The following is a 114038-nucleotide window of genomic DNA, read 5'->3' on the forward strand; positions in this document are numbered from 1 at the left end:
CCGGCTGGTGGGAGGCCGCGCTGCCCGCCGGTTCGGTCCATCGCAACGGCACGCTGGTCGTCGCCCCGCTGCGCGACGCGGCCGAACTCAGGCGCTTCGCCTCGCGCACCTCCGGCTACCGCTGGATCGGCGCGGAAGAGATCGGAGCGCTGGAGCCGGCGCTCGCCGGGCGGTTTCGCGAGGCGCTGTTCTTTCCTGAGGAAGCGCATCTCGATCCGCGCCGCGCACTTTCGGCGCTCAGACAGGGGCTCGAAGCGCAAGGCGTGGTTTTCAGCGGCGGCGCGATCGAGGAAGACCGCTTCGACCTGACCATCGACTGCACCGGCGCCGCAAGAATCGGCGAGATCAAGGCACTGCGCGGCGTCCGCGGCGAAATGCTCTACCTCCAGACCGACGAGGTCAGCCTTTCCCGTCCGGTGCGCCTGCTGCATCCGCGCATTCCGCTCTATATCGTGCCGCGCGGCGGCGGGCTCTTCATGTGCGGGGCGACGATGATCGAAAGCGACGATGCCGGCGCGATCACCGCCCGCTCGCTGATGGAGCTCTTGAACGCCGCCTATACACTGCACCCGGCCTTTGCCGAGGCCCGCCTGGTCGAGACCGGCACCGGTGTGCGCCCCGCCTTTGGCGACAACCTGCCGCGCGTCACCCGGCAGAACAACACCATCACCGTCAACGGCCTCTACCGCCACGGCTTCCTGCTGTCGCCTGCAATCGCCGAGGAGGTGGCGGCACTGGCGCTTGGCGCAGAATTGAAGAGAGGAAATGCCCGATGAAGCTGACCATCAACGGCGAGGAGCACGAGCTCCCGGCCGCCACTTTGGCCGAAGCGCTGGCGCTCCTCGAATACGAGGGCGACTGGCTGGCGACTGCGGTCAACGGCGAGCTCGTGCACCGGGCCGACCGCGAAAATCACCATCTCAGGGACCGCGACCGGATCGAGGTCCTGTCGCCCATGCAGGGAGGCTGATCATGCCGCAATTCTATGGAACCGAGTTGCGCTCGCGGCTGCTGCTCGGCACCGCGCGTTACCCCTCGCCGGCCATTCTTGCTGAGGCCGTACGGCGGTCGGGCACCGATATCGTTACGGTCTCGCTTCGCCGCGAGACCGCCGGCGGCCGTCAGCGCGGCGCCTTTTTCGAGCTGATCCGCGAGCTCGGCGTCCGCGTCCTGCCGAACACGGCCGGCTGCCATTCCGTCTCGGAGGCTGTGCTGACGGCGAAGATGGCGCGCGAGGTTTTCTCGACCGACTGGATCAAGCTCGAAGTCATCGGCCACCACGATACGCTGCAGCCGGACGTCTTCGGCCTCGTCGAAGCGGCGCGCATCCTCACCGGCGAAGGCTTCGATGTGTTCCCCTACACGACCGACGATCTGGTCGTAGCGGAACGGCTGCTCGGGGCCGGCTGCAATGTGCTGATGCCCTGGTGCGCACCGATCGGCAGCGCCATGGGTCCGCAGAACCTGCCGGGCTTACGCGCCATGCGCGCCGAATTTCCCGACGTGCCGCTGATCGTCGACGCCGGCATCGGCCGACCATCGCATGCGGCAACCGTCATGGAGTTCGGATACGACGCGGTTCTCCTCAACACCGCTGTCGCCGGCGCTGCCGATCCGGCCGCCATGGCCGCGGCCTTCGCAGCCGCGATCGAGGCCGGCCATATGGCCTATCACGCCGGAATGCTGGAGCCGCGCGACATGGCCGTTCCTTCCACTCCCGTCATCGGAAAGGCGGTCTTCTCGTGAAGCTCGACCCGTTCTATCTCATCGTCGATAGCGCCCAATGGATCGAACGGCTGGTGCCGCTCGGCGTCAAGCTGGTGCAACTCAGGATCAAAGAGCGGAGCGACGAAGACCTTCGCGGCGAGATCCGCAGAGCCACGGCAGTCTGTGCTGCGCATCAGTGCCAGTTGATCGTCAACGACTATTGGCGGTTGGCGATCGAGGAAGGCTGCGACTTCGTGCACCTCGGCCAGGAGGATCTCGCCGATGCCGATCTCCGCACGATCCGCGCCGCCGGGCTGAAACACGGGATCAGCACCCATGACGAGGCGGAGCTCGAAACGGCGCTTGCCGCAGAACCGGACTACGTGGCGCTCGGGCCGATCTACCCGACGATCCTCAAGAAGATGAAATGGGCGCCGCAGGGACTGACGCGGCTTTCCACCTGGCGCGAGCGCGTCACGCCGCTGCCGCTCGTCGCCATCGGCGGCCTCAATCCGGAGCGCATCGACGGCGTCTTCGCCCATGGCGCCGACAGCGCTGCCGTCGTCACCGACATTACGCTGAACGCCGATCCGGAAGCGAGGACGAAGGAGTGGATCCGGAAAACGGCTGCATGGCGTTAGCTACCCGACCTCAAAGGGCCGTCCTCCAATGAGCCGGCCCTATTTCCGTCGCTGACGCTCAGCGCCCGCGAGGGCTCAGCGGGAACTTCTCCGCATCGTCATTCCATGGATCGAAAACTATTGCGCCGGATGGCCGAACGTCCTTCACATTGCGCGTGACAAGAAAGAGGTCATGTTCGATCGCTGTCGCTGCGAGCAGCGTGTCGATCACAGGCGGGGCGTGACCGCTGTCGCGTTTCACTTCCCCTGAAATTCGTCCCCATTGCCGTACGATGACGTCGTCAAGCGAGAGGACCCGCCGGCCAAAACGCTCGGCGAGCGCGTCGCGCGCCGCCATGTAGCGCGGCCGGTCGGCATGCTCCTCTGGAAGGTTGTGGATGCCCTTGTCGTACTCGGCCAGTGTCAGGACGCTGATGTAGAAGGCTTCCTCATCCTGATCGGCTGCCCACGTCTTTACCGAAGGTGCACCCTTCGGGTTGATCAGTGCCGCCACGACATTGGTATCGAGCAACCAGCCCTTCAAAACTCGATATCCCGACCGCGATCCATCTCGCGTTCAAGATCGAGCCCGCCAAGATGCAAACTTTCCATGAATTCGACGAACGGTGCTCGCGGCTTCTCGGGTACGAGCCGATCGAACTCCTCAGCGGACACAATTACAACCGCATCCCTGCCCCGCACTGTCACGCGCTGCGGTCCGTCCTCGCGCGCGTGCCGCACCACCTCGCTGAAGCGCGCTTTGGCGTCTTCGAGCTTCCACCATCCGCCCGGGTTCTGTCCGCGAGTTTTCTTCAACTTCGTCCGTTCCGCGTTCTTGCCCATCGTCGCTCACCTAGTCAGATAGTCAGATATGTAGCACGTCTTTCACAGATGTTCCAGATTGCGGCACCGGCGGGGTAAAGAGGAGCACGAGCCAGCCCCGTTCCCGGCTGCGGTCCTGCCAGGGGACCGGTGGCGCGCAACGACTTCGCCGACCTCCACTTCGTTGCGATCCAATGACGACCCCGCCGCACACATGCGACAGAGCCCAGGGTGCACGCCCCAAATCCGGCAATATTAGTCTGGAATTTCGACTGGCCGGACCTATGCCGTCTATCTGGTCGCCATGCTGGCGACCAGATCGCTGAACCTTTCGCCCTGGATGCCGACATGGATCCGCAGCAGCCGGCGGGCCTCCTCCCCGTCGCCGGCAAAGATCGCATCGACGATGCCGCAATGTTCCGAGAAGGACGTGGTGAGGCGATTGCGCACCCGCAACTGCAGCCGGCGATAGGGTCGTAGCCGCCGGTGCAGTTGCGCACATTGCTCCTCGAGGAATTCGCTGCGGCTTGCCGCATAGATCGCCTTATGAAATTCCTCGTTGTCGTAATAATAGGCATCGCTGTCGCCGGCCTTGGCGGAGAGCTCGCAGCGCCTGTGGGCCGCGGTGATCGCCTGACGCGAGCCTTCGTCGAGGCGGCGGGCGGCGAGCGAGCCGGCCAGGCCTTCGAGTTCGGCCATGACTTCGAACATTTCATAGATGCGGTGCGGCCCTGGATCGATGACGACGGCACCCCGGCGCGGGCGAATCTCGATGAGGCCGATCGCATTGAGCTGCATCAGCGCCTCGCGAACCGGCGTCCTCGATACGCCGAAGCGGCTGGCAAGGACCGTTTCGTCCAGCCGTTCCCCTGGGCCGAACTCATTGGAAAGGATTGCGTTTTCGATTTCGTCCCGGAGCCACCGGCCAACATTCTCGGACATTCCGCTCTGCCTTAATATGCAGGATCGATATTCTTGTATACACGATCATTGACGTCGCACACATAATGTGACACCTTATATACCATACTGCCGGCTTAAGAAAATGAGAACGTCGTCAGAATGTGGATAGCCAGGTGATTGGCGCAACCATGCAGCAAGAGGAGAGTGGCATGCCCGGAACCTCTTTTTTCAGCGATATGCTGCAGGGCATCACCGAGCGCGGCCGCAAGCTGTTGTTTGCCGCGTCGCGCAGCACGGACGCCGTCGAAGCAGATCTCGAGACGCTTTGCGAAATGCTGCTGTCGAGCCGCGGCGAAGCCTCCGGCATGGCCATTGCCGCCGAGATCCTCGGCCGCTGGAGCAAGTTCGACGAGGCCGGTGTCGAGCAGTTCCTGCACATGCTATCCGAAAAATTCGGCGCCGACACGGCGAAGCTCGACAAAGCGGTCGACAGGTACCGGACCGAGAAGAGCCCCGCCGCGGTCATCGCCCTTCACACTGCGGCGGAACCCCGCCGTCAGGAACTGCTGCGCCGGTTGAATCACGCGCCGAGCGGTACGGCCAAGCTCGTCCGCATGCGCCAGCAGCTTCTCGCCTCCACCGATCGGTCGGACGCGTATCGTGCTCTCGACGCCGATTTCACCCATCTGTTCGGCTCCTGGTTCAATCGCGGCTTCCTGACGCTGCGTCCGATCGATTGGTCGACCCCGGCACACATTCTGGAAAAGATCATCAAATACGAAGCCGTGCACGAGATCGCCGGCTGGGAGGAACTGCGCCGACGCCTGGCGCCGGCCGACCGGCGCTGCTTCGCCTTCTTCCACCCGCGGCTCACCGACGAGCCGCTCGTCTTCGTCGAGGTGGCACTGACCCGATCCGTGCCGAGCGCCATCAGGGACGTGCTCGACGAGGGCCGGGAGCAGATCGATCCCGACCAGGCGACGACCGCCGTCTTCTATTCGATCTCCAACTGTCAGGAGGGCCTGCGCGGCATCTCCTTCGGCAATTTCCTCATCAAGCAGGTCGTCGAAGATCTGCGCAGGGACCTGCCCGGCCTCAAGAATTTCGTCACGCTCTCGCCGGTGCCGGGCTTTGCCCGCTGGCTGGCCAAGGCGCGTACATCGAAAGCCGAACCAATGCTTTCCGACGAAGACCGCAAGGTTCTGGCGCTCCTCGACGATCCGGCCTGGGCCGGCGACGAGAGCGCGGCAAGCGAGATCGAGCGCCTGCTTTTGCCGCTCGCAGCCCACTATTTCCTGATCGAGCGTACGCCGGAGGGCCGGCCGGTCGATCCGGTCGCCCGCTTCCATCTCGGCAACGGCGCCCGGCTGGAGCGGCTGAACTTCCTCGGCGACCGCTCAACCAAGGCCATGCGCCAAGCGCATGGGCTGATGGTCAACTACCTCTACAAGCTCGAGGACATCGAGGCGAACCACGAGGCCCTGGCGCAGCGCGGCGAGGTCACGGCCTCGCCGGCCGTCAAGAGCCTGCTCGGCCGAACCGGCGAAGGCCGACGCGGCGGCAAGGGCGAAATATCACGACCGTTCGCGCAAGTCATGAACGGCAAAACTGGTGGAGGGCGCGCATGAGCAACCATTTGTTTGACGCCATTCGGGCCGCCGCTTCCGGCGATGCGCCGTTTATCCGGCTCAGTGGCGGCCGGACCTGGACCTATGACGACGCGCTCGCGTTTTCGGGCCGCATCGCCAGCGCGATCGACACGCTCGGCATCCGCCCTGGCGACCGGGTCGCCGTCCAGGTCGAAAAGAGCCCCGAAGCGCTGATCCTTTATCTCGCCTGCCTGCGCAGCGGCGCGGTCTACCTGCCGCTTAACACCGCCTATACGCTCGCCGAGCTCGCCTATTTCATCGGCGACGCCGAACCGCGGCTGGTCGTCGTTTCCCCTTCCGTGCGGGAAAGCGTCAGGAAAGTCGCCGAGCCGCATGGCGCCATTGTCGAAACGCTTGGTACCGATGGCACGGGTTCGCTTCTCGACCTCGCCCGCGAAGAGGCGGCCGATTTCGTCGATGCGTCCTGTGCGGCCGATGACCTGGCGGCGATCCTCTACACATCGGGAACGACGGGCCGGTCCAAGGGGGCGATGCTCACCCACGGCAACCTGCTTTCGAATGCCATGACCTTACGCGACTGCTGGCGCGTGACCGCCGGCGATCGGCTGATCCATGCCCTGCCGCTCTTCCATACGCATGGGCTGTTCGTCGCCACCAATGTTACGCTTCTTGCCGGCGCCTCGATGTTCCTGCTGCCGAAGTTCGATCCGGACGAGGTGCTTTCGCTGATGCCCGAGGCGACGATGTTGATGGGCGTGCCGACCTTCTACGTGCGCCTCCTGCAGAGCCCCCGGCTCGACAGTGAGGCTGTCGCGAGCATGCGCCTCTTCATTTCCGGTTCGGCACCGCTGCTTGCCGAAACGCATGTCGAGTTCAGGAAGCGCACCGGCCAGGCGATCCTCGAGCGCTACGGCATGACCGAAACCAACATGAACACCTCGAACCCCTATGACGGAGAACGGATCGCCGGAACCGTCGGCTTCCCGCTGCCGGGCGTGACGGTGCGCGTCACCGACCCCACCACTGGCGCCGCCCTGCCGGCGGAGGAAACCGGCATGATCGAGATCAAGGGGCCGAACGTCTTCAAGGGCTACTGGCGGATGCCGGAAAAGACCGCCGCGGAATTCACCGCCGACGGATTCTTCATCAGCGGCGATCTCGGCAAGATCGACAGGGACGGCTATGTCCACATCGTCGGTCGCAGCAAGGACCTGGTGATTTCGGGCGGCTACAACATCTACCCGAAGGAGGTCGAGGGCGAGATCGACCAGCTCGAGGGTGTCGCCGAAAGCGCCGTAATAGGCGTCCCGCATCCCGATTTCGGCGAGGGCGTCACCGCCATCGTCGTGCGCAAGCCCGAGGCAGCGCTCGACGAAAGCGCCATTCTCGGCGCGCTCAGGGACCGGCTAGCGCGCTACAAGCAGCCGAAACGCATCATCTTCGCCGACGATCTGCCACGCAACACGATGGGCAAGGTCCAGAAAAACCTTCTGCGGCAGCGATACGCCGACTTATACGCCAGGACATAACCGCGCGCCCTCTGGGAGGAAGGCGCAAGCACATCATCTCAATCTCGAAAACGACAGCTACGGCGCTCGAGGCGCCGGAGGGAGGGGAATCATGGGCATCGAAATCCTATCCATACTGCTATTGATCGGCATGTTCGTCATCGCGACCATCCAGCCGATCAACATGGGCGCGCTGGCCTTCGGCTGCACCTTCCTGCTCGGATCGCTGATCATCGGCATGAAGGCCAATGACATCTTCGCCGGCTTCCCGAGCGACCTGTTCCTGACGCTGGTCGCCGTCACTTATCTTTTCGCCATCGCCCAGATCAACGGCACCATCGACTGGCTCGTCGAATGCGCCGTGCGACTGGTGCGCGGGCACGTCGCCTGGATTCCCTGGGTGATGTTCCTAGTCGCCGCGGTGATCACCGGTTTCGGCGCGCTCGGGCCGGCGGCGGTCGCCATCCTGGCGCCGGTCGCGCTGAGCTTCGCCGTGCAATACCGCATCCACCCGGCGATGATGGGGCTGATGGTCATCCATGGCGCGCAGGCCGGCGGCTTCTCGCCGATCAGCGTCTATGGCGGCATCACCAACCAGATCGTCGTCAAGGCCGGCCTGCCCTTCGCGCCGACATCCCTGTTTCTCTCCAGCTTCTTCTTCAACCTGGCGATCGCCGTGCTGGTCTTCTTCGTCTTCGGCGGTGCGCAGATCATGAAGCAGAAAGCGGCAATGTCCGGTCCGTTGCCCGAACTCCATCCCGAGGGCGTATCCGCATCGATCCGTGGCCATGGCGGGACGCCCGCCAAGCCTATCCGGGAGCACACCTACGGCACCGCGGCCGACACCGCTGTGACATTGCGCCTGACCCCGGAAATGATCGCCACCCTGATCGGCCTGACGGCGCTCGGCATCGGCGCCCTCGTCTTCAAATTCAATGTCGGCCTGGTAGCGATCACCGTCGCCGTGGTGTTGGCGCTCATCTCGCCGAAGACCCAGAAGGCGGCGATCGACAAGGTCAGCTGGTCGACCGTGCTGCTGATCACCGGCATCATCACCTATGTCGGCGTGATGGAGAAGGCCGGGACGATCGACTATGTGGCGAGCGGCATTTCAAGCCTCGGCATGCCGCTGCTGGTGGCGCTGCTGCTGTGCTTCACCGGTGCGATCGTTTCGGCCTTCGCCTCCTCGACCGCATTGCTCGGCGCCATCATTCCGCTCGCGGTGCCGTTCCTGCTGCAGGGGCAGATCAGCGCGGTCGGCGTCGTCGCGGCGATCGCCATCTCGACGACGATCGTCGATACCAGCCCGTTTTCGACGAACGGCGCCCTCGTCGTCGCCAACGCGCCGGACGAGAAGCGCGAGCACGTGCTGCGCCAGCTGCTCATCTACAGCGCACTGATCGCCATCATCGGGCCGGTCGTCGCCTGGCTGGTCTTCGTCGTGCCCGGCCTGGTCTAAGGGCGCCGGCGCGGGCATCTCCCTCCCCGGGAAGGCGGACCCTCCTCCGCCTTCCCACAGTCATGCGGAACATTCGCCGTTGACGTTGGTTTGCCTCCCCGTGCCGCACAATTCGATACGCACCCCAGGAGGATCCCATGCCCGACTTTGACAGTGATGGACGCACTGCCGCCGCCCAGGGAACCAGCACGATGACGGCCTTCTTCGATAATCGGCGCGACGCGGAAGCGGCGGTAGAACGGCTGCACAAGGCAGAACTCGGCGCCGCCTCGGTTCAGCTTGTCCTCGGCATCGGCGAAGGGTGCTCTGATTTCGAGCGGGAGGGCATCCGGTCGGCGATCGAGAATTTTTTCTTCCCCGACGAGGACCGCGAGATTTATGCCGAGGGTCTCGCCCGCGGCGGATATCTGGTGACGGTGAGCGGCATCGACGACCAGAGCTACGCAGAGGTGCGAGACATTCTCGACGAAGGCACGATCGATCTCGACGAGCGCGCCGACCTTTGGAGGAGCGAGGGCTGGAGCGGTGGGCAGCGCGGTGTACCAAGTACGCCGGCGACCGGCTCCACGGAAGACACTTTCGACGCTCCCCGGCCGGCACTGGCGACAAGAGACCACGCCCGAAGCTCCGGGACCGTTCGGACCTATCGGACGGAGAGCGCTTCGACATCCACGCTGAGCGACACCCCGGCGGCCGGCATGCACGAACCGGGGCAGGCCCCAGCCGATGCCGGCTCCTGGTCTCAGCCCGAATCCGACACTCCCGGCAGCCGTCGCCAGGAGCAGGACGGGCAGAGCCAAAGCCAGCAACTCGGCTCCGGCTGGTCGCAGAGCCAGAAGAGCGGACGCTGACGACGCGATGCATGCCGAGCGAAGAAGTGCTGACCGGCGGATGCCTCTGCGGCATCACCCCTTCTCCCGATTTCCGACGTTCCAATCTGATCGGATGCCGCTCTAAGAACCTCTATTCGAGGTCAGGTCTTGGCGCTCGAATTCGGATTGTGCTTGTCTTTCTCGGTGACGGGACCTTTCGAGGCCTTGGAGCCGCCACCCCACTCCTGCGCGTTGCGGGCCTGATCCCCGCCCGTCTTGCCAGGCTGGCTTTTCTTGGCGGTGCCGCTTTCTCCCTTGTTCTTCGGGCGATCCGGTTTCTTTTCCATTTGGGGCTCCATCCGTTGTTCGGTTATTCGCCCCCGAACAGTCGAGCGGCCAATCGGTTCCAGCTTTGTCGAGATGCCATGCGCAACGAAAAAGCCCCGGAACGCGGAGCGTTCCGGGGCTTTTCTGGTCGCCTGACCGGGAGAAAGAAATCAGGCGGCCGCTACTTTTTTCGGGATGCGCGCCCATTCCGGGATCCAGTCCCGGTGGGCGACGAGCAGGTCGTCGACGAGCGACCAGATCTGGTCGAGGTCCAGTTCGGCGGCGGTGTGCGGATCCATCATCGCCGCGTGGTAGAGGTGTTCACGGTTCTCGGTGACGAGCGCCTGGACGGTCAGCTCCTGGACGTTGATGTTGGTGCGGATCAGCGCGGTGAGCTGCGGCGGCAGCGCGCCGATATAGGTCGGCTGGATGCCGGAGGAGTCGACGAGGCAGGGCACTTCGGCGGCGCAGTTTTCCGGCAGCGAGGTGATGCAGCCATTGTTCCTGAGATTGCCGTAGATCACCGAAGGCTCGCCGGTCCAGACCGAGTTCATGATAGACGAGGCATATTCGTGGCTCTCGGCCACCTCGATCGTCTCGGCCTCCTTGTAGGCCGCCGCCTGCCCCTTCCAGCGCTCGATCTGCTCGATGCAGCGCTTCGGGTATTCGTCGAGCGGGATGCCGAATTTCTCGATCAGGTCGGGGCGGCCGTCCTTGATGAAATAGGGCGTGTACTCGGCAAAGTGCTCCGAGCTTTCCGTGACGAAATAGCCAAGCCGGGTCAGCATCTCATAGCGCACCTTGTTCGGGCAGCGCGGGTTCCAGTGGCTGGGCTTCGGGAAGCGGCCTTCGCGATAGCCGCGGATCAGCTCCGGGTAGAGGTCGCGATAGCTGCCGTCCTTCTGGCGATGCTCGAACTTGAGATAAAACGCCATGTGGTTGATACCGGCGGCACGATAGCGGATTTCGTCGAGCGGAATGTCCAGGTCGCGGGCAAGCTCGAACGCCGTTCCCTGCACCGAATGGCAGAGGCCGACCTGCTTGATCGTCGGATATTTTTCGGCGATCGCCCAGGTGTTGATCGCCATCGGGTTGACATACTGCAGCAGGATCGCTTCCGGGCAGACGGCGAGCATGTCCTCGCAGATCTTCCAGAGATGCGGCACGGTGCGAAGCCCGCGCATGATACCGCCGACGCCGAGCGTGTCGGCGATCGTTTGGCGCAGCCCGTATTTCTTCGGCACTTCGAAATCGGTGACGGTGCAGGGCTCGTAGCCGCCGATCTGGAAGGCGACGACGACGAAGTCCGACCCTTCCAGCGCCTTCAGCTGATTCGAATAGGTTTCGATCTTCGCCTCGACGCCGAGGGTGCGCACCAGCTTGCCAGCCACGATCTCACTCTCGGCAAGGCGTTCCGGGTTCAAGTCCATCAGCGCGATGGTCGCGGCCGAAAGCGCCGGCCGCTGCAACACGTCGCCGATGATGTTCTTCATGAAGACGGTCGAGCCGGCGCCGATGAAGGTGATTTTGGGTTGTCTGGTCATGGAAAGCCTCTGTTCTGGAAGGTCACGCGGCCACTTCGAAGGCGGCTCTCACGAGCCGCTTCGTATAGGCAGTCTTGGGATTGGAAAGAATTTCGCTCACCGGCCCCTCCTCGACGATCTTGCCGTGCTGCATCACCACCACCCGATGGCAGAGCGCACGCACAACCTTCAGGTCGTGCGAGATGAAGAGGTAGCTCAAGCCCCGCTCGTCCTGGAGCTTGCGCAACAGCTCGATGATCTGGGCCTGCACCGAGAGATCGAGCGCCGAGGTCGGCTCGTCGAGCAGGATGAATTCCGGCTCGAGCGCGATCGCCCGGGCAATCGCGATGCGCTGGCGCTGGCCGCCGGAAAATTCGTGCGGGAAGCGTGACAGAATATTGGGGGGCATGCCGGCGCTGACAAGCGCGTCCTGGACACGCGCAAGCCTATCCCTGCGGTTCTCGCCGAGGCCGTTGACGATCAGTCCTTCCTCGATGATCTGGCCGATCGACATGCGCGGATTGAGCGATGCGAAGGGATCTTGGAAGACGATCTGGATGCGCGAGCGCAGCGGCCGCATTCCCTTGCGGTCCTTGCCGTGGATCGGCTGGCCTTCGAAATAGATCTCGCCGCCATCGGTGTTGATCAGCCGGATCAGCGCCTGGCCGAAGGTCGTCTTGCCGGAGCCGGACTCGCCGACGAGGCCGAGCGTCTCGTGCCGGCGGAGATTGAGGCTGAGGCTGTCGACCGCGACGAGTTCCTTCAGCTCCGGCTTGAAGAAGCCGCCCTTCTTCAGCATGAACGAGACCCGGACGTTCCGCCCATCGAGCATGATCGGCGCATTGTCCGGCAGCGGCTTGGCCGATCCGGTCGGCTCGGAGGCAAGCAGCCGTCGCGTATAGGCATGCTGCGGGTTGGCGAAGAGCGCCTCCGTCGTGTTGTGCTCCTTCACCTCGCCGAGCTGCATCACATAGACATAGTCGGAGAACTGCCTGACCACCGTCAGGTCGTGGGTGATGAGGATCACCGCCATGCCGAGCTCCTGCTGCAGCTTGCGGATCAGGTTGAGGATCTGGGCCTGCACGGTGACATCGAGGGCCGTCGTCGGCTCGTCGGCGATCAAGACATCGGGGTCGTTGGCGAGCGCCATGGCGATCATGACGCGCTGGCGCTGGCCGCCGGAAAGCTGATGCGGATACTGGTTGAGCCGCGCCTCCGGGTCGGGGATCTGCACATGGCGCAGCAGTTCGAGCGCCCGCTCGCTCGCCGCGCGGCGGCTCATCCGACGATGCGCCCGGATCGCCTCGATGATCTGGCTACCGATCGAGTAGACCGGGTTCAGCGAGCTCATCGGCTCCTGGAAGATCATCGAGATTCGGTCACCGCGCAGCGCCCGGCGTTGCCGCTTCGAGAACTTCAGCACGTCCTTGCCATCATATTCGATGCGCGAATGCGAGGCGATCGTGGCACGCTTGGAAAGAAGCCCCATGACGGTACGGGCCGTCACCGACTTGCCCGAACCGGACTCGCCGACGATCGCCACCGTCTCGCCTCGATAGAGCTGGAAGGAGACGTCCTTCACCGCCTCGACGGTGCCGTCCTCGACCTTGAAGGTGACGGCCACCCTGCGGGCGTCGATGACCGGCCGCGTGTCCTTGGTGTGGCGGTCACGCCGTTCTGCCGGTGCCGGCACAATGGTTTCGACTGTTGCCATCGGCGTGCTCCTCAATAGGGGTCGATTGCGTCGCGCAGGCCGTCGCCCAACGCATTGAAGGCGAAGACGGTGACGAGCACGAAAGCGACCGGCGAGAGGATCCACGGATAGGAGCCGATCGCCGAATAGTTCGCGGTATCCTGCAGCATCAGCCCCCAGGAAATCAGCGGCGGTTTCACCGCAAAACCGAGGAAGCCGAGGAAGGATTCGAGAAGCACCACCTGCGGAATCGCCAGCGTCACGGCGACGATCACGTGGCTCATCACATTCGGGAAAATGTGCTGGAAGATGATGCGTCGGTCGGTCGCGCCGATGGCGATTGCCGCCCTGACATAGTCGATCCGCGCCAGAGCCAGCGTCTTGCCGCGCACCTCTCGTGACATCTGCGCCCAGCCGAGTGCCGACATCACGATCACGACGAAGGCGAGGAAGACATTGGTCGGCGCCGTCACTGGGATCAGCGATGAGAGCGCCAGGTAGAGCGGCAGTTGGGGGAAGGCGAGCACGAGCTCGACGAAGCGCTGCACCCAGGCATCGAAGCGCCCGCCGAAATAGCCCGATACCATGCCGACGGTCGTGCCGACCACGGTGACGATCGAGACCACCGTCAGCGCTATGATCAGCGAGATGCGCGAGCCGTAGAGGATGCGCGACAGCACGTCCCGGCCGAACTTGTCGGTGCCGAGCAGGTGCACCGGCGTACCGTCGACGGCGCCGAAGAGATGGCGCTCAGCCGGGATCAGCCCGAAGAGCCTGTAGGGAGCGCCCTCGACGAAGAAGCCGAGGAGCTGCGGATTGTCGTAGTCGGGACCGATGACTGGCTGGAAGGTGATCGGATCGAGCTCCTCCGTCTCGCGCACCGGATAGCTGCGCGGCGAGAAGACGAAGTTGCCGTCCTTGTCGGTGAAGCTGATCGCCTGCGGCGGCGCAAAGGCGACCCCGGTCGCCTTCGGATCGACCGGCGACAGGAAATCGGCAAAGATCGCCATGAGGATCAGCAGGCTGACGAGGATCAGGCCGAGCAGACCGGTCCAGGAGCGCTTCAGCCGCCGCCAGACGAGCGCGGTATAGCTCTCGTGATGATGCTTTTCTTCCGGCTGCATGGCGACCGGTACTGTGCCGTGGGCTTCGATGGTCATGCGTAGGCCCCCCCTCCCATGCGCACGCGCGGATCGAGCGCGGCGAGCAGCATGTCGGCGATGATGTTGCCGACGATCAGCGTTGCCGAGAGCACCAGCATGAAAGTGGCGGTGACATAGACGTCGCCCACCCACATGGAGCCGACGATCGCCGGCCCGACGGTCGGCAGTGCGAAGATGATCGCCGTCTCGATCTCGCCGGTCAGCATGTAGGGAAGCACGACGCCCTGATACATGATGAGCGGGTGCAGCGCGTTCGGAACGGCGTGCCGCATCACGACGGCGCCTTCACTCAGGCCCTTGGCGCGGGCGGTCTCGACATATTGGGCGTTCAGCGTGTCGAGCAGGTTCCCGCGCATCACGCGCATGTTGTACGCAAGCCCGCCGAAGGTGGCGATCGCCACGACCGGCCAGACGTGCTTCACCAGGTCGACGAACTTGTCCCAGGACCAGGGCGCGCCGCCATAGCGGGCCGAATGGAAGCTGTTGATCTCGCTCACATTGAAATGGAAGACGAGGATATAGACGATGATCAGCGCCATCAGGAAGCGCGGCACCGTCATGCCGAGGAAGGAGACGGTCGAAAGCAGGCTGTCGACCCAGGAATATTGCTTGGTCGCCGCAAGAATGCCGAAGCCGATGCCGATCACGGACGCAAGAATGTGGCAGACGAGCGCCAGTGCAAGCGTGCGCGGCAGGCGCTCGCCTACGACGTCGGCAACCGGCTTGTTGTAGTAGAGGCTGTGGCCGAAGTCGCCGCGCGTCACGATACCGGTCATCCAGTTGACGTATTGCAGCGGCAGCGGCTTATCGAGACCGTGTTCCTTGCGGTAGGCCTGCGCCTGGGCATCGGCTTCCTCGAACGAGGCGCCGCCCTGGTTGATGAGCTGCGAGCGGATATAGTCGCTGTAGTCGCCGGGCGGCGCCTGGATGATGGCGAAGGTCACCACGCTCAGGACGAACAGCACCGGAATGGCAGAGGCGATGCGGACCATCAGAAATCTGAACATGGCCGTTTCCTTCTGTCGGTTTTCCAGTGGCGGTGCCGGGACGGCCGGCCACGCCTAGGAGTGAAGGGCGATCTCCCGGCCTTTAAGGTCAGGGCCGGGAGAGACAATCACGTTCAATTGCTCGGGCCGCTTTCGCCGGGCTTGCCCGGAAGCTGCTCGGCATAGAGCTCGTAGTCGCCCTGCTTGTCGGCGGCCACGAAGACCCGCTCGCGGATGATCGTGTCTTCGGCCCAGTTGAACATGAAGATCGGCGCGCCCGGAGGAATGTTCGAGAAGCGCTTGTTGATGATCAGCGCTCCCGGATATTCGGTGAGCCCGACGGTATCGACATTCTCGGTCGAGACCTTCTGGAACTGCTTCATCAGTTCGGCGCGCGCGTCGTTGTCGTTGCTCGCGATGAACTTGTTGACGATGTCGACGAGTTCCTGCTCGTAGGGCATGAGGTCGACCTTGCCGCTTTCCGGGGCGCGGTGGTGCCAGCTGGTGCGCGGGCCGGTCGGAGCGAGCTGCGTCGTGTTCTGCACGACGGAGGTCAGCTCCTGGTCGTTGCGGCGGATCAGCCAGTCGAACTTGCCCGCATACTGCGTCGCGTCACGCTTGGTGCCGTCGACCGAATTCAACACCACCTTTAGGCCAAGCTGTTCCATCTGGCCTATCAGGCCTTCCGCAAGGTTGCGGTCGGTGCCGTAGTCGGAATTGACGAGCATCACGATCTGCACGTCGGCCCCGCCGGCGGTGCCTTCAGGGAAGTTGACGAAGCCGTTGCCGTCGGTGTCCTTGAGGCCGACCTTTTCGAGGAGCGCCTTGGCGCCTTCGAGCTCGAACGGATAATAGATGGTCGAGTTCCGATCATAGAAGCTCGTGCCGGAGGAAAGCCCGCCCGGATAGATCGCCGTGAAGGGGCCTTTCACCAGCGCTTCGCCGAGCTTCTTGCGATCGACCGCCATGGTGACGGCCTTGCGGAAGTCGAGATTGCGGTTGAGTTCGCGGACTGCCTGGGCGCGTTCGTCCGGCTCTCCCCAGCCATTGGCCGAGTAGTTCATGCGCAGATTGTAGCCGATGACCCGCGGGGCGAAGGCGAGCCGGGCCGGTGCCGCTTCGTTGGCCGCTCGCTTCAGCGATTCGACGAAGTTTTCCGGCTGCTCGAGGTTGGAGAAGTCGCCCGATCCGGCGATCGCCTGAACGTCGCGGTCGGCCCAGGTCGACAGCTTGTAGTGCACTTCGTTCAGGTAGGGCAGCTGGTTGCCGGCCTCGTCGACCTTCCAATAGTAGGGATTGCGGCGCAGCACGATGATGTCGTCCGGGCGGTAAGCGACCGGAACCCAGGCGCCCATCACCGGAATGTTCATATATTCCGGCGGGAAGCCGTTCTTGTACTGGTCATAGGTCGTGCCGGCATATTTCGGATGCTTGGTCTTCAGGATATGCGACGGGCCGGGGCAGAAGGTGCCATAGGCCATGGCATAGAGATGCTGGCGCGGGAAGGCCTCCTTGAAGGTCCATTCGACCGTGTACTGGTCAACCTTCTTGAGCGTCGTCCCCTCGCCGAAGGTTTCGGGCGTCGCGCCGTTCAGCGGCGAGACATTGGGATCGACTACGTTGTCGTCCCAGTAGAACATCACATCGTCGGCGTCGAAGGGGTCGCCGTCCGACCATTTCGCACCTTCGATCAGGTGCATGGTGAGCTTGTGGCCGTCCTGCGACCACTCCCAGCTTCTGGCGAGGTTCGGCAGCGGCTCGACGTCGGAGGCCTCGACCTGGTAGAGCGGGGCGGTGCGCGTCAGGCATTCCGACATGCCGATATCGATGCCGCCCCAGCCTTGGGTCTGGCCGGCGCTGTAGTTCCAGCCTTCCGGCCGGCCGCCGATGACGTGGCGCATGACGTCGCCATAGGCGCCCATGCCGTCGGGCATGTTGCCGGTCTTGAAGACCATAGGCTCCTTCGGCAGGCGCTCGGCGACGGGCGGCAGCTTGCCGGTCTTGACGAATTTCTCCGTCACCCATTCCGGCTCTTTGTATTCGGGCAAAGCCTTGAACTCGAGAATGGAATCGCGCGGCACATAGGTGATCTTGCCCTGCGCCGGCACCGGCGGCTGCTCGGGCACGACGGTCGGCTCGGATGCAAAGGCCTGCACCGCAAAGGCGGATATGCCGATCAGCAGGCTGGCCGTTGTTGTCAGTCGATGCGTTTTCATTGCCTCAGGTTCTCCCTCCTCAATTCGCCACGCCGGGGCGGGTGGCGCTCCTCCTTGGCCACGAGCACCGCGTCTCCTCACGCGGATGTATTCGCGGCGTTATTTCAATGCGCGGGCGGTTTTGGCCCGCGGGCTATCCCTTTTTGGTCTCGGATACCCCCTCATCCGGCCTGCCGACCACCTTCTCCCCGCAAGCGGGGCGAAGGAGACTCGCGGCGCCGGTTCAAGTCCCCTTTCCCCGCCTGCGGGGAGAGGGCTAGTCCTCGGGTTAAACCGTGGAGAGGGCAATCCCAAAAGGCCAGAGGGGTAACCGCTGTCACCATCCTTCAAGTCCACAGCACCTAGCCGGCGGCGCGGAGCTTCGCGGCTTCCTTCTCGGCGCGGATCTCCTCGATCGAGCGCACCTGGCGCCGGGCGGCACCCGTCCACTCGCGGGTCTTCACCGTCGATCGGGCGAGCCGATCCTTCGCCGCCTCGACGGCATGGGCGTATTGCGGCAACCACTCAGCCTGAGCGACGACCATTTCGTCGACCATCTGCCAGACCTCCTCCGGCGTACAGATCGCGCCGACCAGCGGGTCGTGCAGCACCGCAAGCTTCAGAAGATCGATGTCGCCGGTGATCGCCGCATGGACGGACATGCGCTGGACATTGATCGACGAGATGCAGGTGGCGGCACAGGCCTCGGGAAGCGTGATGCCGGACACCATGTTAATGCCGAAACGATCGACGAAGCCAGGGGATTCGATGATCGCATCGGCCGGCAGGTTGGTGATCACGCCTTTGTTCTTGAGGTTGAAATGGCCGCGATAGACACGGCCCGTCTCCAGCGCTTCCAGAATATGACTAGCGTGCTCGTTCGACCGCTTGATCTTGTCGAGCGGCTTGCCTGCCTCCTCGAGGAAGCGAGGATATTCAGTCTCGAACCAGTTGCGGGTCTCGGTCGAATAGCGGAGATACCCGCCGGTCTCGCCGTGGATCCAGTCCGACATGTCGATCCACTTGGTGATCTCGTCGGGACGCTTGCGGTACCAGGGCAGATATTCGGAAAGATGGCCGTTGCTTTCCGTCGAATAGACACCGAAGCGCTTCAACACATCGATCCTGAGCTTTTCCTGTTTGGAGAAGACCGGATGCGCCTCGAAGGCGGCGACGAGTTCGTCCTTGCCGATCTTGCGGCCGTTCAGGCGCACGTCGATGAACCAGGTCTGGTGGTTGATGCCAGAGCAGACATAGTCGAGTTCGCCGTCCTTGGCGCCAAGGATTTCGGCAATCTGCTCGGCGCCGTGCTGGACGCCATGGCAGAGGCCGACCGTATCGACCTTGCCGTATTCGATCGCCGCCCACGTGTTCATCGCCATCGGGTTGGCATAGTTCAGGAACTTGGCGCCCGGCTCGGCCACTTCGCGGATATCCTTGCAGAAGTCGAGGATCACCGGGATGTTGCGCTGGCCGTATAGAATGCCGCCGGCGCAGATCGTGTCGCCGACGCATTGGTCGACGCCGTATTTCAGCGGAATGCGAATGTCGTCCGCATAGGCCTCCAGCCCGCCGACCCGGACGCAGCTGATGATGTAGCGGGCGCCTTCCAGGGCCTTGCGACGATCGGTGGTTGCGGTGACCCGCGTCGGCAGTCCGTTCGACTCGACGATCCGGTCGAGGATCGTCTTGATCATGCTGAGATTGTGCTCGCTCAGATCCGTCAGTGCGAACTCGACGTCGCGGAGTTCCGGTACGGACAGGATGTCGGTGAAAAGCTTCTTGGTGAAACCGACGCTGCCGGCGCCGATAATGGCGATCTTGAAGCTGCCCATATTCGTTCAATGCCTCCTCGCAATGGCGATCTTCGCGCAATAAGGGTAAAATCAATTCATCGAATTGATCCGGCGGCGACCGACGGGACGTCCTCACTGAAAACCCTGTTTCCAACGCCGGTTAGCCGTGCGTCTTGCGCGATCTGTGGCCATTATGTGTATAATCCGGAGCGCGACTAGAGAGGGATTGTGCTTTCATGGGTAATTCTGTGCTGCAGCAATTGATCGACCAGGGCCCGGTGATGCGGACCGTTTCGCTGCCACGGGGAAGGCAGAGCCTGCACACCATGCCGACGAGCACCGGCTACGAGATCAGGACCGAAGGCGGCTATGACTGGGACGGGCGAAAGCGCGGCCAGACGCCGTTCACGGTGCTGCAGCATACACTCGGCGGCGCTGGAAACCTGCGCTACGAGAACCGCACCCATCGCGTGCGTGAGGGGGACACGCTGCTGCTGCTCGTACCGCACAATCACCGCTATTGGCTGGAGGAGGACGGGCGGTGGGAGTTTTTCTGGATCTCGATGAACGGCGAGGAGGCGCTTCGCATCCACCGTTCCATCCTAGCGGTTACCGGGCCGGTTCTGAAGCTGCAGCCGGAGACGGTCGAGCACCTCGCCGACTGCAGCCTCCGGCTGATCACCGGCGGCGAGACGCCCGGCCGCGCCTCGGCGATCGCCTATGAGGCGGCAATGGCGCTCTATGACGACGTGTTCGGCTCGCACCCGGTCTTCAGCGAGGAATACCGAACGATGCATCACGTCATCGATCACATCATGGCAAACCTCGAAAAGCCGCTGCCGGTTGAGGAACTCGCCCGCGTCTCCGGCTTGAGCCGTGCCCATTTCTCTCGGGTCTTCGCCGCAAGCGAAGGCATGCCGCCCGCCGAATTCGTGCTGCAGAAGCGGCTGCAAAGGGCGGTGAAGCTGTTGACCAAGACCGCGGACCTGCCGGTCAAGGAAGTGGCGATCCTCTCCGGCTTCGACGATCCCAACTATTTCGCCAAGGTCTTCCGCCGCGTCTTCGGCGCGAGCCCGACCGAGTTCCGCACCACCGGCATGTATGCGAGCGTGCCCGCCAAACCCCAGAAGACAAGTGAGCAGGTGACGACGCTCGCTGCTGCTTGCGATTGAAATCTGCGCGATAAAATTTTACTAAATAAGGCGTGCAAGACGCGGCTGACTGGCGGGACGTAAGAGAATGGTGACAATCAAGGAAATCGCAGCGGCCGTCGGCGTGTCTTCGGCAACCGTGTCGCGGGTCCTGAACTACGATCCGACTCTGTCGATCTCCACCCGGAAACGTCAGGCGATCATCGAAACCGCCGAGGCGCTGAACTATGCGACGCCGCGCAACCGCAGCCGGGCAGCCGCCCAAGGCATCGGCTTGGGATTGAAGATTGCGCTCGTGCATTTCCTCGAACCGGCCCAGGAACTCGCCGATCCCTATTATGTCGGCGTCCGGCTCGGCATCGAGAGCCGCTGCCAGGCGCTGAAAAGCGAGATCGTCAAGATCGTCCATACGGGAAGCCCTCCGGAAGCGGCGATCCTCGAGGGCGCCTCCGGCGTCGTTGCCGTCGGCCATTATTATGGCGACGCGCTCGAATGGCTGCACCGCCACAGCCGCCACCTCGTCTTCGCCGACTACGCGCCGGCCGGCGACGCGGACGACAGCGTCCTCAGCGACGTCGCGACGGCGATGACCCGGCTCCTCGGTGCGGTTCACGCCATGGGCTATCGACGGATCGGCTTCATCGGCTGGATCGACGCGTTTCACGAGCCCGAAAACATCCATTCGGAGCGTCGCTGTCGCACCTATATCGAGTGGATGACGAAGGCCGGGCTTTTCGATCCGGATCTGTGCCTCGTCGAACGGATGACACCCGATAGCGGCTACGCGCTCGCCAGGACGATGCTGTCGAACCCCAGCCCGCCGAAGGTGCTGATCACCTGCAACGACAACATGGCGCTCGGCGCCTACCGGGCCATTCACGAGATGGGCCTGAGGATCCCCGAGGATGTGGCGGTGGCGAGCTTCAACGATATTCCGGTGGCGCAGTTCCTCGGACCGCCGCTGACCACCGTCAAGATCCCGGCCGAATTGATCGGCGAAACCGCCGTCGACCTGCTGCTCGAGCGCCTGTCCGGACGTGAAGTCGCCAAGAAGGTGGTGCTCGGCACCGAGATCGTCTGGCGCGGCAGCACGCCCGCGCCGGTCGATCACGGACCGACAAGATTGGGCGAATTGAGCCCTGTCTAGCGTTTGGGCAGTCGTCATACGCCGTGGCGCAATTGGAGCGAACCGACCTAACTCGCACTCCCCTCTGGCAATTGCGACTTCATTTCCCCGAAACGGTCAGCTTGCCACCGCTGTATATCCCGGATAGAATATACGTATATTCGAAGCCAGGATATACATCCTCAGGAGATCCTATGGCCCTCTATATTCGCGACGATGCCGTCGGCGACCTTGCGAAGCAGGTCCAGCAGGCCATCAATGCTCCCAATAAGACCGAAGCGGTGCGCAGGGCGCTTCTCAACGAGTTAGAACGAGCAAAAAAGACCATCCCGTTGAAAGGGCGGATCAAAAGGATTCAAGAGAGCGTTCGTGCCATGGGTCCCGACGATCCGAACTTCGACATGAAGAAATTCACCGATGAGCAGTGGGGCGATGCCTGATGTTCCTCGACGCCTCTGCAATAGTTGCTATCCTCGGGGAGGAGGAGGATGCCGACATGCTGATCGACAAGATCGAGAAGGCGAAGCGGCCGATCTACTATTCGTCGATCTCGATGTTCGAGGCGGTCATCAGCCTAGCCCGTAAGAAGCGAGATGGCACTCTTGGAAACCAAGTGCCGATCCCACCTTACCTAATCGATCTGGCACAACAGCATGTTGAAGCGTTCATCGAGACGATTGGAGCGAAAGCGAAGCCTATCGATGGCACCATGCATCGCATGGCGATCGAAGCCTGCCGAACCTATGGAGGCGTCGTTGCCCATGCCGCACGGCTGAACTTCGGAGACTGCTTCTCCTATGCTTGCGCGAAAACCTACCACCTCCCTCTTCTCTTCAAAGGTGACGATTTTACACACACGGACATAGAGCGGGCTTGAATGGCCCGGATGGGTTTTTCGGGCCTCCGAGATGGGAACTGGCTGGGCCGAAGCCAGCAAGTAAATATTTACTGAAAATCTTGCATCGCTCTCGATTTTAGGAAATACTCCGCGTCGAGACAGGGAGGACTGTCTCGGGGAACGAACCTTGAGGGAGGAAATTCATGGATATTTTCGCGCGTGCCCATCTGTCGCGGATCGCCGCTCTTGCGCTCGCAAGCGCCAGCTTCCTGGCGGTCACCGCCGCAGAGGCGAAGGAAATCACCATCTGGTGCTGGGATCCGAACTTCAATGTCGCGATCATGAAGGAAGCCGGCGCCCGCTATACCAAGACGCATCCCGACGTCACCTTCAACGTCGTCGATTTCGCCAAGACCGACGTCGAGCAGAAGCTGCAGACGGGCCTTGCCTCCGGCACTGCCGACGCGCTGCCCGATATTGTGCTGATCGAGGACTACGGCGCGCAGAAATATCTGCAATCCTTCCCCGGCGCCTTCGCGGCCCTATCCGGCACCGTCGACTACTCCGGCTTCGCTCCCTACAAGGTTGAAGTGATGACCGTCGACGGCCAGGTCTACGGCATGCCCTTCGATTCGGGCGTCACCGGGCTCTATTATCGTAAGGACTACCTCGAGCAGGCCGGCTTCAAACCGGAAGACATGCAGAGCCTCACCTGGGATCGATTCATCGAGATCGGCCAGCAGGTCGAGGCGAAGACCGGCAAGAAGATGATCGGTCTCGACCCGAACGATGCCGGCCTCGTCCGCATCATCATGCAATCGGCCGGCCAATGGTATTTCGACAAGGAAGGCAAGGCGAACATCACCGGCAATCCGGCGCTGAAGGCAGCGGTCGAGACGGTCGGCAAGATCATGTCCGCCAATATCTACAAACCAGCCAACGGCTGGTCCGACTGGGTTGGAACTTTCACCTCGGGTGATGTCGCGTCGGTCGTGACTGGCGTGTGGATCACCGGCACCGTCAAGGCGCAGCCGGACCAGGCCGGCAAATGGGGTGTGGCGCCGATCCCGGCGCTCTCGATCGAAGGCGCGACGCATGCGTCGAATCTCGGCGGATCGAGCTGGTACGTGCTCGAAAGCTCCGCGGAAAAGGCCGAGGCGATCGATTTCCTCAACGAGATTTACGGCAAGGACATCGATTTCTACCAGAAGATCCTGCAGGACCGCGGCGCCGTCGGTTCGCTGCTCGCCGCCCGTAGCGGCGCGGCCTATGAGGCGGCCGATCCGTTCTTCGGTGGTGAGAAGGTCTGGCAGAACTTCTCCGACTGGCTCGCCAAGGTGCCGTCGGTGAACTACGGCATCTTCACCAACGAGGCCGACCTCGCGGTCACAGCGCAACTGCCGGCGCTGACCCAGGGCACGCCGGTAGACGAAGCACTGAAGGCGATCGACGCCGAAGTCGCCGGGCACATCCAGTAGCCGGGAAAGCGAGCAGGCGGGCAAAGCGGCCTGCCGCTCTACAGTTGGCCGTGGCGGCTTAAGCCACGGCCAGTGGTTCCCTGTTAATCATGAGGTTGACGATGGCTCTCGCCCGCCGCGGCGGCATCGGCCGATATTACGACGTCAATGGCTGGCTGTTCGTCGCGCCGGCGCTCGGGCTGATCGCCCTGTTCATGGTCTATCCGATTTTCTGGTCGCTCTGGATGTCCTTCCAGTCCGGCCGCGGCATGATGATGAAGTTCGCCGGCTTCGGCAACATCGTCCGCCTCTGGAACGATGCAGTGTTCATCAAGGCGCTGACCAACACGATGACCTACTTCGTCGTGCAGGTGCCGATCATGATCCTGCTCGCCCTCATCCTGGCGTCGCTCCTCAACAATCCGCGGCTCGTCGGCCGGGCGTTCTTCCGCACCGCCATCTTCCTCCCGTGCGTCACCTCGCTCGTCGCCTATTCTGTGCTCTTCAAGGGCATGTTCGCATTCGACGGCATCGTCAATTCGACGCTTCAGGCGATTGGCATCATTGCCTCGCCCATTCCCTGGCAGACGCATCCCTTCTGGGCGAAGGCGCTCGTCATCATCGCCATCACCTGGCGCTGGACCGGCTACAACATGATCTTCTATCTCGCGGCGCTGCAGAACATCGACAGGTCGATCTACGAGGTCGCCCGCATCGACGGCGTTCCGGCCTGGGCGCGCTTTACCCACATCACCATACCGCTCTTGAAGCCGGTCATCCTGTTCACCACGGTGATTTCGACGATCGGTACGCTGCAGCTCTTCGACGAGGTCTATAACCTCACCGAAGGCAAGGGCGGCCCATCGAATGCGACGCTCACCCTGTCGCTCTATATCTACAACCTGACCTTCCGCTTCATGCCGAATTTCGGTTACGCGGCGACGGTTTCCTACGTCATCGTCATTCTCGTCGCCATCCTCGCCTTCCTGCAGTTCTTCCTGGCAAGGGAGCGCGACAAATGAGAACCAGTACCGCCAACATCGCCTCCGCCATCCTGACCTATGGCTTCGTCGGGCTGATGGCCTTCCTCTCCGTCTTCCCTTTCATCTGGATGGCGCTCGGCGCCACCAATTCCTCGATCGACATCATCAAGGGCAGGCTTGCGCCGGGCGAGGCGCTGGCAACCAACATCGCCAACTTCTTCACCCTGGTGAACGTGCCGCTGGTCTTCTGGAATTCGGCGAAGGTGACCATTTTTGCGACCGTGCTTACCCTCGCCGTCTCATCGCTTGCCGGCTACGGTTTCGAGATCTTCCGGTCGCGCCACCGTGAGCGCCTTTACCGGGCGATGCTGCTGACGCTGATGATCCCCTTTGCGGCGCTGATGATCCCGCTCTTCATCATGATGGGCAAGATGGGCCTCATCAACACCCACATCGCCGTCGTGCTGCCGACGATCGGCTCGGCCTTCATCGTCTTCTATTTCCGCCAGAGCACCAAGGCCTTCCCGTCGGAGCTGCGCGACGCGGCGAAGGTCGACGGCCTGAAGGAGTGGCAGATCTTCCTCTATATCTATGTGCCGGTGATGCGCTCGACCTATGCGGCCGCCTTCATCATCGTCTTCATGACCGCCTGGAACAACTATCTCTGGCCGCTGATCGTCTTGCAGTCGAACGAGACCAAGACGATCACGCTGGTCATCTCGTCGCTCGCCTCCGCCTATTACCCCGACTACGGCGTGGTGATGGTCGGCACGATCCTCGCGACGCTTCCGACGCTCGCCGTCTTCTTCTTCATGCAACGCCAGTTCGTCCAGGGCATGCTGGGCTCAGTCAAATAGGAACGATGATGCGCTCTGTTACCTCATTCAACAATTCATGGTTCTTTTCCGAAGGCTTCAATGCCGCCGATGCCGGCAAGCTCAAGGCCGGTGAGCTCGTCAGCCTGCCGCACAACGCCGTCGAGCTGCCCTTCAACTATTTCGACGAGACCTCCTATCAGCGCGCCTTCACCTATCAGAAGGTCATCGCCTGGCGTCCCGAATTCGCCGAGCGCGAGGTCTCGCTCGTCTTCGACGCGGCCATGGCGGACGCGGTCGTCTATCTGAACGGCGAGGAGATCATCGCCCACAGGGACGGCTATACGCCCTTCGAAGCGCGGCTGACCGGCAGGCTCCGCAAGGGCGACAACCTGATCACCGTCAAGATCGATGGCAGCGAGAACCCGGAAATCCCGCCCTTCGGCGGCCGGATCGATTATCTCACCTATGCCGGCATCTATCGCGACGTCTGGCTGAAGCTCACCGACACGGTCGCGATCGGCAATATCAAGATCGAAACCGGCGACGTGCTTTCCGACGCGAAGTCCGTCACGATCCGCTGCGATCTCGCCAATCCGCAAGGCCTCGCCTTCGCCGGTACCGTGACCGCGCTCTTGAGGGACGCCAATGGCGAGCTTCTGGCCGAAGCAATCGGCGAGACTGAGGGCGAAAACGTTACGCTGGAAATGACCGGCCTCAAGGGCCTGTCGCTCTGGGACATCGACCATCCGGTTCTCTACCAGGCGGAAGTCCAGCTCCGCACCGACCACGGCCGCGACGTGCTTGCCTCGCATTTCGGCTTCCGCACCGCCGAGTTCACAGTCGACGGCTTCCGGCTGAACGGCCGACCGCTGAAGATCCGCGGCCTCAACCGCCACCAGGCCTTCCCCTATGTCGGCTACGCCATGGGGCGCACGGCGCAGGAGCGTGACGCGGAACTCATGAAGCACAAGCTCCACTGCAATCTCGTCCGCACCTCGCATTATCCGCAGTCGAAATGGTTCCTCGACCATTGCGACCGGATCGGCCTGCTGGTCTTCGAGGAGATCCCCGGCTGGCAACATATCGGTGGCGAGGAATGGAAACAGGAGTCGATCCGTAACGTCCGTCGAATGATCGAGCGCGACTGGAACCATCCATCGATCGTCATCTGGGGCGTGCGTATCAACGAATCACAGGACTCGCGTGATTTCTACGTCGAAACGAACCGCCTCGCCCGCGAGCTCGATCCGACCCGCCAGACCGGCGGCGTGCGCTACATCACCGACAGCGAATTCCTCGAAGACGTCTACACGATGAACGACTTCATCCTCGGCAACGAGGAGCTGCCCGGCTCGAACCGGCCGCGCACGGCGCTGCGGCCGCAACAGGAATGCACCGGGCTCTCGCGCAAGGTGCCCTATATCATCACCGAGTTCGGCGGCCATATGTACCCGACGAAGATCTACGACCAGGAGCAGCGGCAGGCCGAGCACGTCCGCCGGCACCTCGAGGTGCTGAACGCCGCCCATGGCGACCCGAGCATTTCCGGCGCGATCGGCTGGTGCATGTTCGACTACAACACCCACAAGGATTTCGGCTCCGGCGACCGGATCTGCTATCACGGCGTCATGGACATGTTCCGCGAGCCGAAATTCGCCGCTTACGTTTATGCCAGCCAATGCGAACCGGCGGAAGAAGTGGTGATGAAGCCGGTCACCTTCTGGGCCCGGGGCGAGCGCAATATCGGCGGCGTGCTGCCCTTGATCGTGCTGACCAATTGCGACGAGATCGAACTGAAATACGGCTCGCTGACGAAGCGCGTCGGACCGGACCGCGAGATGTTCCCGCATTTGCCGCATGCGCCCGTGGTCATCGACCATCGCCACTTCACCAAGGACGAGCTCGGCGTCTGGGGCATGAAGTGGGAGAGTGCCGAGTTCACCGGCTTCATCGGCGGCAAGGCCGTCGCCCATCTCAAGATGGTCGCCGACCCGCTGCCGACGACTCTGGAAATCGAGGCCGACAGCAAGACGATCAGGTCGGAAGGCCGCGACAGCGTGCGTGTCATCATCCGCGCCCTCGACCAGGTCGGCAACATCCTGCCCTTCCTCAATGATGCCGTTGACATTGCGGTTCACGGCCCGGCGCGGCTTCTCGGACCGGCACGCGTCGTCTTCCAGGGCGGCTCGACCGGCTTCTGGCTGGAGTCGACGGGCGAAGCCGGCGGCATTTCCGTCACCGTCGCCTCATCGCGTCTCGGCACAGCGAAGCTTGAGCTCGCGGCTACGCCCGAAGGAGCGCCGCGCGCATGAGCGAACTTCAACTCAGCAATGTCCGCAAATCCTATGGCGGCCTCGAAGTCATCAAGGGCGTCGATCTCGACATCAAGTCCGGCGAGTTCGTCGTCTTCGTCGGCCCCTCCGGCTGCGGCAAGTCGACCCTGCTCCGGATGATCGCCGGCCTCGAGGAAATCACCTCCGGCGACCTGACGATCGACGACATGCTGATGAACGATGTCGATCCGTCGAAGCGCGGCATCGCCATGGTCTTCCAGTCCTATGCGCTCTATCCGCACATGACCGTCCGCGAGAACATGGGCTTTGCGTTACGTTTTGCCGGCGTCCCGAAGGTCGAGATCGAGAAGCGGGTGATGGAGGCCGCAAACATCCTCGAGCTCGGGCCGCTGCTCGACCGCAAGCCGAAGCAGCTTTCCGGCGGCCAGAGGCAGCGCGTGGCGATCGGCCGGGCGATCGTCCGCCACCCGAAGATCTTCCTCTTCGACGAGCCGCTGTCGAACCTCGATGCGGAGCTGCGCGTCCACATGCGCATCGAGATCGCGCGGCTGCACAAGCAGCTCGCCGCCACGATCATCTATGTGACGCACGACCAGGTCGAGGCGATGACGCTCGCCGACAAGATCGTCGTGATGCGCGCCGGCGTCGTCGAGCAGGTCGGCTCGCCGCTCGACCTCTACGACGATCCCGCCAACCTTTTCGTCGCCGGCTTCATCGGCTCGCCGAAGATGAATTTCCTGAAGGGGGTGATCGAGACCGGCGACGGCGAAGTCTATGCGCGGCTGCCGGACTATGCCGACACCAAGGTTCCGGTCGCTCTCACGCACGTGGCGCCGGGAATGCCCATAACCGTCGGCATCCGGCCCGAACACTTCAAGGAGCAAGGCTCGGCAAGCCTCGACCTGACGATCGACATGCTGGAGCATCTCGGCGGCGAGACCTTCGCTTATGCTCGCCACGGCAATGGCGAACTCGTGGTGATCGAAACAAAGAACGGCCGCGGCCTCAAATCCGGCGACGGCATCGCCGCCCGCTTCGACCCGGCCTGCGCCCTGTTGTTCGACGAAAGCGGAAAGCGGTTGAGATAGCGGTTTTCGACAGCGCAAAGTCCGCTCGCCGTCGCCGGCCGAGCCCCTGCGCGTCTGATGGCGAAAAATAACCAGGACGCCCGGCCCTTCCTTGCCGGCGCTCTACGTGGAAACCGCGAACGAACACGCGAATAGTCCGGCCCGTCAGGCTGCGGTGACGAGGCCTCCTGCCATCGGCCACACCGACCGGCCGCCAAACAGCCGATCTTCAAACTCCTCTGGAACTGCTTCTCTCTCTTCGAGTTCTTAATCACATCGCCTGCGGCCTTGGCCTCAGAGGTAGCGCGGAGAACGAAATGAACCAGGAGAAATGGATCCACCTGTGCATAGACATGCAGCGAATGTTCGCCGAGGGCACCCCGTGGCACGTCGCGTGGATGCCCAATGTGTTCGACCAGATCATCGAGGTTGCCGCCCGTTTCCCGGAGCGCACGATCTTCACGCGCTTCGTGCCGCCACCCGTCCCGGAGCAGATGCCCGGCATGTGGCGGGCCTATTACGAAAAATGGCCGATGATGACCACCACCCAGTTGAACCCGGAACTTGTGGACCTGATTGCGGACCTGAAGAGATTGGTCCCGCCAGGGCGTATCTTCGACAAGACCACCTATTCGCCATGGACAAGCGGCCGGCTGCATCGCGCCTTGACCGATCAGAATATCGGGACGCTGGTCGTAACAGGAGGAGAGACGGATATCTGCGTGCTCGCCGCGACCCTCGGGGCCGTCGATCTCGGTTACAAGGTGATCCTGCTGAAGGACGCGGTGTGCAGTACCACCGATGAAACGCACGACGCATCGCTCGAACTTCTGTGCAACCGCTTCTCGGTTCAAGTGACGGTCGTAGACACCGAAGAGTGGTTGTCGTCGGACTGAGCGGCGCCCGTACGGCAAGGCCTCACCTCCACCCCTTCCTGTGACAAGCAGCAGGGATGAGGGCGGAAAGGCATCCCACCAAACCCGGCGACAAGAGGAACGCCGCTCGGGGTCGCAGCATCCGTTTCCGGGAGCAACGTCTTGCGATGTTTGCAATCAACGATTAAACTGCAATCATTGATGAGAAGGAGCGACCCGTGGCGAGCATGACGATTCGCAATCTCGATGACGCACTGAAGCAACGTTTGCGCGTTCGCGCGGCGGCACATGGGCGGTCCATGGAGGATGAGGCTCGCGATATCCTGCGCGCAGCGCTATCGACCGGCGAAGGGCGCCCGCGCAATCTCGCCGCGGCGATCCGGTCCCGCATTGCGCCGCTTGGGGGTGTGGAACTTGAACTTCCCCCTCGCGAAGCAATCCGCGAGACCCCGGATTTCTCGGCTTGATTATCCTCGACACCAACGTTCTCTCGGAACTGCTTGCGCCTATCCCGTCTGTTTTGGTTGAAGCATGGCTGGCAGAGCAGCCGCCGGCGTCCATCTTCACGACAACCGTCACACAAGCGGAGATTCTGTACGGAATTCGTATCATGAGCGAAGGACGCCGCCGACGCGAACTCGAGGCCGCGATCGCACTCATCTTCCGCGAGGATCTTTCCGGGCGCATTCTGCCATTCGACGGCGAGGCCGCCGATGCTTACGCTTCCATTGCTTCCCAGCGGCGCAAGAGCGGCCGTCCCATCAGCCAGTTCGATGCCCAGATTGCCGCGATCGCCCTCTCCCGTGGAGCCGCTTTAGCGACCCGCAACGTCAGCGATTTCGCCGAAACCGGTGTCGCGATCGTCAATCCCTGGGATCATCGGCCATAGAGCGTGATGCGCTCACCTATGTTCGCGCCACCGCCCATCTGTTTGTTTTTACGCCTTGCTGCATGTCTCCTTAATCAACGTCCATTTTTAAGGACAAGGACATGCAGCAATTCAAAGTGCTACAGCGACCTTTGCGCGTCTGATAAGACGCGCGGCGCTGTAGTGCGACATCAGGTAAATCCACCTGACTGCCAATGCTCTGCGCACCTACCGCGCCCCCATCCTCAGCGCCCCGTCGAGGCGGATGACCTCGCCGTTCAGCATGTCGTTCTCGCAGATGTGCCGCACCAGCGCCGCATATTCGCCCGGCCGGCCGAGGCGCGGCGGGAAGGGCACGCTCTTGCCGAGCGAGTCCTGCACCTCCTGCGGCATGCCGGCCATCATCGGCGTTTCGAAAATGCCGGGCGCGATCGAGACCACGCGGATGCCGGAACGGGCGAGTTCGCGGGCAATCGGCAGCGTCATTGCCACGACGCCGCCCTTCGAGGCCGCGTAAGCCGCCTGGCCGATCTGGCCGTCGAAGGCGGCGACCGAAGCGGTGTTGACGATCACCCCGCGGCCGCCTTCGAGATCCGGCTCCTCCCTGGCGATCGCCGCGGCGGCAAGCCGGATCATGTTGAACGTGCCGATGAGGTTGATGCCGATCGCGCGGCTAAAACTGTCGAGCCGATGGGGCCCGTCACGGCCGAGCACCTTTTCACCGGGCGCAATGCCGGCGCAGTTGATGAGCCCGTGCAAATGCCCGAAGCTGTCGAGGGCGGCCTGCACCGCGGCGGCGCCGTCCGTCTCGCTCGTCACGTCGGTCCGCACGAAACAGGCGCGATCACCAAGTTCCGCGGCGATCGCGGCGCCCGCCTCCGCATTGATGTCGGCGATGACGACCTGCGCACCTTCCGCAACGAACATTCGCGCCACGGCCGCCCCAAGCCCGGAGCCGCCGCCGGTGACCAGGAATACCTTGTCGAGGATCAGCATGGCCGTGCTCCGCCACCTCGGTTAGCCGTGTTTGTCTGCATCGTCTTGTCCTCCCGTCGCTGCGGCTGGTCATTCTCCGCCGGCCGAATCCTTTGCAGGGACTATAGCCAGACGCGCCAGCGCAGGCGATACCGAATGGAAGGGATGCCTCACGCCCCCGTGCGCGCCACCAGCGGCACGTAATTCTCGAGCTCCGGCGCCGGGAAATGCAGCGTCGCGCCGATTTCGGCCGAGCGGTAGAGCCCCATCAGGATCTCGACGACGGCAAGGCCGTCCTCGAAGGTTTCAAGCGGCTTCGCGCCCTTGCGGAAACACTCGACCATGTGCCGGTTCTCGTCCGTATAGCCATAGACGCCGGCCTCGTCCTCGAGCACCGGCATCAGCCCCTGTTCGGCGTTCTGCTTTTCGACAAGGTCCTCGCCCTCGGAACCCGTGACCGCCCGCGACAGGAAGATTTTTAGCCCCGTGCCGAGCGAATTATATTCCAGCGCATATTCGGGGCCGAGCAGCTCAAGCTGGATGCGTAAGCCGGCGCCGACATAGGCCCAGGAGGTCGTCGCCTCGATCATCAGCTCATTGCCCTCCTCGTCTTCAAGCGTCACGGTGGCGCGGGCGAAATCCTCCGAGGGGCGGTTGCGGTAGTCGACCTCGCCGCCGTAGCGCTGGCGCAGTTGGTCGGCATAGTTCGGCCGGGTCCATTTGAGATTCGCGACGGTTCCGTTGACCGACTTCACTTTGAGGGAACTGCGCGGCGCTCCGGGCGCCGTCAGCAGATGGCGCGCCACCTCGACGCTGTGGCACATCATGTCGGAAAGCACGCCGCCGCCCTGCTTGTCGCCCTGCCAGAACCACGGCTCGTGCGGGCCGGAATGCTCTTCGGCAGCGCGCGCCAGATAGGGCCGTCCCGTGGTCGAGGCGGCGCGGCGCCAGATGATCTCCTTGCCGCGCAGCACCGGGGTGCAGAACACCTGGTTTTCGAGATAGCCGTTATTGAGGCCGGCGTCCTCGGCGAGACGCAGCATTTCGCGGGCCTCGGCGACGGTGCGTGCCAGCGGCTTTTCGCAGGCGACCGCGAAGACCTGGCTGCGGCCCGCCTTGATCTCGGCATGGAGCGTTCGCATCACCTCGAGCCGTGTATAGTTGGGCGAAAGAATCCAGATCGCATCGACATCCTCGGCCGACAGAAGGTGGTCGAGACTTCCGTGGGTGCGGCAGCTGCCGAGCTCGAGGGCCCTGACCTCCTCGGCGAAGCGCTCGCGATTTTCAGCCTTGCGGCTGTAGACGCCGGTCACCTCCACATGGCGCACGCCGATGAGCGATTGCAGATGGAAGCGAGCGATGAAGCCGGTCCCGACAAAGCCGATGCGCAGGGTCTGTTTCGGTAGTGCGGTCATTCCTTCCCTCCCTATCATCTATGCCTCAGGCGGTGCCGTGCTGGCCCTGATATTGAGCGCCGTCGGCAGCACGATCGGTTCGCCTGTGCCAAGGCTGCCGCCCGAAAGGATGCTGAGCAGAAGTCCCATCGCCGTGCGGCCGATCTCGGCGCGCGGCTGGCTGACTGTCGTCAGTGGCGGGTAGAAGGCCTTGCTCAGATAAAGATCGTCGAAACCGACGACCGAGACTTCGCCCGGCACGTCGCGCCCCATCCGCCTCAGCTCGTGGGCGGCGCCATAGGCCATCTCGTCATTGGCGACGAAAAGCGCCGTCGGCGGCTGCGGCAGGTCAAAAAGCGTCCGGCAGCAGTCCTCGCCGCTTTCGAGCAGAAAGTTGCCGCGCACCTCGTAGCCCGGCGGGATCGCGAGGCCCGCTTCGCGCATGGCGAGCCGGTAGCCCTCCCGGCGGTAGACGCTCATCGGTTCGGGCACGGGACCGCTGATATGGGCGATCCGCCGGTGCCCGAGGGAAATCAGATGCTCGACCGCCGCGCGCGCAGCCCCGACATTGTCGACCTGCACATGCGGCAGTCCCGAACCCTCGATCATTTCCAGCGCCACCACCACCGGCAGGTGGTTCCAACTGCCCGAGCGATTGCCGGCCGGCGGCGGCAGTTTGCCGGTCATCAGGATCATGCCGTCGGCATGGCCGTCGCGCAGCATGTTGAAATATTCAATCTCGCGAACCGGATCGTTTTCGGTATTGCCCATCAGCACCGCATAGCCGGCTTCCCGTGCCATCGCCTCGACGCCCTTCAGGATGTCGAGATAGAAGGGATTGCCGACGTCGCGCACAACGAGGAGCACGGCCATCGACTTGCGCGTTCTCAAGTTGCGAGCGCTGACATTCGGGCGGTAATTAAGCTCGCGCGCCAGATCATGGATGCGCTGGCGCGTCTCGGCCGTCACCAGCGCCGAGCCGGAAAGCGCGCGCGAGACGGTGGCGACCGACACGCCGGCCTTCTCGGCAATGTCCTTGATCTTCGGTCGCTCCCTCATGCACGCATCGCCCGGCCCCGGCCATAGAACATCATGAGAAGAAGCAGCGTTGCCCCGAACACCATCTGTCGGCCGGATTCGTCGATGTTCACGGTTGTGAGGATGCCCTGCAGGATGACGAGCAGGAAGGCGCCGGCCATGGTGCCGGTATAGCCGCCCTTGCCTCCGGCGAGCGACGTGCCGCCGAAGACGACGGCGATGATCGAGGTCAGCGTGTATTGCTCGCCGACATTGGCGAAGGACGATCCGGAATAGCCGAGCAGGCAGAGGCCGGCGACCGCCGCGAACATGCCGGAGATCATGAACAGCGCGATGCGCATCAGCCTCACCGGAACACCGGCCATATAGGCCGCGTGCTCGTTCGAGCCGATCGCATAGATTCGGTGGCCGAAGACGGTGCGGTTCAGCATGAAGGCCATCAGGATGCCGATCGCCACCCAGAGCCAGATGATCCCCGGCACACTGAGAAAAAGCGGCTGGGTGACGAAGCGCGACAAGGCCGGTGCGGCCTGGCCGGAGGGAATGCCCATGCGGATGACAACGAGCAGGCCTTGCAGAACGCCGAGCATGCCGAGCGTCATCACCAGCGGTGGGATGCGCAGCAGCGTGATGCCGAGGCCGTTCAGGAGCCCGAAGAAGGCGCCGGCCACGAGGCAGGCGGCGATCGCCGGCAAGATGCCGATATCGGCGCCGTTCATGACATTGCCGGCGATGATTGCCGACAGCGACACGACGCCGCCGACCGACAGATCGATGCCCTCGCGCCCGCCGAGGATGACGACATTCTGGCCGGCCGCTACGATGCCGAGCAGCGAGGCGACGATCAGGAGCCGCAGGATCTGCGCCCCGCTGGCAAAGCCCGGAGACAGGAGCGCGCCGAGATAGAGGAGCAGGACGATCAGCGCGAGCGCGACGACGATCGGCTGGCGGAGGAAAGACGTCACCCTGCTCATGGCCGCGCCCTCCGGCCGGCGAGCACGCCCGCCATCAGGACGACGAGGATCGCCAGGCCCTGGACGAAATTCTGCCACTCCGAAGGCGTGCCCATGAAGAAGACCACCGAACTGATGAGGCCGATCGTCAGCGCCCCAAGGAGCGAGCCGACCACCGTTCCCCAGCCGCCCGAAAGCGCGCTGCCGCCGAGCACCACCGCCGCGACGCTGAAGAGCGTCATCTTGCCGCCGACCAGCGGATCGCCGCTTGCCGTGTCGCCCGTGATGCAGAAGGCGGCAAGTGCCGAAAACAGGCCGCAGAGCAGATAGCCGCGGATCCGGATCGCCACCACCGGCAGTCCGGTCTGGTAGGCCGCCTGCTGGTCGTCGCCGACGGCGAGCAATTGCGTCGCAAGACGCGTCCGGCTCAGCACTGCGAGCAGGACGACCAGGCCCACGAGGATATAGAAGACGAAGGGCAGCCCGAGCAGCCGGCCGCCATAGGTGCGCCAGAAGATCGTCGGCGCCGGCGTGCCGGCAACCGGCAGGATATAAAGCGCCAGACCGGTGAAGAAGATGCTCGTCGCGAAAGTGGCGACGATCGCCTGCAGCCGCAGCGCTGCTACGACGAGCCCGTTGACTAGGCCGCAGGCAAGCCCCAGCAAGAGACCGATGGCGAGTGCCAGCAGCACCGCGCCGGCTCCTCCGCCCCAGCGCTCCATCAGGACGATTATTGCGACATTGACGAGCGACAGAATCGAGCCGGCAGAGAGATCGATGTCGCCGGCATAGACCACATAGGTCTGGGCGATCGCCAGCAGGATCAGCGCCATATAGGTGCTTAAAAGCCCGGTCAGCGACCGGTAGCTGAGGCTGTTCGGCGAGAAGATGCCGTTCAAGGCAAGCAGCACCAGGACGATGGCGAGCGCCGGCAGGAAAGGATAGCGCTCGAGCAGTCTGCGCAGGCCGCCGGCGCGCCGGTAGGTCGGGCTGGTTGCGATCTCTGCCATCAGGCGGCCTCGTAAGCGGCTTGGTATAGATTGTAGCGAGTGCGCTCGGGACCGGTGAGTTCCCGGCTGACCGAGCCGCCGTTGAACACCAGGATGCGGTTGGCATTGCCGAGCAGCTCGGCATCCTCCGAGGAATAAAGCACGATGCCGAGCCCGTCGGCCGCCAGTTGCCGGATCAGTGCGAAGAGATCGGCCTTGGCAGAGAGGTCGATGCCCTTGGTCGGATCATCGAGCAAGAGCACGTCGGGGCGGTCGATCAGCCAGCGAGCGATGATCACCTTCTGCTGGTTGCCGCCGGAGAGCGAGTTGATCGGATGGAAGAGGCTCGCAAATTTCGTATGCATGCTTTCGAGCGCCGGCGCGACCTTGTCGCGGAGCTTCGATGGCCTGGCGATCATCAGCCGGTCGCGCAGATAATGGATGGGCGTGACGTTCTCGATGATCGGCCGGCCGCTGATGACGCCGTCACGGCCGCGATCGCCGGAGACATAGGCGCAGCCGCGCCGGATGGCGTCGCGCGGGCTTGCCGCGTCGAAGCGGTCGCTGCCGATCAGGATCTCGCCCGACCCGATCGAACCGGCGCCAAAGATCGCCCGAAGCAGCGCCGACTGGCCCTGGCCGTGCAGTCCGCCGAAGCCGAGGATTTCGCCGCGCGCCACTTCGAAGCTGACACTGCGGAAGCCGGAGCCGGAAAGGTTGCGGACCGTCAGCGCCGCCCCGTCCTTGGCGTCGACGGCAGCCGGCGCCGAGGACTGCGAGGCCGGCATGTCTCCGGCGCCGCCGACCATCAGCCGGATAACCGTACCCGCGTCGGTTTCATTGAGGTTGAGCGTGGTGATCGTCTCGCCGTCGCGGATGATCGTCACCCGGTCGCCGATCGCCTTGATCTCATCCATGCGGTGTGAGATGAAGATGATGCCGCGGCCGCGCCGCTTCAGGTCGCGCAGGATCTCGAAGAACCGCTCCACCTGGGCGCGATCGAGCGCCGAGGTCGGTTCGTCGAAGATGATCAGCGGTGCCTCGCTTGCCAGCGCCTTCATGATCTCGACGAGCTGGCGCTGGTCGGGCCTGAGATTGCCGACGAGCGCGTCGGCGGAAAATCCTTCGCCGGATACGCCTTCAAACAGCGTGATGTAGCGCGCCGCCCGCTCCTTCAGCGTCGCCCGGTCGACGAAGAGCCGGGCCTTGGCCGGCAGCGCGGCCAGGCAGACGTTTTCCTCGACCGTGCGGTGGGCGGCGAGGCTGAGCTCCTGATAGAAGATGCCGATACCCTGCGCCCGGGCCGAGCGCGGCCCGGTGATCGTAACCGGCGTGTCGTCGATCAGGATCCGGCCATCGTCCGGCCGCACGCTGCCGGCGATGATCTTGCAGAGCGTGCTCTTGCCGGAGCCGTTCGAGCCCATCAGCACATGGACCTCGCCGGCCATGACTTCGAGGTCGCCGCGGCGGAGCGCCAAGGTCGCGCCGTAAGCCTTGCTCACGCCGCTCAGTTTCAATTTCGACATGGGACTGCGTCCGTTACGATCCGGTGGTCAAGCGCGGGCGAAGAGAGCCCGCGCTCGACGTCGAAAGGCTTACTTGAAGAGCGCTTCCGCGTCTTCGATCGTAAGCGAGCTCGTATAGGAATAGTAGCCGGGCTTGCCTTCGAGCTGCTTTGCCGCCTCCTCGACGTTCTTCGAGTCGATGAACGGGATCGGCAGGTAGAGGGCGTTGCCGTATTGGCCGGCCTTGGCCGGTTCCTTCAGCTCCTTGCCCTGCAGCATCAGCACCGCGACGTTGAGTGCACTCGCCATGACGCCGGGCGGGTTGACGGTGGCGCCGGAGTTCAGCTTCTCCTTGATCCAGAGGTCGATAAAATCCTTGCGGATCTCGCCGGTCGCGGCGATCTGGTCCTTCTTGCCGGCATCCGTGATCGACTTCCAGGCGCCAGCCGCCATGCCGTCCTGCACCACCACGCCGTTGATGTCCGGATAGGTAGCAAGAATGTTCTGCATCGACTGCTGACCCTGGGCCTGATCCCAGTTGGCGTTCACCTCGTTGACGATCTGGATATCCGGAAAGTCCTTGAACACCGACTTGTAGCCGGCGACGCGCATCTCGTTGGCCGGATGCCCGGCAACGCCGTTGATCGCCACCACCTTGCCCTTGCCGTCGAGCGTCTCGGCGAGCCACTTGGCGCCGGCAGCACCCCAGGCGGTCTGGTCGATGCCGACATAGATCGCATCGGGCGAGGAGACTTCGGCGTCCGTCGCGATCACCAGGATGCCGGCTTCCTTCGCCTGCGCGAAGATCGGATCGAAGGCCGTCGGGCTGTTCGGATTGACGATGATGGCGTTGACGCCTTCGGCGATGAAGTTGCGGATATGGGCGATCTGCCCGGGCACGTCGACATTGGCGCTCTGCACCGAAACTTCGACGTCGACCCCCTTGTCCTTCCATTTCGCCGCGGCTTCCTTGGCCTCGTCGATCATCTGGGTGCGCCACTCGCTGCCGACCCAGCCGTTCGAAAGGCCGATCTTGAAGGTTTCCGCATTGACCACCGAGGCGGAGACAACAAGGGACGCAACTGTACCGAGCGCAAAAGCAATGAATTTCGTCATGAGATCCTCCCAAATCATGCGAGCGCTATGAAGCCAGAAAATGTAATCGATTTCAATGCCGAGTTTAGAGTTGTATCGCGACTCTCCAAAGCTGGCTGCAGCAGGATCTCTAAACGGCGCCGGAAGAACGCGCCCTGAAATCCGCCAGCGCCGCGGTCAACGCATCCTTGACGCTTCGAACCCGAGGCACGGCGGCCGCCTGCTCATGCACCAACATCCAAAGCTCGGGCATCAGCCGAGGCGCCTCCGGTAGCAGCGCGACCAGCCCGGCGGGCTCGGCGACAAAACGGGGCAGCACGGCAAGGCCGAGGCCGCTTCTCACCGCCGCCATTTGCGCATTAAGCGAAGACAGCCGCAGGGCAGGTTGAAGGCCGGGACACAGCGCCTCCAGCCAGGTCGCCATGAGGAGGTAGCGCAGATCCTCGGTCCAGCCGATGACGCGGTGACGGTAGAGGTCGGCGGGGCTTGCAGGGGTGCCCTGAACAGGCGATGTAGTCCGGTGCGGCATAGATGCCGAAAACGACGTGGCCCAGCTTGCGCTGGCGATAATTGCCCCGTTCGGGCCGGACGAGCCGCAGGACGATGTCGGCCTGCTCTGTCACCAGCTGCAGCGGGCGCACGCTCGAGTGCATCTCGATCCGGATATCCGGGTGGCTTTGCAGAAACCCCGCCAGGCGGGGCAGCAGGACCTCCTGACCCAGGAGTTCCGGCGCGTTGATGCGCACCGGTCCGGCAAGCTCGCTGTCCTTCCCGCGCGCCGTGCGCTCGAAAACGCGCATCTGCGCCTCGGCACGCTCAGCCCCTGGCAGCAGCTCTCGCCCGGCCGGCGTCAGATCATAGCCGTCCCGGTGGGGGCGGAAGAGCTTGACCTTCAACCCCGCCTCCAGCGCCTCGATCCGCCGCGACACGGTCGAAGGGCTGACGCCCAACTGGGTGGAGGCTGCGCTCAGCGATCCCATGTTGGCAACGGCTAGGAAGAATTTCAGGTCGTTCCAGTCCATTTGCTTTCCATTTTCGCAAAATCGGATTGCGGAATGGTTTCTCGACTTCCGTCAAAACGCAAGCGATCCTTGCCAAAACCCTTGCGAGTGAGGACCATGACAGCCGAAACCGAAGCTTTCCGATTTTCCGAATTTGGCGCACCGGCCGTGTTGAAGTGGCAGGCACAGGCATTGCCCGACCCGGCACCGGGCGAGATCCAGATCCGCCATCTGGCGATCGGTGTGAACTATATCGATGTCTATCACCGCCGGGGTGTCTTCGCCGCGCCGCTGGCATTGCCGAGCGGCCTTGGCGTCGAAGGCGTGGGCCTGGTCACCGCCGTGGGCGACGGCGTCAGCGGCTTTGCCCTTGGTCAGCGAGTCGCCTATGTCGGCGGACCGCCCGGGGCCTATGCCAAGGACCGCAACCTGCCCGCCGCCCGCGCCCTTATTGTGCCCGAGGGGCTGGACAGCATCGAGGTTGCCGCCCTGGTCTTCAAGGGGCTGACGGTCGAATACCTTATCCACCGCTGCGTGCCGATCGCCAGGGGCGACACCGTGCTCCTTCATGCGGCGGCCGGCGGGGTTGGGTCGATCGCCTGCCAATGGCTGCACCGGATCGGTGCGACCGTCATCGGTACGGTCGGTTCGACCGAAAAGGCCGAGATAGCGAGAGCCAACGGCTGCGATCATGCCGTCGTCTACACCGAGGGGGATTTTCAGGCCCGCATCGCCGAGATTACCGGCGGCAAGGGGGTGGATGTCGTCTATGACTCGGTCGGGGCCGACACCTTCACGAAGTCGCTCGAATGCCTGCGCCCGCGCGGCACGCTGGTGAGCTTCGGGGAATCCTCCGGCGCGATCCCATCCCTGAACGTGGCCTCGCTGGGGGCAAAGGGATCGCTATACGTCACCCGTCCGTCGATCGCGCATTACACTGCAAAGCGCAGCGAGTACGAAGCCGCGGCAAAAAACCTGTTCGCGGCCATCGAGGCCGGGGTCGTACGAGCGCCGCATGTCACGACTTATCCGCTGTCGGATGCCTTGAGGGCGCATGAGGAACTGGAGGCGCGGCGCACGACCGGCTCGGTAGTTCTGGTTCCCTGATGGTGCAAAACCTCCATCATTCGCTTTGGCGGCCACCACTCGCCGGTCAATACAATCGCGCCGCGGAAGCGACCGGTCGTCCCGACCGCTACTTCCCCGCCAGCTCCGCCTCCGTCCTGGCAAAGAGTGCCTCGAAGCGCGGTTTCGCCCGGGCCGGAAACTCCACCGCCCGATAGCTTTGCGGGAGCGCGACGTTCCCGACCTTGATCAGCATCACCATGCCCATGCCGAAATGCGGCGAGCATTTGATGCCGTAGAAGCCGGGCCGATCGAAGGTGACGACGATCTCCTCGTTGATCTTGCCCTTGAAGCCCGGATGCCCGTCCGGAACCATGCCGTCGATCGTCGCGGCATTGTGGCTCTTGTTGGTGGCGATGAACTTGACGCTGTCGCCCGGCTGAAGCGCCAGGAAATCCGGTTCGAAGACCATCGATCCCTTTTCGCCCCGGTTCAGCATCTTGACCTCGACCGTCTCGGCACTGGCCAAAGCCGGCATCGAGATCGCGATCAGGGCGGTCAACAGCAGCCTGGCAAGCTTGATCATGAAATCCTCTTCAGCATCGGCCTTTCGCCGCGCGGACAACCGGGGGCGCGGTAACGGATATGGCAACGGCCTTCGCCCTGGTGCTCGACATCGACGTCGACACCGAAGACGGTGCGGATCCGCTCTTCGGTGAGGACCTCGCAGGGGCGTCCCAGCGCAGCGATCCGGCCGCCGCTCATCAGCGCGACCCGGTCGCAGAACATCGCGGCATGGTTGAGATCGTGGAGTGCCGCGACAGCCGTCAGCTGCTGCTGGCGCACCAGATGCAGGAGACCGATCTGATGGCCGACGTCGAGGTGGTTGGTCGGCTCGTCGAGAAGAAGAATTTGCGGCTGCTGCGCCAGCGCCCGGGCGATGTGCAGGCGCTGCCGCTCGCCGCCCGACAGCGTGTGCCACAGCCGCGCGGCGAGCTTTGCCATGCCGACATTGCGGATGGCCTCGTCGACGATGGCCTCATCCACAGCCGACCATGGCGTGAGCGGCCCGAGATGCGGCGTGCGGCCGAGTTCCACCGCCTGGCGCGCCGAGATGCGCTCGCCCGTTTCGGCCTGCTGCTCAACCAGCGCGATGCGCTTGGCGATCTCCTTCCGGCCCAGCCTGTCGACGCTCTCTCCGTCGAGCAGCACCCGGCCGGACCGGGGGCGCCGCAGGCCGGCAAGCAGCGACATCAGGCTGGTCTTGCCGGAGCCGTTCGGACCGACGATGCCGAGGAACTCACCGGCGACGACGTCGAGCGAGACGTCCTCGAGGATCGAGCCCCCACCGGCCGACCAGGAGACGTTGCAAGCGGAGAGGTTCATCGAACTGTCCTGCGCTGACTGAGGATGACGGCGAAGGCGGGCGCGCCGACGAGCGCGGTGACGACGCCGATCGGCAGCACCTGCCCGGGAATGATGATGCGTGACACGATGTCGGCGGCGATCATGAACACCGCTCCCACCAAGGCCGAGACTGGCAGCAGCAATCCGTGCCGAACGCCAACGATCATGCGGGCGACGTGCGGAATGACGAGCCCGACGAAGCCGATCGACCCGACGATGCTCACCATGGTCGCCGTCATCATCGCCGATATGCCGATCAGCACGGCATAGACGCGGCGCACCGGAATGCCGAGCGAGGCGGCGGATTCGGAGCCGAAGGTGAATGCGTCAAGGGCGCGGGCATGCCAGAGGCAGAAGATGAGGCCGACCAAGGCGACGGGCACGGCGAGCCAGACATCGGGCCAGCGCACGCCGGAGAGATTGCCGAGAAGCCAAAACATGATCGCCCGCGCCTGCTCCGCGTTGGCGGCCTTGGTGACGATCAAGGAAGTGAGCGCGTTGAAGAGCTGCGAACCGGCAACGCCGGCCAGGATGATCGCGCCATTGCCCCTGCCCGCCCGCATCGCCAGCAGGCTGACGAGACCGAAGGCCAGCAGCGCGCCGGCGAAGGCGCCGAGCGGCAGCGTCAACAGCCCGGCACCGATGCCAAGGACGGCGACGCCGACCGCACCGGTCGATGCACCCGCGGAAATGCCAAGGATATAGGGGTCGGCCAGCGGATTGCGCAGCAGCGATTGCAGCACGACGCCCGAAAGCGCCAGCGCCGAACCGCAGCTGGCGGCGACGATGGCGCGGCTCACCCGGTAATTCCAGATGATGCCCTCGTCGAGCGCATCGAGCCTGTAGCCGGCATCCCACAGCCGGTTGGCGACCGTCTTGGCGACGACGCCCATCGGAATGGCCGTCTCGCCGATTGCCGCACCCAGCCAGAGCGCGACGAGCAGCACGACGATCGCCAGCAGGCTGGCGCTTGTCCGGGACAGGGATGGCGCGGTGCCGATCACTTGTTCAGTCCGGATTTCTCGACCGCCTCGGCCAGCACCTCGATGCCTTCGATGGTCCGGATCGTCGGGTTCATCGCCTGGGCGTCCATTTCGACCACATGGCCGTCCTTCACGGCAGGCATCAGGCTCGTGACCGGATCGGACTTCAGGAACTTGTGCTTGACGGCGACGTCGTCGGCAGGGAACCGCCGGCGCTCCATCTGGCCTGCGACGATCAATGTCGGGCCGGACTTGGCGATCGTTTCCCAGCCGACCGTCGGCCATTCCTCTTCACTGTCGATGACGTTCTTGATGCCGAGCGAGCGCATGATATAGCCCGGCGCGCCGTTCTTGCCGGCGACATAGGGATCGATGTCGAGCTCGGCGCTCGAGAACCAGAACACTGCGGAAAGCTTGCCGTCCGCCGAGGCGATCTTCTTCTTGGCCGCATCTTCACGCGCCTTCAGCTCGGTGACGAGCTTCTCTCCGCGGTCCTGGACGTTGAATATCTGGGCGAGTTCGGTGATTTCCTGGTAGATCAGGTCCATCGTGAACACCGAATGGCGAACGCCATCGCCGCCACCGGTATTGTCCTTGCCGAGGCAATCGGCCGGCGACGTGTAGACCGGAATGCGGAGCTCCTCGAGCTGCTCCGGCGTGGCGACGATGCCTTCCGGCCCGACATGCCACTGGAACTGCGCCGTCACGAGATCCGGCTTCTTGGCGACGACGCTTTCGAAGCTCGGGTCGTTGTCGGCGAGCCGCTCGACCTTGGCATTCACCTCCTCGTAGCCCTTGATCACCGGGCCGATCCAGACGGCGGTGCCGACCATCCGATCCTGGACACCGAGCAGATAGAGGATTTCCGTGCTGCTCTGGCCGATCGAGACGGCCCGTTCGGGCGCTTTCTGGAAGGTGACCTGGCGGCCGCAATTGCTGAGCGTGAGCGGATAGCTGGTTTCGGCGGCTTTCGCCTCCGTGCCGATCGCCGCCATGAGAACGGCGGCAGCGCACAGGACGCGGTGTTTCGATTTCGCAAATATGCTTTTCATGAGTCTATTCCCCGGATTCGAATTCAGTCGGTCGCAGTGCGGACGGACGGAGTCAGCCCGGCTGCGGACAGCTCGGCGGCTTCGCGGAACGGGAAAGACCGGAGGCAAGGCGCGGGTCGGCGCAAGGAGAGGTCATCGTGTGTCCTGTTCCGGGCATCCCCGCCCGTGATTGGAGTGAACGCATGACGGCAGGTCTCCTGGCTCGCGGATATCTGCCGTCCATCTGCCTTCCCGCGATCAATTTCGCAGTGGCATGACGCTACTCGCGTCACGAGGATGGGCGGCAATCCGCTTACAGTTGCGGGGGCAGCCACGGTCTTGGTCCCTATTGGGTCGTCCGCACCGTGTTCCCTATTAATCCCCTTCGCTTCATCGTCGGGGAACCGTCGACGGCTTGCTTAAATCGTTGATCTCAGCTGGTCAAGGCCAGTCCGGCCCACCGACATTTCGACGAAGCCCACACACTGCCGGCACGACGAGGTGGCCGCTACTTGGGGCCCACCCACAATCAGGTATAATCCCCGAGCCATCTCAGGTCGGGAGGAAGGAAGATGTCGATCGACGCGGAACTGCGAAAGGTGGAAGCCGGATACGCGATCGAATACCTGCTGGAGCATCCGGAAGCCGGACTCTGCTGCGAGGACCGACGCTGCTGGATTACGCCGAACGCCAACGAGACCGACCGGCAGGCGCTGCTTCTCGATGCGGCCGAGGCCGAGCGGCTCAAGGACGATCCTCGCCTGCGGCTCGTCTCGGGCATCGCCCATGCGGGCCGGTCCCTCTGGGTGGTTCGCCGGATGACCTGACGATCCGGAGAAAGGACGATCAATCGCCGGCGCGGGGCCCCGCGCGCGAATGCCGTTGCCCGCTGCCGCACTGCGGATCGCCGCGGCAGCGATTCAAGCCAATTTGCTCGAAAGCCTCCCATGTCAGACCTGACCTCGACACTGAGAACCCTTGAACCGCATCCCGGCGTCTTTGCCTATTACGACGGCCGCATCGAGGGACGGCGGCTTCATGGCGCGGAGCCGAATTGGCTCGATGACGGTGCCTATGAGCTGGGCGTCGCCTCCTATGCGGTCTTTGATGCAGGCGAGGCGCTCGTCTACGACACGCATATCTCGCTTGCCCATGCGCAAGCCGTCAGGCGCCATCTCGAGGAGCTCGGCGCAAAGACCATCCGGGTCGCCCTCAGCCATTGGCACAACGACCATGTCGCCGGCAATGCGGTCTTTGCCGATTGTGAAATCATCGCGCTGAAGCTGACCGCCGACCTGCTTCATGCCAATCGCGAGCAGCTAACCACACGCGTCCCGCCCATCAGCCCGCTCGTCATGCCAAATCGTCTTTTTGAAGCGAGGCTGGATCTTGAGGTCGGAAGTCGCCGTGTCGAGCTCCACCATTTTGACATCCACAGTGCCGACGGCACGATCCTCTGGTTGCCGGATGATAATATTCTTGTAGCTGGCGATACCCTCGAAGACACCGTCACCTATGTGTCCGAAGCGGAGAACACCGCGAAACACATTCGCGAACTGGCGCGCCTGGCGACCTGGCCGATCGATCGCATCCTGCCGAACCACGGCGATCCGGATCGGATCGCGGCAGGCGGATATGGTGCAAGCCTCATCGACGCCAACCGCCGTTACCTCGAGCAGTTGATGCATGCGATCAAACAGGGTCGAACCGACATCGCATCCCTCAAGGTTTTCATCGCCGAGGACCTGGCGACGGGGGCCGTTTCGTATTTCGAGCCCTACGAGGGGGTCCATCGGAAGAACATCGCTGCCCTCTCAGCACTATGAGCTTGTCCACGGCACCGATCGTTGTTTACTGGCGTCGCTGGCCGCGAGCTTCGATTACTTCTGGCGCGGTGGCGAAAGCTCTCTCCCGGCTGATACCAGCTGTCCGCGTCGCTTGAACGTTACCGCCTCCACCAGGGTCCGCGCCGCGTTGCGGACCTCTTCCTGCACCGCCTCGTCGGCGTCGAGCTCCGCATGGCTCAGCGCATAGGGCTTCCAGTAGCCGATATAGCGATCCAGCTCCGCCAGGGCCCCGGCCGGTTCGAGATGCATGTAGCAGAGCCAGTCCGACAGGCTGCGCCGAACGTTCTCGACCCCTTCCACGTCGCCATGCACGACGACCGAAAAGAGCCGCCCGGCAAGATACCGCGGATAGCTCCAGCCCTCGAGTTCGAGTGCCTTGGCAAGTGTCGCATCTTTGCCCTTCGTCGAGGTCGGATCGGCATTGCCGCCGTCGGCGCAAACCAGCCGATCCATCATCAGCTTTACCGGGGAGCTCACCTGATACCAGTTGACCGGCGTGACGATCATGATGCCATGCGCCTCGACCCACATCGGATAGATCTCGTTCATCCAGTCGTCGATCTGGCCGAGCGAATAGTTGGGGTAGCAGGAACACGGCCAATGGCACAAAGCCGGCGACGTGGAAAAGCAGGCCTTGCACGGATGAATCATGCGCCCATATTCGGAAGCGAGGCGATGCAACTCGAGAACGGTCGTCGTGACCCCGTCCGTTTGATCCATCGCATCCTGCGCAATCCGCGTCAGTCTGTAAGACTTCGACATTTCGCCGGGACAGGTGTGCTCGCTACGCGACGACCCGCTGATCAACAGGATGCGCACCGGCCCCTCCGGGTCGTCGTGGCGCGCTTGCGCCGCATGAATAGCGTCGCGTGCCGCGAGCCAATCGACCGACAGTTCATAGTCGGGATCCTTGAACTCAGGCCCAGCCTTGCGGGTGTGCGGCGCCTTTCGCTGATGGTCGTAGGCGTCCCATGCCGCCGCGGCGATCCTGTCCAGTTCCGGGCGAAGCGCGTCGAAAGCCTTGTCCTGAAATCGTATGAGAAAGCGCCGGCGAAACTCGCTCTCCACGAGCCTCGGGCTTGGCGTTCCCTTGCGCGGCTCGATCATCGTCGGCTTCGTCTCAGAGCTTTTCGGCATGGCACACGTCCAGCGGCGGTTCCGTTTTCCCCGTAATCGAGCTCGGCGACGATTGTTCCGGGCAGTCGCGTTACTGCCCGGACGGTTCAGGTCCCACCGGCGTCCTAAAGGCGCGCCTCCAGGATCAGGTTGAATGGCGTTTCCAGCGCGCGCCGGAAACGGCTGAAGCCGGCCTTGCGGAACACGTCCTCGAGGCGCGCTTCGCCGGCCTGGGCGCCGAGCACCAGGCGGCCGCCGTCGGAGATCGCATGGGCGCAGCAGATCGTCGTCGAGGCGGCATAGTAGATGCGCGCCACCGGCGAGACGTTGTCTTCGACCCGGTCGTTGGCGAAGGGCTCGACCAGCATCACGGTGCCGCCCGGTGCGATGGCTTTCGCGGCATGCGCGGCGGCGGCGACCGGATCGCCCATGTCGTGCAGGCAATCGAAGAAGCAGATGAGATCGTAGCCGGTAGCCGGATAATCGTCGGCGCAGGCGGTCGCAAAACTCGTCCGCTCGGCAACGCCGGCCAAGGCGGCGACCTTCCACGCCTCCGCCACGGAGTCCAGATGATTGTCGAAACCGCGGAACTCGGAGGCCGGGAAAGCCTCGGCCATCAGCACCGTCGAGTGGCCGTGACCGCAGCCGACATCGGCGACGCGTGCGCCGGCTTTAAGCTTCTCGACGACGCCGTCGAGCGCCGGCAGCCACTCGGAAACCAGGCTTGCCCTGTAGGCATTGCGGTAGAAGGCCGCAACCCCGCAGAAGAGCTTTCCGTCATGGTCGCCCCAGGCAATGCCCCTGCCGGTTCGGAAGGCTTCGAGCGCCTTCTCCTCGTCCGTCCACATCGACGCCGGCACCGCCCAGGCGTTCGGGATGAAATAGGGGCTGTCCTCGTCGGCCAGCACAAGCGCCTGTTCCGGCGCAAGCTCATAGGTGTCGCTGACCGCATGATAGCCGACATAGCCGCCGGCAAGCTGCGAGCCCAGCCATTCGCGCACATAGCGCTCGGCGCAGCCGGCGCGCCCCGCGAGCTCCCGCGAGGTGAGTGGTCCGGCTTCCGCCATGGCCTTGTAAAGCCCGAGCCGGTGGCCGAGGCTCACCATCACGCCGCCATAGCCGGCCGAGAGGTCGCCGATCGCGCGGGCGACGAACGCGTCGAGTTTGGCGGCGTCCACGCTCCTTTTCCGGGTCTGTTGCATCTTCGTCTCTCCTCCACGGGCGCCGATGAATTTCGGCGATGGCTGAGGATCGCAGCGATCGCGGTTGAGCGGCAGAGCCGATCGGTCCACAATCGGGCCGTTTGCGCCACACGCCGCCTGTTTGCATGGCGTCGTCAGCCAACGGGGGAATTCGAGATGCCAGGCCAGAGAGCCGAGACCGGCCCTGAACCGATCCATGTCAGCCTCGTCGCCATTCCCGAGGCGGTGGTCTCGACGCTGACCGGCATCTTTGACGTCTTGAACGCCTTCGCCCTGATGGGTCCGCTCGGCCATGCGCCGCTCGACCCGCCGCCCTTCCGCGTCGAGATCGTCGGACTGGATGAGGGTCCGCTGCAGCTCGCCAGTCATGTGCCGATCTCCGTCCAGCGCAGCATCGCCTCGCTCGAGACGACCGACATCGTCATCGTCCCCTCGGTCCTGCTCGGACCGGAAGGCTGGCGAAAGGGCCGGCACGCCGAGCTGGTCGACTGGCTCCAGGCGATGCACCGGCACGGCGCGCTCCTCTGCTCCGCCTGCTCGGGCATTTTCCTGCTCGCCGAAACCGGGCTCTTCGACGGCGTGGACGGGACCGTGCATTTCGGCTATGCGCGCGCCTTCGAGTCGGCCTTTCCGAAGGTGCCGATACGGCCCGAACAGGTGCTGGTCGTCTCCGGCAAACGCGAGGAACTGATCAGCTCGGGCGCCTCGATGACCTGGCACGACCTGGTGCTCTACCTGATCGCCCGCCATGCCGGCGCCACCGCCGCCCAGGCCGTTGCGCGGCTCTTCGCGCTGCAATGGCACCAGGACGGGCTCGCCCCCTATATGACCTTCGAGGGGCGCAAGGATCATCACGATCTCGCCATCAGCGCCGCCCAGGATTGGCTCGCGGCGCATTTCCCGGTCGCCAATCCGCTCGAAGAGATGATCCGCCTGACCGGTCTGACCGAGCGCACCTTCAAGCGCAGGTTCACCGGCGCGACGGGCCTGAGCCCGATCGCCTATGTGCAGCGCCTGAGGATCGAAGAGGCCAAGCGCCGGCTTGAGCGGACGAAGGCCCCGGTCGACGAAATCAGCTGGCAGGTCGGCTATGAGGAACCGGCTTTCTTCCGCCGTCTTTTCAAACGCCTGACGGGCGTGACGCCGGGAAGCTATCGCCGGCGCTTCAAGATACCGGAATTTGCGCAGCCGCGCCGGGAGAGCTGACGCCTGGCGGCCTGCTGCAGCCTCACTCGAGCAAGCCCGCCTTGCTTAGGCCCTCAGTGAACTTTTCGGCGTCGGAAGCATCCCGGAACGGCAATCGCGCAACATGCTCCGCAGCCGAATAGTTTGGATTGATCTCCATGAGATCGCGCCAAACCCGATGGGCTTCGTCAAGCTTGCCGAGATGCCCCAAGGTCGAGGCGAGAAAGGCGCGCGACAGATCCGTGGTCGGGTTGACTTCGATCCTGTCGCTGAAGAGAGCGGCCGCCTTTTCGTACTCTCCAGCCACGAAATAGGCGGTGCCGAGGAAGTGCAGATATTGCTGCTGCACGGCGGGATCGAGGCGCATGGCCCGTTCGATATAAGGGATCCCCTTCTCAGGCTCGCCGGTATAGATGTGCAGGACCCCACGGATGTTCAGGGCTGAGGCGAAATTGGGATTGAGAGCCAGGGCGCGATCGGCCTCCTCCGCCCAGCGCTGATAATTGCGCCTGAACATGGCAACGAGGGAAACCACGAAGTGGTTGTACGGATCCTGGCCGTCCTTGCCGATCGCCTCGTCGGCGAAGCACTCGGCCTTGTGGAGCGAGGCCTCGGGCGTGGCGCTCCAGCTGTTCTGGTAGTCGAGTATATAGGCCATGCCCAGGCCGGCATGAGGGGCGGCATAGTTCGGGTCGAGCGTGAGCGCCCGCCGGAAGCATGCCGTCGCCTGCTCGAACATGTCGCGATCTTTCTTGACCGCTCGGAGCAATTCCCGGCCGCGCAGAAATAGATCGTGGGCGCCGGCATCCCTTGTGCCCGCCTCAGCATTGCGCGATTTCTCCGCTTCGCTGAGCGTCACCTTCAATGCCGTCACGATCTGCTGCGTGATGTCGTCCTGGACCTCGAATATGTCGGTAAGATCCCGATCGTACCGATCGGCCCATACGTGGCCGCCGCTCGATCCGTCGATGAGCTGGGCGGTCACCCGAACCCGGTTTCCGGCCTTGCGAATGCTGCCTTCGAGTGCGAGCCGGACGCCGAGCTCCCGGCATACCTGAGAGACGTTGAACGCCTTGTCCTTGTAGACGAAGGCCGAATTGCGCGCGATCACGAAAAGGCCCGAGACCTTGCTGAGATCGGTAATGATGTCCTCAGTGATCCCATCGCTGAAATACTCCTGATCGGCATCGCGACTCATGTTGTTGAAGGGGAGCACAATGATCGATGGCCGGCCCGCCGGCGATTGCTGCCGCTGGCCGACATTGTGGTCGGGCGCCGCGGCGTCGCGTACCCAGCGCCAGACGCGCACCGGGCGATCGATATTCTTCACCTGCTGCTTGCCCAGATCCTCGAACCGGAGATCGAGGCGATCGCGCACCTGGTCATGAACGGCACCGGAAACGTAGACGCCGCCCGGTTCGGCCATTGCCTCCAGGCGGGCCGCGACATTCACCCCGTCACCGTAGATGTCGTCGCCATCGATCGCCACATCGCCGAGATTGACGCCGACGCGGAACTCGATCCGTTGCCGCTCCGGCAGGTCGGTGTTGCGATCGGCGATCGCCTGCTGCATCTCGCAGGCGGCCCGCACCGCCTCCACCACGCTCGGGAATTCCGCCAGCAGGCCGTCGCCCATAAGCTTGACGATGCGCCCATGATGCTCCGCGACCTTCGGCCCGATGAGATCACCCCTCAGCGACTTGAGCGCCGCGAGCGTGCCATCCTCGTCGTTCCGGATCAGACGCGAGTAGCCAACGACATCGGAAGCCATAATGGCGGCGAGGCGGCGCTCCAAAACACGGCCCTCCCACAGAACGAATGTAGAGGATCGCCGGGCGAGAATCCACGCAAGTGTGGGCTGCGGCTGGTCGGCATACATGCGTCCTCGCGTTGACTCCGCCTGCCGCAAGCCCCACAAAGTGCGGGACGTAAGGACGAAGCAACCAGGGATGGATGGTGTGACCCCTCCGCCGGATCTCATCTGCCGACCCTATCGCCAGCTGGCGCGCAACGCCCGGCTTGCCAATGCGCGGCTCGATCGCGCCTGCGTGGCGCTGCAGCCCGGCGAATGGGAGGCGACCCGGACGTCCTTCTTTCCTTCGTTGAAGGAAACCATGGTTCACCTTCTGAATGCGGATCGTTACTATATCGACACGCTGCGTGGCGATCTGAGAGGCCCGTCGACGCCGCCCGGCAGCCGCGCGACGCCCGCCGGATTCGCGGCCGAACGGGCCGAGGTCGACGACTGGCTGGTCGATTTCTGTGAGACGCTGACGGTCGAGGCGCTGTCGCGGAAGATAAATATCCCCTGGCCGGACCGGACGCTCACCGAGACCGTCGCCGACACCCTGCTGCACGTCTTCCTGCACGGCCAGCACCACCGCGGCCAGATCCATTCGATGCTCTCCGGCACCAGCGTTCCGCCGCCGCAGATCGACGAATTCATCCTGACGGACAATGCGGAAGCGCGCGTCGAGGACCTCGCCGCGCTGGACTGGAGCGAGGCGCGACTGACGCGATAGGCTCAATCCCTTGCCGCCCGGTTTACTGCACCGGCACTGCAACCAACACGAGAGGTATGAGAATGGCGACCGTAATCCTTTTCCATTCCGCCTATGGCCTGCGCCCGCTCGAGCGCGATGCCGCCGACCGCCTGTCCGCGCTCGGTCACCAGGTGGTGACGCCGGATCTTTATGATCGCCGCGTTGCCGGCTCGGTCGACGAGGCTGTCGCCCTGAGGGACGGGATCGGCTGGCGAAGGCTTTTCGAGCGGGCCGAGCGGGCGGTCGCCGACCTGCCGGCGACCGCAGTGCTCGGCGGATTTTCGATGGGCGCGGCCGTCGCCGCAAGCCTCTGGGCAAAGCGTCCCGAAACCGCCGGCGTGCTCTTCCTGCACAGCATCGCCGAACTCCCCGCCAATGCCCGAGCGGGCGTGCCGTTGCAGGTCCATCTTGCCGATCCGGATATTTTCGAGCCGGCCGACGAGGTTGCCGCCTGGAAGGCTGCCGCCGCAGCGCCGATCGCCCTCGAAATGTTCACCTATCCCGGCGCCGGCCATATTTACACCGACCCCACCCTCGCCGATCACGACGCCGCGGCCGCAAGACTGACATGGGATCGTGTGGAGCGCTTCCTCGCCGGCCTCTAATACACAACGGTGTTGAGCGTGACGTTGACAGGCGAACCCGGCTCGAGCTGCGTGCTGCCGCGCGCAAGCAGCCAGCCATCCGCACGCTCCAAGCGCGCAACGATCCGCAGTTTTGGCGAAGTGGTGGAGCTTGCGGGCGAGGACAAGGAAAAGACTATCGTCTTTGACCCTCCGTCACTCTTGATGCTCGTTTCCGTGATGCGACGTCGCGCATTGTCCCGAACGGCAGGGTCCTCGAGATAAATCTTGAGCTGACCCTGCGGGATAGCGGCGCCGCTCTCGAACGTGACTGTGCCGCGAACATCCGCCGGTTGCGCGGCGACTGACCCGGCGACCGCGGCGACAGCCGCAGCTGCGACGGTCATCAACACTGTGCGACGGTCGGTCGGGTGCTTCATCACACACTTTCTCCATGATTGCCCCGCGAGTCCCGTACGTTAGCGGCATTGCCGCTCAGCCATGGGTTCGAAAACAGAAACCAACGGTAATCTAGTACTGGAGGGGGGCGCCTGAAAGCGCCCCCTCCTCAATCAGACGATAATGAAGTCGCTCGCCGAAAGATTCAGATTCCTGCTCAACTGCGCATACTGAATGGCTGCAAGGTCTCCGGCGCCATCGGCGTCATAGGACAGGATGCCGCTATCGGTATCGTAGATGATGCGGTCGTCGGCGTCATGAGCGACACCCGCAGCACTCCCGTAGAACGCGCCCAGGGCGAGCGCACCGTCCGCACCCACGCTTTCAAAGATGAGGTTGTCCAGCAGGATCGTGTCGTCGATGACCCCGAAGTCCCTAATCCAGTCGACATTGCCGCTGCCGAGCTCCGTCGAGAAGCGGAAGCTATCCTCTCCCTCGCCGCCGGTCAGCGTGTCGGCCGCCAGGCCGCCATCGAGAAGATCGCTGCCTGCGCCGCCATTGAGCGTGTCGGAGCCCGCAACGCCCGGCTGGGCCGGTGCGGGGGGGAACTCGACCGATACGTTCAACTCATAGGTCGAGCCTGCCGGCACGGCTTCCGCCCAACCATCGCCCGGCGCCGTCGGTGACCAGCTGCCTTCCAGTATGTAATAGGTACCGGTCTCCTGAGCGACGAATACCAGGCTGGAATCCCGGTTGCTTGCAGATCCGGGGTCGCCGCCGCCGTCGTCGTTCTGAGCGACGATGTTGCCGGCGCTGTCGAGCAGCCTGACCCAACTGTCATGGACATTCGGATCGGCAATGCCGTCAATGTCGATCGTAATGACAGTGCCGGCCGCCAGATCGATCTTGTAGTATCCGCCCTGGCCGTTCCCGGTCGCGTTGACGGTCGTGTGAAGGACCGTCGTCGAATCGAAGATGTCGGGGTCGGCGGTCAGCGAGAAGTTGTTGGAGATGTCGAACGCGGCTGCGATCGAGTTGTTCGTCGCGTCCGGTCCGAGCGTAGTGTAGCCGGTTCCCATGCCCGGGCGTGGCGGCGCGTCGCCCTGATAGGCGAAATCGCCGAGCAGGGTGTCATCGCCGCCGCCGCCGTCGATCCTGTCGTTCCCGCCCTGGCCGGTCAACACATTGGCCGCACTGTTGCCGATCAGTCGGTCGTTGAAGCCCGAACCTGCCAGGTTTTCGATGGAGACATAGGTATCTCCGCCGGACCTGCCGCCAGTAAGGCTAAGCCGGACCCCGCTCGTTGCGTCAGCGTAGTCTGCCGTATCGCTCCCGGCGCCACCGTTCAATCTGTCAGCCCCGCCGCTGCCGGTCAGCGTGTCGTCGCCAGTACCGCCGGAGAGCTCATTGGCGAGCGCATTGCCGATGAGATGGTCATCGAACGACGAACCGATGGCATTTTCGAAGCCGACGAGCATATCGTGCCGGATCGCTGCACCCCGGCCGACGATTTGCACCGGACCATCACCGTCGCCACCGCTGGCCGTGCCGTTGGCAAGATCGATCGTCACGCCGTCGGGGCTACCGGCGTAGACGACCGTGTCAATGCCGGAGCCACCGTCCAGATAGTCTTGACCGGCGCCACCGACGATCGTGTCGTTGCCGGCTTCGCCGTAGAGGATGTCGCCATCATTGCCGCCATCCAGGACGTCATTGCCGCCGCCGCCGTTGAAATAATCCCCGCCGCCCTGGCCCCAGAAGTGGTTTGCGGCGGCCGTGCCGATGAAGCGGTCGATGCGGTCATCGGAACCGATCAGGTTTTCGATGCTGTAGAAAGTGTCACCCGAGGCGGTGCCGCCGCTGGCGACATTCGTGGCGAGGTTGACGAGCAGCTGGAAAGGGCTCTCCTTGCTGAAATCGACCGTGTCGAGCCCCGCGCCTCCCCTGAATATATCCACTCCGTCCTGGCCGCTCAGCGTATCGTCGCCGTCGCCACCATCGAGAATGTCGTTGCCCTGGCCGCCGAGAATGGTGTCGTTGCCGCCGCCGCCGTAGAGCGTGTCGTTGCCGTCATCGCTTTCGGTCTGGTCTTCCAGGTCCTCCACATCGATCGTATTGTTGACGTCGCGGCTGGCGAGCGAGTCACGACCGCCGATAATCAGGTCGTCACCGCCCCGCCCGAAGATCGTGTCGTCGCCGGCGCCGCCGTCGAGCGTGTCGTTTCCGTCGGTGCCGAAGAGCATGCTGGTCATCGTGTTGTCGCCGACACTCGGCGGGGTCCCGCCGCCGCCATCGCCAGGCTGCGCCGTCGACTCGTCGGCGTAGATGATGTTTTCGACGTTGGCGATTTTCCTGATTTTCAGGTGCCTGGACAGGAGGATGACCGTGTCGTTGCCGTCGTTCGTCTCCTCGCGAACGATGTCCTCCCATGAATCGACGAAATAGATATCGTCGCCGCCATTGCCGGCCATGCGGTCGCCGCCGCCGCGGCCGTCGAGCGTGTTGGCGCCGTCATTGCCGATCAGGATGTCCTCAAACCTGCTGCCGATGCCGTTCTCGACATAATAGTCGGTCGCATCGGCGTTGTGTCCGGCGAAGATCGACACATTGTTGCTGTGGCCGTTGACGCTGGAGAACTGTCCGGCGCGCAGGTCGAGGATCGTACCCGCCGTCGAGCCGGAGAAGTCGATCGTATCGGTGCCGCCGGTGTCATGGATCGCAAAGCCGATGTCATGCTGCATGCCGGACGAGGTCAGCTGGTAGCCATATTGCGTGCTGCCGAAGCCGTAGACATTGTCCCCGGTGTTGAGCTCGATGTGCTGATAGGTGCGCACGCCATTCTCGTCGACGGTCGAGAAAAAGCGACGAATGACGGCCTCGATGTCGGCCATAAGTGGCGTCGATGCAGACCAACGGCTGGTTTCGCCGACATCGATCCCGTCGAAATAGGACATGACGCTGTATTGCTGGCGATCGTAGGTCCAGGTCGCATTGTTCAGATAGTTGATCTGCACGCCGCCGGGACCGCTGTAATTATAGAGGCCGGGATGGTTCAGGCCGAATTCATGGCCGAATTCATGGATGAAGGAATCGAAGACGTAGCCGCCGATATCGGTCTTGTTCGGTTCCGTGTCGTGGAAACGCTGACCGATGCTAACATAGCGATTGCTCGAATAGGCGCTGCCATCGTCCTCCTCGCCGAGTTCGGGGCTGACAACTTCCATCCAGTCCGTGGCGCTGTCGAACGGCGCGTCGTCGACGATCTCGAATTTCAAGGGGGTGACGGAAGCCCACATCTCCAAGGCACCGATCGCGGCGGCCTTGTATTCGGGGTGGTCGTTGAGCTCGGAAACGTTGATCCTCAGCGGTTCCGCCGCAATCTCCGGCGTCAGGCTGCGGGGCAATGCCCCGAGATAGTCGAGAAAGGACTCATAATCCTCGCTCTTGCCATAAGGGTTGTCCGGCGTCTGATCGTTGACCCACCATTCGTCGTTCGTCTGGCCTGAATTGGGCATCGTGAGGTTCCTCCAATTTTCCACACGCGTTGCGTGCGCCTGCCTGTCGGCCCCGCCACCCTTTCGGAATATGTTATTGCAACCCTTGATTTGTCACCCCCATAAAGCCGGGGGTGGTGTTACATTGAAGCGCCGCGCGATTTTTCAGACGCGCAAAGGACGCTGTAACACTTTGAATCTACGCATCGTGCTTTCCGAAAATCGATTCCGATTTTCGGGCCGATGCGCTAGTAACTTCGCGCGCGGCGACCGTTCTGGAGCGGCAAACGAGCTGCGAAGCCGCAGCTGAAGCAGCTCTGAGCCTCCGTGCTACCGCGACCTCTGCGCGTATAACTGGATGCGCGGCCCTGTAGAACGGCCTTGGGGACTTACGGCTTGCCGTCTCGATAGCGATACAGGTTGGTGATGGGCTCGATAACGGTCCACACACCCCGGATATTCGGTTCGATCGTCACGAAATCATCCTTCTGGACATCGAGCTTCGTCCCGTCGGTGAAGGCAATTTCTGCCCGGCCCTCGACAACCCAGAACGACACAGCGCGATCGTAGTGAATCTCGAACGGCTCACTGGAGCGAGCCTCCCACTTCGTCCAGCAGGCAACCTCTCTTTTGATGTCCGGCGTGGCGCGATCCCGTCTGAAAAGGTCCGTCTTGAAGCTACGATCCGACTGCATGGTCATGATTCCCGTCCGTGTTAGCCCTGTAGTAATCGACCTTCGTTGCCGGCAGCGGCTCGCGGCCGCGGATGAGGTCGGAAGCCTTCTCCGCGATCATGAAGGTCGTCGCATTGATGTTGGCGCTCGGGATCGAGGGAATGACGGACGCATCGATGACACGCAGTGCTTCCGCGCCGATCAGGCGAAGTTCGAGATCCACGACCGAGCGGGGATCGTCCGGCCTTCCCATCCGCGCAGTTCCGCATGGGTGGAACGAGCTGGAAACATCCTGGCGGATGAACGCTTTCAGTTGCGCGTTGGTCCGGCATTGTTCCCCCGGCGCGTCCTCGCGCTTTCGGAAAGGTGTGAATGCCGGCTGCGCCAGGATTTCCCGACCGAGTTTGAGGCCCTGCAGCGTGTCCAGCCGGTCGCGCTCCGTCGCGAGATAGTTCGGGTCGATAAGCGGTGCGTCTCTCGGATCCGACGAGCGAAGCCGTACCGAGCCGCGGCTCTCCGGCCGCATCGGACCGACGCCAAGCCGATAGCCGCCGACCCGTGGATCGGGGATCCAGTTCGGTCCGAAGAAGACCGGAAAGAAATGAATCTGCAAGTTCGGATGGGTGACGGTCCTGTCGCTGCGCAGGAAAGCCCCGACATGGCACTGGTTGAGGGCCGCGACACCGCCCTTGAAGGCAAACCACCGGATGCCAGCCACGACCATCTTGTCGGGCCGAAGATATTGGTTGAGGCTGTATTTGAGGTCGCATTCGACCTGGATGTGCGTCTCGAAGTGATCCTGCAGGTTCTGCCCGAGCATCGGAATGTCGAGAAGAGGCTGGATTCCAAGCCTTCTCAGATCGTCCGCCGGTCCGACCCCGGACAGCATCAGGACCTGAGGGCTGCCGAAAGCTCCCGAGCTCATGATGACTTCCTGCGTGGCGAAGACATCGACCGTCTCCGAACCCCGCCGGACCCGAACGCCGATAGCGCGGTTGCCCTTGAACAGGAGCTTCAGCACCTGGCAGCCGGTATGGACGCGCAGGTTTTTCCGGGCTGGCTGGGAATGCAGATACGAATTCGATGAGCTGGAGCGGACACCGCGACCTACGCTCATCTCGAAGCGGCCGACGCCTTCCTGCCGGTAACCGTTGAAGTCGGAAACTTCCTGATGTCCCGCCTGCTTGCCGGCATCGAGGAACGCCTGATTCAACGCGCCGAGGTTCTCCTGCCGCTTGACCTTCACCTTCCCGTCGGACGAGCGGAAAGGGCCTTCGGCGCCTTCCAGGCGCTCAAAACGCTTGAAATAGGGAAGACAATCGGCAAACGACCAGCCATCGCAACCGTCCCTGTCCCGCCAATCGTCGAAATCGCGGGGATTGCCCCTGAGGAACGTCATGCCGTTGATCGAGGAGGAGCCGCCGAGCACGCGGCCACGCGGCTGATCGATCTCACGATTGTCGAGCTGGCGCTGCGGCGTGGTCTTGTACCAGTAATTATAGGTGCTGGTGGGTTTGAAGGCCGAGCGAAGGCCTGCAGGCATGCGCAGCATCCAGCTACGGTCGGACGGTCCTGCTTCGAGCAGCAGAACCGAGGCACTCTCGTCTTCGCTGAGCCGGCTGGCGAGGGCGCACCCCGCGGTTCCCGCGCCAACGATGATGTAGTCGTATCCTTCAGCGCGGAACGTCCTCACGGCAAATCCTCCAGGCGACAAACGGTTTGAGGGAGGGGCATGACACGCCCCTCCCCAGGTATCTCACTCGAGCGACGATTTGATCCGCTCCGAGGCCTCCGACGAGACCCACTTTGTCCAGATTTCCGGATGCTCGGAGAGGAAATGGCGTGCGCCTTCCTCGCCAGTTGCCTGGTTCTCGGTCATCCACGCCATCAGCGTGTTGACCGTTTTGTTGCTCCAGCTGCGCGCCTTCATGTATTCGACCGCCGCCGGGTCGGTGCGATCGATGAAGGACTTCGACGCCAGCGTCAGAACGTTGTCTTTCGGGAACGTGTTGGGCTTGGGGTCCGTGCAGGTATCGACCGATGTGCAGCGCTTCCATTCGGCGGCATCGTGCTGCACACCGAAATCGACCGGCACCATGTCGTACATGCCGAGCAGTGAGGTCGGTTCCCAGTAGAACCCGAGCCAAGGCTCCTTGCGCTCGTAAGCCTTGGCCATGGCGCTGTCGAGCGCGGCTGCCGAGCCGGTATCGACCACCGTGAAGCCCTTACCTGCGACGTCGAAGGCCTTTGAAAGCTGGTTCGTCGCGATGGTGCCGCCCCAACCGGTCGGGCCGTTGAAGATCGCGCCCTTCGACGGGTCTTCCTGCGAGGGGAAGGCTTCCGGATGGGCGAGAATTTCCTCGATCTTGTTGAGGTTCGGGTTCTTTTCGAGCATGTAGCGCGGAATGAACCAGCCGGCCTGACCACCGTCCGAAAGCGACGGGACCAGGGCGACAACGCGGCCGTCGGCGAGCGGTGCTTTCACCAGCTCGGGGAAAAGGTCGACCCATGCTTCCGGAATGATGTCGGGTTTGCCTTTTTCTGCTTGGGAGGTAATTCCCGACGCGGCGTCGACGACCACGATATCCGCGCTGCAGCCGTAACCTTCGTTGAGAATGATTTTGTCGATGTTCGAGAGCACTTCGGCGCTCTGCCAGTTCATGCTGGCGATGGTCACCTCGCCACAGTCCGCCATGGCGGCGGGGGCGAATGCTGCGAATGGCAGTGCAATGGCCGCACCAAGTACGGTGTTTCTCATGTTCCTTACTCCGTTGGTTGTTTTTATGTCTCCCGACCGGGAGGGGCAGCCATCGGGTGTTTCCACCCGACAATTCCCTGCATGGTCAGGCAGCGATGGCTGCCTTTCTGTCTTCTGCCTGGCCATGGATTTGGTGGTCGAGAGCGACTACTCGGCCGCCTGGTGTGTAACCAGCCAGGGTGCCATCCAGTCGCCCTCGACGCGCAGTTCGACGCCGGCGTCATCCTCGACGACCTTGCAGACGGTCATCTCGCCGGCGTCCGGCCCATAACGGTCGCTCGCTTCGCGGAACCGCACATGGCAGGCGTCGAGCAGCTCGGAACGCGTGCCGGTGTCCTCGAGCAGTTCCTTGATCAGCCCGAGATCTTTCAGGCACAGTTTCAGGGGGAACGAAGGGTCGTAATGGCCGGCGAAGATCGACGGGACGTCGTGCTGCATGACGAAGCTGTCCGCCGCGCCGCCCTTCATCACCTCCCACCAGACGTCAGGCTCAAGGCCGGCCTGCTTGGCGCAGACCATGGCCTCGCCGATCGCCGCGGCGTGGACCTTCCACAATTGATTATTGACGAGCTTGGCGACGTAGCCGGTTCCGTATTTGCCGACCTTTCTCAACTCGCCCATGGCCTCGATGACCGGGCGGGCGGCCTCGACATCCTCGTCCTCACCGCCCACGAACATCGGCATATCGCCCCGGATCGCAGCATCGACGGAGCCGGTGACAGGCGCGTCGATCGGCCGACCGCCGGCCTCGACGAACGGCTTGATCAGGTCGCGCATGAAGCGCGGAGACGAGGTCGTCATGTCGATCCAGAGCTTGCCGCGGCAATCGCCGCTGAGCAGACCTTCTGAACCGTTCAGGACCGCGTCGAGATGCGGGGGGCCGAACACCATCGAAACGACGCAGTCCACATGGCTGATCATCTCGCGCGGGCTGTCGACCCAGTTCGCTCCCATGGAAAGGTGGTCGGTTGCCGCTTCGCGCCGGAGGTCGAACACAAAAGTTTCGAACCCCGCACGGATGATGTTTTTGGCGGCGTTGCCGCCCATGGTGCCTAGCCCGATGAAGCCGACTTTCATTCAATCCTCCGGACACGTTGTTCGGAGGAGACTAGACGCAGGTTCCGCTATTGGTAAAATGAGAAGATCATATGGTTACGATTGGGAACCTTAATCGTGCACGACATCGATATGAAACTGCTGCGATCCTTCGTCTCGGTCGCGACGGAAAGAAACTTCTCCCGCGCAGCCGAGCGCCTTGGCTGCTCGCAAGCGACCGTGTCGCTTCGCATCAAGAGCTTCGAGGATATGCTTGGCCGAAAGCTCTTCAACCGCAGCTATCATCTCGTTGAACTGAGTGCTGCGGGAAAGGACCTCTTGCCGGACGCCCAGATCATTCTCGACCACCATGATGCGCTCGTGGACAAGATGCGGAGCGGGAAAGTAGCGGGAGCCGTCAGCTTAGGTATTGCAGAGGACTATGGCGAGGCGTTCCTCTCCCGCCTGATGCGCGTCATCGACAGCTCGTTCCCTGGGATTGAATTGAATGTCACCTGCCAGATGAGCGTCAAGCTGCAAAAGCTGCTGGAGACACGGAAGCTGGACTTGGCGATCGTCACGTTGCCGGACAAGAAGAGCCATTCGACACTTCTGAGCCAGCCTAAACTGGTGTGGGTCTGCTCGGGAGACTATGTCGTAGATCGGAGGAAGCCTTGGCCGATGGCGTTCTATTCCGAAGGCTGCGCGTTTCGTGCCGCCGCAGAGGCCGCTTTGAAGCGAGAAGGACACGCCTATCGTGAGGTCCTGACCACGGCCAGCGGCGAGGTGATCAAAAGTGCGGTTAGCTCAGGCACTGCGATCACGGTTATGGCGGAAGGAACCCTGCCTTACGGCTTCGCCACCCTACCCAAGGAGACTGGCCTTCCAGACCTGCCGCCAAGCTGTATTCAGCTCGTGGAGCGCGAGGATGGCCTGTCCAAGGCAGCTCAGCAGGTAAAGGTCTCCATAAAAAAACTGCTCGGCATTTCGTTGGCTTAGCACTGTCCCCCTCGAGGCATCGAACGGCGCAAAGATAGCCGCGATTGCGTCTATGACAGCTTCGTCCGGCGACGCGGCTGTTCTCCCCGGTGTGCGGAGAATCCTCCTCCCCACCGATCGCCGACGGCCGCCCTTCCCAGATACTCCTGCCCGGTCTCGGCGGAGCGGAGTTAACCCCCGCCCCCGCGGCCCGCCGGTTGCTCTTCGACGATATTGCTGGCTTCGGCCCTGATGGGCTTGTACTTGAAGGCGGCAACGATCACGCCGTGATCGTTGGTGCCGCTCTCCGCGTGGTCGTCGAAGTTGAGGTGGTCGTTGTTGACGGTCATGCCGTCGAACATCCACAGGCGCCGCCTGCTGTTGTCGTAGAATTCCTCGCTGACGAGAATGTGGTCGAGCGACTCCATGATGTCCTGGTGGATGTGGGTGTAGTAGACGTCCCGTGTGCTGCGGTACTCCTGCAGCGTCTGCGCCGTATAGAGGCTGACGTCGCCGCCGCCGGTCGAATCGCCGACGAGATAGCGCGGCTGCGCCGTCAGGATATTGGCAGTGTTGCTGTGCTGGCCGTCATTGATGTCGCCGAGGACAATGACCGGTGTGCGGTTGCCCTTCATCTGTTCGGTCAGCATGAAGCGCAATGCCGCCGCTTCGGCTGTGCGGCGCACGGTCGAGATCGCCGCGCCGAGGCTCGCCGCATGTTTGCCGTAGGTCTCGTCCTCGGCCCTGAACCAGCTCTCCCGAAAGACCTTTGTGGGCGCCTTCGACTTGAAGTGACAGACATAGACATGCACCGGCTCTTGGTCTTCGCGCGGCCGGACCCTGAAATGCAGCACCGGCCTAGAGAAGCTCGGAATGTCGACGCTGATGGCCGGCGTCTGAGGATCGTCGCCGGAACTGTGCAGCACGAACTTGTCGGGAAACTCGACGATCCATTCGGGTTCGCCGACCAGGAGGCCCTTGCGGACGATCGCGGCGCAGACGATACCGGAGCCGTTGGCGCCTTGTGGGGCCAACAGATCGTAGTCCGCGTCAAGGTCCGACGCGGCAAGCGCGCGCCGCAGCGAATCCGCATGCCAAAGTTCCTGGAAGCCGAAGATGTCGGGTTGAAGCAGCCGGATGGTGCGCTGGGTCCAGTCGATCTTGCGGCCGTATTCCTCCTCCGACCAGCCGTCGGCGTCCGTGTAGATCGGCAGGCCCGGCTCATTCAGATTGTAGAGGTTGAAGGTGCCTATGCTTAGCCGCTTGAGCTTCATGGGTTCCCCCGGAGCGTTATCGCAATCATGCCGAGTATAGCAGGAATCTTGCGACGCGGAGATGACGTGGTTCTCAGCGACGAACAGCGCCGTATGAGGCGTCGGGGCGATCATGTTGATCAATAGCAGCCCCACCGTCGGTAACACCGTCGAGGAGCATGCTGGCGTCCACCAGCGTCATGCTTGGCCGCGCGTCAATGCCATGATGGCATCTGTGCTGAGCCCCTCGCCGGCATGTCCACGCAGCCGGGCAAAGCGGCCCTTGGGCCGCTTCTTGCCGGCCCGGACGAGCACCACGCTGCTGTCGACCGCGCGGTGAAACTCAACCTTGCTGCCGGGGCCGATTCCCATCAGGTCGCGGACCTGCCGGGGATCGTGACCTGTCCCTTGGCAGTGACGGTCATTGCCGTTCGTCTCATACGCGTACCCCCGCATGGACGCATTTGAGGCCCGAGGGTTGCAGATCTGCCCGACACTATCTTCCTCCCCTCGCCTCCTCAATGCTCGTTCTGATGCGTGCCATGGGCATGGACGATCGCCTGCGCCTCCTTGCCGTAGAGCTCTTCGAAATGATCAAAGACTTTCGAGAAATAGCCGATGCCCTGCGTCGCCGATCTCAGCGACCGGGCCAATTCCTCGAAGACGCTGCCGGGGATGAGCGCGCGGAAGATGTCCCATCCCTTCGCCGCCTCGTCGCGGTCAAAGCCGAGCACCTGGCCCTTGAGAGTTGCGACGACGGGCACGAGCGCACCGGAATAGATCGACGGCACGTGGATCTCCACCCGGAAGATCGGCTGCAGCAGCACCGCACCGGCCTGCGAAAGAGCCTGCCGGACGCCGAGTTTTCCGGCCGTCCGGAAGGCATATTCGGAACTGTCGACGGAATGGTGCTGGCCGTCGGTCAAAAGCACGCCGACGTCGATCGCCTTGAAGCCGAGCGGACCCTTGTCCATCGCCTCGCGCGCCCCGGCCTCGACGGCCGGGATGAAGTTGCGCGGCACCGCGCCGCCCTTGACTGTTTCGGCAAAGGAGAACCCCTCGCCGCGCCCGTTCGGATGGACGCTCAATTTCACATCGGCGAACTGGCCGGCACCGCCCGTCTGCTTGCGGTGTCGGTAATGGACCTCAGCCGATTTCGAGATCGTCTCCCTATAGACCGGGCTCGGCGGCCGCTCGCCGACTGCCACATGGAAGACATCGGAAAGCGTCCGGCAGATATCGCGAAGGTGCACGGGCCCCTGGACGCTGACCAGCTGCGCGCCGGTCCCCTCCTCCTGCGTGACCGTCAGGCCGCGATCGGTTTCGGCGAGTTTGGCAAGCGTCTCGGAAAGCTTGTTCTCATCGCGCTCGCTTTCCGGCACCAGGATCCGCTCGAGGATCGGCGTCGGCGGTGCCGTCCATTCCGGCGGCGCGACCGTCGCATGGGGCGTCAGCAGCGCTGGAACGCTGAGGTGGTCGGATTTCACTGCGGCAAAAATCTGCCCGGCGACGGTTATGCCGCTCGCCATCGCCCTACCGCTCGCCGGGTCCTGAAGCGCGCCGAGCCCGGCACCGCCGAGCACCGCTCCCTGCTTGACGCCGTTCTGCAGCGCCCGGGCGACGACAGTCTTGCCGACGCTCTGCCGGTGATAGGCGTGGAAGCTGATCGCCGTCAGCGTCGCCTCGTCGATGCCGGCGGCACCGGCCAGGCGCCTGCGCAGCGCATCGGCGCGCGGCGCCTCGTGGCGCAGCGCCTTCATCAGCCGCATGATGCCGTTGCTGTGGCTCGCCGCGCCAAGCAGCACCGGAATGATCCTGTTCTCGGTCAAGACCCGGGTCGAGATCGCGTAGATCGTGTCGCTCGCAGGCTCGCGGTCCTCGATCAATTCCTCGAGCAGCCAGTCGTCGAACTCGGACAGATGCTCCAGCAACTCGGCGCGCGCCTCGTGTTCGCGCTCGATCGTATTCTCGGGAAGCTCGAAAAGCGATGAGGTCTGGCCCTCCCGATAGCGCCAGGCGCGCTCCGAGATGAGATCGCAGCTGCCGATGATCCTGTCGCCGTCGCGGATCGGAATTTGCCGCAGAACGAGCGGCCGGCTGCAATAGTCCTGCAGCGCAGCAACCACGTCGCGCAGCCGGCCACGCGGCTCATCCATGCGGTTGACGAAGAGGATGCAGGGCGTGCCGGAGGCCTCGATCGCCCTGAGATAGGGAGCGGCGAGTACCGCCTCGTCGACCACAGGCGAAACGCAGAGAACGCAGGCGTCGCTCGCCAGCAGCGCATCCTGCGCATGGGCAAGCGCCTCGTTATTGCCCGGCACATCGAGAGCACACCAGGCGTCGCCGCCAAAATCGAATTCAGTGATGGATAGACCGTAAGGGGAAACTGACTTTTTCGGCTCGCCTTCTAGCGAGCCCAACCTTTCCACGAGCGTGGATTTTCCGATCTGCGAAGGACCGAGTACCGTAAAGCAGCGCATCCGCGTTCCTCCCTCTGCCAGGATGACACTTCTATGAAGATAGGATGCCCCTCTCGGAGGCAAAGTACCAGAGATTGCTGTTTTTTCTCGGCGGGAGGCGTCGGGGATGTCTGTGCCCGAGCCGGAGCAGTTGTGAAGGCTGTGGACCGGAGCTGTGCTTGCCATTGGCGGTCGAGAGAGCGCCAAGCCAGAGGCGGCATTGAGCGACGGTTGTGGAGCTATTTACCGGATAGGCAACCGGAGGCGAAATTTAATGTAACGCTTATCTATTTGAAATAACGTCAATTTTAATTCTGCTGCTGATGAACTGATGACGCGGATCGGGCCGGTGATATGTCTCTGATAAGAGCGGCCGGGTGTCTCAGCCGGTGACTAAAGCGCGTCGCGTTCAAACGTATTCACGCGGCGCGCTTTAGGTCTTCGTTTTTGTGCATGTCGTTATCCCAAAACCGCTGCACACTTTTGGGCGACATGCATTAACCGTTCGCGCCGGGAGCGAATTCGGCGACGAGCTCGTGCCGATCCCCGGGATAGGTGAGCCTGACGCTGGTGACGGGCGCGCCGCCGCTCCAGGTGCGCCGCTCGATCACTAGGCAGGGCGCCCCGGGGGCGATGTCGAGCGCCTGGGCCGCCGAACGGCCGGCCGCCACGGCCCGGATGCGATGCTCGGCGGTGCTCCAGGGAATCTGGCCGAGCAGCCACGAGCCCGGCGCAACCGCATCGAAAGGCTCGGCTTCCGCCTCCGGCACAGCCGCAAGATTGATCAGCCGCTCTTCGAGGCAGAAGGGTCGGCCGCCGGCGAAATGCCGGCAGGTGATGTCGATGAGGCGCCCCGAGCCGGGCAGGTCGATGCGTGCCGAGTCGGCGGTCGTAACCTTGCGCAGCACGCGCTCGTCGAGCCGGTAGGCATAGTCGAGGCCGAGCGATTCGACCTCGAGCTTGACGTCATGGATCTCCAAGACGGCCGATTGGACATGCGGAAAGGTGACATAGCTGCCGGATTTGCGCCGGCGCTCGATCAGGCCGCGCTTGACGAGGTCGCTCAGCGCCTTGTTCACCGTCATCCGTGAGCAGCCATACTGCTCCGTCAGCTCGTGCTCGAACGGTATCCGGTGTCCCGGGGGCCAGAGGCCCGAGAGGATATTCCCCTCGACGTCGTTCAGGATCCTCTGGTGCAGCGACAACTGCTCGGAGCGGCCTCTGTCTGCTGTAGGATGATCGTTGGAAATGGCCGGAACCTCGCTGATGCCCAGTCCCGCACCTTAGCGGTTTCCGCCGCTGGCGACAGTCTCGGTCTGGTGATTTTCCACCGCGGCTTCGCGCATGCAACGCGATGGCTCCAGTAAGAGTAAGGCAACGTTGTCCGCGGACAACCGCGCGACTGAGTTGTCCGCGGACAACTTCAGCTGCGATATTCGTGAAACCAGCCGTCCGCACAGCAAAAGCCGACCATTTGCTAAGCGTTTGTCATTCGGCAACGAATCGGCGCATAGTATAACTGCGCAGATTCGCTCTTATTGCCGAATTTTGCGCAGTTTCAGGAGATCATCATGTTGCAGCCGAGAGTCCAGAGTGTCGACGAGCAGGAGCATTTGCCCTCCTTGCTGGCTGCCGACGCTCAGGAACTCGCTCACCAGCTGCAGGAACATCAAAGGAAGATCTTCTCTCCGACGGCACAGAAGTCGATGCGGCTCTTCAGCCCGGCGGAGGCGGCCTCCTTCATCGGAATCGGCGAAGGCTACCTCCGCCAGATCGCCTCAGAAGGCCACGGCCCGCAGCCGCTGTCAAACGGCCGGCGGATGTATGCGGTCGAGGACATCGAGCGGATCCGCCGTGTCCTCGACGAGGGCAGCAAGACGGGCAAATACATTCCGCACCGGCGGCCGGGCGAAAAGCTGCAGGTCATCTCGGTGATGAATTTCAAGGGCGGCTCGGGCAAGACGACGACCTCGGCGCACCTGTCGCAATATCTGGCGCTGCGCGGCTATCGCGTGCTGGCGATCGACCTCGACCCGCAGGCGTCGCTTTCCGCGCTCTTCGGCCACCAGCCCGAGCTCGACGTCGGCGAGGCTGAGACGCTTTATGGCGCCATCCGCTACGAAACCCCTCGCCCGATCGCCGACGTCGTGCGCTCGACCTATACGACCAATCTGCATCTGATCCCCGGCAATCTCGAATTGATGGAGTTCGAGCACGAAACCCCGAAGGCGATGATCGGCGGATCGGCGGAGACGCTGTTTTTCGCACGGATCGGCGAGGTGCTGACGGAGATCGAGAGCTTTTACGATGTCGTCGTCATCGATTGCCCGCCGCAGCTCGGCTTCCTGACGATGTCGGCGCTCTGCGCGGCGACCTCGGTACTCATCACCGTCCACCCGCAAATGCTCGACGTCATGTCGATGTCGCAGTTCCTGTCAATGACCAGCGAACTCATGACCGTCGTCGAGAAGGCCGGCGGCCGTACCAGCTATGATTGGATGCGCTATCTCGTCACGCGCTTCGAGCCGAATGACGGCCCGCAGAGCCAGATGACCGGCTTCATGCGGGCAATCTTCGGCAACCGCATGCTGCACAATGCCATGGTGAAGTCGACAGCCATCTCGGACGCCGGCGTCACGAAGCAGACGCTCTACGAGGTCGAGCGGTCGCAATTCATCCGGGGCACCTATGACCGGGCGATGGATTCCCTTTCGCTCGTCAATGCGGAGATCGAAGAGATGATCCGCAGCGTCTGGGGAAGGAAGTAATCGATGGCCCGCAAGAACCTGATCGGCATCTCCGACAGTTCCGCCGCTCCGCTTGACGCGGAACGGCCGCCGGTCGAGCGGCCGATCGCCGGGCTGACGCCGGGGCATCGAACCAATGCGCTGGTCGGCGGCATCACCAGATCGCTCACCAACATCACCCAGAGGGTCGAGCGGGCCGAGGAGCTGGAACGCCAGCTGGCGCAGGGTTACGCGATCGTCGAACTCGATCCGGAACTGATCGACGCATCCTTCGTCGTCGACCGGCTGGGCGTCACTCCCGAGGCGCAAGCCGCGCTGGTCGAGCAGATCCGCGACCACGGACAACAGGTACCGATCCTGGTGCGGCCGCATCCGGAGGCGGAAAACCGCTATCAGGTCGCCTACGGCCATCGGCGCCTGGCGGCGCTGCGCGAAATCGGCGGCAAGGTGAAAGCCGTCATTCGCGCGCTGAGCGACGAGCAGCTCGTCATTTCCCAGGGCCAGGAGAACAACGCCCGCACGGACCTCTCCTTCATCGAGCGGGCGCTGTTTGCGACCCGGCTCGAGGACCGCGGCTTTTCGCGGGAGACCATCATGTCGGCGATCGGCGTCGACAAGGCGGCGCTGTCGAAGATGATCACCGTCGTGCGCCGCCTGCCGGTTGAAATCATCGAGGCGATCGGTGCCGCACCCGCCTTCGGACGACGGCGCTGGATGGAACTGGCCGATCGGCTTGAACATGGCGGGCGGCGGGCCAAGGCGCTCTCGCACATTCGCCAGAGCGCCTTCACAGAAATGGACAGCGACCGGCGCTTCGAAAAGCTTTTCACCTTGCTGACTGAGACCAGGGCGCGGGCTGGCGTCGAGGCTTGGCTTGCGCCCGACCGGACGCGTCCGGTCCGCATCCGCGAGAGCGATACGGAGACGACGCTTGCCTTCAGCAAGAAGGCGGCGCCCGGCTTTGCAGAATTCGTGAGGCAGAGGCTCGATGCTCTCTACCTCGAGTACCAACAGGAAACAGGAGACTAAGCAGAGCAAAAGAAAAAGGCTTCCGAACGACTAGCGCTGCGGAAACCCTTCTCTCGTGTAGCAACTAGAGATTCCCATTTCCGCGAATCAGTGTCAAGCGTTTTTGACGTCGTGTCGGCGAACGGATTTCTTTTGCCTTGGAAAAGGTAAAGAAAAATGGAGCGTGGAAATGTGACGACGCCTTTCGGGCGCCGGGCGATGACGCTTGGCATGCTCGCAAGGCAGATCGCTGCCGGCGATATTCCGCCGAAGCAGTCGGTCGACAAATGGAAATTGTTTCGCACGGTTTGTGAGGCGAAGGCCGAGATCGGCATCTCGGATCGATCGCTTGCCGTCCTCAATGCTCTCCTGAGCTTCTACCCCGCTGCCGAACTCTCGAGCGAAAGCCGCCTCGTCGTGTTTCCCTCGAATGCGCAGCTTTCGCTTCGCACCCACGGCATGGCCGGAACGACGCTCCGCCGGCATCTCGCCTGCCTGGTCGAAGCGGGGCTGATCGTCCGGCGTGACAGCCCGAACGGTAAGCGTTACGCCCGCAAAAGCCGCAATGGCGCAATCGGCGAAGCTTTCGGTTTCGACCTCGCACCGCTGATCGCCCGGGCCGACGAGTTCAGGGGCGCTGCGGCAAAGCTTGCCGCCGAACAGCAGCACCTCCGGCTCGTTCGCGAGCGTCTTAGCCTCTGCCGACGCGACATAACAAAGCTGCTCGAGCTCAGCCGCGAGATCAGCCCGGATGCTGACTGCTTGGGACTCGAGTCCGAGTTTCAGCATCTGATCGCCGGCTTGCCGCGCAAGGCGCCGGCCGGAGTCTTCGAAGCCCTTCTCGAGAAACTCGCAAAGCTCCGCGGCAGCCTCACCAATCGATTGGAAACGTTGCTGAATTCAGAAAAAACGGCCGCCAATGATCACCAGGATGGATGCCACAAACAGAATTCAGACCCAGACTCCCAATTTGAATCTGAACCGGGCTTAGGAAAAGGTGGGGAGGTCGACTTGGCGGACAACTCCTACCGAACGAAAAGCCATGACCGGACGGGAGAACCTGAACAGCGATGGCGAGACGAGGCCTCTCCCCGGCTGCCAAACAGCTCCCTTCCGCCCGCCGCACCTGTCGACCGGCTTCGCCGGCAAATACCCCTGCCTGCGGTGCTTCAAGCCTGCCCGCAAATTGCCGACTATGGACCATCCGGCCGCGTGCAGAACTGGAACGACCTGATGACCGCGGCAATCGTGGTCCGCACGATGCTCGAGGTGAGCGCCGATGCCTATGAGGATGCCTGCGCGGTGCTCGGCTACGAGAATGCCGCAACGGTCATGGCCTGCATTCTCGAAAGAGCCGATCGGATCAATTCGCCGGGAGGCTATCTCAGGGATCTCACCCGACGCGCAAGGCAGCAGGCCTTTTCGCTGGCACCGATGATTGGCGCTTTGTCCCAGGCAAGGAGGGCGGCCTAAAAGGGATCGCAGGACGTACAAAGGACGAGGCTGTAACTCTTTGAAACCACGCATCGTGCTTTCCCGAAAATGGGCCGATCTAAGGAAACATGCAGTGGCGTAGGTAGCTCGGTTCAAACCTACTCGCGTCTGCCATGCGACCACTCGCCTTAGTGCGAAAGGAGTAATTGAATTTTACCGGAATAGGCCGCTGAATACCGCCAGGGGCATGCTGTAAAAGGTGAATCCCTTTCCGCCGGTCCCAGCAATACGGGTTAGTGAGTGCCGGGTTCGATGCGTCTCATTCTTGTCAACGATGTCTCCATCATTCGCGGCGGTGCGACCAAAGTGGCATTGCAGTGCATCGATGCGAGCAGGCAGGCAGGGCTGAATTGCGCCGTCCTTGTCGGCGACGACGGCGAAGGGCTAATGCCGCGCTTTACCGGCATCCGGACGGTTGCGCTAGGCGAACGACCCCTTCGCGACGGTCCTACCTTCACCGACGTCTTCGAGAAGAATTACAACAAGCATGCCTACGATGCGCTCGACGGTCTACTGAAGGAAACGGACGAGGAGACCGTCGTGCATGTGCACGGCTGGTCGCAGATTCTCTCGCCGTCGATTTTCTACGCACTCGCCAAACACAAGGCCAAGGTCATCGTCACAGCGCATGATTTCTTCCTGAGTTGTCCGAACGGAGGGCTCATCAATTTCCAGAGCGGCACTGTCTGCGATGTCCGCCCGCTGTCGACAGCATGTCTGACGACAAATTGCGACAAGCGAAACTATCTCCACAAACTCTGGCGCTTTCGCCGCACTCTTACCCAGCGCGGCGTCGGCGAGGAGTTTTGGAGCCGCGTCGGCATTGTGCTGGCCCATGAAAGCATGGAGCCCTTTTTGCATTCGGGACCGCTGCAACATTTTACGACATTGCGCACACCGACTGAGCCGTTGACGCCGACGCCGGTGGAGGCCTGGCGCAATCATCGTACCGTCTTCCTGGGACGCATGTGCTGGGAAAAGGGCGTCCGCACGCTCGCCGACGCGTTGAACAAGACCGGGCGAACGGCGACGCTGATCGGCCGCGGACCGCTGCTCGACGAAATGCAGCGGGCTTTGCCGCATTGTTGGGTGCCAGGCTGGCTGGCCGATGAAGAGGTGACGACGCTGGCGGGGGAAGCGCGCGTCTTCATAATGCCGTCGCGCATGCCCGAACCCTATGGGCTGGTAGCCGCCGAGGCGCTGATGTCGGGCATTCCCGTCATCATCAGCAGCAATGCGCTGATTGCCGCCGAAGTAGAGCGGAACGGCGCCGGCCTGGTCTTTAGAAGCGGTGATGCCGGCTCGCTGGCCGAACGCCTGGCGAGCACTGATGACGACAGACTGATGCAGAGACTTTGCGAAGGCGCGCTCGCGCTGGGCCAGCGGATTGCGCCCAGCAAGGCAGAATGGGGCCGGCGCATGGTCGATATCTATACAGGCAGAAGCGGCCTTTTCGCTCAGTAAAAAGGGGGCATTACGTGACGCGGGCTTTGGTGACCGGAGGCTGTGGGTTCGTCGGGAGGCATCTGATCAAACGGCTTTTGACCGAGGGGTTGGATGTCGTGTGCGTCGATCCGCTCGTCGAAGGCACGGGGGCAAGGCATCCCGACCTCTGGCAACGCTTTCCCGGGTCGCGCTTTGCGTATTTCGAGGAAGATTGTAGGCGTTTCTTTTTCCGCCCTCTGCAACATTTCGACTATGTTTTCCACCTTGCCGCGCTGGTCGGCGGCCGTGTCACGCTGGAGTCACGCACCCTCGACGTCGCCGAGGATCTGGCGGTGGATGCCGAATTGTGGAAATGGGCCACACGCGCCAAACCCGGCTGTGTCGTGTTCTTCAGTTCCAGTGCCGCCTACCCTGTTTCGCTACAGACGGTCGCCAACCATCAGCTGCTTTCGGAAGATATGATCTCTTTCGAAGAGGCTATCGGCGTTCCTGATCTCAGTTATGGCTGGGCGAAACTGACCGGCGAATATCTGATGAAGCTTTATGTCGAGCGTTACGGCAACCGGGCAGTCGCCTATCGTCCGTTCAGCGGCTATGGCGGAGATCAGGACCTTGCCTATCCGGTCCCCGCTATTTGTCGTCGCCTGCTGGATGAAAGGGGTGCTGCGGAAGTCTTCGTCTGGGGTTCGGGGCGGCAATGCCGTGACTTCATCCATATCGAGGATTGTATCGATTTCATTTGGCAGACCAAGGAACTCTTGCCGGATGGCGCCAGCCTCAACCTTTCGACCGGCAGAGCGACATCCTTCATGGAATTGGCGGAAATCATCGCCCGTCAAATCGGCTGGAACCCCGTCGTGAGCGGCCTCAGCGATCGCCCTGAAGGCGTCTTCTATCGCTGCGGCGATACGGCCTTGCAGCGCTCCTATGGGCTTGCCCCGGGCGTCAGCCTGGAGGAAGGCATTTCGCGGATGCTCCATCATCTGCGCATGGAATTCGACACCTGTTCTTAACGAAATTGCGCCTATCATAACTCATTGACGGAAAAGCTCCCCGATTCACCACACGGAAGCTAACTCGCCAATTGTTTCCGCTACATCGGCTCAAGATTTTCGGCCCTTTCCCAGGCACGCCGAAGGTTGTCGTCCACGTCTTTTCGGTCCGCTTTGCGGAAAGCAGAATTGGAGACCGGGACCGAGTTAAAGCCTCGTCACCGGTGACGCGGGACGAAACAGCGTCAGGCTCTAAGCCCTGTTGACAGCTGTCAACTTTACCCGGCAATCACTCGCGCCAGTGTTCGGCCACCCAGCCGGTCGGTCGAATATAGTGGCGCAGATAGCGGAACGGGTTTCTTTCTCGCCGCTCGGAAGAAAACAGACCGCGGACGTGGCCGAGCGGCGTGGCGGCGCGGCCCTTATAACCGAACTGGCCGTCGATCGCGTGCTGTGGCAGCAGCCCGCGCGGGAAGAGAACAATACGGGCGTCGGCGGGCAGGCGCGGGGCCAGATAATAATTCAGCGGAAACGGCCAGCGGCAATCCTGGCGGAAATGCAGGACATGGCGGCGCGGGAAGAATTTTGCCCCGCCTGGCGCGTTGCGCGTGACGAAGCGCTGCTCGAAGCGATATTCGTCCGCGACCCCTTGCGGATCGGCGCGGAACCTCTCCTGCAACGGCACGAGCTTGCCGACCGCGAAGCGGAACACCGACGTCTGGCCGAGCCGTTCGAAAGGCGTCGTCTGGTTGACCGCCAGCACCACGTCCTCCGGACCGCCCACCTCAAAGAAACTGTCGAGCGAGCCGACGATCACCACATCGAGATCGAGGAACAGCACCGGCCCTTGGAGGCTGCCGAGCTTCGGGCCCCAGAGGCGTGCCTTCGGCCAGATGCCCTTGGTGTTCTTCGGCATCTCGACATCGAGCGGCGGCAGGTCTTCGCAGAGAATTTCCGGGCGCAGCTTGTCGCGGTTGTCGGTGAAGCAGGTGAAGGTGAAGGGCGGGGTGATGTTGCGCGCCACCATGGCATAGAGCCGGTTGATGAAGGGCGCGCCGTATTTGGTGCCCCAACTGATGCAGATCACCTGCTTGACGCCGCCGCTTGCTGCCAGAACGCTTGTCATGAACCGTCGCTTCTTTCATGTCTGTGCCTGCGGAAAACGCGCAACACCGGAAAAGCCCCGGGCGTCTTAAAGCAGGAATTGCCGACCCATGGCAAGATGCGCGGCGCGAGGCCGGCAGCTGGCGGCGCGGGTCGGGACGCGTGGTGCCGGGGGGAGGGGAGTTGCCGCCGGCACCCGATGGGGAAGTTGACAGCTGTCAACAGCGGCAGGCAGGGCAGAAGACCTGCGAAGAAGTTTTGCCGGGAATGCTCCGTTGGACGCGAACCGCTTCGCCGGCCGTACTCCGATGCTGTTGACAGGTGTCAACTTGATCAGCGGCCGGTGTTCGCCGCCTCAAGGGCCGTGCAAGCTCGTGAATAGGCCATTGGCCAGCCGGCGCCTGCCGATTGACGAAATTCCAGTGGGCAACGTCGCCTCACCCTGTGACGGAAAGAAATCGCGTGTTAGCTTCCGTTTCAGCGAAAGGCTTCGTCTTTTTAATGAGATATGAAACACCCGATCCGCTTCATCCAGCACTGCTTCCGGGCCTGATCGCCGCGGAGGACGGGCTTGCCCGGCTCGATGAACGCGCCGCCCGCCATGCCGTTGCCGAGGGGTTTCGCGAACGCGGACAGTTCTTCGACGCGGCGGCGGCTCTCTGGGTAGCAGGCGAACTCGTCCATGTCGAGGATCTCGTTTTACACGATTCGCACATGGATGCGCGAGCGCCTTCTCACGAATTGACGATCGCCCATGGCGTGCTGCGGGCGCGGCGCCGCCTGGAACTGGCCGAGCCCGGCTGGGCATTGACCTTGCCGGGCATGAATGCGCTGAGGGGAGAGCAGGGCGGCGTCGCCGCGGATGACGGGTATCCGGAGCCGCCAAACGCCCGGCCGAGCGCCGACGCGGTGTCCGAACGTGCGGATGATCGTGATGAAAATCCGCTCGCCGACGAGTTCGCCGAACTCGATGCGGCAATCGCCCGGTCGCAGCGGCTTCTGGATTTCCACGCCGGCAGCCTCCCCGAGCCCGCCCCCACCTTGTCGGCGGAGAGGGCGGTAGCGGAACCGACCGGCCAGCTTGGCCTGCTTTTCGACGAGGAATGGGACGAGGGGGCGCGGCTCGATGCCTGGCGCGGCGTGCTCGCCGCTGCCGATCAGCTGCCCGCCGGCCTCGGCGCCGCCATCCTCTTCGACGCCTGGGAGCGGATCGAGCCGCTGCGCCGCCAGCATTGGCTCGGCTCGCTGCTCGTCGGCGCCTATCTGCGGTATCGCGGCAAGGTCGCCTCGCATGTGCTGGCCTTCAACACCGGGCTGAAGACCATCCGCCACGAGCGGCGTCGCTCGAAGGACCGGCTCACGCGCCTCAGCGCCTTTCTCGAGGCGATGGCGATGACCGCCGATCTCGGGCTGAAGGAGCTCGACCGGCTGTCGCTCGCCAGGACACAGATGGAGATGCGGATCAAGGACCGGCGCTCCAATAGCAACCTGCCCGGGCTGATCGATCTCGTGCTTTCCCGGCCGGTGGTCTCGACGGCGATGATCGCCCGGCATCTCGGCGTCACCCAGCGCGGCGCGCTCAATCTCGTGCGCGAACTCGGCGTGCGCGAGATTACGGGCAGGGGACGCTATCGCGGCTGGGGGGTTATTTGACGTCCCGCGCCTCGAGTATACTGCTTTCAAGTTCAGTCACGCGACGGCACCCCCTCATCACAGTGCTTGTCACAGCAGCGCCGCGCCTGCGGCGCGCAAGAGCCTTCCAGCCAAGGACTTGGCTGGCTGGATTCCTGTGACGAGCACAGGAATGAGGTGCTAAGGTGAAGCCCTACCGTACCGCAACCGACGAGCTCGCTGCACGCCGGGCGCCGCCGGCAAACTACTTCCGCTGCAGATTGATCTCGCTGGTGACGACCCGGTTGCCGGAGCGCGGATCGACGTCGACGGTCACGAGCTTCATGCCGTTGTCGCCCACCTTCTGCAGCGTCAGGTTGGCGCGGCGGTCGCCGTTCACCTCGCGCGCCCAATGGATGGTGAGGTTGATGGCGCTGCCGCGCCGCTTGCCGGTGAGGGTCGACTTGCGGCCGCTCGGCCCGACATAGGTGCCGCTATAGTTGACACCGGTAAACTGAAGGTCGGCGCCGATCGAGCGCGAGACGACGATCAGGCCGCGACACGTGCCGCGCATCGATAGGGCGGCCTCGGTCGCTTGCGAATCGAAGTTGCAGGAGACGTTGATCGGCGTCCTGTCGACACGAACCCTCACCATGCCGCCGCCGGTCCACTGCCCCTCCAGCGATCCGAGAAAGGCCGATTCGTCGGCCTGAGCCGCGCCCGCAGAAAGGGACAGCATGGCTGCGACGAGTAGATGTCTGATCATCGGTGATTGCCTCCCCCATCGTCCGAGGCCGGACGCGTTTCCCATCCGATCCAACGCACTGCCTGCTAGGAAGTTCCCGTCGCAGCGATACTAACATCGACCGCCGCGAGGCAGGACACAGCTTTAGGGAGATGGTCGAGCGGTAGGTCCCGCAACCGCCCGGAAGTGGTTCTGCGGCCGCGCTTAGCTCGCGAATTTCTTCGCGCCGGCAACGCAGCCGACGATCGCCAGCGTAGCGACAAGCATCGTCCAGCTCACCGTTTCGCCGAGAAGGGTCGCCGCCAAGGCCAGCCCGAAGAAGGGCTGCAGCAATTGCAGCTGGCCGACGGCGACGATGCCGCCCTGGACGAGGCCGCGATACCAGAAGATGAAGCCGACCAGCATCGAGAAGACGGAGACATAGCCGAGGCCGAGCCAGGAGGCGGGGCGCAAGTCGCCGAAGCTCGGCGGCAGGGTGGCAAGCGCCAGCCCGAGCATCACGGGCAGCGACAGCACGAGCGCCCAGGAAATGACCTGCCAGCCGCCGAGCTTGCGCGACAGCTTCGCCCCTTCCGCATAGCCGAGACCGCAGGCGAGAATGGCGGCCAGCATCAAGAGGTCGCCGACCGGCGAGGCCGAAAACTCCTGGCGCAGCGCAAAGCCGACGACGATGGCGCTGCCGAGGCCGGAAAACAACCAGAAGGCCAGCCGCGGCCGCTCGCCGCCGCGCAGCACGCCGAAGATCGCGGTTGCGAGCGGCAGCAGTCCGACGAAGACGATCGAGTGGGCGGAGGTCACGTGCTTCAGCGCCAGCGCCGTCAGCAGCGGGAAGCCGACGACGACGCCGAGCGAGACGATGCCGAGCGGCAGCAGATCGCCACGCTCGGGCCGCCTCTCGCGGAAGGCGACGAGCAGTCCGAAGGCGAGCAGCCCGGCAATCGTCGCGCGCGCCACCGTCAGGAAGATCGGCTCGAAATCCATCACCGCGATTCGCGTCGCCGGCAGCGAGCCCGAGAAAATCAATACGCCCGCCATGCCGTTCATCCAGCCGCTCGTGATCCTGTCCATGCCATGCTCCTTTCGCCCCAATCGGCCCATCTCTATCGGCTGAGGCGGCTGGCGCTGCCAGAGACGGTGGAGTACAGTTGCGCCGAACTGTCATGTAGAAGGAACCGGTACGGATGAGACCGCAGACTGTCGACGCCGACGGCGAGACGCTGATCGCAAGGGTGATGGCGACGATCAGGAACCGGATTGCCGGCCGCAGCCTGACGCCCGGCGCGAAGCTGCCGTCGATCCGCGGCTTCGCGACGAGCCTCAAGGTTTCGAAGTCGACCGTGGTGGAGGCCTATGAGCGGCTGGCGGCGGAGGGGTTGATCCGCTCGCGACCGGGCTCCGGCTTCTTCGTCGCCGCGCCGCTGGCGCCCTTGTCGCTCGCCGAAATCGGCCCGCAGGTAGAACGCGAGGTCGATCCCCTATGGATCTCGCGGCAGGCGCTCGAGGCGGACGGCGACTTCTTGAAGCCCGGCTGCGGCTGGCTGCCGGCCCAATGGATGCCGGAAGAGGGACTGCGCCGGGCCTTGCGGACGGTCGCGCGGGCAAGTGCCTCGACGCTCGTCGACTACGGTCCGCCGCTCGGATTGCTGCCGCTGCGCGCGCTCCTCGCCCGCCGGCTGGCGCAGCACGGCATCGAGGCCTCGCCGGAGCAGATCATGCTGACGGAGTCCGGCACCCAGGCGATCGACCTCCTCTGCCGCTTCCTTGTCGAGCCGGGCGAAACTGTGCTCGTCGACGATCCGTGCTACTTCAATTTTCATGCGCTGCTCCGGGCGCATCAGGCAAAAATCGTCGGCATTCCCAATACGCCGGCCGGGCCGGACATCGAGCGCTTCGCCGCGGCGCTCGAAGAACACCGGCCGCGCCTCTACATCACCAATTCCGCCCTCCACAATCCGACCGGCGCGACGCTCTCGCCGCTTGTCGCCCACCGCCTGTTGAAGCTCGCCGACCAGGCGGGGCTGACGATCGTCGAGGACGACATCTTCGCCGATTTCGAGGAGGCGCCGGCACCGCGGCTCGCCGCCTTCGACGGGCTCGAGCGGGTCGTGCATATCGGCAGCTTCTCGAAGTCGCTGTCGGCGGCGGTGCGCTGCGGTTTCATCGCCGCGCCGCGCCAATGGATCGAGCCGCTCGCCGACCTGAAGATCGCCACCAGTTTCGGCGGTCCCGGATTTGCCGCCGAGCTGGTGCTGACGCTGTTGAAGGACGGCAGCTATCGCAAGCACATGGAGACGGTGCGGCAGCGATTGTCACGGGCGATGGCCGAGACGATCGGAAGGCTCCGGGCGCTCGACATTGAGCCCTGGATCGAGCCGCAGGCCGGCATGTTCGTCTGGTGCCGCCTGCCGGACGGTATCGATGCGGCGGAGCTCGCGAGAAGGGCGCTTGCCAGAAACATCGTGCTCGCCCCCGGCAATGTCTTCAGCCAGGCGCAGACGGCCGGCAATTTCCTGCGCTTCAACGTGGCACAGTGCGAGGACGAGCGGCTGTTTCGCGAGTTGTCGGCTCTTCTGCGCCGGTAACCTCGGACGGCGTCTTGATGATGATCTCGCGATGCGGGTAGGGGATCGAAATGCCGGCTGCCTTGAAGGCGTCCCAAATCGCCATGAGGACTTCGCCGCGAATATTGGTGAGCCCGTTGGCCGGATCGGAGATCCAGAACCGCAGCTTGAAATCGAGCGACGATTCCCCGAAACCCGTCATCCAGCAGACCGGCTGGGCATAGGCGCTGGCGACCCGCGGGATCGATTTGACGGCGTCGATGGCGATCCGCGCAACCTCATGTGGATCGCTGTCATAGGAGGTTCCGAAACTCACCTCGATACGGACATAGTCGCTGGAAAACGACCAGTTCACCACCTGCTGGGAAATGAAGTCCTCGTTGGGGATGAGATATTCCTTGCCGTCGCGGGTGATGACGGAGACGAAGCGGGAGCGCAGGTCGCGGATCGAGCCGAAGGTTTCCCCAAGCGTGATCGTGTCGCCCGGCTTGATCGACTTGTCGAGCAGGATGATGATCCCGGAGATGAAGTTCGACACCACCTTCTGCAGGCCGAAGCCGATGCCGACGCCGACGGCGCCGGAAAAGACGGTGAGCGCCGTCAGATCGATCCCGGTCGCCGACAGCGCGATCATGCCGGCAAGCACGATGAGCCCGATCTTGATCAGCTTGCTGATCAGCACCTTCAGCGACGGCGTCAGGTCGGCGGATTTCTGAATCCAGTTCGACGACATGTTGCCGGTGAGAACGGCGAGCCAGATCATTGCGGCGGAGAGCACGATCGCCTTCAGTACGAGCAGCAGCGAAAGGCGAACGGCACCGAGATTGACGGCGGCATTGTCGAGCGCCGTCAGCACCGGGCGATCCAGCCCGAGCGCGTAAAGCGCGAAGTAGAGCCAGCCAAGGACGGCGACGACGCGCGCCAGCGTCTGGTTGCGGATGATGCGGGTCAGGACCGCGATGATGAACCAGGCGGCGACGAGGGTCAGCACCGTGCCCACCAGCCAGCGATAGGACGGCCAGCCGTAGCGCGACAGCATGACATCGGCGATCCACAGCCAGACGATCAGGAACAGCCATTTGAGCCGCCGCATGAAGGCGATGATGACGCGCAGCAGGTCCGGGTTTCCCCTGATCATACGGGCGCGGGCTTCGAGCGCCGGCTCTAGGCGCTTGGCGAGCAGGCCGCAAGCGAAATAGCCGATGACGATCACGGCGCACTGATAGAGCATCCACTCGTTGAGCACGAACCTCTGGAGCGACGCCGCGGTGACGTTGATGGTCTCGACGAAATCCATCATCTTTGTCTTCGCAATTCTTGTGCTGCCTGTTCCGGTACGAGGCCAGGGCAGGGAACAAGCGGCGGCCGTCGGGCGCCCTGAAAAGGCGCACTGCGCAGACATATAACCAATCGGGCAGGGGATTTGTTCAATTGGGCGATCGGTGTGGCAGCAGCACTTGGGGCGTCTCTCGAAAGAGAGAGTCCATCGTCCACGCAGCAGCGGCTCGAACCCGGGTGTCCAACCCCCTCTGAGGGTTCGCCTCTGCCACCCCCAAAAGTGCGCCGACTGTCATCCGCCTGTCATCGTCCGGTGATGTTTATCCGGAACGCAACTTCCTCGGAATCGCGGGTCGTTAACCGGGTAAATGATGCTGATATTGTTCGCCGCCGGTGCATTCCTGGCCATCAATCTCTTGAGCCTGATGATTGCGGGCTGGCGCATCTGGCCCCGCCTCGGCCCTCAGCCTCGCACGACCTATCGCCCTCCCGTCTCCATTGTGGTCCCGCTCTGCGGCCGCGAGGAATTTTCCCGCGAGACGCTCGAGAGCGCGTTTCGGCTGGATTGGCCGAACTACGAAATCCTCTTCTGCGTCGCCGACGCGAAGGATGCGGTGATCCCGCTGGTCGAGGACGTCCGCCGGCGCCACCCGGGCATTCCCGCGGCCATTCTCGTTGGCGACGACCGGATCAGCGCCAATCCGAAGCTGAACAATTGCGTCAAGGGCTGGACTGCGGCCGCGCATGAATGGGTGGTTCTCGCCGACTCGAACGTCCTGATGCCGGCCGATTATCTCATCCGGCTGATGGCGGCGTGGCGGTCGGACTCCGGGCTGATCTGCTCGACCCCGCTCGGCTCACGCCCGAATGGCTTCTGGGCCGAGGTCGAATGCGCCTTCCTCAATGCCCACCAGGCGCGCTGGCAATATGCCGGCGAGGCGCTGGGCTTCGGCTTCGCGCAGGGCAAGAGCATGCTCTGGCGCAAGAGCATGCTCGATGCCAATGGCGGCATCCAGGCGCTGGCGGCGGAGATCGCCGAGGACGCGGCCGCAACGAAGCTGGTGAGAAGCCTCGGCCTGAAGGTGCACCTCGTTTCCGCGCCGTTCGACCAGCCGCTCGGCACGAGGACGTTCCGCGAGGTATGGGCCCGGCAATGCCGCTGGGCGCGGCTGCGGCGTGTCACCTTTCCGCAGTTCTTCGCGCCGGAAGTTCTGGCCGGCATCGTGCCGCCGCTCCTCATGTCGGCGATCGCCGCCGTCGCGGCAGGCCACAGCCTGCCTGCCATCGCCGCTCTTGTCGTCACCGCCGCCTACCTGCCGGAATTCTTGCTCGTCCATCGCAAGAACTGGCATCTCTCCCGCTGGTCGCTCGCCGCCATGCTCACGCGCGACCTGCTGCTGCCGATCATCTGGATCCGCAGCTGGCTCGCCGGCAGCGCCGACTGGCGCGGCAACAGGATGTCGATCGGCTCGCAGGAGTCGCGGTTGGAACCGGGTGAGTTGCAGTCCCTGGTGGGGACGTTGTAGCGAGTGGGCGCCGGTCAGAAGCACCCGGGAAATGTGGTTCAGTCGGGCGTAGTCGGCGGGCAATTTCCTCTTCGTCCTTTTTCAACGCGGCGTAGCGGGAGGCTGGACGGCTGTCCCGGAGTTATGAGGGGAAGCGGCAGCTTGCGGCCCCAATGCAGACATTTGCGATCAAAGCCTTCAACTGCCGCTTAGCGCCGTCATATCGGTCGTTCAGCAGAGCTAAGCCATTCCCCGAAAGCTGTCATCCTGCAGGCCACACCAGGGTGCGAAGCGCGAGAAGGCGACGCTCAGCAGCCTCCCCCTGAAGACCAGAGATTCTCGAACACCACGCACTCCCGTCCGGGTCCACCGGCGCAAGCGCTGTCGCATTGCTTCGGTCTCGAGGCTCGCCTCGCCTCTTCCGCGTCACTGGCCGAATGCCGGCGATATTCGGGGCAAAATACCAAAAACGCAGCTGCAGTCGGTGCATTCTGCGGCACCAGTCGAAGATACTGCTAGCTCTCATTGATTTGCCGAGGTCCCTATGTCCCCTTTAATCCACGACATCAGCAGCGATGAAACGCTCCCCAAGTCAGCGGACGTCGTGGTAGTCGGCGGCGGGATTGTCGGCGCCAGCGCGGCCTACTTTCTGGCGCGGCGCGGCCTGTCGGTGGCGCTGATCGAAAAGGGGTATGTCGGCTGCGAACAGTCGAGCCGGAACTGGGGCTGGTGCCGTCGGCAGAACCGCGATGCACGTGAGCTGCCGATTGCCAATCTGGCGCTACGGCTGTGGGAAGAGCTCACCAAAGAGATCGGGCATGACCTTGGCTTCCGCCGTTGCGGGCTCATCTATGCGAGCGCCGATCAAAAGCAACTCGCCGAATGGGACAAGTGGCGCGAGGTTGCCGGACGGTTCGACGTCAATACGCGGATGCTTACGGCCGATGAGGCCACTGCCGCCGTCCCTGCGGCTGGCGGCCGCAAGTGGCTGGGCGGTGTCCATGCGGCAGACGATGGCAAGGCCGAGCCCTGGCTCGCCGCCCCTCGGATAGCTCAGGGCGCGCGCGTGCATGGCGCGACTATTCATCAGAACTGCGCGGCACGCGGCCTGGACATCACAAATGGGCAAGTGAGTGGCGTCGTCACTGAGAACGGCACTATCCGCACCAGCGCGGTACTGTGTGCCGCCGGCGCCTGGGCTTCTGCTTTCCTGCGGATGCATGCGGTTTCGATGCCTCAGGCCAGCGTCCGTCAGACCGCCTTACGGACCGGTCCTGCACCGGATTTTGGCGGGGCAATCTATACGTCTGACTGTGCCCTGACGCGCCGGATCGATGGCAGCTACACGGTAGCCGTCAGCGGCAGGGCGACGCTCGAACTCACGCCGCAGAGCATCCGCTATGCCCGCCCGTTTATGCCGATGTTCATCAAGCGACTCAGTGCCATCGAGATCGGCATAGGCCGCTCGTTCTTCCAGGGTCCAGAAACACTCGGTCGCTGGCATCTCGACGGGCCAACCCCTTTTGAACGCATCCGCGTACTCGATCCTGCTCCGGACATGCGGCTGGTGGCAACCATAATGACGCGGGTAAAAGCCCTGTTCCCCGCCGTTGCCGATGCAGGCATTATGTCCTCTTGGGGTGGATACGTCGACTGCACACCGGACGCCATACCCGTGATTTCACCGGTGGACAGCATCGGAGGCGTGTTCGCCGCCGCAGGCTGTTCCGGACACGGCTTCGGCGCTGGCCCTGGCATTGGCCATCTGGCGGCGGATCTGGTCGCGGGCGACGCGCCATGCGTCGATCCGACTCCATTCCGGCTGTCGCGTTTTGCGGACAGATCGAAAATTGAAGTTGGCGCCATCTGATGCGATTTGGCCGCAGATGAGCGCGATCTTCGTAGCAGCTAGATGGAAAATCATATGTCAATTCAAAGCACGAGCGCTCCCGCCAGAAAGCTGGCGTTCATCCATACCGTTTCGGGTCTTGTTTCCGAGTTCGAGGGCCTCGCCAAACAACATCTGCCCGACTGGAAGCCGTTCGCGATTCTCGACGAGAGCCTCTTGAGGGATACCATTGAGCGCGGGTCGCTGTCCGATCTGACGAAACGGAGGCTCGCGACCTACATATGGTCGGCAGTCGACGCCGGGGCAGATGCGATTGTCGTCACCTGCTCGACTCTCGGACCGGCAGTCGATGCCATTGCGCCGCTTTGCCCTGTGCCGCTGTTCCGCGTTGACGAAGGCATGGCCAAAGCCGCCGTCGAGCATGGAACCCGCATAGGCGTCCTGGCGACCTTGTCCACGACGCTGGTCCCGACAGTGGGTCTGCTGAAGCGCCAGGCACACGAGTCGGGCAAGGACGTGGCGATCGACCATGTGCTTGTTCAGGGCGCGTTTCAACTCCTCGCTGGCGGGGACGTCGAGGCCCATGACGCGCAAATCCGCCAAGCTCTCGAAGAACTGGCGCAGAAGGTCGACGTAATCGTCTTGGCGCAGGCATCGATGGCGCCTGCGGTGCGGGGCATGGCACACAGCATTCCAGTTCTGACGAGCCCCTTACTCGGGGTGGAAAACGTGAAATGGCGTTTAGAGCAGCGATAGAGTAACAGTGGGAAAGGATAAACTATCGATTGCCACACCTGTAACGGGACCGATTAAGACATAACAAAGCACCCCCAGATCGCGCTCATCAAAAGCGACGGCTGGGAAGCGTGACCGGTCTTTCTGCTCTGATCGCGGCTTGGGGCTTACACCCGCTGGTTGTCAACGTCGTACGCGAGCTCGGCATGGTCTTGCTATCAGACTGGCAACGGCTTTCCTTAGCGTCCGGCTGAACAGTCGAAATCGTAACAGCAATGTTGGTACCAATTGGGGTCGTTTACACGCTCACTTTCGCCGCGGCAGCACTGCCAATGTGCCTCGGCATGGATGTGCAGACGTCGTGACCGCTCGTGCCGACAGCAATCTGGGAGCTAGCGCTGAACGTCCGCTATTTGCTTCCCTTGTCCAGAAGCTGCAAGTCCGCTTCCGGCCCCAAACCGGCCACTCACTCAAGTCAAGTCTAACGTCGTCCCGATTGTGGCGCAAAGGGGACAGAGGCCGCAAAGACCAAATCCAAATAGGCATTGCGTTTCTCCCTCAATCCTTCGGCAACCCCTCCGGCCGCAAATACTTCCTCAGCGCCGCAATCCGGAAGATCGCATTTGCCGCGCCGTAGCCGCGATAACCCCTCCGTTCGATGATCTCGAAGAAGAAGCCTTCGCCATAGGTCGGGCTGTAGAGCTGGAAAAATTCGCCGCTGTCGTCGCGGTCGTAGAGGATGTTTTCCGCCTTCAGCCGCTCGACCAGTTCGGCGTCGAGGCCGAAGCGGGCCTCGACGTCGTCATAGTAGTTGGGCGAGATCGGCAGGGACTTGAAGCCGTTGGCCCTCAGCGCCGCGGCGGTCGCGAAGATGTCGTCGGTGGCGAAGGCGAGGTGCTGGACGCCGGAGCCGAAGGTTTCGGCGATGAAGCGGCCGGCGAGCGTGTTGCGGTTTTCGGCGCCGTTCAGCGTCAGGCGCAGCGTGCCGGCGTCGTTTTCCACCACCTGGCTGCGGACGATCCCGGCCGGGTCGATGATGTCGACCATTGGCGTCTTCTTGGTGTCGAGCAAGGATGTGTAGAACAGTAGCCAGGTCAGCAACTCGTCGTATTTGACCGTCTGGGCGACGTGGTCGATGACGGTGAGGCCGGCCGGCGCCGCCGGGGCATCGTCGGTCACCGGCTCGAATTCGATCTCCCAGATTTTTGCGAGCTCGGATTTGTCGTCGAGGAAATAGATGAGCCCGCCGCCGACGCCGCGGATCGCCGGGACCTTGAGCTCGCCCGGTCCGACGGCCTGCTCGAAGGGCTCGGCGCCGAGCGCCCGGGCCCGGTCTGCGGTCGCGGCCGCATCGTCGACCAGGAGGCCGAAGGCATAGGCCGAGGTGCCGTGCACCAGATAGGAGGCGCTGGCAAAGCCCTCGCGCTCGGTGTTGATCACCAGGTTGACGGCGCCCTGGCGGTAGACCAGCACCTGTTTCGTCCGGTGCCGCGCCGCCTTCCGGAAGCCGAATGTGCGGATCAGCGCTTCGAGCTCGCCCGCCTCCTCTTCGGAAGCGGCGAACTCGACGAAGGCGACGCCCTTCACGTCGACACGCGGCGGCATGTCCGGGACCGGCAGCCGGATATCCGGCTCGGCGCGCTTCACCTGGTCGCCGAGATAGATCAGCGAGCGGTAACCGTCGACGGCGATCGCATTGGCGTTGCCGCCGCGGAACTGGTCGTTGAAGATTTCCAGCGACAGATAGCCGTCATAGCCGGTCGCCGCCACGGCGCGGGTAAACTCGGTCACCGGCAGGTCGCCTTCGCCGGGCATGTTGCGGAAGTGCCGGCTCCAGTAGAGCAGGTCCATGTCGATCAGCGGAGCATCGGCGAGCTGGACGATGAAGATCTTTTCTTTCGGGATCGAGCGGATCGAATTGACCTCGATCTTGCGCGACAGCGTGTGGAAGCTGTCGAGGATCAGGCCGATATTCGGATGATCGGCACGCCGGACGATCTCCCAGGCGTCGCGATGATCATGGATGTGGCGGCCCCAGGCGAGCGCCTCGTAGCCGACGCGCAAACCGCGTTTCGCGGCGCGCTCGCCGAGCTCGCGGAAGTCGGCGGCGGCCCGGTCGATGCCGCCGAGGGCTGCCGGCGAGACGTTGGAGCAGACGAGCACGAGGTCAGTGCCGAGCTCCTGCATCAGGTCGAACTTGCGCTCGGCCCGGTCGAAGGTGCGGGTTCTGAGCGGTTCCGGCATGCCCTCGAAGTCGCGGAACGGCTGGAACAGGCTGATCTCCAGGCCGAAGTCGCGCACCATCCGGCCGACCTCGCGCGGGCTCTCGTCGAAGGCGAGAAAGTCGTTCTCGAAAATCTCGACGCCGTCGAAGCCGGCCTTGGCGATGGCGCGCAGCTTGTCGCTGAGATCGCCGCTCAAGGAAACTGTCGCTATCGAGGTCTTCATCGTCCTGTCCTCGCTTTCAATTTGAGACAGATATTGTTGAAACTCCCTCTGCCGTGCCGGGCAGCTCCAGGGGTGAGAATGGGGAGGCACCGCCCTCGACCACCTGCTCAGCCGGCAGCGGAGGTCTACCTTGTCGAGGAAGCGGGAGGTTCGCTGCGGAACGTTCTCCCCCCTTGTGGTGGAGATACCCGGCAGGGCAGGTATTGCCGAACCGCCCGACCAAACCCTCACCCCGTCATCGCTCGGAAATGCGCGAGCATCCGCCCTGCATCCGGTTCGAGCCCGGTAAACAGCCGGAAGGCGCCGACCGCCTGGAACACCGCCATGCCGCCGCCGTCGAGCGTGCGGCAGCCGCGCCGCCGCGCTTCCTTCAGCAGCGCCGTTTCGAGCGGGAAATAGACGATCTCGGCGACCCAGTGGCGGGGCTCAAGCAGCCCGGCATCGAGCGGCAGCCCCGGATATTTCGCCATGCCGGTCGGCGTCGCATGGATCAGCCCGGCCGCCTCGGTCATCGCCGCGGCGAGATCAGTGCCTGCCGCGATCTCCGCCTCGGGGAAGAGCGGCGAGAGCATGTCGGCGAGTGCTTCGGCCCGCTCCGGCTCGCGGTCGAACACGGTAAGCTGCCGCAGGCCGAGCGACAGCGCCGCATAGGCCGTCGCGACGCCGGCGCCGCCGGCGCCGAGCTGCACGGCGGCGGAAAGATCGACGTCGGGCAGGCCGCGCCGGAAGGCCTCGGCAAAGCCCCACCAGTCGGTGTTGTGGCCATAGCGCCGGCCGCCCTTCAGCACCACCGTGTTGACGGCGCCGAGCCGGCGGGCGTCGGGGGCGAGCTCGTCGAGATGGGCGATCACCGCCTGCTTGCAGGGATGGGTGATGTTGAGGCCGGCAAGGCCGCGGGCTTCCGCCTCGGCGATGAGACGAGGCAGGTCGTCTTCCGTGGCGCCGAGCGCCTGCAGGTCGATCAGCTCATAGGCATAGCTGAGCCCCTGGGCGGCGCCCTCGGCCATGTGCATCGCCGGGGTCAGCGAAGCCTGGATGCCGGCGCCGATCAGCCCGGCCTTCAAGGGTCTTACAAGCGTTTCGGTCATGCTTCCCGCTTTCACGTTGTCCATCCCGCGCCGGTCGTCCAGTCCGCCGCCTGAAACGGCGGACCGAGGGTTCCCCGGCTGTTACTGGCCGCGTGCGGCGCCGATCTCCTTGAACAGCCCCTCAACCGTCTCCGCGCCGATCTCGGCCTTGAACTTCTCGATCACCGGTTTGACGGCATCGCGCAGCTTCTGCGTTTCCTCTGCGCTCAGCTCGCTCACCTCCATGCCGGTCTTCTTGATTTCCGCGAGCGCCTCGGCATCCTTCTCGCGCGACACCTTGCGCTGGAAGTCGCGCGCCTCGGTGGCGGCCGCCTGCAGCACGGCCTTCTCCTCGTCGTTCAGCCCGTCCCAGAACTTCTTGCTGACGAGCACGATCTGCGGGTTGTACTGGTGACGGGTCAGCGTCATGTACTTCTGCACTTCGTAGAACTTGGCGTTGAGGATGTTCGCCGCCGGGTTCTCCTGGCCGTCGACGGTGCCCGTCTCGAGCGCCGTATAGAGTTCGGTGTACGGCAGCGGCACGGCATTGGCGCCGAGCGTGTTGAAGAGCTCGAGCGGGATCGGCGACTGGATGGTGCGGATCTTCAGGCCCTTGATGTGCTCGAGCTTGGTCACCGGATGGCGGTTGTTGGTGAGGTTGCGGAAGCCGAGCTCCCAATAGCCGAGCCCGACGAGGCCGGTATCGGGCAGGAGCTTCGTGAGGCTTTCGCCGAAGGGGCCGTCCATCACCTTGTCGGCTTCCTCGCCGCTGTTGAAGAGGAAGGGCAGGTCGACGGCGCCGAACTGCTTGATGTTGTTGGAGAGGATGCCGGCGTTCAGCACCGTCATCTCGATCACGCCGCCCTGCAGCGCCGAGATCGTCTGCACGTCGCCGCCGAGCGTGCCGCCCGGGAAAAGCTTCACCTCGATCTTGCCGCCGCTCTTTTCGTTCACCAGCTCGGCGAATTTCTCCATGCCGGTCACCTGCGGGTGACCCTTGTTGTTGGCCGAGGCGAATTTCAGCGTGTGTTCGCCGATCTCCGCATTGGTCGGCCCGGCTGCCAGCAGGGCGAGCGGCAGGGCGAGGCCCAGTGCCAGTTTGGTCAGTCTGTTCAACATGTTTTCCTCCCAGGGTTGGACCGGTACTCCCACCGGCCGTGTTGAAATCGAAAGTCAGTGTCAGTGCCCGAACCAGGAGACCGGCACGGTCACCAGTTCGGGGAACAGGACGAGCAGGAACAGAACAATCAGCTCGGCGATCAGGAAGGGCATGACGCCCTTCATCAGTTCTTCCATCGAGAGCTTCGAGACGCCGCAGATGACGTTCAAGACGGTGCCGACCGGCGGCGTGATCAGGCCGATCGAGTTGTTGATGATGAACAGCACGCCGAAGTAGACCGGGTCGATGCCCGCCTGCTTGATGATCGGCATCAGCACCGGCGTCATCACCAGAATGGTCGGCGTCATGTCCATGGCGGTGCCGACGACGACGATCAGCGCCATGATGGCGATGAGCAGCGCCGTCTGGTTATCCATCAGCGGCTCGACGAGGGCGGCGAGAGCGCCGGGTACGTCGGCGACGGTGATCAGCCAGGCCGAGACCGCCGCGCAGGCGACCAGGAACATGACGACGGCGGTGATCTTGGCGGCCGAGACGAAGACATGGAAGAGCTGGGCCGGCGGCAGTTCGCGATAGACGACGATGGCGACGAAGAGCGAATAGACGGCGGCGACGACGCCGGCTTCCGTCGGCGTGAAGACGCCGAATTTCAGCCCGACGATGATGATCACCGGCAGCATCAGCGCCCAGATGCTGTCGCCGAGCGCCTTGAGCCGCACCGCGCCGCTTTCGCGCGGCGGCAGCTCGAACTGCTCCTTGCGGGCAACGAGGAACCAGGTGATGCAAAGCGCGGCGGCGATCATCAGGCCGGGAAAGATGCCGGCGAGGAACAGCTTGGTGATCGAGACACCGCCGACGACGCCATAGAGAATGAAGCCGATCGACGGCGGAATGATCGGGCCGATGATCGAGGCCGACGCCAGCAGCCCGCCGGCGCGGGCCGCGTCATGGCCGCTCTTCAGCATCATGGGCAGAAGCAGCGCGCCGAGCGCGGCGGCATCGGCGACCGCCGAGCCCGAGAGGCTGGAGAGTATGCAGGCGGCGAAGATCGCCACGAAGCCGAGGCCGCCGCGGATATGGCCGACCATCGCCATCGCCAGCGCGACGATGCGGCGCGAAAGGCCGCCGGTGTTCATTACCTCGCCGGCAAGCAGGAAGAAGGGCACCGCCATCAGCGGAAAGCTGTCGGCGCCGTTCAGAACGTTCTGCGCGACGATCTGCGCGTCGAAGAGGCCGAGATAGAGCATCAAGGCCACGCCGCTCAAGATCAGGGCGAAGGCGATCGGCACGCCGAGTGCCATCGGACCGAGCAGAGCGCCGATAAAGATGGATACGGTCATCGTCGCCTCCTCAATGCTTCGCCGGCGCGGGCCCGAGCGCGGGCTCGGGAAGATCGTCGAGCGCCATCTCGTCCTCGCTCTCGCGCACCAGCTCCGCGGTCGTCACATCGATCCGGCCCGTGGCGATGGCGAAGACGTCGGAAAGGAGGATCAGAAAGGCCGGAATGCCAAAGGCAAGGCCGGCGCCGTAGAAGAAGCCCATCGAAAGGCCGGTCGCCGGCGCGCCGACATGAATATTGATCAGCGTCTGCGCCCAGCTGCCGCTGATCATTAGCCAGGTGGCATAGAGCATCAAGGCATGGCCAATGAGCACGGCGACCTTTGCGCCGAAGGGCGGCAGCCGCTTGATGAGCGTGTCGACGCCCAAATGGCCATGCTCGCGCATGGCGACCACGGCGCCGAGAAAGGTCAGCCAGACGAAGAAGATGCGTGACAGCTCCTCCGAAACGGTGATCCCCTGGTTGAAGGCATAACGCAGTACGACATTGCCGAAGACGAGCACGACCATGCCGGCCAGCAGCAGGGCGATCGTCACTTTCAGCGCGAAAAAATAGAAATCGATGATGCGGGTCATGCGCTCCTCCCGAGCGACAGGCGAGCCTTGGCGGACGCGCTTGCGCGAGCTTGTCTCCCAGTGCCGGAGGGTTCCGGCCGCCGGAACCCCGCGCTCCTCCGCGTGTCCGGCACTGTCTCTCTAAAAATGTACTAACTAGTTCGGATGTCAAGTGGCTTGCTATTGAAAGCAAGGGCCAAGCTGAATATGTCTAGATGCATTGCATGGGAGAGGGGCCTCCGGCTCGATCTGGAAAAGCGGGCAATAAGGTCAACGGAACAAGGGCTTGTGGAAGAGCGGGGCAGCGCGCGACGATGGCCGAACGGCAGGTAAACGGCAGGAAGAACGATCCGGCGAGAACACAGGAAGACATCCTCGAGGTGGCGACGGAGGAGTTTTCAACCCACGGGCTGGCCGGCGCCCGGGTGGATCAGATCGCCGAGCGGACCCGCACCTCGAAGCGGATGATCTATTACTATTTCGGCAGCAAGGAAGCGCTCTACCTCGCCGTGCTCGAGCGCTCCTACCGCAAGATCCGCACGCTGGAGGCCGATCTGGAGCTCGCCAACCTGCCGCCCGAACAGGCGCTCCGTACGCTGATCGCCACCACCTTCGACCATGACGAGGCCAATCCCGATTTCGTCCGCCTCGTCAGCATCGAGAACATCCACCATGCCGTCCACATGCTGCGTTCGGAAGCGATCCGCGAGCTGAACGTCTCGGTGATCCAGACCATCGATGCCATCGTCCAGCGCGGCCTTGCCGACGGCACCTTCAGCCGCACGGCCGATCCGATCGACATCCACATGCTGATCAGCGCCTTCTGCTTTTTCCGCGTCTCCAACCGCTACACGTTCGGCACGATCTTCCGCCGCGACCTCTCCGAGCCGGAGACGATCGGCCGGCACCGCACGATGATCGCCGACGCAGTGGTGAGCTATCTGAAGGGCGGGGAGGGGGTCGGGGCGGCCCATCCATGACTGGACGCGCGTGCCGGCCGGCAGCGATTTCGCCCTTAAATCAGGTCCGGACTCCCACCCAGCCGCGGCGCAGGCTCAATTCCAAGTGTGGAGACAAGCCTTCCAGGATCCGTCACCTTGGCGTCGGAAGACCGTAACGACGGTCCCCTCGTAGCGCTGCGCTTCACTGCCTTCGCCGGGAGCACTGGCCGACCACTTCCCTATTGCATAGGCGATGTCGCCGCCAGACTGGGCATCGACCATCTCGATTCGATGGTCCTTCACTCCAGCCGAGATCAACCCATTCCAGAAGTCTTCGATTGCGCTCGCTCCCCTGATGACTGCGTGCGTAGACGGTAAAACTACCGCATCCGGCGCATAGAGTGCGGCTACCGCGTCAGCATTGCCGCTGTTGAAGGCGGAATTCCATTCATCGTTTGCCCGCTGAATTTCGCCGCGGATATTTTCAGATGATTGTGTCATCGCGTCCTCCCTGGCCGGATCAATCAGTTGGCCGCCCGAAGCCCTTCAGCTGTTGCCGTGAGCGCATGTGCGGCTTGCAGGTCAGGTAACGTCAGGCCCTCGGTAAATCCGGAATAAATCAGTGCGAGCCGCTCGCAAGCGCCCGGCGCGGGAAGGCCGGCTCGCACGAGACTGAGCGCCGCACGCAGTTCCCAGAAGCGCGCGCGCTGTGCCCGTGCCGACGCCATTGCCTCCACAAAGAGATCCTCGGAATTTCTGGCTTTGTCCTCTCCAAGTTGCAGCAGCACCTCCCCGTGGAGGCGAAGTATCTCGGCCGCAAACCAACGCTCTTTGGTACGTTCCATCCTTGCCTCGGCTGTTTCGAGCAGAACGAGTGCAGCACCCGGGTCGCCCGCTCTCAGTTCGAGCTGCGCCTGAAGAGCAATGAAATAGGGAACCATGTACTCTGCGCCGGTATCGCGCCATTCAGCAAGACCTCGTTGGAGTTCGCGGCGTCCACGATCGAAATCGCCCGCGTCGGCGATGCTCCAAGCGTTCAGCATCGTGGCGCCGGCAAGCCAGAAGCGGAATCCGGCTTCGCTGGCAATGCGGGTCAGTTCCGAGCACCGCTCCTGGACGCCTTGGTGGTCGCCGAGAATCTGGCGGATAACCCCGCCAAAGAACAGGGGCAGGGCGAGGCTGTTGCGATGACCCACACGATGCGCCTCAGCAAGCGCTTCGTCGTTTGCTGCCAATGCCTGATCGGGAAAGCCGAGTGGCAGCAATGTGCGGGCGAGATAATCCAGGCACACCACGCGCGGATCAAAGGCGTAGACAAATGCCGGCGATCGGTGCTCTCGAGGATTGTAAAGTGCAAGAGCCTCCTCCAGGTGTGCCCGGGCGCCGACGAACTCACCGGCAGGCAATGAGCTGACGCCGGCGGCCCGGTGAGCAAAGAAGGAAAGTCCGCGATCATTACTCGGTTCCGCCAATTCAAGCAGCCGGTTGGCCGCACTGCGTGCTTCCGCCAGTTCGGCAGCATAGAGGTGGTAGAGGCATAGTCCGTAAAGCACCGGGAAGAGCAGACGCGTCTCGCCCAGCTCTTCACAAAGCTGGCGCGCTCGACCATAGGCATCTGCTGTGGGAGGCGCGGCGAAGCCGTGCGCCGCAACATGCGTGCTGCCGAGCGCCAGTTGGATTGAAAGTTCTCGGCGCGAACGCTCTTCGGACGGAGGTATCGCCGAAAGCCCGCTCAGGGCGTTGTCGAAACGCGTACGTGCTTCCGCCAAGGCGGAGCGTGAAAGCGCCCGGCGACCAGCGAGTTCATTGTACTCGACAGCCCTGTCCAAAAGGCCCGCTTGACCAAAGTGGTGCGCAAGCAGTTCGGGCTCTGTCGTGACGATTTCGGGGAAGCGTTCCTCGAGTATCAAAGCGATCCGGGCATGCAGCTGCTGACGACGGCTGTGCAGCAAACTGCTGTACGCGGCATCCTGGACCAGCGCATGCTTGAAGGCATAGCTTGCTTGACTGTCACTGCCGCGGCGGAAAACAAGGCCGGCTGCTACTAGCTGGCTCGTTGCGCGCTCAAGCTCCAATTCGGGCAGGCCCGTTGCTGCCGCCAGCAGCTCGTGCGTGAACTCGCGTCCGATCACCGCCCCGACTTGCGCCACGTCCCTTATGGAATCCAAGCGATCGAGGCGGGCCATCAGCGAGTCGTGCAACGTCGCGGGAACCGCGAGCGGCGGTAACGGGCCAGCCAGAACCAGCTCGCCATCTCGTACTTCAAGCAGGCCCGATTCCAGGACGACCTTGGTCAATTCTTCCACGAACAGCGGAACGCCTTCGGTCTTCGAGAGTATCTGATCAAGCACTTCGGCCGGTAGCTGTTTGCCGCCGGTCATCGCTGCAATGATAGAGGCCGCCTGGGCACGGCTGAGCCGGTTCAGCGTCAAGAACGTCGCGTGCGGAAGACCGCTCCAGCGGGCCGCGCCTTCCGGTCGCGATGTTGCAATCAGCATTACAGGTAGTCGCTGAATCCGACCTGCGATCTGGTCAAATAGCTCGGCCGATGTCGGATCCAGGAAATGCGCGTCTTCAAGCAGCATCAGCACTGGTTGGCTGCGTGCAAGGGCCTCTAGTTGCTCGAACAGCACCTCGAACGTGCGCGTCTTTTGCTTCTGCGCCATAAGGTCGACCTTAGGGTAGCGCCCCTCGGTGGGGATGGACAGCAATGCCGCGATCAGCGGTATGGCGTCGTTTGAGTGCCTGGTCGAACCGGCGAGGAGTTGCTCAAGCAAGTCAAGCTGACGCTCGGGAGGGTCGGTCCGCCTTATGCCTCCAGCTCGGAGCAGTTGATCCGCGACAGGATAGAGGGCGCTTTCCACGTGATAGGGCGAGCAGTAGTATCGCAGTCGCGTATGTGGCTCGTCTTTCATGTGCTCCCGCAATTCCTGCAGAATACGGGACTTGCCAATACCGGCCTCGCCGAACAGTTCGACCACTTGTCCTTCACCGGACGCCGCCAGCCGCCACCGATCGAGCAGCAAGGCGATATCGTGGTCGCGCCCGGCAAGCGGCGCAGATTCGTTTGCATGAAGCGCGTCGAACCGACTCTCCGCGCCACCCTCTCCAATCACTTTGAATGCGCTGACGGGGGTGTCGAACCCTGCTAGCTTCTGTGGCCGAATGCTGGTTATCTCGAACATATTTCCGATAAGGCGATAGGTAAGCTCGGAAATGACGACCGTTCCAGGCTCGGCAATTGCCTGGAGGCGCGCGGCAAGATTGGGAGTCTCTCCGACAACTGCGTTCTCCTGTGCTGACCCGATGCCGATGAGGTCACCAACAACCACCACCCCGGTGGCGATTCCGATCCGGACCGAGAGTTGCTGACCGTCCTTGACGGGCAGACCATTCACGGCACTGACGACCGCAAGCGCCGCACGAACGGCGCGTTCCGCTTCGTCTTCGTGTGCCTGCGGCCAACCGAAATAGGCCAACACGCCGTCGCCCATGAGTTTCGCGACGTATCCCGCGAAGCGAAGGACTTCGCCAGCCGTGGTATTCTGGAACTGCCTCAGGAGGTCGCGCATGTCCTCCGGGTCAAGCCGCGTGGCAAGCGCGGTAGAACCGACGAGATCCACAAACATGACCGTCAGTTGCCGCCGTTCTGCCTCGCGCGGGCGTCCAGGTTCGCCGCGCTGTTCTACCGACGGCGACATTGGAATTGGTGAGACCGAATCTGGCTTCCTCGACGCCGTCTCAGGCTGTCCTTGCAACTCGGCTATCGCCTCGAGGATGCGCTTGCGGTGGCCCAGCGCGCCTACGCCGATTTCTTTCAAGTCATCGGCCGTCAGGCGGGGTAGGATATCGGCATCAATTGCGTTGTCGTCGAAGGCCGGAACATACTGCTCCAGGCCCAAGCTCTTGAGCCAAGTTGCAATATTCATATGGCCTCTCCTCGACCACTCCTTCCGGGAGGAACGAGTTTATCACACCGGCCTTGGGTTATCACGATTCCCGGTGCGGCGACGGCGCTGCCGCTTGAGCCCTCCCGGGGTGGTTGAGCAGGACCGAAAGGTCGGGGAATTTATGGGCAGAATGCCTGCCCAATCGGAAATACCTCGGCCGACCCTGCCTGCCCAACTGCGCCGGCGGGTCGTGACGGCGCACGCGCGATGCACCGTTGCGGCAGGCAAGGCACAGTACCGCGTGACATCTGGTCCACTCGCCATGCCCGAACCGAAGCCGTTAGATCGCCAGGCCTAGGAGCCGCTTAACGCCAAAGGAGAACCGAAATGCTCACCCAGAAGACAAAGGATATCGTCAAGGCCACCGCCCCGGTGCTTGCACAGCACGGCTATGCCATCATCCAGCATTTCTACAAGCGGATGTTCCAGGCCCACCCCGAACTGAAGAGCGTCTTCAACATGGCGCATCAGGAACGCGGCGAGCAACAGCAGGCGCTTGCGCGTGCCGTCTATGCCTATGCCGCAAATATCGAAGATCCGGCAAGTCTTACGGCGGTGTTGAAGGACATCGCCCACAAGCACGCCAGCCTCGGCGTGCGGCCAGAGCAATATCCTGTCGTCGGCGAGCATCTGCTCGCCTCGATCAAGGAGGTCCTGGGAGAAGCCGCCACCGATGAGGTCATCTCCGCCTGGGCGCAGGCCTATGGGAACCTCGCCGATCTTCTGGCCGGGATGGAGAGCGCGCTCTACGAGCGCTCGGCGGAGCGCCCGGGCGGCTGGAACGGTTGGCGCAGTTTCATCGTCCGGGAGAAGAACCCGGAAAGCGACGTCATCACCTCTTTCGTGCTCGAGCCCGCGAATGGTGGGCCGGTGGCGGATTTCGAACCGGGCCAGTATACCAGCGTTGCCCTGCACGTGCCCAGGCTCGGACACCAGCAGATCCGCCAGTACAGCCTGTCGGACTCGCCGAACGGGCGCTCCTATCGCATTTCCGTGAAACGCGAGGACGGCGGGAAGGCGGGGACACCGGGCTACCTCTCGTCGCTGCTCCACGACCAGATCAATGTCGGCGACGAAGTCAGGCTCGCCCCACCCTATGGAAACTTCTATATCGACGCTGCAGCGACGACACCCATCGTTCTGATCAGCGGTGGAGTCGGGCTGACGCCAATGATCAGCATGCTGAAGAGAGCGCTCCAGACGCCGCCGCGGCAAGTCGTCTTCGTGCACGGTGCACGCAACAGCGCGGTGCACGCGATGCGCGACCGGCTGAAGGAGGCTGCCAAGACCTATCCGGACTTCAGGCTTTTCATCTTCTACAACGAGCCTCTGCCGAATGACGTCGAGGGCCGGGACTACGACCATCCGGGGCTCGTCGACCTCGAGAAGATCAAGGACAGCATTCTCCTCGACGACGCGGATTATTACATCTGCGGCCCGATTCCCTTCATGCGCCTGCAGCATGACAAGCTCCTGCAGCTCGGGATTTCCGAAGCGCGCATCCATTACGAGGTTTTTGGTCCCGATCTCTTTGCCGAGTAAGATTGTTCCTTACTGCCAGCGACGCTGCGCTTGCATGTTCGCGCGAGAGCACCTTTCAGGTGCCGGCGGGGCGATCCGACAGCAGACTGTGGCGCTGCTAGCTGGTGGTCAGGGCGAACTTCCACCCGCGAGAGGCTGATCTCGTCTATGATAAGGTGCGGAAATAATTCTCCAGTTCCGCAAAGCCCATGGCTTTCTCCGAGAACCGGAACGTGCCCTGCGACCGCATCTCCCGCGCAGCGTCCACCATTGCACCGTAAGCAAGGCGCGCCAGGGCGGAACCGACACTGATGCGCTTCGCTCCGGCCTCGGCCAGATCCGCCAGGCTGAACGTCGCTCCCGGCATGCCCATCACGACGTTGACCGGCTTCGTGAGGGCATCGCACACAGCTCGGATCGAATTGAGGTCGGCCAGGCCGGGCGCGTAGAGCACATCGGCCCCGGCCCGCTCGAAAGCTTGCAGCCGCCTGATCGTGTCGTCGAGATCGGCGCGTCCCCAGAGGAAATTCTCGCACCGAGCCGTCAGAACGAAATCGTGAGGAAGGGACCGAGAGGCCTCGGCGGCCGCCTCGATCCGCTCGACCGCCAGAGCGAAGTCGAAGATCGGACGGCTCCGATCTCCCGTGTGGTCTTCGAGGGAACAGCCGGCCAAGCCGATGCCGGCCGCCGCCGCGACGGTCTCCGCAGCACTCTTGGGATCGTCTCCGAAGCCTTTTTCGAGATCGGCCGAAACCGGCAGTGGCGTCGCATCGACGATCGCCCCGCAATGGGCAAGCGTCTGTTCGCGCGAGGCGGAACCCTCTGGCAAGCCGAGCGAGAACGCCATGCCGGCGCTGGTCGTGGCAAGAGCTGGGAAACCCATGGCCGCCAGGATTCTGGCGGTGCCGATGTCCCAGGGATTGGGAATGATGAAGGCTTCGGGGCCCTCGTGCAACTTCCGAAACAATGCGCGCTTGTCGTCCATTTGCGACCTCGTCGGATATCCCGGAACGAGCATTGCACACCGGCTGGAACAAATAAAGAACAAAGATGCGCGTAGGGGATCGGATCGAGCATCACCTGCCTGATGAGCGGACTTTCGCCCTGCCGGAAGCCCTGCCGGCGGCCTGATGCGGCTGGCATCGCGGCTCTGGCGGGAGCCGGCCGGTCAGCCAAGCACGCGATCAAGGGCGTTCTTCACTCCTGCCATTTCGGATTGCGGCAATGGCAAAATCGGGCACGGCGGGTCGGCCCGGCAAAGGCCGAGCGCTTCCGCGATCGCGTACATGACGCGGAAGCTGCCGAACACCTTGAACAGGCTCCACAAGGGTTGAAAAGCCTGATCGATCCGCTCGACCTCGGCAATATCGCCGACTTGCGCGGCCCGGGTAAGCGCCAAGGCTTCCGAGGGTAAAAGGCCGGCGATCACGCTGTACCACGCGTCGCAGCCCGCCAGCAGCGCCGCCGCCGCTCCCCAATCACCACTGTAGCCGATCGAGAACCCTCGCGGCGTTTCGGCGCGAAGGCGCACCATCTCGCCGGCGAAGTCGCCCTCCTGAGGCAACGGCATCTTCACCGCTGCGACGTTCGCGATCTTGGATAGCCGCCCAATCAATGCGTCGCTGAAGGTGAATCTTGTGGTGCCCGGATTGTTGTAGATGCAGAGCGGCAATTGCCCCGCATCGGCGACCGCAGCGAAGTGTTGATAGACCTCTTCTTCGAAGAGCGGCGTATAGGACATTGGCGCCAGCAGCAGGCCGTCGGCGCCGGCGGACCTGGCATCGCGCGCCAATGCCTGCGCCTCATCGGTTCGAAGCGCTCCGACGCCGACGATGACGGGCGTCTTACCGCCGACGGAGCCCATCGCCGTCTCGACGGCGCGTCGCCGCTCGCCGCGCGAGAGAAAGGCGTAACCGCCCGTGCTGCCGAGCAGCCCGATCGAATCGACCCCGGCAAGATGAATCCGCTCGAGCAAACGCGCAAGTGCGCCCGTGTCGACATGGCCGGCAGCATCGGTGGGAGTGATCGGAAAGGCCGAAAGGCCGGTGAAGAGCGTCACGATCGCCTCCTCTTCAAGCGCGAGACAGCAAGAGCCGCAGGCCGGCCACGCCGAAAAACACGGCCAACAGACTTTCTATCCAGCGCCGCGCGCGGCGATAGAGGCCCACCATCGGCGCGGTCGAAAAAACGAGGGCGTAGCCGCAAAAGATGGTCACGCTCAGAACCGCGCAGCCGCCGAGGATCGCCGCAAGCCTTTGCCACGACGCCTCCGGTCCGAGACCCAGCGTCACCAGGGCGATCCATGCGAGCACGGATTTCGGATTGGTGAGATGCATCAGCAATCCCCGCCGATAGAGAGCCGCCGGAGAGCGCGTCGTCACGCGACATCTGTACGGCCTTGTCGCCGGAAGAAAAAGCCGCCCTTCCAGCCTTCAACGCGAGGTAAAGGAGATAGAGGCCGCCGAAGATTTTGAGTACGACCAGGGCTTCGGCGTAGCGGGTCAGCAGGGCTGAGATGCCGGTGGCGGCCATCATGCCCCAGAAGATCGATCCGCTGACGACGCCGGCTGCCAGGAGAAGTGCTGCCCGTCTGCCGTTATTCATCGCAACGCCCATGATCTGCATGTTGCTGGGGCCGGGACTGGCGGCGGCGATCACATAGGCGGCGTAGACAAGCAGAAGCTGGTGGACGGAGGTGGACAAGCTTTTGGGACCTTATGAGCCGAGGAAATCTGCGAGGCGCGGCGGAATCACATTCCGGTCAAGAGTTTAGAGGCGATCATCCACATTGTAAAAGCAATGAGCGTTTCCAGGATTCGCCAGGACAGCGGGTTTGAGAAGATCGGTCGCAGCCATGTGGCGCCATAGCCGAGCGAAAAGAAGAACAGGAAGGAGGCGGTGACGGCGCCTGTCGTGAACGAAAGCTCGCCACTCGGAAATCGGGTCGAGATCGTGCCGAGCAACACGACCGTGTCGAGATAGACATGCGGATTGAGCCAGGTGAGCGCCAGGCAGGTCGCAACGGTCTGCCGAAAGCTCGACGAGCTCGCCTCTCCGGCCGCCAATGCTCCCGACGACCGCAAGGCGGAATAGAGGTTTTTTGCGCCGTACCAGATCAGGAACGCCGCTCCGCCGTAGCGCATCGCCGGATCGAGCCACGGCAAGAGCGTGGCAACTTGTTGGAAGCTGGTTACCCCAAGGACGATCAGCAAGGTATCGGACAGGGCGCAGGCAAGGCAGACGGCGAACACATGTTCGTTGCGCAGCCCTTGGCGGAGCACAAAGGCATTCTGCGCGCCGATCGCCACAATCAGACTGAGCCCCATCAGCAGGCCCGTGACGTAGATCGAAGAATTCATGCTCGGCGAAGCGCTCCCGAAATGAGGTCAGCGTTTCCGGTATCGCCACGGGAGAATTCAGGCTAGTTAATGTTGCTAACGTTGATTAAGCGAAACTAAGTCATGCTCGATTATTCCGCCCTTCGCGCCGTCGCGGCCGTCGTTCAGACGGGCAGTTTCGAAAAGGCCGCCGGCGTCCTCCACGTGACGCCTTCGGCCGTCTCCCAGCGGGTGAAGCAGCTCGAGGAGCGGCTCGGCGTCGTCCTGATCGCCAGGGGCAATCCCTGTACCGCGACGCAGAAGGGAGAATGGCTCTGCCGCCACATGGAGAATGTCGGCATGCTTGAAGGCGAGCTGTTCGAGCACCTGCCGGCCCTCGTCGGTCCGGGGGAGGTGCGCCAAAGGGTGACGCTGAACATCGCGACGAGTGCCGACAGCCTCGGGACGTGGTTCGTTGCGGCCGTGTCGAACTTCGCCAAGTCCTCGCCCTATCTGCTGAACATCGCCATCGACGACGAGGACCATACCGCCGAATGGCTGCAGAAAGGGCGGGTGATCGCCGCCGTCACCAGCCTGGAAAAGCCGATCCAGGGGTGCCGGCGTGTGTCGCTCGGCACGCTGCGCTATCATGCGACGGCGAGCCCTGAATTTGTTGCCCGGTACTTCGCCGAGGGTGTCACGCCGGAGGCGATCGCCAGCGCGCCGGCCTTGACCTTCAATCAGAAGGACAGGCTTCAAGGCCGGTGGATACGCCAGGCGCTCGGGGAGGACTTGACCTATCCGACCCACTGGCTGCCGTCGACGCAAGGCTTCCTCGAGGCGAGCCTTGCGGGCATGGGATGGGCGATGAATCCGATCCAGCTGGCGCGCGAGCATCTGGAGACCGGCCGGCTGGTGGAACTGATCCCCGGCACGCCCTTGGACATTCCCTTGTACTGGCAGATCAACCGTCTTGCCGCCGACCGGCTGACCGAGCTTACGCGCGAGGTCACCCTGGTCGCCAAGCACCGCCTACTGCGTTGAAGAGTGGCGCGGCGCGCGGCTAGCGGAGAAGGCGGCGGCGAGCATCAGCCCCGCCGCGGCCAGCGGCAGAATGTAAAAATCCGTGGCATAGACCGCGCCGAAGCCGAGCGTGCCGGCGAAGAGGGCGAGATAGGTAACGCCGCTGTTCAGCCCCATGATCGCGCCGCGTCGGGCGGGATCGAGTGCGGTCAGCCGCATGATGAGCACGTTCAACCCGAAATGGTTGGCAAGCCCCCAGAGAAAGACCACGGCCAGCAGCGCCGGATAGGATCCGCTTGCTGCCGACATCGCGATATAGACGCCGGCGACGCAAAGGAAAATGAGCGGCAGCAGCCTCGCCGCACCGACGCGATCGATCAGCCGGTCGAGGAAGGCGGCGCAGCCGAAGCCTAAGCCGTAGGAGGCGGCAACGAGGCCGTTGGCACTGAGGGGCAGGCCGAGGCCGCCATGCAGATGGTCGCCGATAAAGGCATAGACCCCGTAGAAGGCCGCCATGAAGGCGGCGCAGGCGATAAGCAGCGGCGTGGCGCCGGGCACGCCGAGCGCCGCAAGCGGCGACGTCGCGTGGCCGGCGGCGGCTTGCCGCACCGCGGCGCGCCGGACGGCGGCGCAGGCGGTCAGCGCCGCTCCGGCGACGACGAGATAGACTGCCCGCCAGCCGGCGTAATCGGCGATCGCCGCCGACAACGGCACGCCGGCGACCATGCTGAGCGTCCAGCCGGTCAGCACCAGACCGATCGTCTCGCTCTCTCTCCCGGCCGGGGCGATCACCGAGGCCAGCGTATAGATGGCGGGAAGCGCAATGCCCGCGGCAATCCCGACGACGAGCTGGGCTGCGACCAACAGCGGCAACGCCGGCGCGGCGGCGCTTGCGGCAAGTGCGCCGGCCAAAAGTAGCAGCGCTGCCGCGAGCATGCGGCGCGGGCCGTGCCGATCGATGAGGCGGCCGAGGAAGACGGCACTCGCCGCCGTGCCGAGACCGAAGGCGGCGGAAGCCGTCATCACCGCTGGCACGCCGGTGCCGAGGCTTAGCGACACCTGCGGCGCGATCGGCCCGAGCGCCAGCGAATTGGAGCCGATGACGCCGATCGAGGCGGTCAGCACCAGGGCAAAGGGCGGAATGGGAGCCCGGTCGGCGGATGAGGAAACTGATTGATCGATGTTCGTCATTGCGGCATAATCTCAGAACCAAATTCGGCATCAAGGGGAAATAGCGGAATGGAAGAAAATACAGATGACGTTCGGCGGAAGCGCCCGCCGGAGCGCGACCTCGATGCGATGGACCGAAAGTTATTAGGCGTGCTAGTCGAGGACGCGACGACGAGCTACGCCGAGCTCGGCGACCGCGTCGGGCTTTCGCCGCCGGCCGCGCATGAGCGTGTGAAGCGCCTCCGGCGTTCCGGGGCGATCCGGCGCGTGGCGGCGCTGATCGATCCCGAGGCGGTTGGCAAAACGCTGCTCGCCTTCGTCCATGTGGATACGACCGGCTGGGGCAAGACCCAGGCGCTGCTGGCAATCGAGGAATATCCGGAGGTGGAGGAGATCCACTCGGTCGCAGGCGACACCTGCATGCTGCTCAAGGTGAGAACCGAAAGCACCCATGCGCTCGAAGGCCTGCTGGCGCGCCTCTACGACACGCCGGGCGTCAAGGCGACGCGCAGCTATGTCGTGTTGTCGACCTATCTGGAGCGGCCGGTGCAGCCCGGCACGACGAGCGAATGGCCGGCCGTGGTAAAGAGCTGACGGCCGCCTCGGCGTCGGGCGCCAACTGAGGCCTGTGCCGGGTTCAAGCTTGGCCGGCCAGTGCGGCAGCAGGGTGATGCCGAATTTCTGGCTACTGAATTGGCATCGCGGCTCAATGTGATTTCGGATCGGCCCTGAGCGCCGAGAAGACGGCGGCCCCCGCCAAACGCGGGCCGCCCTTGCCACAGCTCCGGATCAGAACGGCGAATCCGGGAAGTAGAAGTCCTTCGCGTTGTCCTTGGTCACCAGCGTCGCGTCAATCGTGTAGACGCCGCGGACCGGAACCTGACCGTAGAAATTGGCGACGGTCATTTCGAGGGCGGTGCCGATCATTGCCGGCGGATAGAGCACGTCGACGGGGACCATCTTGTCACCGTCCATGACCTTCTTGATCATTTCCTTTGAGCCGGCGCCGGCGACGATGTACTGGATGTCGGTGCGCTTTGCCTGCTCGATGGCCTGCAGTACGCCGACGGCCATGTCGTCGTCCTGGCACCAAACGACGTCGATCTTCGGGTATTTGGTTAGGTAGTCCTGCATGACCTTGAAGGCATCGTCACGGTTCCAGTTGCCGTACTGACGGTCAAGAACCTTGACGTTTGAGCCTTCGATGCCCTTGTCGAAACCGTCCTGCCGCTGCTGGTCGATCGGGATCGGAAGGCCGCGGATGACAACGACTTCGGCCTCCGGCGTCGTTGCCTTGATGTATTCGCCAGCGACCTGGCCGAGGGCCGGGTTGTTGCCCGCTACATAGAGGTCACGCACCGAATTGTCGTTGACGCTTGGCGCACGGTCGACAAGCGCGACGAAAGTACCCTTGCCCCTCACCTCCTTGATGGCGTTGACCAGCGGATCCGGATCGGTGGGCAGGATAACGAGCGCATCGATGCCCTGTGTCTCTAGATCCTGTACGGCGTTGGCCTGGCTTGCCGGATCGGGCGATGTCTTGACGATCACGTTCAGGCCCGGATTGCGCTCCATCAGGAGCTTGGCGACGCGCTCGGCATGGAAGACCACGCCGGCCGTCCAGCCATGGTCGGCCGCCGGGATAGACACGCCCACCGTCACTTTCTTTTCCTCCTGAGCGTGCGTCACGCCAGCCAGGGCTGTCATGGCTGCGAGGGTCAGGCCGAATAGCTTTTTGCGCATTAACTTCCTCCCAAAAACAGGTCAGTCTGTTGTAGGCCGGGAGACCTGTGGACCCGGCCGTCTCACGATTTCCGTACCAGCGAGCGCTGAACGAGCATCGCAATAATGATGATCGCACCCTGGATGGCGCCGATCAGGTATTCGCTGATGAAGTTGGACAGCAGCATGATGTTGCCGACCAGTTCGAGGATGAACGCCCCGCAGATGGTGCCCCACACGCGGCCTGCGCCGCCCTTGAGCGCCGTGCCGCCGACGACGACGGCGGTGATCGCCTGCAACTCCCACAGGATGCCCGTCGTCGCCGAGGTCGAGCCAAGGCGCGGGACATAAAGCAGCACGGCTGCGGCCACGCATAGGCCCTGGATCACGAAAGCGACGGTACGAACGCGGTTGACGGAGATGCCGGAATATCGCGCGACGTCGCGATTGGAGCCGACGGCAACGACGTGCCGTCCGTAACGGGTGCGATAGAGGATGAAGGCGGCAACTGCGGTCACGGCGAGAATCACGACGATCGGAACCGGCACGCCGAGGATCGTGCCGAAATAGGCGGGACGGTACATCTCCTGGAGTTGCGGCTCCTTGAGGGTGATAGCTCCGCCCTGCGAAAGCCAGGTCGTCAATCCGCGATAGATACCCATGGTGCCGAGCGTGGCGATGAAGGGCTCGATCTTGCCGACCGTGGTAATCAGCCCGTTGGTGAGACCGCAGAGCGCGCCGGCAACTATGGTGAACAGGATCGCTGCCAGTAACATGAGCACGGGGTCGGCGATGACACCGGAATTCATGAACAGGATCATCAGGCTGGCGATGAAGGCGACCATGGCCCCGACGGAGAGGTCCAGATCCCCCGACGAAATCACGAAGGTCGCGCCGACTGCTATGATTGCGATGAAGGCGCTTCGGGTGGCGACATTGGCGAGGTTGTTGATGCTGATGAAGTTGGGATTGACCAGCGCCCCCACCAGCAGCAGCAAAGCCAGGGCAACGAATGGCGCCACGGCTCTCAGATCTATGTCACGCCAGCGGCGTCGGCGGATCGCCTGCTGGCTGCTTTCCTGGTTCACGCTCATATCCAATCGAACCTCCATCCCACCTGTCGGGAATCTTTTTGTTGTCGGCGCCGGCGCAGCCCGCGCGACTCAAGCCGCCGTCTTCTTCTTCAGGCCGGCCGCGTAGCGCATGATCTCCTGCTCTGAAATCTCGTCTCCCTCGAGAATGCCGGCGATATGGCCCTCGCGCATGACCGCCACGCGACTGCAGAGGCCGATGATCTCGGGCATCTCGGACGAGACGACGATGATCGAGCGACCGTCCCGGGCCAGCGCCGAAATGAAGTGATAGATCTGCTGCTTGGTGCCGACATCGATGCCGCGCGTCGGCTCGTCGATGATGATGATGCTGGGGTCGGTCTCCATGACCTTGGCGAGCAGCAATTTTTGCTGGTTGCCGCCGGACATGCGACCGGCGACGACGCTGTCATCCCTGACGCGGATATCGAAGCGGCGGCGCGCCTTGACGAGAGCCGCCTGCTCGCTTCCCGGGTCGAGATAACCCAGGCGAGCATGGCGGCCGAGCGACTGCAGCGTCAGGTTCGCCATCATGCCGGCGTTGAGCAACAGACCCTTGGCCTTCCGATCCTTGGTCATATAGGCTAGCCCGGCCTTGTTCGCCGCATGCACGTCGCCCGACGGCACCGCCTGGCCACGAACCAGGACCTCGCCCGCGGCGCGCGAGCGCAGCCCGACGACCGCCTCCATCAATTCGGTGCGGCCAGAGCCAATCAGCCCGGAAAAGCCGAGAATCTCGCCGCGACGGACCTCGAAGCTGGCATCTCGGACATAGCCAGTTGATACCGAATTTACCCGCAGCACGACCTCCTCGTCGACGTCGGGTTCGGTCTTGGCGGGATAGAGGCTCGACAGCTCTCGGCCAACCATCAATTGCGCAATCGCCTCGCCATCGAGAATGGATGTCGGCGCCGTCTTGATCCACTGGCCGTCGCGCAACACCGTCACTCGGTCGGTGAGTTCCATGACTTCATCGAGCTTGTGCGACACGAAGACGAAACTCGTTCCCTTGTCGCGCAGCTTGCGCACCAACCGGAACAGAAAGTTCGTCTCCTCGCGCGACAGCACCGCGGTCGGCTCGTCCATGAAGACGACACGGGCGTCGCGGCTGATGGCCTTGGCGATCTCGACCATCTGCTTTTCTGCAATAGAAAGGGAGCCGATCATCGCGTTCTCGTCGACATGCGAGCCGAGGAGCTCGAGCACACGGCGCGTCTCCGCGCGCATGAACCTGCGGTCGAGCACGCCGAAACGCGTTACCTCGCGGCCGAGAAAAAGGCTCTCGGTGACGGTGAGGTGTTCGGCGAGATTGAACTCCTGGTGGATGATAACAATGCCGAGCGCTTCGGCAGCGCCATCGGGAGGAAGCTTCACCGACTTACCGTCCAGCAGGATTTCGCCCGAAGTCGGCTGTTCGAAGCCGGAGAGAATCTTGACGAGCGTGGACTTGCCGGCGCCGTTCTCCCCCATGAGCGCATGGATCTCGCCCCGGCGCAGCTCGAAATCGACGCTGAACAGCACCTGCACGCCGCTAAAAGACTTGCTGATGCGGCGCGCGGACAGCACGACGGGAGCCCCGTCGACAACCTCCGTGGTCATATTCCCCTCCCTGCGGCCTCCACCGCCCATTTCGCAGATGTAAACCTTTACAGTGGCCGATGTAAAGGTTTACATCGAACATGGTCGACAATTTTCTTGCCCTGTGCGTTTGACCCTCGGGCAAGTCTGTGTAGTGTCTCGCAACAAAGTCCGAGGCCCAATCAAGTGTCCAATTCCACACCCGCAACCATCGAAGACGTCGCACGGATCGCCGAAGTGTCGATCGCGACGGTTTCACGGGCAATTCACATGCCGGAAAAGGTTGCCAAATCAACGCGGCTCAAGGTCAATCAGGCGATCGCGATTACCGGCTATACGGCCAACGCCATGGCGCGCAGCCTGAGGCTGGGGCGGTCAAACATGATCCTTGTGGTCGCACCCGATATTGGCGACCCGAATTTCTCCAGCATTCTGGCTGGCCTCGAAAACGAAGCCCGCGCCCATGGCTACGGCGTGCTGATCGGCCATACTCAAAACGACGCCCAGCGTGGATTGGAGTATCTGAAGTTCTTCAATTCCTACCAAGCCGCGGGACTGATCCTATTTACCGGCATCCTTCCCTTCGGCCATCAGGCCGCGACCGACAGTCTGCCGCCGAGCGTCGGCGTTTTCGAACCCGTCTTCAACGGAGGCATTCCCTATGTCGGCGTTGATGACGTTGAAGGGGCACGAAAGGCCGTTGATCTGCTCATTTCCGAAGGCCATCGCCGCATCGCGTTCATCGGCGACTCCAACACGCGTCTTGCCTATCGCCGGCGCCGATCGGGATACGAGGCCGGGCTTGCCGCGGCCGGCATCCCGCTGAACCGCCAACTGATCCTGGACGGCGATGGCACAGTCGAAAGCGGTAGACTGGCGCTGGAACAGTTCTTCATGCGCGACGACCTGCCAACGGCCTTCATGTGCGTCAACGACCAGACGGCGCTCGGCGTTTCGATCGGCCTCAAGGCCCGCGGCTACGATATTCCGGACCACTTTTCGGTCACCGGCTTCGACGATGTCCCACAAGCAAGTTTCATGACGCCGTCGCTGACCACGGTCCGCCAACCACGCACCGCGATCGGAAAACACGCGATGGCATTGTTGCTCGACATGCTCTCGGACCGAGCTGCCTCCGAAACTGAAATCCTGCTGAGGCCAGACCTTGTCGTGCGCAATTCCGTCGGGCCACCCCCGGCCCGGCGATAGAGAGTGGAAGAATGAAGATGTCTGTGTCTGCGAAAACTGCTGTGCGTGCGCCCTGTATGGTGTCCGCGCACTCCGGAGCGATCGAGGAGCCCCAGGCTAAAATCGAAGTCTTTGGGATTCGAGCGTCCGCAGCTCGTGGCGATCGTCAACGGCTAGCCGAAGGCTCAGCAGGCAACGCCCCGTACCGCGGTGCAGAGCGCCTTTTGCGGGGCGATAATCGTGCCCGAAGGCAGATGCGGTGTATTCATATAACTTGCTGCCGTGACCAGGGGCGCGCATCATCGGACATCCCGAGCGCGGGGCATTGAATTTGGCGCGGACGAGGTCAAGCCTATGCACAAGTTCACAGTTGTCGTCATGAAGGAGTTCGAGGCCGACACCGCCGAGGAGGCCGCCTTGCTCATGTATCAGGAACTGGTCAAGGGGCCCGCACCTCTGCAGTATTCGGTCACGGACGAGGCGAGGAATGCAAGGGATCTGACGCTCGACCGGGCAAAGGCCGATGAGTTCGCCGCTGTCGATCACACGGCCGATCCCGGCAACTGGTGAGGCTCGAAGGAATGACGGGCCCGCGCTCTAGCGGGACGAACATTCCGGGGTGGAGAAAAACGGTTGCCTCCCTATTTCGCAGTGGGAACGCTTCGAACGGGTTCAAAGCGAAAGGAACTGGCAATGGAGAAAAACACGATTTGCCTCTGGTACGACAAGGACGCCGAGGCTGCCGCTCGCTTCTACGCGGAGGTCTTTCCCGACAGCAGGGTGAGTGCCGTTTTCCGTGCGCCCAGTGACTTCCCGTCCGGCAAGGAGGGGGACGTGTTGACGGTCGAATTCACGGTCGCGGGCATTCCCTGTCTCGGCCTGAACGGCGGCCCCGCCTTCAAGCACAACGAAGCCTTCTCGTTCCAGATCGCCACCGACGATCAGGAGGAGACCGACCGCTACTGGAATGCCATCGTCGGCAATGGCGGCCAGGAGAGCGCCTGCGGCTGGTGCAAGGACAAGTGGGGAATCTCCTGGCAAATCACCCCGCGCGTATTGACCGACGCGCTGGCGGCCGGCGGCGGCGAAGCAAAGCGCGCCTTCGAGGCGATGATGACGATGAAGAAGATCGACGTCGCCGCAATCGAGGCGGCACGGCGCGGTTGACGCGCCCGCGCCTGCGCGGTCCGAGTTGCCGGCAGAGCGTGCCGGTTCGGCGTGCGCCGATGGCTCTAGGCAAAACGGCCCCGCGCCTGAAAAGGCGCGGGGCCGTGAGAGCTCCAAGAGATGGCCCTTCTCAATCCTCCTCGACGAAAACCTCCTCGCGCTTCGCCTTGACGGCCGGCAGGAAGACGACGACGAGCACGATCGCGGCGATAAACAACAGGCCGGCGCTGATCGGCCGCGTGACGAAGGTGGTCGGGTCGCCGCGCGAGAGAATCATGGCGCGCCGCAGATTTTCTTCGAGCAGCGGTCCGAGCACGAAGCCGAGCAGCAGCGGCGCCGGCTCGCAGCGCAGCTTCAATAGCAGGTAGCCGATAAGACCGAAGAAGGCGACGGCATAGAGGTCGTAGACATTGGCATTGACGCTGTAGACCCCGATCGAGCAGAAGGCCATGATGATCGGGAAGAGCACAAAATACGGGATCTTCAGGAGTTTCACCCAAAGTCCGATCAGCGGCAGGTTCAGGACGACGAGCATCAGGTTGCCGATCCACATCGAAGCGATGATGCCCCAGAAGAGCGCCGGCTGTTCCGTCGCGACGTTCGGGCCGGGCACGATGCCCTGGATGATCATCGCGCCGATCATCAGCGCCATCACTGGGTTGGCCGGAATGCCGAGGGTGAGCAGCGGGATGAACGAGGTCTGCGCGCCGGCATTGTTGGCGCTTTCCGGCCCCGCGACGCCGGCGATGGCGCCGCGGCCGAATTCCTCGGGCCGGTCGGAGAGCCGCTTTTCCACCGTATAGGAGGCGAAGGCGGCGAGGATGGCGCCGCCGCCCGGCAGCACGCCGAGCGCCGAGCCGATCGCCGTGCCGCGGATCACCGGCGCGAACATCCGCTTGAAATCCTCTTTCGTGGGGAGGAGTTCGCTGACCCTTGCCATCAAGACTTCGCGGGTCTTCTCGCTTTCGAGATTGCGCAGGATCTCGGCGATGCCGAAGACGCCAACTGCCAGCGCCACGAAGTTGAGGCCGTCGGAATATTCGCGGATGCCGAGGGTGAAGCGCGGCGTGCCGGTATAGATGTCGGTGCCGACGAGACCGAGGAGTAGGCCGAGCGCCACCATGGCGAGCGCCTTGACCACGGAGCCGTGCGCCAGTGCGACGGAGGAGACGAGACCGACGATCATCAGCGAAAAATATTCGGCAGCGCCGAATTCCAGCGCGATCTCGGTGAGCGGTGGCGCAAAGAGGGCGACGAGGAAGGTCGAGACGGTGCCGGCGAAGAAGGAGCCGAGCGCGGCGATCGCCAACGCCGTGCCGGCGCGGCCGTTGCGGGCCATCTGGTAGCCGTCGATGGCGGTGACGGCGGAGGAGGATTCGCCCGGCATGTTGATGAGGATCGCCGTCGTCGAGCCGCCATACTGGGCGCCGTAGTAGATGCCGGCGAGCATGATCAGCGACGAGACCGGCTCGAGCTGGAAGGTGATCGGCAGCAGCATGGCGATGGTGGCCGTGGCGCCGATGCCAGGCAGCACGCCGATCAGCGTGCCGAGCAGGACGCCGATCAGGCAGAAGAGAAGGTTTGCCGGCGAGGCGGCGGTGGCGAAGCCGAGGGCAAGATTGCTGAAGAGATCCATCGTCGCCTCCTAGAACCGGACCCAAGGACCGAAACGCTCGAACGGCAGGTTGAGGCCGTAGCTGAAGACGGCGACCGAGAAGATCGCGAGCCCCAGCGAAACCGCCACAGCCCAGAGCGGCTTCATCCGATGCGAGGCGAAACAGGCGATCAGCGCCGTCAGGAAGACGGCCGGCACGAAGCCCAGTCCGCGTACCGTCAGGCCGAAGAAGATCGGCGCCGGCAGGATGAAGAGCATGCCGCGGATGGCGATCGGCCCCATCGGCTCGTGGTTCACCCGGGCAGACTGCACCAGGATGATGACGCCGAGCAGCGTCAGCACGACGGAAAGCAGCAGCGGGAAATAGCCCGGGCCCATTCGGAAGGCGGTGCCGAGCTCGAGCCCGAAGGACTGCCAGGCGAAGAAAAGACCGACGGCCGTCAGGATACTCCCGCACAGCGCGTTGGTGGTATCGAAGGAGATGGCTTTCATCTTGTCCCCATGTTCTCGTTCGGGCGCGGCCGCCGGCGCCCTGATTTTTTGGCGATGTCCTCGCTTCTTGTCCGGCTGGACTTAAACGTCCCGCGCAAGTTGACGGCTGTCAACTTTTCCGGACAGTCCGTCGTTTCTCCGACCGGCCGCTGCCCCACCGCGCGGCCGGTCGGAGGCGATGCCGCCGACCGCCCGCTCCCGGTAGGAGAACAGATCGGCGGCGGCTCGCGGGAGCCATTAGTCGGCGTACTGGCCGGCGGCCTCGATCACCGGCTTCCAGCGGGCGATCTCGCTTTCAAGCTTGGCCTTCAGCGCCGCCGGGGTCGCATCCGCCTCGCTCGAGGGTTCGGTGCCGAGTTCGCCGAAGCGGGCCGCGACGTTCTCGTCCTTGAGCGCCTTCTGCAGCGACTTCGACAGCCGGTCGGTCACTTCGGCAGGGGTTCCCTTCGGCGCGTAGATGCCGTGCCAGATACCGACCTGGAAGCCGGCAAGACCGGCTTCTTCGGCCGTCGGCAGATCGGGGAAGATCTTCAGGCGCTTCGGCGAGGTGACGGCATAGGCTTTGATCGTGCCGCCCTGGATCTGCTTCGTGGTGTTGGTCGTCTGGTCGCACATGATGTCGACCTGGCCGCCGAGCAGGTCGGTCATCGCCGGGCCGGTGCCCTTGTAGGGTACGGTCGTGAGCGGCGTTTCGATGGCGCTCATGAACATCATGCCGCAGAGATGCGAGGCGGCGCCAATGCCGGCATTGGCGACCGTCACCGTGTCCTTGTTCGCCTTGGCGTATTCGATCAGGCCCTTGAGATCGGTCGGCTCGAAATCCTTGCGGGCGACGATCGTCATCGGCACTTCGGTGACGAGGCCGACATATTCGAAGGCGTTCAGCGTGTCATAGGCAAGCTTGCGATAGAGCGTCGCGCTGGTCGCCATGCCGATATGATGCAAAAGGACCGTATAGCCGTCCGGATCGGCCTGGGCGACGCGGCCCGCACCGAGCGTGCCACCGGCGCCGCCGACGTTCTCGACGATGATCTGCTGGCCAAGGTCCTTCGACATGGATTCGGCGACGAGACGGGCGACCGTGTCGGTCGGGCCGCCGGCCGAGAAGGGCACTACCATGGTGATCGTGCGCTCCGGATAGGTTTGGGCGCTGGCCGAAGCGGCAAACAGGGAAACTGCGGCGACGGCGCCCAGAAGCGCGTTCAAAATTTTCATCTTTTTCCTCCCGGATGACATTGTCCACCAGCCGGCACGGTTCCTCCCGCCGGTCCTGGTTGCAGCCATTAGCAAACGGGATTTTACCACAGACAATCGCCCAGCGCGGCGGTTTCGCGCATTTGTCGCGCCGGCGGCCGCGTGATGGGTGGATTTGGAAACAAAAGCATTCGGCGATGGGTGGATTTCCACCCATTGTCACGCCTCAGCCGCCCGTGCGCTGTCTCAGATACTGGATTTCCGCGTCGGTCAGCGGCCGGCTTGCCCCCTTCGGTAGGTCGCCGAGATTGATCTCGCCAATCGAGACACGGACGAGCCGCAGGCATTCGAAGCCAAGCGCCTCCAGCATGCGGCGGATCTGGCGGTTGCGGCCTTCCTGGAGCTCGACCTCGATCCAGGAGTTCCTGTCGCCGCTCCTTAAGCCTCGGACATGCGTTGCCTGCAGACATTCGCCGCCCTCGCTCACGCCGTCGAGCATCGCCTGCGTCGAGACCGCATCGAAAAGGCCGCGAACCTGGACATGGTAGATCTTGCCGAGATGGGTGGCGGGATCGAGAAGCCGCTGTGCCAGCACCGTATCATTGGTGAAGAGCAGCAGCCCCTCGCTCGCCTTGTCGAGCCGGCCGACCGGCGAGAGGAAGCGCGCATCGACGTCGGCGAGGCAATCGAACACCGTCGCCCGCCCTTCCGGATCGTCGCGCGTCGTCACCAAGCCGCGCGGCTTGTTCAGCATCAGGTAAATCTTTTCCTCGGCAGCGATCATGGTTCCGTCGACGGCGATCCTGTCCCTGTCGATGTCGACCCAGTGGGAAAGATCCGTGGTCCTGCGGCCGGCGACGGTGACGCGGCCCTCGGCAATCAGCTTCTCGGCCTGGGTGCGGGAGCAATAGCCGAGCTTGGAG

101 protein-coding genes, 2 pseudogenes and 1 riboswitch (2 of these 104 cut by a window edge) are annotated in these 114038 nt (G+C 63.3%); of the genes and pseudogenes, 44 read left to right on the top strand and 59 right to left on the bottom strand.

Annotation, left to right across the window (positions count from 1 at the left end; translation table 11 throughout):
• The 4 genes in view from thiO to ATC00_RS11985 are tightly spaced (at most 2 nt apart) and all read left to right on the top strand, a layout consistent with a single transcriptional unit that may run on beyond the window.
• Positions 1–776, top strand: the 3' portion of a protein-coding gene (thiO, locus tag ATC00_RS11970) for a glycine oxidase ThiO (protein ID WP_064252917.1). Its footprint begins 202 nt before the window's first position; the window shows 776 of its 978 coding nt (coding positions 203–978); the start codon falls outside the window, past its left edge; its stop codon occupies positions 774–776.
• Positions 773–970 (top strand): sulfur carrier protein ThiS, encoded by a 198-nt coding sequence (gene thiS, locus ATC00_RS11975; protein WP_064252918.1) that lies wholly within the window; start codon positions 773–775, stop codon positions 968–970. The genes thiO and thiS overlap by 4 nt, the downstream gene beginning before the upstream one ends.
• A gap of 2 nt (positions 971–972) precedes the next feature.
• Positions 973–1746, top strand: coding sequence for a thiazole synthase (locus ATC00_RS11980; protein WP_064252919.1), 774 nt, complete (start codon positions 973–975; stop codon positions 1744–1746).
• On the top strand, positions 1743–2348 hold the full coding sequence (locus ATC00_RS11985; RefSeq protein ID WP_064252920.1) for a thiamine phosphate synthase: 606 nt from the start codon (positions 1743–1745) through the stop codon (positions 2346–2348). Before ATC00_RS11980 ends, ATC00_RS11985 begins: the two co-directional genes overlap by 4 nt.
• 58 nt (positions 2349–2406) lie before the next feature.
• On the opposite strand, the gene ATC00_RS11990 is transcribed toward ATC00_RS11985, so the two are convergent.
• From ATC00_RS11990 to ATC00_RS12000, 3 genes are all read right to left on the bottom strand, one after another.
• On the bottom strand, positions 2407–2871 hold the full coding sequence (locus ATC00_RS11990; RefSeq protein ID WP_064252921.1) for a type II toxin-antitoxin system VapC family toxin: 465 nt from the start codon (positions 2869–2871) through the stop codon (positions 2407–2409).
• The gene (locus tag ATC00_RS11995; protein ID WP_064252922.1) at positions 2868–3170 is read right to left on the bottom strand and encodes a type II toxin-antitoxin system Phd/YefM family antitoxin; all 303 of its coding nucleotides are present in this window, start codon (positions 3168–3170) and stop codon (positions 2868–2870) included. Before ATC00_RS11995 ends, ATC00_RS11990 begins: the two co-directional genes overlap by 4 nt.
• Before the next feature lie 270 nt (positions 3171–3440).
• Positions 3441–4091, bottom strand: a complete 651-nt coding sequence (locus tag ATC00_RS12000) for a GntR family transcriptional regulator (RefSeq protein ID WP_064252923.1) — start codon at positions 4089–4091, stop codon at positions 3441–3443.
• Positions 4092–4261: 170 nt separating this feature from the next.
• On the opposite strand from ATC00_RS12000, the gene ATC00_RS12005 reads away from it, so the two are divergent.
• From ATC00_RS12005 to ATC00_RS12020, 4 genes are all read left to right on the top strand, one after another.
• Entirely contained in the window at positions 4262–5680 is a 1419-nt protein-coding gene (locus tag ATC00_RS12005) for a malonyl-CoA decarboxylase (RefSeq protein ID WP_064252924.1), read from the top strand.
• Positions 5677–7191, top strand: coding sequence for a malonate--CoA ligase (locus ATC00_RS12010; RefSeq protein WP_064252925.1), 1515 nt, complete (start codon positions 5677–5679; stop codon positions 7189–7191). The genes ATC00_RS12005 and ATC00_RS12010 overlap by 4 nt, the downstream gene beginning before the upstream one ends.
• A 91-nt stretch (positions 7192–7282) precedes the next feature.
• Positions 7283–8629 carry an SLC13 family permease gene (locus ATC00_RS12015; RefSeq protein WP_064252926.1) on the top strand — a complete coding sequence of 449 codons (1347 nt, stop codon included), beginning with the start codon at positions 7283–7285 and terminating at the stop codon, positions 8627–8629.
• Between the two features lie 137 nt (positions 8630–8766).
• Positions 8767–9480 carry a hypothetical protein gene (locus ATC00_RS12020; protein ID WP_064252927.1) on the top strand — a complete coding sequence of 238 codons (714 nt, stop codon included), beginning with the start codon at positions 8767–8769 and terminating at the stop codon, positions 9478–9480.
• A 122-nt stretch (positions 9481–9602) separates the two neighbouring features.
• Here the strand turns inward: ATC00_RS12020 and ATC00_RS12025 are convergent, their stop codons facing one another.
• The 7 genes from ATC00_RS12025 to melA (ATC00_RS12055) form a co-directional block, all read right to left on the bottom strand.
• Entirely contained in the window at positions 9603–9788 is a 186-nt protein-coding gene (locus ATC00_RS12025) for a hypothetical protein (RefSeq protein WP_037381969.1), read from the bottom strand.
• Between the two features lie 150 nt (positions 9789–9938).
• The gene (gene melA, locus ATC00_RS12030; protein WP_064252928.1) at positions 9939–11312 is read right to left on the bottom strand and encodes an alpha-glucosidase/alpha-galactosidase; all 1374 of its coding nucleotides are present in this window, start codon (positions 11310–11312) and stop codon (positions 9939–9941) included.
• 22 nt (positions 11313–11334) lie between these two features.
• Positions 11335–13005: an ABC transporter ATP-binding protein gene (locus ATC00_RS12035; protein ID WP_082912248.1), complete on the bottom strand. Its 1671-nt coding sequence runs from the start codon at positions 13003–13005 to the stop codon at positions 11335–11337.
• An 11-nt stretch (positions 13006–13016) separates the two neighbouring features.
• Complete coding sequence (locus tag ATC00_RS12040; protein WP_064252929.1) at positions 13017–14144, bottom strand: ABC transporter permease; 1128 nt, start codon at positions 14142–14144, stop codon at positions 13017–13019.
• Positions 14141–15154, bottom strand: coding sequence for an ABC transporter permease (locus ATC00_RS12045; RefSeq protein ID WP_064252930.1), 1014 nt, complete (start codon positions 15152–15154; stop codon positions 14141–14143). The genes ATC00_RS12040 and ATC00_RS12045 overlap by 4 nt, the downstream gene beginning before the upstream one ends.
• A gap of 113 nt (positions 15155–15267) precedes the next feature.
• Complete coding sequence (locus tag ATC00_RS12050; RefSeq protein ID WP_064252931.1) at positions 15268–17349, bottom strand: ABC transporter substrate-binding protein; 2082 nt, start codon at positions 17347–17349, stop codon at positions 15268–15270.
• A gap of 341 nt (positions 17350–17690) precedes the next feature.
• Positions 17691–19163: an alpha-glucosidase/alpha-galactosidase gene (gene melA / locus ATC00_RS12055; RefSeq protein WP_064252932.1), complete on the bottom strand. Its 1473-nt coding sequence runs from the start codon at positions 19161–19163 to the stop codon at positions 17691–17693.
• Between the two features lie 197 nt (positions 19164–19360).
• Between melA (ATC00_RS12055) and ATC00_RS12060 the strand changes: the two genes are divergently transcribed.
• The 12 genes from ATC00_RS12060 (at position 19361) to ATC00_RS12115 (ending at position 30622) form a co-directional block, all read left to right on the top strand.
• Entirely contained in the window at positions 19361–20296 is a 936-nt protein-coding gene (locus ATC00_RS12060) for an AraC family transcriptional regulator (protein ID WP_064252933.1), read from the top strand.
• 67 nt (positions 20297–20363) lie between these two features.
• Positions 20364–21422: a LacI family DNA-binding transcriptional regulator gene (locus ATC00_RS12065; RefSeq protein WP_064252934.1), complete on the top strand. Its 1059-nt coding sequence runs from the start codon at positions 20364–20366 to the stop codon at positions 21420–21422.
• A 173-nt stretch (positions 21423–21595) separates the two neighbouring features.
• Positions 21596–21841, top strand: coding sequence for a type II toxin-antitoxin system VapB family antitoxin (locus ATC00_RS12070; RefSeq protein ID WP_037389951.1), 246 nt, complete (start codon positions 21596–21598; stop codon positions 21839–21841).
• On the top strand, positions 21841–22278 hold the full coding sequence (locus ATC00_RS12075) for a type II toxin-antitoxin system VapC family toxin (protein WP_052035621.1): 438 nt from the start codon (positions 21841–21843) through the stop codon (positions 22276–22278). The genes ATC00_RS12070 and ATC00_RS12075 overlap by 1 nt, the downstream gene beginning before the upstream one ends.
• 164 nt (positions 22279–22442) lie before the next feature.
• Complete coding sequence (locus ATC00_RS12080) at positions 22443–23717, top strand: ABC transporter substrate-binding protein (protein ID WP_064252935.1); 1275 nt, start codon at positions 22443–22445, stop codon at positions 23715–23717.
• A gap of 101 nt (positions 23718–23818) precedes the next feature.
• Positions 23819–24718, top strand: a complete 900-nt coding sequence (locus ATC00_RS12085; protein WP_064252936.1) for a carbohydrate ABC transporter permease — start codon at positions 23819–23821, stop codon at positions 24716–24718.
• Complete coding sequence (locus tag ATC00_RS12090; protein ID WP_037389957.1) at positions 24715–25536, top strand: carbohydrate ABC transporter permease; 822 nt, start codon at positions 24715–24717, stop codon at positions 25534–25536. The genes ATC00_RS12085 and ATC00_RS12090 overlap by 4 nt, the downstream gene beginning before the upstream one ends.
• An 8-nt stretch (positions 25537–25544) precedes the next feature.
• The gene (locus ATC00_RS12095) at positions 25545–27809 is read left to right on the top strand and encodes a glycoside hydrolase family 2 protein (RefSeq protein WP_064253067.1); all 2265 of its coding nucleotides are present in this window, start codon (positions 25545–25547) and stop codon (positions 27807–27809) included.
• A complete protein-coding gene (locus ATC00_RS12100; RefSeq protein ID WP_064252937.1) occupies positions 27806–28879 on the top strand; it encodes an ABC transporter ATP-binding protein in 1074 nt (357 codons plus the stop codon). The genes ATC00_RS12095 and ATC00_RS12100 overlap by 4 nt, the downstream gene beginning before the upstream one ends.
• A 296-nt stretch (positions 28880–29175) precedes the next feature.
• Entirely contained in the window at positions 29176–29754 is a 579-nt protein-coding gene (locus ATC00_RS12105; RefSeq protein WP_037389962.1) for a cysteine hydrolase family protein, read from the top strand.
• A 197-nt stretch (positions 29755–29951) separates the two neighbouring features.
• Positions 29952–30200 carry a FitA-like ribbon-helix-helix domain-containing protein gene (locus ATC00_RS12110; protein WP_037389965.1) on the top strand — a complete coding sequence of 83 codons (249 nt, stop codon included), beginning with the start codon at positions 29952–29954 and terminating at the stop codon, positions 30198–30200.
• Complete coding sequence (locus ATC00_RS12115; protein ID WP_037389967.1) at positions 30197–30622, top strand: type II toxin-antitoxin system VapC family toxin; 426 nt, start codon at positions 30197–30199, stop codon at positions 30620–30622. The genes ATC00_RS12110 and ATC00_RS12115 overlap by 4 nt, the downstream gene beginning before the upstream one ends.
• A gap of 207 nt (positions 30623–30829) precedes the next feature.
• On the opposite strand, the gene ATC00_RS12120 is transcribed toward ATC00_RS12115, so the two are convergent.
• The 9 genes from ATC00_RS12120 to ATC00_RS12155 all read right to left on the bottom strand — a co-directional run bounded on the left by ATC00_RS12120 (position 30830) and on the right by ATC00_RS12155 (position 39572).
• Entirely contained in the window at positions 30830–31597 is a 768-nt protein-coding gene (locus ATC00_RS12120) for a 3-hydroxyacyl-CoA dehydrogenase (protein WP_037389969.1), read from the bottom strand.
• A gap of 149 nt (positions 31598–31746) precedes the next feature.
• A complete protein-coding gene (locus ATC00_RS12125) occupies positions 31747–32991 on the bottom strand; it encodes a Gfo/Idh/MocA family protein (RefSeq protein ID WP_064252938.1) in 1245 nt (414 codons plus the stop codon).
• An 18-nt stretch (positions 32992–33009) separates the two neighbouring features.
• The gene (locus tag ATC00_RS12130; RefSeq protein ID WP_064252939.1) at positions 33010–34029 is read right to left on the bottom strand and encodes a LacI family DNA-binding transcriptional regulator; all 1020 of its coding nucleotides are present in this window, start codon (positions 34027–34029) and stop codon (positions 33010–33012) included.
• Entirely contained in the window at positions 34026–34982 is a 957-nt protein-coding gene (locus ATC00_RS32535; RefSeq protein WP_037389976.1) for an ABC transporter permease, read from the bottom strand. The genes ATC00_RS12130 and ATC00_RS32535 overlap by 4 nt, the downstream gene beginning before the upstream one ends.
• Entirely contained in the window at positions 34979–35971 is a 993-nt protein-coding gene (locus ATC00_RS12140) for an ABC transporter permease (protein ID WP_064252940.1), read from the bottom strand. Before ATC00_RS12140 ends, ATC00_RS32535 begins: the two co-directional genes overlap by 4 nt.
• Positions 35971–37476 carry a sugar ABC transporter ATP-binding protein gene (locus ATC00_RS12145; protein ID WP_064252941.1) on the bottom strand — a complete coding sequence of 502 codons (1506 nt, stop codon included), beginning with the start codon at positions 37474–37476 and terminating at the stop codon, positions 35971–35973. Before ATC00_RS12145 ends, ATC00_RS12140 begins: the two co-directional genes overlap by 1 nt.
• A gap of 69 nt (positions 37477–37545) precedes the next feature.
• A complete protein-coding gene (locus ATC00_RS12150) occupies positions 37546–38571 on the bottom strand; it encodes an ABC transporter substrate-binding protein (protein ID WP_064253068.1) in 1026 nt (341 codons plus the stop codon).
• Between the two features lie 109 nt (positions 38572–38680).
• Positions 38681–38974, bottom strand: coding sequence for a LysR substrate-binding domain-containing protein (locus ATC00_RS33380; RefSeq protein WP_412458385.1), 294 nt, complete (start codon positions 38972–38974; stop codon positions 38681–38683).
• Positions 38910–39572, bottom strand: a complete 663-nt coding sequence (locus ATC00_RS12155; protein WP_234782282.1) for a LysR family transcriptional regulator — start codon at positions 39570–39572, stop codon at positions 38910–38912. Before ATC00_RS12155 ends, ATC00_RS33380 begins: the two co-directional genes overlap by 65 nt.
• Positions 39573–39668: 96 nt before the next feature.
• Here ATC00_RS12155 and ATC00_RS12160 point away from each other — a divergent pair, with 96 nt between their 5' ends.
• Positions 39669–40658 (top strand): quinone oxidoreductase family protein, encoded by a 990-nt coding sequence (locus tag ATC00_RS12160; protein ID WP_064252942.1) that lies wholly within the window; start codon positions 39669–39671, stop codon positions 40656–40658.
• A gap of 88 nt (positions 40659–40746) precedes the next feature.
• Here the strand turns inward: ATC00_RS12160 and ATC00_RS12165 are convergent, their stop codons facing one another.
• The 4 genes from ATC00_RS12165 to ATC00_RS32540 are packed head-to-tail and all read right to left on the bottom strand — an operon-like array spanning position 40747 to position 44058.
• Positions 40747–41202 carry a pseudoazurin gene (locus ATC00_RS12165; protein WP_064252943.1) on the bottom strand — a complete coding sequence of 152 codons (456 nt, stop codon included), beginning with the start codon at positions 41200–41202 and terminating at the stop codon, positions 40747–40749.
• Positions 41199–42002 (bottom strand): ABC transporter ATP-binding protein, encoded by an 804-nt coding sequence (locus ATC00_RS12170; RefSeq protein ID WP_064252944.1) that lies wholly within the window; start codon positions 42000–42002, stop codon positions 41199–41201. Before ATC00_RS12170 ends, ATC00_RS12165 begins: the two co-directional genes overlap by 4 nt.
• Positions 41999–43027, bottom strand: coding sequence for a FecCD family ABC transporter permease (locus tag ATC00_RS12175; protein WP_052035622.1), 1029 nt, complete (start codon positions 43025–43027; stop codon positions 41999–42001). The genes ATC00_RS12170 and ATC00_RS12175 overlap by 4 nt, the downstream gene beginning before the upstream one ends.
• Complete coding sequence (locus ATC00_RS32540; protein WP_064252945.1) at positions 43024–44058, bottom strand: ABC transporter substrate-binding protein; 1035 nt, start codon at positions 44056–44058, stop codon at positions 43024–43026. The genes ATC00_RS12175 and ATC00_RS32540 overlap by 4 nt, the downstream gene beginning before the upstream one ends.
• Before the next feature lie 170 nt (positions 44059–44228).
• Positions 44229–44461: riboswitch (cobalamin riboswitch) on the bottom strand.
• 148 nt (positions 44462–44609) lie between these two features.
• Between ATC00_RS32540 and ATC00_RS12185 the strand changes: the two genes are divergently transcribed.
• Both ATC00_RS12185 and ATC00_RS12190 read left to right on the top strand, forming a co-directional pair.
• On the top strand, positions 44610–44864 hold the full coding sequence (locus ATC00_RS12185) for a hypothetical protein (RefSeq protein ID WP_064252946.1): 255 nt from the start codon (positions 44610–44612) through the stop codon (positions 44862–44864).
• Between the two features lie 120 nt (positions 44865–44984).
• Positions 44985–45863, top strand: coding sequence for an MBL fold metallo-hydrolase (locus tag ATC00_RS12190; RefSeq protein ID WP_064252947.1), 879 nt, complete (start codon positions 44985–44987; stop codon positions 45861–45863).
• A gap of 54 nt (positions 45864–45917) precedes the next feature.
• On the opposite strand, the gene ATC00_RS12195 is transcribed toward ATC00_RS12190, so the two are convergent.
• On the bottom strand, positions 45918–47021 hold the full coding sequence (locus tag ATC00_RS12195; protein ID WP_082912254.1) for a flavodoxin family protein: 1104 nt from the start codon (positions 47019–47021) through the stop codon (positions 45918–45920).
• 104 nt (positions 47022–47125) lie between these two features.
• Positions 47126–48202 (bottom strand): class I SAM-dependent methyltransferase, encoded by a 1077-nt coding sequence (locus ATC00_RS12200; RefSeq protein WP_064252948.1) that lies wholly within the window; start codon positions 48200–48202, stop codon positions 47126–47128.
• A 156-nt stretch (positions 48203–48358) separates the two neighbouring features.
• Between ATC00_RS12200 and ATC00_RS12205 the strand changes: the two genes are divergently transcribed.
• Entirely contained in the window at positions 48359–49408 is a 1050-nt protein-coding gene (locus ATC00_RS12205) for a GlxA family transcriptional regulator (RefSeq protein WP_064252949.1), read from the top strand.
• Positions 49409–49430: 22 nt separating this feature from the next.
• Here ATC00_RS12205 and ATC00_RS12210 read toward each other — a convergent pair whose 3' ends face one another.
• Positions 49431–51182, bottom strand: coding sequence for an adenylate/guanylate cyclase domain-containing protein (locus ATC00_RS12210; RefSeq protein WP_234782283.1), 1752 nt, complete (start codon positions 51180–51182; stop codon positions 49431–49433).
• A gap of 154 nt (positions 51183–51336) precedes the next feature.
• Between ATC00_RS12210 and ATC00_RS12215 the strand changes: the two genes are divergently transcribed.
• Together ATC00_RS12215 and ATC00_RS12220 are read left to right on the top strand one after the other, a co-directional pair.
• Positions 51337–51909: a DinB family protein gene (locus ATC00_RS12215; protein ID WP_064252950.1), complete on the top strand. Its 573-nt coding sequence runs from the start codon at positions 51337–51339 to the stop codon at positions 51907–51909.
• A 62-nt stretch (positions 51910–51971) separates the two neighbouring features.
• The gene (locus ATC00_RS12220; RefSeq protein WP_064252951.1) at positions 51972–52535 is read left to right on the top strand and encodes a dienelactone hydrolase family protein; all 564 of its coding nucleotides are present in this window, start codon (positions 51972–51974) and stop codon (positions 52533–52535) included.
• Here ATC00_RS12220 and ATC00_RS12225 read toward each other — a convergent pair.
• The 6 genes from ATC00_RS12225 to ATC00_RS12250 form a co-directional block, all read right to left on the bottom strand.
• Positions 52532–52933 carry a hypothetical protein gene (locus ATC00_RS12225; RefSeq protein ID WP_064252952.1) on the bottom strand — a complete coding sequence of 134 codons (402 nt, stop codon included), beginning with the start codon at positions 52931–52933 and terminating at the stop codon, positions 52532–52534. The genes ATC00_RS12220 and ATC00_RS12225 overlap by 4 nt on opposite strands.
• Before the next feature lie 132 nt (positions 52934–53065).
• Positions 53066–56407: a M10 family metallopeptidase C-terminal domain-containing protein gene (locus ATC00_RS12230; protein WP_064252953.1), complete on the bottom strand. Its 3342-nt coding sequence runs from the start codon at positions 56405–56407 to the stop codon at positions 53066–53068.
• A 368-nt stretch (positions 56408–56775) separates the two neighbouring features.
• Complete coding sequence (locus ATC00_RS12235; RefSeq protein ID WP_082912256.1) at positions 56776–57087, bottom strand: cupin domain-containing protein; 312 nt, start codon at positions 57085–57087, stop codon at positions 56776–56778.
• Positions 57065–58753 (bottom strand): choline dehydrogenase, encoded by a 1689-nt coding sequence (locus ATC00_RS12240; RefSeq protein ID WP_064252955.1) that lies wholly within the window; start codon positions 58751–58753, stop codon positions 57065–57067. Before ATC00_RS12240 ends, ATC00_RS12235 begins: the two co-directional genes overlap by 23 nt.
• 63 nt (positions 58754–58816) lie before the next feature.
• Entirely contained in the window at positions 58817–59818 is a 1002-nt protein-coding gene (locus ATC00_RS12245) for a glycine betaine ABC transporter substrate-binding protein (protein WP_064252956.1), read from the bottom strand.
• Positions 59819–59965: 147 nt separating this feature from the next.
• Positions 59966–60895, bottom strand: coding sequence for an NAD(P)-dependent oxidoreductase (locus ATC00_RS12250; RefSeq protein WP_064252957.1), 930 nt, complete (start codon positions 60893–60895; stop codon positions 59966–59968).
• 96 nt (positions 60896–60991) lie between these two features.
• Here ATC00_RS12250 and ATC00_RS12255 point away from each other — a divergent pair, with 96 nt between their 5' ends.
• Entirely contained in the window at positions 60992–61852 is an 861-nt protein-coding gene (locus ATC00_RS12255) for a LysR family transcriptional regulator (protein WP_153045205.1), read from the top strand.
• A gap of 170 nt (positions 61853–62022) precedes the next feature.
• On the opposite strand, the gene ATC00_RS12260 is transcribed toward ATC00_RS12255, so the two are convergent.
• The 4 genes and pseudogenes from ATC00_RS12260 to hutC all read right to left on the bottom strand — a co-directional run bounded on the left by ATC00_RS12260 (position 62023) and on the right by hutC (position 66748).
• A complete protein-coding gene (locus tag ATC00_RS12260) occupies positions 62023–63105 on the bottom strand; it encodes an endonuclease/exonuclease/phosphatase family protein (RefSeq protein WP_064252958.1) in 1083 nt (360 codons plus the stop codon).
• Positions 63106–63282: 177 nt separating this feature from the next.
• Positions 63283–63524, bottom strand: a pseudogene (locus ATC00_RS12265) (AbrB/MazE/SpoVT family DNA-binding domain-containing protein).
• A 78-nt stretch (positions 63525–63602) separates the two neighbouring features.
• On the bottom strand, positions 63603–65564 hold the full coding sequence (locus ATC00_RS12270; RefSeq protein ID WP_064252959.1) for an elongation factor G: 1962 nt from the start codon (positions 65562–65564) through the stop codon (positions 63603–63605).
• A gap of 476 nt (positions 65565–66040) precedes the next feature.
• Positions 66041–66748, bottom strand: a complete 708-nt coding sequence (hutC, locus tag ATC00_RS12275) for a histidine utilization repressor (RefSeq protein ID WP_072642950.1) — start codon at positions 66746–66748, stop codon at positions 66041–66043.
• A 369-nt stretch (positions 66749–67117) separates the two neighbouring features.
• On the opposite strand from hutC, the gene repA reads away from it, so the two are divergent.
• The 5 genes from repA (at position 67118) to ATC00_RS12300 (ending at position 73251) form a co-directional block, all read left to right on the top strand.
• Positions 67118–68311: a plasmid partitioning protein RepA gene (repA, locus tag ATC00_RS12280; RefSeq protein WP_064253071.1), complete on the top strand. Its 1194-nt coding sequence runs from the start codon at positions 67118–67120 to the stop codon at positions 68309–68311.
• A gap of 3 nt (positions 68312–68314) precedes the next feature.
• On the top strand, positions 68315–69319 hold the full coding sequence (repB, locus tag ATC00_RS12285; RefSeq protein ID WP_064252961.1) for a plasmid partitioning protein RepB: 1005 nt from the start codon (positions 68315–68317) through the stop codon (positions 69317–69319).
• A gap of 156 nt (positions 69320–69475) precedes the next feature.
• A complete protein-coding gene (gene repC, locus ATC00_RS12290; RefSeq protein ID WP_064252962.1) occupies positions 69476–70771 on the top strand; it encodes a plasmid replication protein RepC in 1296 nt (431 codons plus the stop codon).
• Positions 70772–71044: 273 nt separating this feature from the next.
• Positions 71045–72256 carry a glycosyltransferase family 4 protein gene (locus tag ATC00_RS12295; protein ID WP_064252963.1) on the top strand — a complete coding sequence of 404 codons (1212 nt, stop codon included), beginning with the start codon at positions 71045–71047 and terminating at the stop codon, positions 72254–72256.
• A gap of 14 nt (positions 72257–72270) precedes the next feature.
• Complete coding sequence (locus ATC00_RS12300) at positions 72271–73251, top strand: NAD-dependent epimerase/dehydratase family protein (protein ID WP_064252964.1); 981 nt, start codon at positions 72271–72273, stop codon at positions 73249–73251.
• Positions 73252–73519: 268 nt separating this feature from the next.
• On the opposite strand, the gene ATC00_RS12305 is transcribed toward ATC00_RS12300, so the two are convergent.
• On the bottom strand, positions 73520–74356 hold the full coding sequence (locus tag ATC00_RS12305; protein WP_064252965.1) for a hypothetical protein: 837 nt from the start codon (positions 74354–74356) through the stop codon (positions 73520–73522).
• A gap of 479 nt (positions 74357–74835) precedes the next feature.
• Between ATC00_RS12305 and ATC00_RS12310 the strand changes: the two genes are divergently transcribed.
• Entirely contained in the window at positions 74836–75987 is a 1152-nt protein-coding gene (locus tag ATC00_RS12310; protein WP_064252966.1) for an RHE_PE00001 family protein, read from the top strand.
• Positions 75988–76210: 223 nt separating this feature from the next.
• Here ATC00_RS12310 and ATC00_RS12315 read toward each other — a convergent pair whose 3' ends face one another.
• Together ATC00_RS12315 and ATC00_RS12320 are read right to left on the bottom strand one after the other, a co-directional pair.
• Positions 76211–76711, bottom strand: coding sequence for a hypothetical protein (locus ATC00_RS12315; RefSeq protein WP_037390016.1), 501 nt, complete (start codon positions 76709–76711; stop codon positions 76211–76213).
• Positions 76712–76894: 183 nt separating this feature from the next.
• Positions 76895–77758 (bottom strand): DMT family transporter, encoded by an 864-nt coding sequence (locus ATC00_RS12320; RefSeq protein ID WP_064252967.1) that lies wholly within the window; start codon positions 77756–77758, stop codon positions 76895–76897.
• Between the two features lie 113 nt (positions 77759–77871).
• On the opposite strand from ATC00_RS12320, the gene ATC00_RS12325 reads away from it, so the two are divergent.
• Positions 77872–79272, top strand: a complete 1401-nt coding sequence (locus tag ATC00_RS12325) for an aminotransferase-like domain-containing protein (RefSeq protein ID WP_064252968.1) — start codon at positions 77872–77874, stop codon at positions 79270–79272.
• Here ATC00_RS12325 and ATC00_RS12330 read toward each other — a convergent pair.
• Entirely contained in the window at positions 79208–80548 is a 1341-nt protein-coding gene (locus ATC00_RS12330; RefSeq protein ID WP_064253072.1) for a mechanosensitive ion channel family protein, read from the bottom strand. The genes ATC00_RS12325 and ATC00_RS12330 overlap by 65 nt on opposite strands.
• A 349-nt stretch (positions 80549–80897) precedes the next feature.
• On the opposite strand from ATC00_RS12330, the gene ATC00_RS12335 reads away from it, so the two are divergent.
• From ATC00_RS12335 to ATC00_RS12345, 3 genes are all read left to right on the top strand, one after another.
• Positions 80898–82055: a ceramide glucosyltransferase gene (locus ATC00_RS12335; protein ID WP_064252969.1), complete on the top strand. Its 1158-nt coding sequence runs from the start codon at positions 80898–80900 to the stop codon at positions 82053–82055.
• Between the two features lie 523 nt (positions 82056–82578).
• Positions 82579–83904, top strand: coding sequence for an NAD(P)/FAD-dependent oxidoreductase (locus ATC00_RS12340; protein WP_064252970.1), 1326 nt, complete (start codon positions 82579–82581; stop codon positions 83902–83904).
• Positions 83905–83958: 54 nt separating this feature from the next.
• Positions 83959–84639: an aspartate/glutamate racemase family protein gene (locus ATC00_RS12345; protein WP_064252971.1), complete on the top strand. Its 681-nt coding sequence runs from the start codon at positions 83959–83961 to the stop codon at positions 84637–84639.
• A gap of 537 nt (positions 84640–85176) precedes the next feature.
• Here the strand turns inward: ATC00_RS12345 and ATC00_RS12350 are convergent.
• The 5 genes from ATC00_RS12350 to ATC00_RS12370 form a co-directional block, all read right to left on the bottom strand.
• Positions 85177–87066, bottom strand: a complete 1890-nt coding sequence (locus ATC00_RS12350; protein ID WP_064252972.1) for a bifunctional sugar phosphate isomerase/epimerase/4-hydroxyphenylpyruvate dioxygenase family protein — start codon at positions 87064–87066, stop codon at positions 85177–85179.
• 227 nt (positions 87067–87293) lie between these two features.
• Complete coding sequence (locus tag ATC00_RS12355) at positions 87294–88154, bottom strand: shikimate dehydrogenase (RefSeq protein ID WP_064253073.1); 861 nt, start codon at positions 88152–88154, stop codon at positions 87294–87296.
• A gap of 81 nt (positions 88155–88235) precedes the next feature.
• On the bottom strand, positions 88236–89252 hold the full coding sequence (locus ATC00_RS12360) for a TRAP transporter substrate-binding protein (RefSeq protein WP_064252973.1): 1017 nt from the start codon (positions 89250–89252) through the stop codon (positions 88236–88238).
• Between the two features lie 60 nt (positions 89253–89312).
• Positions 89313–90593, bottom strand: coding sequence for a TRAP transporter large permease subunit (locus ATC00_RS12365; RefSeq protein WP_064252974.1), 1281 nt, complete (start codon positions 90591–90593; stop codon positions 89313–89315).
• A 10-nt stretch (positions 90594–90603) separates the two neighbouring features.
• Positions 90604–91167: a TRAP transporter small permease gene (locus tag ATC00_RS12370; RefSeq protein WP_064252975.1), complete on the bottom strand. Its 564-nt coding sequence runs from the start codon at positions 91165–91167 to the stop codon at positions 90604–90606.
• A 293-nt stretch (positions 91168–91460) separates the two neighbouring features.
• On the opposite strand from ATC00_RS12370, the gene ATC00_RS12375 reads away from it, so the two are divergent.
• Positions 91461–92126 (top strand): TetR family transcriptional regulator, encoded by a 666-nt coding sequence (locus ATC00_RS12375; protein WP_037390026.1) that lies wholly within the window; start codon positions 91461–91463, stop codon positions 92124–92126.
• A 75-nt stretch (positions 92127–92201) separates the two neighbouring features.
• Here ATC00_RS12375 and ATC00_RS12380 read toward each other — a convergent pair whose 3' ends face one another.
• Together ATC00_RS12380 and ATC00_RS12385 are read right to left on the bottom strand one after the other, a co-directional pair.
• Positions 92202–92588 carry a YybH family protein gene (locus tag ATC00_RS12380; protein ID WP_037390027.1) on the bottom strand — a complete coding sequence of 129 codons (387 nt, stop codon included), beginning with the start codon at positions 92586–92588 and terminating at the stop codon, positions 92202–92204.
• A gap of 23 nt (positions 92589–92611) precedes the next feature.
• Positions 92612–96016, bottom strand: a complete 3405-nt coding sequence (locus tag ATC00_RS12385) for an adenylate/guanylate cyclase domain-containing protein (RefSeq protein WP_064252976.1) — start codon at positions 96014–96016, stop codon at positions 92612–92614.
• Between the two features lie 348 nt (positions 96017–96364).
• Between ATC00_RS12385 and hmpA the strand changes: the two genes are divergently transcribed.
• The gene (hmpA, locus tag ATC00_RS12390) at positions 96365–97579 is read left to right on the top strand and encodes an NO-inducible flavohemoprotein (protein ID WP_064252977.1); all 1215 of its coding nucleotides are present in this window, start codon (positions 96365–96367) and stop codon (positions 97577–97579) included.
• Between the two features lie 145 nt (positions 97580–97724).
• Here the strand turns inward: hmpA and ATC00_RS12395 are convergent, their stop codons facing one another.
• From ATC00_RS12395 to ATC00_RS12410, 4 genes and pseudogenes are all read right to left on the bottom strand, one after another.
• The gene (locus ATC00_RS12395) at positions 97725–98543 is read right to left on the bottom strand and encodes an isocitrate lyase/PEP mutase family protein (protein WP_064252978.1); all 819 of its coding nucleotides are present in this window, start codon (positions 98541–98543) and stop codon (positions 97725–97727) included.
• 183 nt (positions 98544–98726) lie between these two features.
• Entirely contained in the window at positions 98727–99617 is an 891-nt protein-coding gene (locus tag ATC00_RS12400; RefSeq protein WP_064252979.1) for a dihydrodipicolinate synthase family protein, read from the bottom strand.
• A gap of 13 nt (positions 99618–99630) precedes the next feature.
• Positions 99631–100261, bottom strand: a pseudogene (locus ATC00_RS12405) (LysE family translocator).
• A gap of 47 nt (positions 100262–100308) precedes the next feature.
• The gene (locus ATC00_RS12410; protein WP_064252980.1) at positions 100309–100917 is read right to left on the bottom strand and encodes a LysE/ArgO family amino acid transporter; all 609 of its coding nucleotides are present in this window, start codon (positions 100915–100917) and stop codon (positions 100309–100311) included.
• Between the two features lie 102 nt (positions 100918–101019).
• Here ATC00_RS12410 and ATC00_RS12415 point away from each other — a divergent pair, with 102 nt between their 5' ends.
• On the top strand, positions 101020–101919 hold the full coding sequence (locus ATC00_RS12415; RefSeq protein ID WP_064252981.1) for a LysR family transcriptional regulator ArgP: 900 nt from the start codon (positions 101020–101022) through the stop codon (positions 101917–101919).
• Here ATC00_RS12415 and ATC00_RS12420 read toward each other — a convergent pair.
• Positions 101908–103089, bottom strand: coding sequence for an MFS transporter (locus tag ATC00_RS12420; RefSeq protein ID WP_064252982.1), 1182 nt, complete (start codon positions 103087–103089; stop codon positions 101908–101910). The two genes, ATC00_RS12415 and ATC00_RS12420, sit on opposite strands and share 12 nt — an antisense overlap.
• Before the next feature lie 48 nt (positions 103090–103137).
• Here ATC00_RS12420 and ATC00_RS12425 point away from each other — a divergent pair, with 48 nt between their 5' ends.
• Positions 103138–103662 (top strand): Lrp/AsnC family transcriptional regulator, encoded by a 525-nt coding sequence (locus tag ATC00_RS12425; protein ID WP_064252983.1) that lies wholly within the window; start codon positions 103138–103140, stop codon positions 103660–103662.
• 195 nt (positions 103663–103857) lie between these two features.
• Here the strand turns inward: ATC00_RS12425 and ATC00_RS12430 are convergent, their stop codons facing one another.
• The 3 genes from ATC00_RS12430 to ATC00_RS12440 form a co-directional block, all read right to left on the bottom strand.
• On the bottom strand, positions 103858–104811 hold the full coding sequence (locus ATC00_RS12430; protein ID WP_037381934.1) for a substrate-binding domain-containing protein: 954 nt from the start codon (positions 104809–104811) through the stop codon (positions 103858–103860).
• A gap of 62 nt (positions 104812–104873) precedes the next feature.
• Positions 104874–105884 carry an ABC transporter permease gene (locus tag ATC00_RS12435; protein WP_064252984.1) on the bottom strand — a complete coding sequence of 337 codons (1011 nt, stop codon included), beginning with the start codon at positions 105882–105884 and terminating at the stop codon, positions 104874–104876.
• Positions 105885–105953: 69 nt separating this feature from the next.
• Positions 105954–107480 carry a sugar ABC transporter ATP-binding protein gene (locus ATC00_RS12440; RefSeq protein WP_064252985.1) on the bottom strand — a complete coding sequence of 509 codons (1527 nt, stop codon included), beginning with the start codon at positions 107478–107480 and terminating at the stop codon, positions 105954–105956.
• 165 nt (positions 107481–107645) lie between these two features.
• Between ATC00_RS12440 and ATC00_RS12445 the strand changes: the two genes are divergently transcribed.
• The 3 genes from ATC00_RS12445 to ATC00_RS12455 all read left to right on the top strand — a co-directional run bounded on the left by ATC00_RS12445 (position 107646) and on the right by ATC00_RS12455 (position 109814).
• Positions 107646–108668, top strand: a complete 1023-nt coding sequence (locus ATC00_RS12445) for a LacI family DNA-binding transcriptional regulator (RefSeq protein ID WP_064252986.1) — start codon at positions 107646–107648, stop codon at positions 108666–108668.
• 333 nt (positions 108669–109001) lie between these two features.
• Entirely contained in the window at positions 109002–109217 is a 216-nt protein-coding gene (locus ATC00_RS12450) for a hypothetical protein (protein WP_064252987.1), read from the top strand.
• A gap of 123 nt (positions 109218–109340) precedes the next feature.
• Positions 109341–109814: a VOC family protein gene (locus ATC00_RS12455; RefSeq protein ID WP_064252988.1), complete on the top strand. Its 474-nt coding sequence runs from the start codon at positions 109341–109343 to the stop codon at positions 109812–109814.
• Between the two features lie 130 nt (positions 109815–109944).
• On the opposite strand, the gene ATC00_RS12460 is transcribed toward ATC00_RS12455, so the two are convergent.
• The 4 genes from ATC00_RS12460 to ATC00_RS12475 all read right to left on the bottom strand — a co-directional run.
• Positions 109945–111450: a tripartite tricarboxylate transporter permease gene (locus ATC00_RS12460; RefSeq protein WP_037381925.1), complete on the bottom strand. Its 1506-nt coding sequence runs from the start codon at positions 111448–111450 to the stop codon at positions 109945–109947.
• Positions 111451–111459: 9 nt separating this feature from the next.
• Positions 111460–111921, bottom strand: coding sequence for a tripartite tricarboxylate transporter TctB family protein (locus tag ATC00_RS12465; RefSeq protein ID WP_037381923.1), 462 nt, complete (start codon positions 111919–111921; stop codon positions 111460–111462).
• Positions 111922–112158: 237 nt separating this feature from the next.
• Positions 112159–113136, bottom strand: coding sequence for a tripartite tricarboxylate transporter substrate-binding protein (locus tag ATC00_RS12470; protein WP_064252989.1), 978 nt, complete (start codon positions 113134–113136; stop codon positions 112159–112161).
• Positions 113137–113341: 205 nt separating this feature from the next.
• Positions 113342–114038: the 3' portion of a pseudouridine synthase gene (locus tag ATC00_RS12475; RefSeq protein ID WP_064252990.1), read on the bottom strand. 89 nt of this gene lie beyond the right edge of the window; only the last 697 of its 786 coding nucleotides appear in the window; its start codon lies off the right edge, out of view — the gene reads right to left on this strand; it ends in the stop codon at positions 113342–113344.

Source organism: Sinorhizobium americanum, from assembly GCF_001651855.1.
GTDB lineage: Bacteria > Pseudomonadota > Alphaproteobacteria > Rhizobiales > Rhizobiaceae > Sinorhizobium > Sinorhizobium americanum.

What these genes read in the sequence shown, in the direction of transcription:
- thiS (WP_064252918.1), top strand. Translation starts at nt 773, where the DNA reads ATGAAGCTGACCATCAACGGCGAGGAGCACGAGCTCCCGGCCGCCACT.
- ATC00_RS11980 (WP_064252919.1), top strand. Translation starts at nt 973, where the DNA reads ATGCCGCAATTCTATGGAACCGAGTTGCGCTCGCGGCTGCTGCTCGGC.
- ATC00_RS11995 (WP_064252922.1), bottom strand. Translation starts at nt 3,170, where the DNA reads ATGGGCAAGAACGCGGAACGGACGAAGTTGAAGAAAACTCGCGGACAG.
- ATC00_RS12000 (WP_064252923.1), bottom strand. Translation starts at nt 4,091, where the DNA reads ATGTCCGAGAATGTTGGCCGGTGGCTCCGGGACGAAATCGAAAACGCA.
- ATC00_RS12005 (WP_064252924.1), top strand. Translation starts at nt 4,262, where the DNA reads ATGCCCGGAACCTCTTTTTTCAGCGATATGCTGCAGGGCATCACCGAG.
- ATC00_RS12010 (WP_064252925.1), top strand. Translation starts at nt 5,677, where the DNA reads ATGAGCAACCATTTGTTTGACGCCATTCGGGCCGCCGCTTCCGGCGAT.
- ATC00_RS12015 (WP_064252926.1), top strand. Translation starts at nt 7,283, where the DNA reads ATGGGCATCGAAATCCTATCCATACTGCTATTGATCGGCATGTTCGTC.
- ATC00_RS12020 (WP_064252927.1), top strand. Translation starts at nt 8,767, where the DNA reads ATGCCCGACTTTGACAGTGATGGACGCACTGCCGCCGCCCAGGGAACC.
- ATC00_RS12025 (WP_037381969.1), bottom strand. Translation starts at nt 9,788, where the DNA reads ATGGAAAAGAAACCGGATCGCCCGAAGAACAAGGGAGAAAGCGGCACC.
- melA (WP_064252928.1), bottom strand. Translation starts at nt 11,312, where the DNA reads ATGACCAGACAACCCAAAATCACCTTCATCGGCGCCGGCTCGACCGTC.
- ATC00_RS12035 (WP_082912248.1), bottom strand. Translation starts at nt 13,005, where the DNA reads ATGGCAACAGTCGAAACCATTGTGCCGGCACCGGCAGAACGGCGTGAC.
- ATC00_RS12040 (WP_064252929.1), bottom strand. Translation starts at nt 14,144, where the DNA reads ATGACCATCGAAGCCCACGGCACAGTACCGGTCGCCATGCAGCCGGAA.
- ATC00_RS12045 (WP_064252930.1), bottom strand. Translation starts at nt 15,154, where the DNA reads ATGTTCAGATTTCTGATGGTCCGCATCGCCTCTGCCATTCCGGTGCTG.
- ATC00_RS12050 (WP_064252931.1), bottom strand. Translation starts at nt 17,349, where the DNA reads ATGAAAACGCATCGACTGACAACAACGGCCAGCCTGCTGATCGGCATA.
- melA (WP_064252932.1), bottom strand. Translation starts at nt 19,163, where the DNA reads ATGGGCAGCTTCAAGATCGCCATTATCGGCGCCGGCAGCGTCGGTTTC.
- ATC00_RS12060 (WP_064252933.1), top strand. Translation starts at nt 19,361, where the DNA reads ATGGGTAATTCTGTGCTGCAGCAATTGATCGACCAGGGCCCGGTGATG.
- ATC00_RS12065 (WP_064252934.1), top strand. Translation starts at nt 20,364, where the DNA reads ATGGTGACAATCAAGGAAATCGCAGCGGCCGTCGGCGTGTCTTCGGCA.
- ATC00_RS12070 (WP_037389951.1), top strand. Translation starts at nt 21,596, where the DNA reads ATGGCCCTCTATATTCGCGACGATGCCGTCGGCGACCTTGCGAAGCAG.
- ATC00_RS12075 (WP_052035621.1), top strand. Translation starts at nt 21,841, where the DNA reads ATGTTCCTCGACGCCTCTGCAATAGTTGCTATCCTCGGGGAGGAGGAG.
- ATC00_RS12080 (WP_064252935.1), top strand. Translation starts at nt 22,443, where the DNA reads ATGGATATTTTCGCGCGTGCCCATCTGTCGCGGATCGCCGCTCTTGCG.
- ATC00_RS12085 (WP_064252936.1), top strand. Translation starts at nt 23,819, where the DNA reads ATGGCTCTCGCCCGCCGCGGCGGCATCGGCCGATATTACGACGTCAAT.
- ATC00_RS12090 (WP_037389957.1), top strand. Translation starts at nt 24,715, where the DNA reads ATGAGAACCAGTACCGCCAACATCGCCTCCGCCATCCTGACCTATGGC.
- ATC00_RS12095 (WP_064253067.1), top strand. Translation starts at nt 25,545, where the DNA reads ATGCGCTCTGTTACCTCATTCAACAATTCATGGTTCTTTTCCGAAGGC.
- ATC00_RS12100 (WP_064252937.1), top strand. Translation starts at nt 27,806, where the DNA reads ATGAGCGAACTTCAACTCAGCAATGTCCGCAAATCCTATGGCGGCCTC.
- ATC00_RS12105 (WP_037389962.1), top strand. Translation starts at nt 29,176, where the DNA reads ATGAACCAGGAGAAATGGATCCACCTGTGCATAGACATGCAGCGAATG.
- ATC00_RS12120 (WP_037389969.1), bottom strand. Translation starts at nt 31,597, where the DNA reads ATGCTGATCCTCGACAAGGTATTCCTGGTCACCGGCGGCGGCTCCGGG.
- ATC00_RS12125 (WP_064252938.1), bottom strand. Translation starts at nt 32,991, where the DNA reads ATGACCGCACTACCGAAACAGACCCTGCGCATCGGCTTTGTCGGGACC.
- ATC00_RS12130 (WP_064252939.1), bottom strand. Translation starts at nt 34,029, where the DNA reads ATGAGGGAGCGACCGAAGATCAAGGACATTGCCGAGAAGGCCGGCGTG.
- ATC00_RS32535 (WP_037389976.1), bottom strand. Translation starts at nt 34,982, where the DNA reads ATGAGCAGGGTGACGTCTTTCCTCCGCCAGCCGATCGTCGTCGCGCTC.
- ATC00_RS12140 (WP_064252940.1), bottom strand. Translation starts at nt 35,971, where the DNA reads ATGGCAGAGATCGCAACCAGCCCGACCTACCGGCGCGCCGGCGGCCTG.
- ATC00_RS12145 (WP_064252941.1), bottom strand. Translation starts at nt 37,476, where the DNA reads ATGTCGAAATTGAAACTGAGCGGCGTGAGCAAGGCTTACGGCGCGACC.
- ATC00_RS12150 (WP_064253068.1), bottom strand. Translation starts at nt 38,571, where the DNA reads ATGACGAAATTCATTGCTTTTGCGCTCGGTACAGTTGCGTCCCTTGTT.
- ATC00_RS33380 (WP_412458385.1), bottom strand. Translation starts at nt 38,974, where the DNA reads ATGGCGACCTGGCTGGAGGCGCTGTGTCCCGGCCTTCAACCTGCCCTG.
- ATC00_RS12155 (WP_234782282.1), bottom strand. Translation starts at nt 39,572, where the DNA reads ATGGACTGGAACGACCTGAAATTCTTCCTAGCCGTTGCCAACATGGGA.
- ATC00_RS12160 (WP_064252942.1), top strand. Translation starts at nt 39,669, where the DNA reads ATGACAGCCGAAACCGAAGCTTTCCGATTTTCCGAATTTGGCGCACCG.
- ATC00_RS12165 (WP_064252943.1), bottom strand. Translation starts at nt 41,202, where the DNA reads ATGATCAAGCTTGCCAGGCTGCTGTTGACCGCCCTGATCGCGATCTCG.
- ATC00_RS12170 (WP_064252944.1), bottom strand. Translation starts at nt 42,002, where the DNA reads ATGAACCTCTCCGCTTGCAACGTCTCCTGGTCGGCCGGTGGGGGCTCG.
- ATC00_RS32540 (WP_064252945.1), bottom strand. Translation starts at nt 44,058, where the DNA reads ATGAAAAGCATATTTGCGAAATCGAAACACCGCGTCCTGTGCGCTGCC.
- ATC00_RS12185 (WP_064252946.1), top strand. Translation starts at nt 44,610, where the DNA reads ATGTCGATCGACGCGGAACTGCGAAAGGTGGAAGCCGGATACGCGATC.
- ATC00_RS12190 (WP_064252947.1), top strand. Translation starts at nt 44,985, where the DNA reads ATGTCAGACCTGACCTCGACACTGAGAACCCTTGAACCGCATCCCGGC.
- ATC00_RS12195 (WP_082912254.1), bottom strand. Translation starts at nt 47,021, where the DNA reads ATGCCGAAAAGCTCTGAGACGAAGCCGACGATGATCGAGCCGCGCAAG.
- ATC00_RS12200 (WP_064252948.1), bottom strand. Translation starts at nt 48,202, where the DNA reads ATGCAACAGACCCGGAAAAGGAGCGTGGACGCCGCCAAACTCGACGCG.
- ATC00_RS12205 (WP_064252949.1), top strand. Translation starts at nt 48,359, where the DNA reads ATGCCAGGCCAGAGAGCCGAGACCGGCCCTGAACCGATCCATGTCAGC.
- ATC00_RS12215 (WP_064252950.1), top strand. Translation starts at nt 51,337, where the DNA reads ATGGATGGTGTGACCCCTCCGCCGGATCTCATCTGCCGACCCTATCGC.
- ATC00_RS12220 (WP_064252951.1), top strand. Translation starts at nt 51,972, where the DNA reads ATGGCGACCGTAATCCTTTTCCATTCCGCCTATGGCCTGCGCCCGCTC.
- ATC00_RS12225 (WP_064252952.1), bottom strand. Translation starts at nt 52,933, where the DNA reads ATGAAGCACCCGACCGACCGTCGCACAGTGTTGATGACCGTCGCAGCT.
- ATC00_RS12230 (WP_064252953.1), bottom strand. Translation starts at nt 56,407, where the DNA reads ATGCCCAATTCAGGCCAGACGAACGACGAATGGTGGGTCAACGATCAG.
- ATC00_RS12235 (WP_082912256.1), bottom strand. Translation starts at nt 57,087, where the DNA reads ATGACCATGCAGTCGGATCGTAGCTTCAAGACGGACCTTTTCAGACGG.
- ATC00_RS12245 (WP_064252956.1), bottom strand. Translation starts at nt 59,818, where the DNA reads ATGAGAAACACCGTACTTGGTGCGGCCATTGCACTGCCATTCGCAGCA.
- ATC00_RS12250 (WP_064252957.1), bottom strand. Translation starts at nt 60,895, where the DNA reads ATGAAAGTCGGCTTCATCGGGCTAGGCACCATGGGCGGCAACGCCGCC.
- ATC00_RS12260 (WP_064252958.1), bottom strand. Translation starts at nt 63,105, where the DNA reads ATGAAGCTCAAGCGGCTAAGCATAGGCACCTTCAACCTCTACAATCTG.
- ATC00_RS12270 (WP_064252959.1), bottom strand. Translation starts at nt 65,564, where the DNA reads ATGCGCTGCTTTACGGTACTCGGTCCTTCGCAGATCGGAAAATCCACG.
- repB (WP_064252961.1), top strand. Translation starts at nt 68,315, where the DNA reads ATGGCCCGCAAGAACCTGATCGGCATCTCCGACAGTTCCGCCGCTCCG.
- repC (WP_064252962.1), top strand. Translation starts at nt 69,476, where the DNA reads ATGGAGCGTGGAAATGTGACGACGCCTTTCGGGCGCCGGGCGATGACG.
- ATC00_RS12295 (WP_064252963.1), top strand. Translation starts at nt 71,045, where the DNA reads ATGCGTCTCATTCTTGTCAACGATGTCTCCATCATTCGCGGCGGTGCG.
- ATC00_RS12305 (WP_064252965.1), bottom strand. Translation starts at nt 74,356, where the DNA reads ATGACAAGCGTTCTGGCAGCAAGCGGCGGCGTCAAGCAGGTGATCTGC.
- ATC00_RS12310 (WP_064252966.1), top strand. Translation starts at nt 74,836, where the DNA reads ATGAGATATGAAACACCCGATCCGCTTCATCCAGCACTGCTTCCGGGC.
- ATC00_RS12315 (WP_037390016.1), bottom strand. Translation starts at nt 76,711, where the DNA reads ATGATCAGACATCTACTCGTCGCAGCCATGCTGTCCCTTTCTGCGGGC.
- ATC00_RS12320 (WP_064252967.1), bottom strand. Translation starts at nt 77,758, where the DNA reads ATGGACAGGATCACGAGCGGCTGGATGAACGGCATGGCGGGCGTATTG.
- ATC00_RS12325 (WP_064252968.1), top strand. Translation starts at nt 77,872, where the DNA reads ATGAGACCGCAGACTGTCGACGCCGACGGCGAGACGCTGATCGCAAGG.
- ATC00_RS12330 (WP_064253072.1), bottom strand. Translation starts at nt 80,548, where the DNA reads ATGGATTTCGTCGAGACCATCAACGTCACCGCGGCGTCGCTCCAGAGG.
- ATC00_RS12335 (WP_064252969.1), top strand. Translation starts at nt 80,898, where the DNA reads ATGATGCTGATATTGTTCGCCGCCGGTGCATTCCTGGCCATCAATCTC.
- ATC00_RS12340 (WP_064252970.1), top strand. Translation starts at nt 82,579, where the DNA reads ATGTCCCCTTTAATCCACGACATCAGCAGCGATGAAACGCTCCCCAAG.
- ATC00_RS12345 (WP_064252971.1), top strand. Translation starts at nt 83,959, where the DNA reads ATGTCAATTCAAAGCACGAGCGCTCCCGCCAGAAAGCTGGCGTTCATC.
- ATC00_RS12350 (WP_064252972.1), bottom strand. Translation starts at nt 87,066, where the DNA reads ATGAAGACCTCGATAGCGACAGTTTCCTTGAGCGGCGATCTCAGCGAC.
- ATC00_RS12355 (WP_064253073.1), bottom strand. Translation starts at nt 88,154, where the DNA reads ATGACCGAAACGCTTGTAAGACCCTTGAAGGCCGGGCTGATCGGCGCC.
- ATC00_RS12360 (WP_064252973.1), bottom strand. Translation starts at nt 89,252, where the DNA reads ATGTTGAACAGACTGACCAAACTGGCACTGGGCCTCGCCCTGCCGCTC.
- ATC00_RS12365 (WP_064252974.1), bottom strand. Translation starts at nt 90,593, where the DNA reads ATGACCGTATCCATCTTTATCGGCGCTCTGCTCGGTCCGATGGCACTC.
- ATC00_RS12370 (WP_064252975.1), bottom strand. Translation starts at nt 91,167, where the DNA reads ATGACCCGCATCATCGATTTCTATTTTTTCGCGCTGAAAGTGACGATC.
- ATC00_RS12375 (WP_037390026.1), top strand. Translation starts at nt 91,461, where the DNA reads ATGGCCGAACGGCAGGTAAACGGCAGGAAGAACGATCCGGCGAGAACA.
- ATC00_RS12380 (WP_037390027.1), bottom strand. Translation starts at nt 92,588, where the DNA reads ATGACACAATCATCTGAAAATATCCGCGGCGAAATTCAGCGGGCAAAC.
- ATC00_RS12385 (WP_064252976.1), bottom strand. Translation starts at nt 96,016, where the DNA reads ATGAATATTGCAACTTGGCTCAAGAGCTTGGGCCTGGAGCAGTATGTT.
- hmpA (WP_064252977.1), top strand. Translation starts at nt 96,365, where the DNA reads ATGCTCACCCAGAAGACAAAGGATATCGTCAAGGCCACCGCCCCGGTG.
- ATC00_RS12395 (WP_064252978.1), bottom strand. Translation starts at nt 98,543, where the DNA reads ATGGACGACAAGCGCGCATTGTTTCGGAAGTTGCACGAGGGCCCCGAA.
- ATC00_RS12410 (WP_064252980.1), bottom strand. Translation starts at nt 100,917, where the DNA reads ATGAATTCTTCGATCTACGTCACGGGCCTGCTGATGGGGCTCAGTCTG.
- ATC00_RS12415 (WP_064252981.1), top strand. Translation starts at nt 101,020, where the DNA reads ATGCTCGATTATTCCGCCCTTCGCGCCGTCGCGGCCGTCGTTCAGACG.
- ATC00_RS12420 (WP_064252982.1), bottom strand. Translation starts at nt 103,089, where the DNA reads ATGACGAACATCGATCAATCAGTTTCCTCATCCGCCGACCGGGCTCCC.
- ATC00_RS12425 (WP_064252983.1), top strand. Translation starts at nt 103,138, where the DNA reads ATGGAAGAAAATACAGATGACGTTCGGCGGAAGCGCCCGCCGGAGCGC.
- ATC00_RS12430 (WP_037381934.1), bottom strand. Translation starts at nt 104,811, where the DNA reads ATGCGCAAAAAGCTATTCGGCCTGACCCTCGCAGCCATGACAGCCCTG.
- ATC00_RS12435 (WP_064252984.1), bottom strand. Translation starts at nt 105,884, where the DNA reads ATGAGCGTGAACCAGGAAAGCAGCCAGCAGGCGATCCGCCGACGCCGC.
- ATC00_RS12440 (WP_064252985.1), bottom strand. Translation starts at nt 107,480, where the DNA reads ATGACCACGGAGGTTGTCGACGGGGCTCCCGTCGTGCTGTCCGCGCGC.
- ATC00_RS12450 (WP_064252987.1), top strand. Translation starts at nt 109,002, where the DNA reads ATGCACAAGTTCACAGTTGTCGTCATGAAGGAGTTCGAGGCCGACACC.
- ATC00_RS12455 (WP_064252988.1), top strand. Translation starts at nt 109,341, where the DNA reads ATGGAGAAAAACACGATTTGCCTCTGGTACGACAAGGACGCCGAGGCT.
- ATC00_RS12460 (WP_037381925.1), bottom strand. Translation starts at nt 111,450, where the DNA reads ATGGATCTCTTCAGCAATCTTGCCCTCGGCTTCGCCACCGCCGCCTCG.
- ATC00_RS12465 (WP_037381923.1), bottom strand. Translation starts at nt 111,921, where the DNA reads ATGAAAGCCATCTCCTTCGATACCACCAACGCGCTGTGCGGGAGTATC.
- ATC00_RS12470 (WP_064252989.1), bottom strand. Translation starts at nt 113,136, where the DNA reads ATGAAAATTTTGAACGCGCTTCTGGGCGCCGTCGCCGCAGTTTCCCTG.